At 65.1% G+C, this 97,546-nt stretch carries 87 protein-coding genes and 1 pseudogene (1 of these 88 cut by a window edge); 66 read left to right on the forward strand and 22 right to left on the reverse strand.

The window, feature by feature from the left end; translation table 11 throughout:
• On the forward strand, positions 1–36 hold the end of the coding sequence (locus AKG11_RS16985) for a DeoR/GlpR family DNA-binding transcription regulator (RefSeq protein ID WP_050744966.1). Its footprint begins 735 nt before the window's first position; 36 of the gene's 771 nt are visible here — the last part of the coding sequence; its start codon lies off the left edge, out of view; it ends in the stop codon at positions 34–36.
• Between the two features lie 43 nt (positions 37–79).
• Here the strand turns inward: AKG11_RS16985 and AKG11_RS16990 are convergent, their stop codons facing one another.
• The 3 genes from AKG11_RS16990 to AKG11_RS17000 all read right to left on the reverse strand — a co-directional run bounded on the left by AKG11_RS16990 (position 80) and on the right by AKG11_RS17000 (position 5,766).
• Positions 80–1,435, reverse strand: a complete 1,356-nt coding sequence (locus AKG11_RS16990; RefSeq protein ID WP_050744725.1) for a purine-cytosine permease family protein — start codon at positions 1,433–1,435, stop codon at positions 80–82.
• Positions 1,436–1,914: 479 nt separating this feature from the next.
• Entirely contained in the window at positions 1,915–3,993 is a 2,079-nt protein-coding gene (locus AKG11_RS16995; protein ID WP_050744726.1) for a caprolactamase subunit alpha, read from the reverse strand.
• 12 nt (positions 3,994–4,005) lie between these two features.
• Entirely contained in the window at positions 4,006–5,766 is a 1,761-nt protein-coding gene (locus tag AKG11_RS17000) for a caprolactamase subunit beta (protein WP_050744727.1), read from the reverse strand.
• Between the two features lie 242 nt (positions 5,767–6,008).
• Here AKG11_RS17000 and AKG11_RS17005 point away from each other — a divergent pair, with 242 nt between their 5' ends.
• The gene (locus AKG11_RS17005) at positions 6,009–6,971 is read left to right on the forward strand and encodes an AraC-like ligand-binding domain-containing protein (RefSeq protein WP_050744728.1); all 963 of its coding nucleotides are present in this window, start codon (positions 6,009–6,011) and stop codon (positions 6,969–6,971) included.
• On the opposite strand, the gene AKG11_RS17010 is transcribed toward AKG11_RS17005, so the two are convergent.
• Both AKG11_RS17010 and AKG11_RS17015 read right to left on the reverse strand, forming a co-directional pair.
• Positions 6,966–8,168 (reverse strand): amidohydrolase, encoded by a 1,203-nt coding sequence (locus AKG11_RS17010; protein ID WP_050744729.1) that lies wholly within the window; start codon positions 8,166–8,168, stop codon positions 6,966–6,968. The two genes, AKG11_RS17005 and AKG11_RS17010, sit on opposite strands and share 6 nt — an antisense overlap.
• A 20-nt stretch (positions 8,169–8,188) precedes the next feature.
• Complete coding sequence (locus AKG11_RS17015; RefSeq protein ID WP_050744730.1) at positions 8,189–9,556, reverse strand: amidohydrolase family protein; 1,368 nt, start codon at positions 9,554–9,556, stop codon at positions 8,189–8,191.
• 155 nt (positions 9,557–9,711) lie between these two features.
• Between AKG11_RS17015 and AKG11_RS17020 the strand changes: the two genes are divergently transcribed.
• The 5 genes from AKG11_RS17020 to AKG11_RS17040 all read left to right on the forward strand — a co-directional run bounded on the left by AKG11_RS17020 (position 9,712) and on the right by AKG11_RS17040 (position 16,633).
• On the forward strand, positions 9,712–11,286 hold the full coding sequence (locus tag AKG11_RS17020; RefSeq protein ID WP_050744731.1) for an ABC transporter substrate-binding protein: 1,575 nt from the start codon (positions 9,712–9,714) through the stop codon (positions 11,284–11,286).
• A 218-nt stretch (positions 11,287–11,504) separates the two neighbouring features.
• Positions 11,505–12,470 (forward strand): ABC transporter permease, encoded by a 966-nt coding sequence (locus tag AKG11_RS17025; RefSeq protein ID WP_050744732.1) that lies wholly within the window; start codon positions 11,505–11,507, stop codon positions 12,468–12,470.
• The gene (locus AKG11_RS17030) at positions 12,470–13,366 is read left to right on the forward strand and encodes an ABC transporter permease (protein ID WP_050744733.1); all 897 of its coding nucleotides are present in this window, start codon (positions 12,470–12,472) and stop codon (positions 13,364–13,366) included. The genes AKG11_RS17025 and AKG11_RS17030 overlap by 1 nt, the downstream gene beginning before the upstream one ends.
• Before the next feature lies 1 nt (position 13,367).
• Positions 13,368–15,083, forward strand: a complete 1,716-nt coding sequence (locus tag AKG11_RS17035; RefSeq protein WP_050744734.1) for a dipeptide ABC transporter ATP-binding protein — start codon at positions 13,368–13,370, stop codon at positions 15,081–15,083.
• Positions 15,084–15,190: 107 nt separating this feature from the next.
• Positions 15,191–16,633, forward strand: a complete 1,443-nt coding sequence (locus AKG11_RS17040; RefSeq protein ID WP_050744967.1) for an amidohydrolase family protein — start codon at positions 15,191–15,193, stop codon at positions 16,631–16,633.
• 48 nt (positions 16,634–16,681) lie between these two features.
• Here AKG11_RS17040 and AKG11_RS17045 read toward each other — a convergent pair whose 3' ends face one another.
• Positions 16,682–18,160: a MocR-like pyridoxine biosynthesis transcription factor PdxR gene (locus tag AKG11_RS17045; RefSeq protein WP_050744735.1), complete on the reverse strand. Its 1,479-nt coding sequence runs from the start codon at positions 18,158–18,160 to the stop codon at positions 16,682–16,684.
• A gap of 139 nt (positions 18,161–18,299) precedes the next feature.
• On the opposite strand from AKG11_RS17045, the gene tauA reads away from it, so the two are divergent.
• From tauA to AKG11_RS17105, 12 genes are all read left to right on the forward strand, one after another.
• Positions 18,300–19,319 carry a taurine ABC transporter substrate-binding protein gene (tauA, locus tag AKG11_RS17050; protein WP_037408629.1) on the forward strand — a complete coding sequence of 340 codons (1,020 nt, stop codon included), beginning with the start codon at positions 18,300–18,302 and terminating at the stop codon, positions 19,317–19,319.
• 89 nt (positions 19,320–19,408) lie between these two features.
• Positions 19,409–20,221 (forward strand): taurine ABC transporter ATP-binding protein, encoded by an 813-nt coding sequence (locus AKG11_RS17055; protein WP_050744736.1) that lies wholly within the window; start codon positions 19,409–19,411, stop codon positions 20,219–20,221.
• Entirely contained in the window at positions 20,214–21,041 is an 828-nt protein-coding gene (locus tag AKG11_RS17060) for an ABC transporter permease subunit (RefSeq protein WP_023513816.1), read from the forward strand. The genes AKG11_RS17055 and AKG11_RS17060 overlap by 8 nt, the downstream gene beginning before the upstream one ends.
• A 209-nt stretch (positions 21,042–21,250) precedes the next feature.
• Positions 21,251–21,637, forward strand: a complete 387-nt coding sequence (locus AKG11_RS17065; RefSeq protein WP_050744737.1) for a nuclear transport factor 2 family protein — start codon at positions 21,251–21,253, stop codon at positions 21,635–21,637.
• An 18-nt stretch (positions 21,638–21,655) separates the two neighbouring features.
• Positions 21,656–23,056 carry an NAD(P)/FAD-dependent oxidoreductase gene (locus AKG11_RS17070; RefSeq protein ID WP_088016458.1) on the forward strand — a complete coding sequence of 467 codons (1,401 nt, stop codon included), beginning with the start codon at positions 21,656–21,658 and terminating at the stop codon, positions 23,054–23,056.
• A gap of 28 nt (positions 23,057–23,084) precedes the next feature.
• Positions 23,085–24,860 (forward strand): sulfoacetaldehyde acetyltransferase, encoded by a 1,776-nt coding sequence (gene xsc / locus AKG11_RS17075; RefSeq protein ID WP_050744738.1) that lies wholly within the window; start codon positions 23,085–23,087, stop codon positions 24,858–24,860.
• A 75-nt stretch (positions 24,861–24,935) separates the two neighbouring features.
• A complete protein-coding gene (locus tag AKG11_RS17080) occupies positions 24,936–25,973 on the forward strand; it encodes a YeiH family protein (RefSeq protein ID WP_050744739.1) in 1,038 nt (345 codons plus the stop codon).
• Positions 25,973–26,974 carry a phosphate acetyltransferase gene (pta, locus tag AKG11_RS17085; protein ID WP_023513811.1) on the forward strand — a complete coding sequence of 334 codons (1,002 nt, stop codon included), beginning with the start codon at positions 25,973–25,975 and terminating at the stop codon, positions 26,972–26,974. The genes AKG11_RS17080 and pta overlap by 1 nt, the downstream gene beginning before the upstream one ends.
• Positions 26,975–27,548: 574 nt before the next feature.
• Positions 27,549–29,633, forward strand: coding sequence for a hydantoinase/oxoprolinase family protein (locus tag AKG11_RS17090; protein ID WP_050744740.1), 2,085 nt, complete (start codon positions 27,549–27,551; stop codon positions 29,631–29,633).
• A 15-nt stretch (positions 29,634–29,648) separates the two neighbouring features.
• The gene (locus AKG11_RS17095; protein ID WP_050744741.1) at positions 29,649–31,307 is read left to right on the forward strand and encodes a hydantoinase B/oxoprolinase family protein; all 1,659 of its coding nucleotides are present in this window, start codon (positions 29,649–29,651) and stop codon (positions 31,305–31,307) included.
• An 81-nt stretch (positions 31,308–31,388) separates the two neighbouring features.
• Positions 31,389–32,195: an NAD-dependent epimerase/dehydratase family protein gene (locus tag AKG11_RS17100; protein WP_050744742.1), complete on the forward strand. Its 807-nt coding sequence runs from the start codon at positions 31,389–31,391 to the stop codon at positions 32,193–32,195.
• Positions 32,195–33,388 carry an NAD(P)/FAD-dependent oxidoreductase gene (locus tag AKG11_RS17105; RefSeq protein ID WP_050744743.1) on the forward strand — a complete coding sequence of 398 codons (1,194 nt, stop codon included), beginning with the start codon at positions 32,195–32,197 and terminating at the stop codon, positions 33,386–33,388. Before AKG11_RS17100 ends, AKG11_RS17105 begins: the two co-directional genes overlap by 1 nt.
• A 19-nt stretch (positions 33,389–33,407) precedes the next feature.
• Here the strand turns inward: AKG11_RS17105 and AKG11_RS17110 are convergent, their stop codons facing one another.
• Positions 33,408–34,139: a FadR/GntR family transcriptional regulator gene (locus AKG11_RS17110; protein ID WP_050744744.1), complete on the reverse strand. Its 732-nt coding sequence runs from the start codon at positions 34,137–34,139 to the stop codon at positions 33,408–33,410.
• A gap of 174 nt (positions 34,140–34,313) precedes the next feature.
• On the opposite strand from AKG11_RS17110, the gene AKG11_RS17115 reads away from it, so the two are divergent.
• The 11 genes from AKG11_RS17115 (at position 34,314) to greA (ending at position 45,378) form a co-directional block, all read left to right on the forward strand.
• Positions 34,314–35,063, forward strand: a complete 750-nt coding sequence (locus AKG11_RS17115) for an SDR family NAD(P)-dependent oxidoreductase (RefSeq protein WP_050744745.1) — start codon at positions 34,314–34,316, stop codon at positions 35,061–35,063.
• Complete coding sequence (locus AKG11_RS17120; RefSeq protein ID WP_050744746.1) at positions 35,056–35,799, forward strand: SDR family oxidoreductase; 744 nt, start codon at positions 35,056–35,058, stop codon at positions 35,797–35,799. Before AKG11_RS17115 ends, AKG11_RS17120 begins: the two co-directional genes overlap by 8 nt.
• A 198-nt stretch (positions 35,800–35,997) precedes the next feature.
• Positions 35,998–37,005: a magnesium and cobalt transport protein CorA gene (locus AKG11_RS17125; RefSeq protein WP_050744747.1), complete on the forward strand. Its 1,008-nt coding sequence runs from the start codon at positions 35,998–36,000 to the stop codon at positions 37,003–37,005.
• A 135-nt stretch (positions 37,006–37,140) separates the two neighbouring features.
• Complete coding sequence (locus AKG11_RS17130; protein WP_050744748.1) at positions 37,141–37,758, forward strand: helix-turn-helix domain-containing protein; 618 nt, start codon at positions 37,141–37,143, stop codon at positions 37,756–37,758.
• Positions 37,759–37,997: 239 nt separating this feature from the next.
• Positions 37,998–39,584, forward strand: coding sequence for an ABC transporter substrate-binding protein (locus tag AKG11_RS17135; protein ID WP_050744749.1), 1,587 nt, complete (start codon positions 37,998–38,000; stop codon positions 39,582–39,584).
• Between the two features lie 84 nt (positions 39,585–39,668).
• Positions 39,669–40,718, forward strand: coding sequence for an ABC transporter permease (locus AKG11_RS17140; RefSeq protein ID WP_050744969.1), 1,050 nt, complete (start codon positions 39,669–39,671; stop codon positions 40,716–40,718).
• 9 nt (positions 40,719–40,727) lie between these two features.
• The gene (gene nikC, locus AKG11_RS17145; RefSeq protein ID WP_050744750.1) at positions 40,728–41,630 is read left to right on the forward strand and encodes a nickel transporter permease; all 903 of its coding nucleotides are present in this window, start codon (positions 40,728–40,730) and stop codon (positions 41,628–41,630) included.
• Positions 41,627–42,478 carry an ABC transporter ATP-binding protein gene (locus tag AKG11_RS17150; RefSeq protein ID WP_050744751.1) on the forward strand — a complete coding sequence of 284 codons (852 nt, stop codon included), beginning with the start codon at positions 41,627–41,629 and terminating at the stop codon, positions 42,476–42,478. Before nikC ends, AKG11_RS17150 begins: the two co-directional genes overlap by 4 nt.
• Positions 42,475–43,227, forward strand: a complete 753-nt coding sequence (locus tag AKG11_RS17155) for an ABC transporter ATP-binding protein (protein WP_023516143.1) — start codon at positions 42,475–42,477, stop codon at positions 43,225–43,227. The genes AKG11_RS17150 and AKG11_RS17155 overlap by 4 nt, the downstream gene beginning before the upstream one ends.
• A gap of 189 nt (positions 43,228–43,416) precedes the next feature.
• Positions 43,417–44,691: a GGDEF domain-containing protein gene (locus tag AKG11_RS17160; RefSeq protein WP_050744752.1), complete on the forward strand. Its 1,275-nt coding sequence runs from the start codon at positions 43,417–43,419 to the stop codon at positions 44,689–44,691.
• A 204-nt stretch (positions 44,692–44,895) separates the two neighbouring features.
• The gene (gene greA, locus AKG11_RS17165) at positions 44,896–45,378 is read left to right on the forward strand and encodes a transcription elongation factor GreA (protein WP_050744753.1); all 483 of its coding nucleotides are present in this window, start codon (positions 44,896–44,898) and stop codon (positions 45,376–45,378) included.
• A gap of 4 nt (positions 45,379–45,382) precedes the next feature.
• Here greA and AKG11_RS17170 read toward each other — a convergent pair whose 3' ends face one another.
• Both AKG11_RS17170 and AKG11_RS17175 read right to left on the reverse strand, forming a co-directional pair.
• Complete coding sequence (locus AKG11_RS17170) at positions 45,383–46,081, reverse strand: LrgB family protein (RefSeq protein ID WP_024271193.1); 699 nt, start codon at positions 46,079–46,081, stop codon at positions 45,383–45,385.
• Complete coding sequence (locus AKG11_RS17175; RefSeq protein ID WP_050744754.1) at positions 46,074–46,448, reverse strand: CidA/LrgA family protein; 375 nt, start codon at positions 46,446–46,448, stop codon at positions 46,074–46,076. Before AKG11_RS17175 ends, AKG11_RS17170 begins: the two co-directional genes overlap by 8 nt.
• Positions 46,449–46,660: 212 nt before the next feature.
• On the opposite strand from AKG11_RS17175, the gene AKG11_RS17180 reads away from it, so the two are divergent.
• The 8 genes from AKG11_RS17180 (at position 46,661) to AKG11_RS17215 (ending at position 54,178) form a co-directional block, all read left to right on the forward strand.
• On the forward strand, positions 46,661–47,011 hold the full coding sequence (locus AKG11_RS17180; protein WP_050744755.1) for a hypothetical protein: 351 nt from the start codon (positions 46,661–46,663) through the stop codon (positions 47,009–47,011).
• Positions 47,012–47,081: 70 nt separating this feature from the next.
• On the forward strand, positions 47,082–48,572 hold the full coding sequence (locus AKG11_RS17185; RefSeq protein ID WP_050744756.1) for a multicopper oxidase family protein: 1,491 nt from the start codon (positions 47,082–47,084) through the stop codon (positions 48,570–48,572).
• Positions 48,569–49,003: a c-type cytochrome gene (locus AKG11_RS17190; protein ID WP_088016450.1), complete on the forward strand. Its 435-nt coding sequence runs from the start codon at positions 48,569–48,571 to the stop codon at positions 49,001–49,003. Before AKG11_RS17185 ends, AKG11_RS17190 begins: the two co-directional genes overlap by 4 nt.
• 98 nt (positions 49,004–49,101) lie before the next feature.
• Positions 49,102–49,584: a c-type cytochrome gene (locus AKG11_RS17195; protein ID WP_023516462.1), complete on the forward strand. Its 483-nt coding sequence runs from the start codon at positions 49,102–49,104 to the stop codon at positions 49,582–49,584.
• 134 nt (positions 49,585–49,718) lie between these two features.
• A complete protein-coding gene (locus tag AKG11_RS17200) occupies positions 49,719–51,275 on the forward strand; it encodes a D-aminopeptidase (protein WP_050744757.1) in 1,557 nt (518 codons plus the stop codon).
• 134 nt (positions 51,276–51,409) lie between these two features.
• Positions 51,410–52,261 (forward strand): D-amino-acid transaminase, encoded by an 852-nt coding sequence (locus AKG11_RS17205; RefSeq protein ID WP_050744971.1) that lies wholly within the window; start codon positions 51,410–51,412, stop codon positions 52,259–52,261.
• An 82-nt stretch (positions 52,262–52,343) separates the two neighbouring features.
• Positions 52,344–53,381, forward strand: coding sequence for a DmpA family aminopeptidase (locus AKG11_RS17210; RefSeq protein WP_050744972.1), 1,038 nt, complete (start codon positions 52,344–52,346; stop codon positions 53,379–53,381).
• A complete protein-coding gene (locus AKG11_RS17215) occupies positions 53,378–54,178 on the forward strand; it encodes a M55 family metallopeptidase (RefSeq protein ID WP_050744758.1) in 801 nt (266 codons plus the stop codon). Before AKG11_RS17210 ends, AKG11_RS17215 begins: the two co-directional genes overlap by 4 nt.
• On the opposite strand, the gene AKG11_RS17220 is transcribed toward AKG11_RS17215, so the two are convergent.
• The gene (locus tag AKG11_RS17220; protein WP_050744759.1) at positions 54,150–55,121 is read right to left on the reverse strand and encodes a LysR family transcriptional regulator; all 972 of its coding nucleotides are present in this window, start codon (positions 55,119–55,121) and stop codon (positions 54,150–54,152) included. The two genes, AKG11_RS17215 and AKG11_RS17220, sit on opposite strands and share 29 nt — an antisense overlap.
• A gap of 183 nt (positions 55,122–55,304) precedes the next feature.
• Here AKG11_RS17220 and AKG11_RS17225 point away from each other — a divergent pair, with 183 nt between their 5' ends.
• The 9 genes from AKG11_RS17225 to AKG11_RS17265 all read left to right on the forward strand — a co-directional run bounded on the left by AKG11_RS17225 (position 55,305) and on the right by AKG11_RS17265 (position 67,355).
• Positions 55,305–56,930 carry an amidohydrolase gene (locus AKG11_RS17225; protein WP_050744760.1) on the forward strand — a complete coding sequence of 542 codons (1,626 nt, stop codon included), beginning with the start codon at positions 55,305–55,307 and terminating at the stop codon, positions 56,928–56,930.
• A 56-nt stretch (positions 56,931–56,986) separates the two neighbouring features.
• Positions 56,987–58,579, forward strand: a complete 1,593-nt coding sequence (locus tag AKG11_RS17230; RefSeq protein ID WP_050744761.1) for an ABC transporter substrate-binding protein — start codon at positions 56,987–56,989, stop codon at positions 58,577–58,579.
• An 84-nt stretch (positions 58,580–58,663) separates the two neighbouring features.
• Positions 58,664–59,599 carry an ABC transporter permease gene (locus AKG11_RS17235; protein ID WP_050744762.1) on the forward strand — a complete coding sequence of 312 codons (936 nt, stop codon included), beginning with the start codon at positions 58,664–58,666 and terminating at the stop codon, positions 59,597–59,599.
• A gap of 5 nt (positions 59,600–59,604) precedes the next feature.
• On the forward strand, positions 59,605–60,426 hold the full coding sequence (locus tag AKG11_RS17240; protein ID WP_050744763.1) for an ABC transporter permease: 822 nt from the start codon (positions 59,605–59,607) through the stop codon (positions 60,424–60,426).
• Entirely contained in the window at positions 60,423–61,334 is a 912-nt protein-coding gene (locus tag AKG11_RS17245) for an ABC transporter ATP-binding protein (protein ID WP_023513453.1), read from the forward strand. The genes AKG11_RS17240 and AKG11_RS17245 overlap by 4 nt, the downstream gene beginning before the upstream one ends.
• Complete coding sequence (locus tag AKG11_RS17250) at positions 61,331–62,293, forward strand: ABC transporter ATP-binding protein (protein WP_050744764.1); 963 nt, start codon at positions 61,331–61,333, stop codon at positions 62,291–62,293. Before AKG11_RS17245 ends, AKG11_RS17250 begins: the two co-directional genes overlap by 4 nt.
• An 88-nt stretch (positions 62,294–62,381) precedes the next feature.
• Positions 62,382–64,253, forward strand: a complete 1,872-nt coding sequence (locus AKG11_RS17255; protein WP_050744765.1) for a sigma-54-dependent Fis family transcriptional regulator — start codon at positions 62,382–62,384, stop codon at positions 64,251–64,253.
• Positions 64,254–64,415: 162 nt separating this feature from the next.
• The gene (locus AKG11_RS17260; protein ID WP_050744766.1) at positions 64,416–65,489 is read left to right on the forward strand and encodes a 2,3-butanediol dehydrogenase; all 1,074 of its coding nucleotides are present in this window, start codon (positions 64,416–64,418) and stop codon (positions 65,487–65,489) included.
• A 66-nt stretch (positions 65,490–65,555) separates the two neighbouring features.
• On the forward strand, positions 65,556–67,355 hold the full coding sequence (locus tag AKG11_RS17265; RefSeq protein ID WP_050744767.1) for an NAD(P)/FAD-dependent oxidoreductase: 1,800 nt from the start codon (positions 65,556–65,558) through the stop codon (positions 67,353–67,355).
• 90 nt (positions 67,356–67,445) lie between these two features.
• On the opposite strand, the gene AKG11_RS17270 is transcribed toward AKG11_RS17265, so the two are convergent.
• The 3 genes from AKG11_RS17270 to AKG11_RS17280 form a co-directional block, all read right to left on the reverse strand.
• Positions 67,446–68,819 (reverse strand): aspartate aminotransferase family protein, encoded by a 1,374-nt coding sequence (locus AKG11_RS17270; RefSeq protein WP_050744768.1) that lies wholly within the window; start codon positions 68,817–68,819, stop codon positions 67,446–67,448.
• A gap of 59 nt (positions 68,820–68,878) precedes the next feature.
• Positions 68,879–70,375, reverse strand: coding sequence for an NAD-dependent succinate-semialdehyde dehydrogenase (locus AKG11_RS17275; protein ID WP_050744769.1), 1,497 nt, complete (start codon positions 70,373–70,375; stop codon positions 68,879–68,881).
• 131 nt (positions 70,376–70,506) lie between these two features.
• Positions 70,507–70,989: an Lrp/AsnC family transcriptional regulator gene (locus tag AKG11_RS17280; protein ID WP_050744770.1), complete on the reverse strand. Its 483-nt coding sequence runs from the start codon at positions 70,987–70,989 to the stop codon at positions 70,507–70,509.
• 66 nt (positions 70,990–71,055) lie between these two features.
• Between AKG11_RS17280 and AKG11_RS17285 the strand changes: the two genes are divergently transcribed.
• From AKG11_RS17285 to AKG11_RS17375, 19 genes are all read left to right on the forward strand, one after another.
• Positions 71,056–72,477, forward strand: a complete 1,422-nt coding sequence (locus tag AKG11_RS17285) for a MocR-like ectoine utilization transcription factor EhuR (RefSeq protein WP_245290132.1) — start codon at positions 71,056–71,058, stop codon at positions 72,475–72,477.
• A gap of 123 nt (positions 72,478–72,600) precedes the next feature.
• Entirely contained in the window at positions 72,601–73,386 is a 786-nt protein-coding gene (gene ehuA, locus AKG11_RS17290; RefSeq protein WP_050744772.1) for an ectoine/hydroxyectoine ABC transporter ATP-binding protein EhuA, read from the forward strand.
• Between the two features lie 69 nt (positions 73,387–73,455).
• Positions 73,456–74,301, forward strand: a complete 846-nt coding sequence (gene ehuB, locus AKG11_RS17295; protein ID WP_037406054.1) for an ectoine/hydroxyectoine ABC transporter substrate-binding protein EhuB — start codon at positions 73,456–73,458, stop codon at positions 74,299–74,301.
• Positions 74,302–74,416: 115 nt separating this feature from the next.
• The gene (gene ehuC / locus AKG11_RS17300) at positions 74,417–75,076 is read left to right on the forward strand and encodes an ectoine/hydroxyectoine ABC transporter permease subunit EhuC (RefSeq protein ID WP_050744773.1); all 660 of its coding nucleotides are present in this window, start codon (positions 74,417–74,419) and stop codon (positions 75,074–75,076) included.
• A 2-nt stretch (positions 75,077–75,078) separates the two neighbouring features.
• Positions 75,079–75,741, forward strand: coding sequence for an ectoine/hydroxyectoine ABC transporter permease subunit EhuD (gene ehuD, locus AKG11_RS17305; protein ID WP_050744774.1), 663 nt, complete (start codon positions 75,079–75,081; stop codon positions 75,739–75,741).
• The gene (gene eutA, locus AKG11_RS17310; RefSeq protein ID WP_050744775.1) at positions 75,741–76,523 is read left to right on the forward strand and encodes an ectoine utilization protein EutA; all 783 of its coding nucleotides are present in this window, start codon (positions 75,741–75,743) and stop codon (positions 76,521–76,523) included. Before ehuD ends, eutA begins: the two co-directional genes overlap by 1 nt.
• The gene (gene eutB, locus AKG11_RS17315) at positions 76,520–77,527 is read left to right on the forward strand and encodes a hydroxyectoine utilization dehydratase EutB (protein ID WP_050744776.1); all 1,008 of its coding nucleotides are present in this window, start codon (positions 76,520–76,522) and stop codon (positions 77,525–77,527) included. The genes eutA and eutB overlap by 4 nt, the downstream gene beginning before the upstream one ends.
• A complete protein-coding gene (eutC, locus tag AKG11_RS17320; RefSeq protein ID WP_050744777.1) occupies positions 77,524–78,516 on the forward strand; it encodes an ectoine utilization protein EutC in 993 nt (330 codons plus the stop codon). The genes eutB and eutC overlap by 4 nt, the downstream gene beginning before the upstream one ends.
• Before the next feature lie 49 nt (positions 78,517–78,565).
• A complete protein-coding gene (gene doeA / locus AKG11_RS17325; RefSeq protein WP_050744778.1) occupies positions 78,566–79,747 on the forward strand; it encodes an ectoine hydrolase DoeA in 1,182 nt (393 codons plus the stop codon).
• 3 nt (positions 79,748–79,750) lie between these two features.
• Entirely contained in the window at positions 79,751–80,743 is a 993-nt protein-coding gene (doeB, locus tag AKG11_RS17330; RefSeq protein ID WP_050744779.1) for a N(2)-acetyl-L-2,4-diaminobutanoate deacetylase DoeB, read from the forward strand.
• A gap of 95 nt (positions 80,744–80,838) precedes the next feature.
• The gene (locus AKG11_RS17335) at positions 80,839–81,453 is read left to right on the forward strand and encodes a cupin domain-containing protein (RefSeq protein ID WP_050744973.1); all 615 of its coding nucleotides are present in this window, start codon (positions 80,839–80,841) and stop codon (positions 81,451–81,453) included.
• A 138-nt stretch (positions 81,454–81,591) separates the two neighbouring features.
• Entirely contained in the window at positions 81,592–82,533 is a 942-nt protein-coding gene (locus AKG11_RS17340; RefSeq protein ID WP_050744780.1) for an ABC transporter substrate-binding protein, read from the forward strand.
• 68 nt (positions 82,534–82,601) lie between these two features.
• Positions 82,602–83,402 carry an ATP-binding cassette domain-containing protein gene (locus tag AKG11_RS17345; RefSeq protein WP_082342471.1) on the forward strand — a complete coding sequence of 267 codons (801 nt, stop codon included), beginning with the start codon at positions 82,602–82,604 and terminating at the stop codon, positions 83,400–83,402.
• An 86-nt stretch (positions 83,403–83,488) separates the two neighbouring features.
• Positions 83,489–84,409: an ABC transporter permease gene (locus AKG11_RS17350; RefSeq protein WP_245290131.1), complete on the forward strand. Its 921-nt coding sequence runs from the start codon at positions 83,489–83,491 to the stop codon at positions 84,407–84,409.
• A gap of 1 nt (position 84,410) precedes the next feature.
• Positions 84,411–85,502 (forward strand): phosphotriesterase family protein, encoded by a 1,092-nt coding sequence (locus tag AKG11_RS17355; protein ID WP_050744783.1) that lies wholly within the window; start codon positions 84,411–84,413, stop codon positions 85,500–85,502.
• A gap of 28 nt (positions 85,503–85,530) precedes the next feature.
• Positions 85,531–86,295 carry a glutamine amidotransferase gene (locus tag AKG11_RS17360; protein ID WP_023516088.1) on the forward strand — a complete coding sequence of 255 codons (765 nt, stop codon included), beginning with the start codon at positions 85,531–85,533 and terminating at the stop codon, positions 86,293–86,295.
• Positions 86,296–86,319: 24 nt separating this feature from the next.
• The gene (locus AKG11_RS17365) at positions 86,320–87,231 is read left to right on the forward strand and encodes a PfkB family carbohydrate kinase (protein ID WP_050744784.1); all 912 of its coding nucleotides are present in this window, start codon (positions 86,320–86,322) and stop codon (positions 87,229–87,231) included.
• A gap of 5 nt (positions 87,232–87,236) precedes the next feature.
• Positions 87,237–88,070, forward strand: a complete 834-nt coding sequence (locus AKG11_RS17370) for a BtpA/SgcQ family protein (protein WP_050744974.1) — start codon at positions 87,237–87,239, stop codon at positions 88,068–88,070.
• The gene (locus tag AKG11_RS17375) at positions 88,067–89,311 is read left to right on the forward strand and encodes a Zn-dependent hydrolase (protein ID WP_024271387.1); all 1,245 of its coding nucleotides are present in this window, start codon (positions 88,067–88,069) and stop codon (positions 89,309–89,311) included. Before AKG11_RS17370 ends, AKG11_RS17375 begins: the two co-directional genes overlap by 4 nt.
• 3 nt (positions 89,312–89,314) lie before the next feature.
• Here AKG11_RS17375 and AKG11_RS17380 read toward each other — a convergent pair whose 3' ends face one another.
• The 9 genes and pseudogenes from AKG11_RS17380 to AKG11_RS17420 form a co-directional block, all read right to left on the reverse strand.
• On the reverse strand, positions 89,315–90,604 hold the full coding sequence (locus AKG11_RS17380; RefSeq protein ID WP_050744785.1) for an aspartate aminotransferase family protein: 1,290 nt from the start codon (positions 90,602–90,604) through the stop codon (positions 89,315–89,317).
• Between the two features lie 13 nt (positions 90,605–90,617).
• Positions 90,618–91,286, reverse strand: a complete 669-nt coding sequence (locus tag AKG11_RS17385) for a cysteine hydrolase family protein (protein ID WP_050744786.1) — start codon at positions 91,284–91,286, stop codon at positions 90,618–90,620.
• Positions 91,283–92,311: a branched-chain amino acid ABC transporter permease gene (locus AKG11_RS17390; RefSeq protein ID WP_050744787.1), complete on the reverse strand. Its 1,029-nt coding sequence runs from the start codon at positions 92,309–92,311 to the stop codon at positions 91,283–91,285. The genes AKG11_RS17385 and AKG11_RS17390 overlap by 4 nt, the downstream gene beginning before the upstream one ends.
• An 11-nt stretch (positions 92,312–92,322) precedes the next feature.
• Entirely contained in the window at positions 92,323–93,213 is an 891-nt protein-coding gene (locus AKG11_RS17395; protein WP_023514870.1) for a branched-chain amino acid ABC transporter permease, read from the reverse strand.
• A gap of 3 nt (positions 93,214–93,216) precedes the next feature.
• Entirely contained in the window at positions 93,217–93,924 is a 708-nt protein-coding gene (locus AKG11_RS17400; protein ID WP_023514869.1) for an ABC transporter ATP-binding protein, read from the reverse strand.
• On the reverse strand, positions 93,917–94,651 hold the full coding sequence (locus AKG11_RS17405; protein WP_023514868.1) for an ABC transporter ATP-binding protein: 735 nt from the start codon (positions 94,649–94,651) through the stop codon (positions 93,917–93,919). The genes AKG11_RS17400 and AKG11_RS17405 overlap by 8 nt, the downstream gene beginning before the upstream one ends.
• A gap of 52 nt (positions 94,652–94,703) precedes the next feature.
• On the reverse strand, positions 94,704–95,876 hold the full coding sequence (locus AKG11_RS17410) for an ABC transporter substrate-binding protein (protein WP_023514867.1): 1,173 nt from the start codon (positions 95,874–95,876) through the stop codon (positions 94,704–94,706).
• Between the two features lie 121 nt (positions 95,877–95,997).
• The gene (locus AKG11_RS17415; protein WP_050744788.1) at positions 95,998–96,648 is read right to left on the reverse strand and encodes a cysteine hydrolase family protein; all 651 of its coding nucleotides are present in this window, start codon (positions 96,646–96,648) and stop codon (positions 95,998–96,000) included.
• Positions 96,638–97,454 (reverse strand): annotated as a pseudogene (locus tag AKG11_RS17420) (N-formylglutamate amidohydrolase). Before AKG11_RS17420 ends, AKG11_RS17415 begins: the two are co-directional and overlap by 11 nt.
• Between the last annotated feature and the right edge of the window lie 92 nt (positions 97,455–97,546).

Raw genomic sequence — 97,546 nt, forward strand, 5'->3', positions numbered from 1 at the left:
CTGGCGGCCGCCGGGACGGAAGTCGTGATCGCCTGAGCGGGTAGACCGTGCCCCGAGCTGGGGGCACGGCCAAGCGGGCTCAGCCCGCCACGAGGAACCAGGAACGGCGCGCCTGCATCAGCCCCACGGCATAGATGGAGAAAGCAAGGACCGCAGTCGCGGGTGCCGAGAGTTCCGCATAGGCGCCGCCCCAGACATGGAGCGCGATGCCGACCGCGGCGGCGACGAACCAGGCGCTGATACCGAGCGGATTGAAGGCCGGCACATGGCTGGAGCGGTATTCGATGGCTGAACCCACCAGCGTGCTGTAGCGGTCGATCAGGATATGCGCCATGGCGACGGCGACCCAGGCGACGACGAAGATGCCCTGGTAGGCGAGGGCCTGGAGCAGGTAGGAGAAGACGTCGGCGAGCATCAGGAGATAGACGATGACGCCGACCGCGATCGCCCAGCCGACGCGGCCGAAGGGCAGGCGGCCGAAGAGCTGCACCAGTGCTTCGAGGTTGACGGCGGCGAGGTAGTAGTTCGCCGTGTTGATGCGTGTCTGCGTGACCCAGACGAAGGCGAGGCCCCAGATGCCCATGAGCTTCAAGAGCGCCAGCAGCACGCTGACCTCCGAGAGCGCGCCGAGATCCGGCACGGTGCCGATCATGAACATGCCGAAGAGGCCGCTCACCAGGAAGGCGACGGCGTAGAAGGGCGTGCCGAAGTTGAACCAGGCGTGATAGCCGGCGTCTTCCTGGCGACCGAAGCGGGCATAGTCGAAGGTGAACATCATCAGCACCCAGACGCCCATGTAATAGACGAAGCAGGACCACCAGCCGCCGGCCGGTTCGCCGGTTTCCGGGCCGAGGTTCAACCATTTGTCGCTGTAGCCGTATTCGCCGATGGCGAGCGCGACGGCGACGACGAGGCCGAGGATGTAGAAGGGCAGGAGCACGCCGTTGAACTTGTCGAGCCAGGTCTGGATGCTGCCGAAGATCAGGGGCACGCTGTAGAGCACGACGATGAGCGCGGCGACGGGATAGGAGATCGACGGCATGACGGTGTTGATGCCGACGGCGATGACCGAGCCTTCGAAGACGGCGTAGTAGATCGCCGTGGCGCAGAAGATCAGCGCTGCGAGCCCAGCCCCGACATTGCCGAAGAGGACGCGCGAGAACAGCGCGACGGAAAGCCCGGTGCGGATGGCGAAGCGGCTCAGCACCGCATTGACGACGCCATAGGCGATGACCGACAGCACGATACCGATGATGGCGTTGCGCGTGCCGAAATTGAGCGCCATTGCCGCGCCGACGACGATATAGAAGACGGCGCTGCACACGGCCCACCAGGCCATGGTCAAGGCGCCTTTCGGCATGCGCGCGTGCGGCGGGACCGCCACGTTGGAAAAATCCGAATTGTCGGCTTCGGTGGCCGATACATTGCCTGCCATCTTGTTCCCCTCGATTGTTGCAGGTGATGCGGTTCGACCGGCGACAGTGTCAGCCGGGCGGGCGATTGGGTGCGTATCTGTCTGGTGGCGAGGTGCTTGGGTCTGATCCGCCGGCTTCGGATTGCCGATGCGAAGGGGATCAGGGACCTCGGGGAAGCGTCATCGACATCGGTGCGTGCATTGCTCCTCCCCACGCATGTCCTCTTTGACCAGACAACGCTAGGCCGATTGCCTCCTTTTGAAAAATTCTATTTTTGCATGTTCTGCATCTGAAAATCAGAACTGCTCATTTGCTGCCATGGCCTTAAAAATCGCCTATTATACAGACGCTTAGGCGTATCTCGCCAAACGCATTTGTGGTTTCATTGGCGTGTATGCAAAGCGCCTTCTGTTTTTTTGATACATGGCCGCCATAAACCAGAAGGCGCTTTGCAACGGGACGTTTCGGGCGGCTCCGCTGGCGCAACCGCCCGCTCCGATCAGGTGCGTGTGAGCAGGTAGCTGCCGCTTTCATGCAGCACGCTCGTCCAGCCTGGCTCGATCACGATGGTCGTCGTCACCTCCTCGATGATCGCCGGTCCCTCGATGTGGGCGCCCGCGCCGAACTTCGCGCCGTCATAGATCGGCGTGGACGTCGCCTTGCCGGATTGGTCGAAGATCGCATCGCGGTAGCCTTTCAGGGCCGCTTTCGCCTCGCCGCCTTCGGCGAGTTTCGGCGGGCGAACCTTTTCGATGAGGCCGTAGACGGTGGATTCGAGGTTCACCACCTCGACCGCACTGTGGCGTTCGGCATAGGTGTAGAGTTCCTCGTGACGGGCGTGGAAGGCGTCCTTGACCTTCTCGATGGTCGTCGCGTCGATCGGGAAGGTGCCGATATCGACCGTGCATTCATGCACCTGGCCGACATAGCGCATGTCGATCGAGCGCTTGATGGCGATCGCGTCGTCGGCAAAACCGTCGGCCTTCAGATGCGAAACGCCCTTCTCCTCGATCTCGTGGAACAGACTGTCGATGCGCTGGTAGGCGGCAGCATTGTCGAGGCGCACCGGGGCCGGAGCCATATAGTTGTATTTGACGTCGGAAATGATCTGGCCGAAGGCGCAGAGGCCGGAGGCGAGTTTCGGCAGGATGATCGTGTCGATGCCCATCTCGCTTGCCAGCGCCGTGATATGCGCTGCCGTCGCGCCGCCCGCGCCGACCAGCACGAAATCGCGCGGATCATAGCCGCGTTCGACGGAGACGCGGCGGATGCCGTTGACCATGCTGTTGTTGACGATGGCGAACATGCCGTAGGCGGCCTGCTCGACGGAGATGCCGAGCGGCTCGGCGACCCGGGCCACTGCGGCGCGCGCCTTCTCGATGTCGAGCGGCAGCTTGCCGCCGAGCAGGCCCTCGGGATTGAGATAGCCGAGCACGAGGTTGGCATCCGAGGTGGTCGGCTCGGTGCCGCCGCGCCCGTAGCAGGCGGGACCGGGCTCCGAGCCGGCCGACTGCGGGCCGACCTGCAACAGGCCGAGCGGGTCGATCCAGCCGATGGAGCCGCCGCCGGCGCCGAGCGTCTCCACCTGGATCATCGGCACGCCGATGCGGTAGCGCAGGAAGTCGATGTTCTTGTTGAGGTTGGTCTGGCCGTTGCGCGTCAGCGTGATGTCGAAGGAGGTGCCGCCCATGTCGACGGTGATGACGTTCTTCTGGTCGAAGGGCGCGCCGGCATAAAGCCCCGCCTGCGGCGCGGAGGCCGGGCCGGAATTGATGGCATAGACGGAGCGGTCGGTCATCACCTGGCCGATCGCAAGGCCCCCGTTCGACTGGAAATAGCGCACCGGCTGCTTGGCGCCGAGTTTGCGGAAATAGGCATCGACGGCGGCGACGTAGCGGCGCATGACGGGTGCCAGATAGGCATTGGTGACGGCGGTGGAGGTGCGGGTGTATTCGCGCACCTGCGGGTAAAGCTCGCCGCCGACGGTCAGGATCGCGTCCGGCATCATCTCGCGTACGATCTCCGCGGCACGCCGCTCGTGGCTCGGGTCGAGCACGGACCAGACGAAGGAGATGGCGACGGTCTCGACGCCCTCCTTCAGGAACAGGCGGCAGGCCTCGCGCACGTCTTCCTCATGCAGCGGCGTGCGCACCGAGCCGTCGGACAGGATGCGCTCGCGTACGCCGCGGCGGAGATAGCGCGGCACGAGCATGGTCGCGGCGGGATAATCCGGGTCGTAGCGGAAACCGTCTTCCTTGTGGCCATTGCGGATCTCGATGGAATCCTCGTGGCCGGCGGTGCAGATCAGCCCCGTCTTGCCGCCGCGATGGGTGATCAGCGCGTTGAGGCCGACCGTCGTGCCGTTGATGCAGAGATCGCAGCTCGCGATGATCTCCTCGATCGGCTTCCTGAGATCGGCGGCGATGAGGCCGAGGCCGTTTTCGATGGCCTTGGTCGGGTCGGTGGGCGTGGAGAGCGCCTTGAACAGTTTTACCTCTCCGCTGGCGCGGTCGGCGATGACGAAGTCGGTGAAGGTGCCGCCGGCGTCGATGCCGAGACGGTAGGAATGCAGGGTCATGTGGGATCTTCCTTATTCGCTGGCGCGCAGCCGCGCGGTCTCGGCGGTATCGACGGCGAGGGTTTGCGGGTTGGCGAATGCGACGCCGTAGTCTGCGCGCGCACCCTCGATGGAGACGAGGCCGTTGCGCACGTCCCAGACGACTTTCTCCACCGGCCGCTCGAAGGGATTGCCGTAGCCGCCGCCGCCCGGATTGAGGTTGGTGATGGTCTGGCCCGGCTTGATGGTTTCAATGATGTTCTTGCGCTCGACCTCGACCTTGCCGTCGCGGCGCAGCTCCACGCGGCCGACCTTGGTGTCGACCATCGCCGATTTTGCGCCCGCCGCGCCCATGGCGGGAATGCGCCGGCCTTCGCCGAAACCGATGCACAGCATGTCGCCGTTGAGCGGCTCGACCTCCCAGGCGGTGCCGGAGCCGCCGCGGAATTTTCCTGCGCCGCCGGAATCGGTCATCAGGGAGTAGCGGTGGATGACGATGGGGTAGGAATATTCGAGCAGTTCGACGTCGCCGGAGGTGAGCGCGCCGAAGCAGCATTCCGGGCCGACGGCGTGCCAGCCGTCCTGCTTGGGCGTCGCGCCGCCGCCGGAGATGATGGTGGCGAGCACCATGGTCACGAATTCCTCGTTAGTGCGGGAATCGCGGCCGGCAATGTTGAGGCCGTTGGCATGGCCCCAGGAGGCGGAGACTTTTGAGGGCATCGCCTTTTCGAAGGCGAGGCGCACGGCGTCGGTCAGCGTCTCCATCGGCGTCGTCGTGCAATTCATGTGCGGGGCGGGTTCCTGCGCGTTGCAGAGCGTGCCCTTCGGCCCGAAATCGAGGCTGACGCAGCGATAGAGGCCCTCGTTGTAGGGTGGCGGCAGGGCGGCGAACATCATCAGGCCGAGATAGACGCCGGAATGGGAATTGCCCTCGTAGGAGTTGATGAAATAGGGGATCTGCGGCGGGCTCGCGATGGCGATGTGGCAGCTATCGCCCGTGACCGTCACGGTCGCCTTGATCTCGAAATCGCCGAAACCGTGGCCGGCATCTTCCAGGATCGCGGACCCCTCGTAGGTGCCGTCGGGCACGGTGGATATCAGCGCGCGCATGTGCCGGTCGGCCATGTCGAGCAACGTGTCGACGCAGGCGTCCACCTGCGCCTTGCCGTATTTGTCGAGCATGGCGATGAGGTTGCGCTCGCCGACCTGGCAGGCGCCGATCAGCGCCCGGAAATCGCCCTCCTGGTCACGGCGGGCGCGCATGTTGGTGAGGATCATGTTGAGCACGTCGTGGCGCGGCGTGCCGCGGTCCCAGATTTTGACCGGCGGAATGCGCAGGCACTCGGCGTAGATTTCCGTGGCGTTGGGGTTGTAGCCGGCCGGAACGGGGCCGCCGATATCGGTGAGATGGCCCTTGCAGACGGTCCAGTAGACGAGTTCGCCCTTGTAGAAGACCGGCTTGTACATGCAGGTGTCGATGGCGTGGCTGCCGCCGAAGGCCGGGTCGTTGTGCAGGAACAGATCGCCCTCGTGGATGTCGTCGCCGAAGAACGCGGCGACCGCCTTCATGGCGGGAATGAGCGAGCCGAGATGGATCGGGATGTCCTGGCCTTGCAGGATCATTTCCGGCCGGGCGTTGAACAGCGCCGTCGAATAGTCGTGTGCCAGGTTGAAGACCGACGAGCGGGCCGTCTTTTCGAGCGCGAGCGTCATTTCACGCTGGGTCGTCTCGAGCATGCCGCGCACGACCGACAGGGTGATCGGGTCTACCTTGGAAGTCTGGGTATGATTCATCGTGTTCACGCTGGTTGAGGGCGAGAACCGACGGCCTGGAAACCGTTGGAGGTGCTGATGTGACTGTTCCCTTAAGCCGCCGGTATCTGTCGCACCGTTGAAGCCGGGGTCAATCTAGGCAGAGTTTTCCGCTTCGGTCTTTGCAGTGCGGGAACGACAAATTGCGCTGGGGCGCACAAGCTGTCATTTTCGTTGCCTGGCGGAAATCCTGTGCGTACCTTTGTCCGAAGAGGGGAAGCCGCATGAAGACGAGCATCACCACAAGCACGACACGCGCCCCGGACCGCAGCCGGCACTGGCACGAGGCCATCGCCTCGGCCTATTTCCCGCTCGACCTGCGTTTCCGTGATCCCGACCGGTTTTCCGGCGACCTGACGACCTGGCAGTTCGGCGACGTCTCGATCTCGCGGCTCACCTCGGATGCCCTGCAATACCACCGCCTGCCGCATCATTTTCGCGCCGCGCGCGACGAGGAGTTTCTGGTGACGGTGCCGGCCAAGGCGGAGGTGTTCTTCTCCCAGTGCGGCAAGGACATCAGATGCCCGCCCGGCGGCTTCTTCCTGGAGCGCAGCAGCGAGCCCTACCAGTTCAGCCATGCCGAGCCGGCGGACATGTGGGTGCTGAAGGTGGAGGGCGATGCGCTGGCGGGCCGCATGCGCGCGCCCGATCGCTTCTGCACCCTGCAATTCGAGGCGGACAACGGGGCGGGCGGCCTCTTCACCGACATGCTGCATCTCCTGCCGGCGCGTTTCGACGGCATGACGCAGGAGGCGCGTATCACGGTCGGCCGGCAGCTTGTCGACCTGCTCGTTCTGGCGATCAAGGCGGACGACCGGGTGCTGGTCTCGGGCAATTCCACCGTGCGCGGCGCCCATCTCGCCCGCATCGAAGCGTATGTCCGTGCCAATCTCCAGGACTTTCGCCTGGATCCGGAGCGTATCGCGCGGGCCTGTGGTATCTCCACCCGCTACCTGCACGAACTCTTCCGCGATACGGGGCAGACGGTGCGGAGCTGGATCCGTGACCAGCGGTTGATGGCTTGCCGGGAGGCGCTGGAAGACCCGAACAATGTCGAGACGGCGGCGGAGATCGCCTATCGCTGGGGTTTCGGCGACCAGACGCAGTTTTCCCGCGTCTTCAAGGCTGAGTTCGGCGTGCCGCCGGGCGAATTCCGCGAAAACGCCCGGGCTGGCCGTCTGTCATAGGCTGAAGCGGCTGGAAATTTCCGCCACCGGCTCGCCGTTCCGCACGAGCACGCGGCCACGGCGGATGACGGTGCGTTTTTGCGGCGTCAGCGCCACGGCTTCTGCGAGCGTTCGGGCGGGAACCAGCACGACGTCACCGAAATCGCCATTCGCAAAACCGTAGCCCGAAAGGCCGATGCCTTCGGCGCCGCCGAAGGTGCAGATGCGCATCGTTTCCGCAAGGTCCGCATCGTTGGTCATGCCGTTGCGCTGAGCGAGGTATTTTGCCCGTTCCAGCATGTCGCCATTGCCCCAGGGCTCCCAGGTACCCTGGATGCCGTCCGAGCCGGAGGCGGTCGTGAGGCCGCATTCGCGCATCAGGCGCAGCGGCAGGGCAGGCGCCGCGGGGCTGCCGACCGTCATGACAGAAATGTTTTCCGCTGCCATTGCCTCGATCAGCGCGCGCTGGCGGGCCGGATCCAGCATGCCGAGGCAATAGGCGTGGCTGACCATGACGCGGCCCTGCATGGCGAGCGCCCGCGTCCGCTCGACGATCAGTTCGAGGCAGAAGGCGCCGAGATCGCCGGGTTCGTGCAGGTGGATGTCGATCGGCTTTCCGTAACGCTCCGCGAGGGCGAAAATTTCGTCGAGATGGCGCACCGGATCGCGGTCGATGGTGGCGGGATCGATGCCGCCGACGATATCGGCTCCGGCCCGCATCGCGGCGTCCATCAGGTCCAGCGTGCCCGCGCGCGGCAGCATGCCGCTCTGCGGGAAGGCGACGATCTGCACGTCCACGAGATCGCGCACCGCCTCGCGGGTTTCGATGACACCCTCGATATTGGCGGTGCCGATCTCCGTATCGACGTCGATATGGCTGCGGATGTGCAGCACGCCGTATTTCAGTGTCTGGAGAACCTGGCGGGCGGATTGGCGACGGGCGTTGATGCCGAGGTCGCGCTTGGCCTTGCGGTCGGCGAGGATGCGGTCGTTGCGGTTCGGGCCGATGCGGTTCTCGAACCAGTCCATGCCGATCAGCGTCTTGTCGAGATGAGTATGGGCTTCGACGAGGCCGGGAAGCGCGATGAAACCGGCGGCGTCGATCACCTCTGCCGGCGGCTGATCGCCGGGCGGGCTGAAGTGGCCGTCGCGGATGACGAGATCGACCGGTGCGCCGCCGAGGGGGCGGGCATTGCGGATGAGAAGGTTTTGGGTCATGGCGGTCTCCCCTTCCGGCATCAGGCGAGGCCGGCGCGGTGCATGGCGAGGCGATAAGCTCTTTCGGCGCGGTCGAGGATCGCGGCCTCGTCGGCCTGCACCAGTTTACGCCCGCGCATCAGGATGCGGCCTCCGACGATCGTCGTGTCGACATCCGCGCCGTTGGCGAAGCGCGCGAGGCGCTGCATCGGATCGACCGGCGGCCAGAGATGCGGCTGACGCATGTTGACAAGGAGAATGTCGGCGCGCTTGCCGACCTCCAGCGAGCCGATCTCGTCTTCCATGCCGAGCGCCCGGGCGCCCTCGATCGTCGCCATTTCGAGAAGCTGTTGCGGCGGCAGCACGGCGTCGTCGCGAAAATGCCGGGCGTGGTAGCGGTGCGCCTGGAACATGTTGCGGAACATGTCGAAGGAGCGGTCGGGCGCGGCGGCATCGGTGCCGAGCGAGACGGTGACACCGTCCTCCATCAGCTCCGGCGCCGGGCAGCGGCCGGAAACCGACATCAGCGCGCTCGGATTGTGCGCCACCTTGGCGCCGGTACGCTTCAGCACGGCGCGGTCCTCGTCGGTGAGGTCGATGCAGTGGGCGAGCAGCGAACGGGTGTCGAAGAGGTCGAGGCTGGCGTCGTTGGCGGCGATCGAGCCGTCACGGTGGCCGTCCTGCACCAGGAGCACGCCCTTTTCCCGGGCAAGGTCGCGCGCCTTCAGGCAAAGGGCGCGCACGGCGGGGTCTTGGAGGTCGCATGCATCGAAGACCGGCAGCGAGACGGCGAGCCGTACCCGGTCATTGCGGCTGGCCCAGGCATCGATCAGGGCCGTGCACACCTTCAGTTGTGTATCCGGTAAAACAGCGATTTCGTCATACGATTTGGCGTTGTATCTTCGGTAGATGCTCTTTGCCGAGAGCCGGTTGGGGCCGATGGCCAGCACTTCCCGCAGTCCCATTTCGGCGATAACGGCAAGATGCGCGTCGGCGGCGTCCGGCGCTTCGGTGCGCATGATATCCGGCCCGCCGCCGAAGAGGAGAGCGGCGGTGGTCGTGCCGCATTTGATGCGTTCCGCGGCTGAAAGCGCTGCTTCCGCTGCCCAGAATTCCGCATCCGTCGCCTCGGCGTAGACCCGGCCGGTGATCGCCATCCAGTCTTCTGAATCCCCGCCCAGACCCTTGGTCAGCATGTGTCCGGCGTGAGCATGGGTGTCGATCAGCCCCGGCATGACAACCATGCCGGCGGCGTCGATGCGAGACGTTTCGGGCGGCATGGCAGGCACATCCGCGCCGATGGCGGCGATCCGCCCGTCACGCACCAGCAGGGATGCCCCCTCCAGCACTCTTCGGCCGGCATCCATGGCGAGGATCACGCCATTTTCGATCAGCAATGTGTCGGTCACTCAAAATCCTCCTAAATTGGATACAATTTTTGCATATAGTGTGTGCAAATTCTAGCACTGGTATCTTGATATTCCATTTTCATTATGTACAGTCATATTCGGAGTGATCGTATGCAAAAATAGTATGGTATGCATACAAATCTGGGAGAATCCGCATGAAGACCTATGTGAAAACCCTGCTGGCGGGGCTGGCCATGCTGGCGCCGCTTTCCGTACCTGCCCTTGCCGAGACGCTGCGCTGGGCGTCGTCCGGTGATGTCATTTCCTACGACCCGAATGCGCAGGTCGACAGCTTTACCCAGAGCGTGCACCACATGGTGTTCGACCCGCTGGTGCGGCGGAACAAGGAGCTGAAGCTGGAGCCGGCGCTCGCCACCTCCTGGGAGGTCATCGAGCCGACGCGCTGGCGCTTCAAGCTGCGCCAGGGCGTGAAGTACCATGAAGGCCAGCCCTTCAATGCCGACGACGTGGTGGCGACGATCCAGCGCCAGATCGATCCCGGCGCGCGCAACCGCGAAAATCTCTCCACCGTTACCGGCGTCGAGAAGGTGGACGACTATACCGTCGATCTCATCCTGCGCGGCCCCTATCCGCTGCTTCTCAACGACCTCGCCGCCATCTACATCATGAGCAAGCCCTGGATGGAGGAGCATGATGCGCTGAAGCCGGGCAACGCGTCGACGGGCGTCGTCACCTATGCGAGCAACCACGCCAACGGCACGGGCGCCTTCAAGCTGAAGAGCTACGAGCCGGATTCCCGCTCGGTCTTCGAGGTGAACAAGGACTGGTGGGACAAGCCCGAGCACAATCTCGACGAGGTGGAGTTCCGCCCGATCGCTTCCGATGCGACGCGTGTTGCCGCGCTGCTGTCCGGTGAAGTCGACATGATCGCGCCGGTGCCGTTGCAGGATGTCGACCGCATCGCCGCCACGGACGGGCTGAAGGTGGCCGAGAATCCGTCGCTGCGCACCATCTTCCTCGTCTTCAGCTACCGGCCAGAGCTTCATGCCGCCCCCGGAAAACCCAACCCGATGCTCGACGTGCGGGTGCGCCAGGCGCTCTGGCATGCCATCGACATGAACACGATCCAGAAGCGCCTGATGCGCGGAAAGTCGCGTATCGCCGCCATGCTCGTCGCCCCTGCCGTCACCGGCTATGACGAAACCATCGACGTGCCGCTGCCCTACGACATCGACAAGGCCAAGGCGCTGCTCGCCGAGGCGGGCTATGCCGATGGCTTCAAGACGGGGCTTGCCTGCCCGAACGATCGCTACATCGCCGACGAGCAGATCTGCCTGGCGATTGCCTCCATGTGGGCGAAGGTCGGCGTCCAGGTGGATCTCAGCGTCGAGAGCAAGACGACCTATTTCCCGCGCACCGACAAGGGCGAGTTCGACACCTATCTGCTCGGCTGGGCCTCGCTGCCGCCAATGGACGGTTTCAGCCCGCTGCAGTCCCTGCTGGCCACCAATGACGGGGTCTTCGGCGGCAGCAATGCGGATGGGTTGTCCAATCCCGAGATTGACAAGCTGGCGCATGCCGCGGCCGTCGAACTCGACGAAGCCAAGCGTGTCGACATGCTGAAGCAGGCCTTCCGCATCACTCATGACCAGGTGCTCTATCTGCCGCTGCACCAGCAGCCCGTCGCCTGGGCGATGAGCACCAAGGTCGACATGCCGCAGTTCCCCGACGAATACGTTCGTCCCTGGTTCGCGAAGGTCAAGAAGTAACGGGTTTCTCCCGAGGCATGGTTCCGGCCGGCGAAAGCGGCCGGGACCATTTCGCAAACCGGTTTGATCCTCCCGGCCTGCCAAGACGGTACGCGGGGAGGCGGGGCGAAGAGCCGGTTCACCGGCGTGTTTCGATGCCGTTCCGGATGCCGGGCCGCTACGGCCGTTTGCCGGAATTGCCCGTGGAGCGCAGGCGCTCCCTAGCAAGGACTATAACGATGCTCAGACTTTTCTCGGTGAGGCTGCTCCAGGCGGTCCTCGTCATGCTGGCCGTGACGGCTATCGCCTTCGTCATGTTCCGCTTCGTCGGCGATCCCGTTGCCTCCATGGTGCGCGAAGGGGCGACCCAGGCGGAAAAGGACGCGCTGCGCGCGGCCCTCGGCCTCGACAAGCCTGTGCTGATGCAGTTCATGGATTTCGTCGGCCAGGTGCTGACAGGGGATCTCGGCACGAGCTTCCGCTACCAGCAGCCCGTCGTGAGCCTGCTGATGAGCCGCCTGCCGGCAACGCTGGAACTGGTGATCGTGGCGACCTTCCTGGCACTCGCCGTCGGCATTCCCCTGGGTGTGCTCTGCGCGCTCAAGCCCAATTCCGTTCTGTCCCGTCTCACCCAGGCGACGACGCTGGTCGGCATTTCCATGCCCACGTTCGTCACCGGCCTGCTGCTGATCCTGGTCTTTGCCGTCAACCTGCGCTGGCTGCCATCCTCCGGCCGAGGCGATCTTGTCGACCTCGGCTTCTGGCAGACGGGCTTCCTCAGTTTCTCGGGCCTGAAATCGCTGATCCTGCCGTCGATCACGCTGGCGCTCTTTCAGCTCACGCTGATCATGCGGCTGGTGCGCTCGGAGATGATCGACGTGCTGTCGTCGGATTACATCCGCTTCGCCTTCGCCCGCGGCCTGCCGCGCGCCTATATCTACGGGCGGCTGGCACTGCGCAACGCGCTGATGCCCGTCGTGACCGTCACCGGCCTGCAGATCGGCCAGCTCATCGCGTTTGCCATCGTCACCGAGACGGTGTTCCAGTGGCCGGGCATGGGCCTGCTCTTCACCAATGCCGTCGGCTATCCCGACGTGCCTGTTCTTGCCGCCTATCTGCTCTTCGTCGGCTTCCTCTTCGTCATGATCAACATGATCGTCGACATCCTCTACACCTTCATGGATCCGCGCCTGAGGACACGATAATGGCCACGCAATCCCTGATGCGCCGGCTGCCGCCGGTTTCCGTGATGATCGCCGGCCTGGTGCTTGCCATCATGCTCGTGCTCGTCCTTTTCGCCCCGCTGATCGCGCCGATGGACCCGCGCGACGTTTCCTCCTACTCGCTGATCGACATGGAGATCCCCCCGGCTTTCATGGAGGGGGGCGATCCGCGCTTCCTGCTGGGCACGGACAACCAGGGCCGCGATCTCGTCTCGGTCATCCTGTTCGGCCTCAGGATCTCCGTCGTCATCGGCCTCGGCGCGGTGCTGTTTGCCGCCGCGTTCGGCGTCGTTCTGGGGCTTGTCGCCGGTTTCTTCGGTGGCCTGGTCGACAATGTGGTGATGCGCATCGCGGATGTGCTGGTCAGCTTCCCGACGATCCTCGTGGCGCTCCTCATCAGCGGCATCGCCCGCGCGCAGCTCAGCGCCGATACGATGCTCGCCTGGGCGCCGCTCGTCCTGATCTTCTCCATCGCGATCAACGAATGGGTGCAATATGCCCGTACGGTCCGCGCCTCGACCATGGTGGAGGTCGCGCGTGACTATGTCCGCGCCGCCAAGGTGATCGGCCTGCCCTCCGGGCGCATCATGGGCCGCCACATCCTGCCGAACGTCATGAGCTCGGTTATGGTCATCGCCACGATCAACCTCGCCGGGGCGATCCTGACGGAGGCGACGCTCTCTTTCCTCGGCGCAGGCATGCCGCCGACCTATCCCTCGCTCGGCACACTGATCCGCATCGGCAACCAGTTCCTGTTCTCCGGCCTCTGGTGGATTGCCGTCATGCCGGCGGCGGTTCTCGTCATCCTCGTGCTCGCCGTCAACGTCATCGGCGACTATCTGCGCGATCGCTTCAACCCGAAACTGATGGCCCGCTAAGATGACCGACACGAAAACCCCCGTCCTCGATATCAAGACGCTCCGCGTCGAGTATCCGCTAGCCAATGGTGATACACTCGTTGCCGTCAAGGACATTGATCTCCGCATCCGCCCCGGCGAGATCCATGCCCTCGTCGGGGAATCCGGCGCCGGCAAGACCACTGTCGGCAACGCACTGATGGGCCTCCTGCAGGCACCCGGCAAGATCGTTTCCGGCTCCATCGCGATTGCCGGCAAACCGATCGACCTTCGCACGGGCCGCACCGAGGGCATCGTGCCCGGCCGTGACGTCGGCGCGATCTTCCAGGACCCGATGACGAGCCTCAACCCGCTCTTCACCGTGGAAAGCCAGCTTTGCGAAGGCATGCTGACGCATCTGAAGCTTTCCCGTGCCGAGGCGAAGGCCCGCGCGCTCGACCTGATGAAAGCCGTCGGCATTCCCGAACCAGAACGCCGGCTCGGCTCCTATCCGCACCAGCTTTCCGGCGGCCAGCGCCAGCGCGTGGTCATCGCAACGGCGCTGGCCTGCGGCCCCCAGCTCCTCGTTGCCGATGAGCCGACGACGGCGCTCGACGTGTCCGTGCAGGCACAAATCCTGAAACTGATCCGCGATCTCGCGGACCAGCGCGGCGTGGGCGTGCTGCTCGTCACGCACAATATGGGTGTCGTCGCCGAAATCGCCGACCGCGTCACCATCATGCAGAACGGTGCCGTCGTGGAAAGCGGCTCGGCCCGCGAGGTGCTGACCGCTCCCAAGGCCCCCTATGCCCGCACGCTGATCGCCGCCGTGCCGCCGATTGAACACCGGCTCGAACGCCTGCCGGTGCCGAGCGAGGAAACGCAGGTGACGCTTGATGCGCGCGCCGCCGTGCGCGCCAAGAGCACGAGCAGCGAGACCGGCAGCCGCGACGACGTGATGCTCTCCGTCAAGAACCTTGCCGTTGAATATGGTGGCCGGTCGCTGATCCCCGGCCGCAAATCCTCCGTCTTCCGCGCGGTGAAAGGCGTTTCTTTCGACGTGCGCCGCGGAGAGATTTTTGGCCTTGTCGGCGAATCCGGCTGCGGTAAGACGACCGTCGCCAACACCATTGCCGGCCTCGTCACTCAGAGTTCCGGCAATATCGACTTCCAGGGCACGGCGCTCGGCGCAAAACGCGAGAAATCCGTGCGCAAGTCCCTGCAGATGGTGTTCCAGGACCCGTATTCGGCGCTCAACCCGCGCTTGCGCATCAACTCGGCTATCGCTGAGCCGATCCTGTTCTACAAGCTCGCCTCCAATGCGGAGGAGGCCCGGCAGGACGCCCGGACGCTGCTGGAAGCGGTCGGATTGCCGGCGGATGCGGGCAGCCGCTTCTCGCACGCCTTTTCCGGCGGCCAGCGCCAGCGCATCGCCATCGCCCGCGCACTCGGCCCGCGCCCGTCGCTCCTGATCTGCGACGAGCCAACCTCGGCGCTCGACGTCTCGGTGCAGGCCCAGCTCCTCAACCTCCTCAAGGACCTGCGCGACCTCGCCGGGCTCTCCATGCTGTTCATCAGCCACGATCTGGCGGTCATCCGCCAGATGTGCGACCGCATCGCGGTGATGAAGTCGGGCGAGATCGTCGAGCTGGCGGAGACCGAGACGCTGTTCACCGCACCACAGCACGACTACACCAAGGAACTGCTGCGCCTCGCGCCCTCGCTCGACCGTATCCTGTCGCGGCAGGCGGCGGAGTAACGTTGCGCTCCGTCCCTTCTCCCCGCTGGGGAGAAGGGAAGATGCTGCACCGGTTCACGTTAAGGCGTCCGTGTGTCAGAGACTGAACCGAACCAATGGAGACCGCCATGGCCGACATCCTCATCAAGAACGGCACCGTCATCGCCATCGATCCGGACCGCCGCATCATCGCCGACGGGGCGGTCGCCATCACCGGTGACCGTATCGTCGCCGTCGGGCCGACCGCCGAGGTGGAGGTCGCGCATCCGGCGGCAGAGGTCATCGATGCGCGCGGTATGGTGATCATGCCGGGCTTCGTCGATGCGCATGCTCATGCCGGCCATGGCCTGATCAAGACGCTCGGTGGCGGGAAGAGCGATCCGTGGTATCAGGCCTGCCGCGGCGCCTATACCGTCGGCTCGACGCCGGATTTCTGGTATGCCGAAGCGCAACTTGCCGCGCTGGAGCGCTTGCGCTTCGGCGTCACGACGGGCGTCTCGCTGCTTGGCGGCGGCGATTCCGTCATGCGCACCGACGAACCGCAATATGGCGATGCCCATATGGAAGGCGTGCTTGGTATCGGAACACGCTCTGTGGTGGCGGTCGGCACGACCCGCCCGCCTCATCCCCTGACCTATGCCCGCTGGCACGGCGAGACACGCATCGACTATCCCGTTTCCTTCGACCAGCAGTTTTCGACCTGCAAGGCGCTTATCGACCGCTGGCACGGCAGCCATGGCGGCCGCCTGCACCTCGCCTTGCTGACGCCCACCTTGCATCAGGGTTATCGGGACACGGCGGGAGCGCAGGAGGCCGTCGCCCAGTCACGTGCCGTCAAGCGCCATGCCGAGGAACGCGGCCTCGTCTTCACCCAGGACGGCCACACCAGCGGCAGTGTGCGCATCGCGCATGAGATCGGGATCCTTGGCCCGCGCACCCTCCTGTCCCATGCAACGGGCCTCGATGCGGAAGAAGTTTCGATCTGCGCCGAGACCGGCACGACCATCGTGCACAATCCGAGCGCCGTTGCCGCTATCTTGGCGCGGTGCCCCGTGCCGGAACTGCTGGATGCGGGTGTCACCGTGGCCATTGGTTCGGATGCGACGGCACCGGATCGTTCGGCCGACATGTTCCGCCACATGCAGCAATGCATGCATTACCACCGCACCCATTTTCACGATCCAAGCTGGCTTCCGCCCGGCAAGGTGCTGGAAATGTGCACCATCGACGCCGCGCGGGTGCTCGGGCTCGAGGCGGAGATCGGCTCGCTCGAGCCGGGCAAGAAGGCCGATGTTATCCTCGTAGACCTGCGCCGCCCGCACCTCTACCCCGCCCACATGCCGGAATTCCGCGTCACCTGTTTTGCCAACGGCAACGACGTGCACACCGTTCTGGTCGATGGCAGGGTGTTGCTGCGCGACCGCAGGCCCGTCCATGTCGATCAGGACGCGGTGCTCGACGCGGCGCAGCGCGAGGCCGAGCGTATGATCGACCGGCTGGATTTGCGTTACGCGCTGGAGACGCCGCGTATGTTCTGGCGCCACAGCCGGGACCTCGACGTGCTCGACTGAACGGCGACGGGGTAGCCGCAAGCAGGCGCGCGCCTTTGGCGCAACATGTCATCCCGCCATCAGGCGTTCGATGCCCGCCCTGAGACGTGAAACGCCCTCGACGATATTGGCACGCGGGATCGAGGAATAGCCCATGCGGAAGTAGCGGCATGGCTGGTCGTTTCTCGGGAAGAACGGCGAGCCGGATTCGACGAGGACGCCGTCCTGGCGAAGTGCGGTGACCAGCCTGTCGGCATCGAGCCCGTTTGGCCCTTCCATCCAGAAGGACGTGCCGCCGAAGGCTGAGGAGCCGACGACCGTCAATCCCTCGCGCTCCAACGCATCGGCCATGAGGACATGGCGCTTGTGGTACTCGGTGCGCATGCGGTGGAGCACGGCGTCATAGTGGCCGAGCGCCAGGAAATAGGCGGCCGTGCGTTGCAGGTGGCCGGGCGGATGGCGCAGCATCAGCGAGCGCAACGCCCGCGCCTCGCGGATGAACGGCGCGGGCGCGACGAGATAGCCGAGGCGAAGCCCCGGAAACAGCGATTTCGAAAAACTGCCGATATAGAGCACGCGCCCGGTGGAATCGAAGGCTTTCAGCGCCGGCGAGGGCGGGGCGAGATAGCTGATCTCGAATTCGTAGTCGTCCTCGACGATGACGAAATCCTTCTCCGCCGCCGCCTGCAAAAGCCGCGTGCGCCGGTCGATCGGCATGGTCGCGCCGGTCGGCGAATGGTGGCTCGGCGTGACGAAGACGGCATCGGTATCGTCGGGCAGCCCATCCGGCGGCAGGCCCTCGCCATCGACGTCGACAGTGGTGACCTTTGCGCCGCTGAGGAGCAGCGAGGCGCTGATATCGGGATGGCACGGGTTTTCACACACCGCGCTGGAGCCCCTGTCGAGGATCAGCCGCGTGACCATCCACAGCGCATTCTGCGCGCCGACGGTGATGAGCACCTCGTCCGGATTGGCATGGATGCCGCGCCGCGGCAGGGTGCGCGAGCAGATGTAATTGACCAGCCGCACGTCGTCGGCCGCCGCAAAATCGCTCGCCATCAGGATGAAATCCTCGCGCGCCAAGGCGCGGCGGGCGCAATCGCGCCAGGCGTTGAGATCGAACAGCGTCGGGTCCATCTGGCCATAGAGGAAAGGGTAGGGATAGCGCCGCCAGTCGAGCGGTTTTGAGACCTGGCGCACCACCTCGAAGCGCATCTTCATCTTGCCCGTCCAATCGACCGGGGCGGAGCCGGCCGAGGGGCGGTCGCCTTCGACGCCGCGTCCCGGCGGATTGCCGGCGATGCGATAGGAGCTGCGGTCGGCGGCCTCGACATAGCCCTGCGACACCAGCTCCTGATAGGCGAGCGTTACCGTGATGCGGGAAATGTTGAGGTAATCGGCAAGCTTGCGGGTGGAGGGCAGGTGCGCGCCGGGCTGCACGCGGCCGGCCAGCACCGCCGAGACCAGCGTTTCGCGCAACTGCGCCTGCAGACCCAGTCCGCTCTCCCGGTCGATGAAGAAAATCGTCTCGGAAACGTTGGTGCGCACGTCTTCCGTCCTCCGCTCCGCCAGTCTGGATCTATTCAACTTCCAAACTGGATATAACGCAAGGCGGACTTCACCCTTATCACTTTCATCAAGAAGACCGGGAGGAAACCGGCTCAAGCACCAATCGATGAGGAGAACGATGATGCTTTTCAAACATTTTCAACGCATGACCGCGACCGCCGGCCTTCTGGCGGGCCTTCTTGCTTCCAGTGCCGCCTATGCGGAAACCAATCTGGTCGTCGGCTATCAGCAGATCGTCGGCCCGTTCGTCGCCGCCATCGCCGACGGCCGTTTCGACGCGGCGGCCAAGGAGGTCGGTTACACGATCGACTGGCGCCAGTTCTCGTCGGCCGGCGACATCACCACGGCGCTCGCCTCCGGCGACGTGCCGATCGGCGTGCTCGGCTCGACCGGCACGGCGGCGGCCGCGACCCGCGGCGTCGAGCTGCAACTGTTCTGGATCCTCGACAACATCGGCAAGTCCGAGGCGCTGGTCGCCCGCGATGGCTCGGGCATCGAGACACCCGCCGACCTCAAGGGCAAGAAGGTCGCCGTGCCCTTCGTCTCGACCTCGCATTTCCACCTTCTGGTCGGCATGAGCAAGGTGTGGAACGTCGATCCGCGCGAGGTGGAGATTTTGAACCTGAAGCCGCCGCAGATCGTCGCCGCCTGGCAGCGCGGCGATATCGACGCCGCCTATGTCTGGCCGCCGGCGCTCTCGGAAATCCTCAAGACCGGCAAGGCGATCTCGGACAGCGAGGTCATCGGCGCGGCCAGCGTGCCGACCTTCGACGGGCTGGTGGTCGACAAGGCCTGGGCGGCGGAGAACCCCAAGCTGATGGAGGCCTTCACCAAGGTTCTCGCCGAATCCTATGCCGACTACAACGCCAACAAGACGAAGTGGACGGTGGACTCGCCCGAGGTACAGGGTATCGTCAAGCTGATCGGCGGCGACGGGCCGAGCACGGTGGAGGCGCTGGGGCTGCTCTCCTTCCCCAATGCGGACGAACAGGCCTCCGACACCTGGCTCGGCGGCGGGGCGACGCGGGCGCTCACCGAAAGCGCCAAATTCCTCGTCGAGCAGAAGCAGATCGGCAAGTCGCTCGACGATTATACGCCCTTCGTCAATGCGGATTTCGCCGCGGCGGCGGCGAAGTAACCATCCGTCGATGGCGCACCGGCCGGTGGAGCGGCCGGTGCTGCCATCTTCGCTTAGAGACGTGATCGAGGTGCAGGGAGGCATTTCTCATGGAAACACTCAGCGTCAGGAACATCAGTCTGACCTATCCGGGCTTGTACTCGGACCAGGCGGTGATCGCCCTGAAAGGCGTCAATCTGACCATCAAGAGCGGCGATTTCGTCGTCGCGCTCGGCGCTTCGGGCTGCGGAAAGACCACGCTGCTCAACCTGATGGCGGGCTTCATGGCCCCCTCTGAGGGTGATATCTCGCTGGGCAATCACCGGGTCAACGGTCCCGGCGCCGAGCGCGGCGTGGTGTTCCAGAAACATGCTCTTCTGCCCTGGCTCAACGTCATCGAGAACACCGAATTCGGCCTGAAGCTGCGCGGCGTCGACAAGGCGGAGCGGCGGGAGATCGCGACGAAAAACCTCGCCCTCGTCGGCTTGCAGGATTTCCACCGTCACATGATCTATCATCTCTCCGGCGGCATGCAGCAGCGCGTCGGCATTGCGCGGGCGCTGACCTGCGACCCCGCCATGCTTTTGATGGACGAGCCGATGGCGGCGCTTGACGCGCTGACGCGCGAGACCATCCAGGAACTGCTGCTGGAGGTCTGGCAGCTCACCAACAAGATGTTCTTCTTCATCACGCACAGCGTCGAGGAGGCGCTGTTCCTCGGTTCGCGGCTGATCGTCATGTCGCCGCGCCCGGGCCGCATCCCCCATCCCTACGAGCTTGATTTCAACCGCCGTTTCCTCGCCGAAGGCAATGCCCGCGCGATCAAGTCGAGCCCGGAATTCATCCGCATGCGCGAGGAAGTGCTCGGCATCATCTATGGCGACGAACGTGCGTCCGGCAACCCGGAGGTGGCCCATGCTTGACAGAGTGACACGGGCCAAGCCCGCCAAGGCCGGCAAGATTTTTGGCGCGCCGGGCGACGGCAGCAGCGGCCTGATCAGCTTCGTGACGGCGGCCGTGCTCGTCGCAATGTGGTTCCTCGTGACGGAGTCCGGCTGGGTCAAACCGCTCTTCCTGCCCTCGCCGCTGTCCGTCTGGGACAAGTTCTGGCTGGCGATGACGGAGGGCGTTTCGAACTCGACGCTGGCGCAGCACACGCTGGCCAGCATCGGCCGCGTCTTCGGCGCCTTCCTGCTGGCGCTGGTCACGGCCGTGCCGATCGGCATCCTGATGGGCGTCAACCGCTTCGTGCGCGGCTTGTTCGATCCGATCATCGAATTCTACCGCCCGCTGCCGCCGCTCGCCTACCTGCCGCTGGTCATCATCTGGCTCGGCATCGGTGAATTCCCCAAGGTCTTCCTGATTTATCTGGCGATCTTCGCGCCGATGGCGATTGCCGCAAGGGCAGGGGTGCGTTCGGTCTCGACGGAGCAGATCCATGCGGCCTATGCGATGGGCGCCACCCGCGGGCAGGTCATCAGCCAGGTCATCATGAAGGCCGCCCTGCCGGAAATCTTTACCGGCATGCGCATCGGCATCGGCGTCGGCTGGACGACCCTTGTCGCGGCCGAAATGGTCGCCGCGAACCGCGGCCTCGGCTTCATGGTGCTCAATGCGGCGGAAAACCTCGAAAGCGACACGGTCATCATGGGCATCTTCATCATCGGCCTCTTCGCCTTCGCCTTCGATCTGCTCATCCGCTACCTCGAAAAGACGCTGATCCCCTGGAAGGGGCGCATCTGACCAGCGGCGACCAGAGCAATTCCAGCAAAAGTGCGCAGCGGTTTTGCGTCCGGAATTGCGGAAAAACAAAGAGATAGAGCGTTTTAGCGATTCGAAGAAAAGCGGAAATGCTCTAGCCCCGACACTTCATTTCCCCGGCCGTGGCGGCCTTTCAAAGACGGCGTTTCCCGTCTCCGGCGAAGCCATGCCTTGCGACAAAGGACAGGACGATGACACTCACCGCAACCGATCTCAAAAGCGTGTTCGATGCCTTCAACCGGCATGACGTCGACGGGGTCATGCGTTTCTTCGCCGAGGACTGCGTGTTCAACGCGGTCGGCGGCCCTGATGTCTACGGCACCCGGATCGAAGGCGCTGCGGCGATCGCCGACGCCTTCAGCGGCGTCTGGAAGGCGATGCCGGATGCCGAATGGGGCAACCACAGCCATTTCGTCAGCGGCGATCGCGGCGTCTCCGAATGGACCTTTTCCGGCACGGCCGCCGATGGCAGCCGCATCGAGGCGGAGGGCTGCGACCTCTTCACCTTCGAAAACGGCAAGATCGTCCGCAAGCAGGCGTTCCGCAAGAACCGGCCGGTTCTGCAGCCTCGCTACTGAGGGATGGGAGGCAAGGCCATGCAGATGCGCACCATCCCCCCAAAAACCGGCAGGGCGCCGTTCGATCCCGCCTATGATCCCGAACATGCCAAAAGCCCCGGCACCGGCAAGGACTACGCGCCGACCTACTGGATCGGCACCGCCGGCCCGGAGCCGGAAGACGACGGCCCGGTCACGCGCGATATCGATGTCGACGTCGCCATCATCGGCTCCGGCTATACCGGCCTGTCCTGCGCCATCCATCTTGCCCGCGAGCACGGCATCAAGGCGACGGTGCTGGAGGCAAACGGCGTTGCCTGGGGATGCAGCACCCGCAACGGCGGGCAGGCGCAGATTTCCGCCGGCCGCCTGAAGCGCTCGCAATGGATCGCCCGCTGGGGCGTCGATGTCGCAAAGCGCATGCATGCGGAAATCTCCGAGGGTTTCGACCTGTTCCGTTCGCTGGTTCGCGAGCCTGACATCGATTGCGATCCGCAGGACGGCGGCCATCTCTACATTGCGCACCGCGACAAGGTCCTGCCGAACCTCGAAAACGAGGCCCGCGTCCTCAACGACACCTTTGGCTACCGCGCCCGCATGGTCTCGCGCGAAGAGATCCACAGCGATTTCGTCCGCGATGCGGAAGCCCGCGGTGCGATGTACGAGCCTGACGGCATGGGCATCCACGCCGCGAAGCTCGCCTTCGGCTATCTCCGGCTGGCGCGGCGCCTCGGTGCGACGGTGCACACGTCGAGCCCGGTGCTCGACTGCACGGCGAAGGGCGGCGTGCATTATCTACGGACGCCGGGCGGCACGGTGCGCGCCCGCGCGGTCTGCATCGCCACGGCGGGCTACACCTCGCCCGGCATGAATACGCTGACGAAACACCGGCTGATGCCGATCCTGTCGAATTCGGTGGTCACACGACCGCTGACGGCGGGCGAGCAGGAGACGCTGAACTTCAAGGCGCTGATACCGCTGACCGATACGCGCACGCTCCGCCACTACTATCGCATGCTGCCGGACGGCCGGGTGCAGATCGGCAGCCGCAGCGCCATCACCGGGCGCGACGCCACCAACCCGAAACATCTCGCGCTGCTGCTGGAGGGGCTCTACCGCAAGTTCCCGATCCTGCGCGGCATCGAGATCGACTATTCCTGGTGGGGCTGGGTCGATGTCAGCCACGACATGATGCCGCGCATCTTCCAGCCGGACCCCGCGCAAAAGCTGTTCTACGCCATGGGCTATGGCGGCAACGGCGTCATGTATTCGGCGCAGGCCGGGCGTCGCATGGCGCAAATGGTCGCCGGCAAGGGCGCCGGCCTCAACCTTCCGATCTTCACCTCGCCGCTGCCGAGCCACGGGCTTCTCACCCCGTTCCGCCGGCTCGGCCAGTGGGGCATGTACCGCTGGTACTACCTGCGCGACGAAATCCTCTAACCAATTGAAATCAGAAAGGGAACACGCCATGAAAATGACCACCGAGGAAGCCTTCGTCAAGGTTCTGCAGATGCATGGCCTCGAACATGCCTTCGGCATCATCGGCTCGGCCATGATGCCGGTATCGGACCTGTTTCCGAAGGCCGGCATCAAATTCTGGGACTGCGCGCACGAGACCAATGCCGGCATGATGGCCGACGGTTTCAGCCGCGCGACGGGCACCATGTCGATCGCCATCGGCCAGAACGGCCCGGGCGTTACCGGCTTCATCACGGCGATCAAGACCGCCTACTGGAACCACACGCCGCTCCTGATGGTGACGCCCCAGGCAGCCAACAAGACGATCGGCCAGGGCGGCTTCCAGGAAGTCGACCAGATGGCGATGTTCAAGGAGATGGTCTGCTACCAGGAGGAGGTGCGCGATCCCTCGCGCATTCCCGAAGTGCTGAACCGCGTCATCGAAAAGGCCTGGCGCGGCTGCGCCCCGGCGCAGATCAACATTCCGCGCGACTACTGGACCCAGCTGATCGACGTCGACCTGCCCGCCATCGTGCGCTTCGAGCGCCCGGCCGGCGGCCCGCAGGCGATTTCCGAGGCGGCAAAACTGCTGTCGGAAGCGAAATTCCCGGTCATCCTCAACGGTGCTGGCGTCGTCATCGGCGGGGCGATCGGCGCGTCCATGAAGCTCGCCGAACGGCTGGATGCGCCGGTGTGCTGCGGCTACCAGCACAACGACGCTTTCCCGGGCAGCCATCGCCTCTCCGTCGGTCCGCTCGGTTATAACGGCTCGAAGGCGGCGATGGAGCTGATCTCCAAGGCCGATGTCGTGCTGGCGCTCGGCACGCGGCTCAATCCCTTCTCGACCTTGCCGGGCTACGGCATCGACTACTGGCCGAAGAACGCCGCGATCATTCAGGTTGACATCAACGCCGACCGCATCGGCCTCACCAAGAAGGTGACCGTCGGCATCTGCGGCGACGCCAAGCAGGTCGCCGGCCAGATCCTGGAACAGCTCTCCCCCTCCGCCGGCGATGCCGGGCGCGAGGCGCGTAAGGCCGCCATTCACCAGACCCGCTCGGCCTGGCAGCAGCAGCTCTCCTCGATGGACCACGAGGACGACGATGTCGGCACGGAATGGAACGAGAGCGCCCGCTCGCGCGAGCCGAACCGCATGTCGCCGCGCCAGGCCTGGCGGGCGATCCAGGCCGCGCTGCCGAAGGAGGCGATCGTCTCCACCGACATCGGCAACAATTGCGCGATCGGCAATGCCTATCCGACCTTCGAGGCGGGCCGGAAATATCTGGCGCCCGGCATGTTCGGCCCCTGTGGCTACGGCTTCCCGTCGATCGTCGGCGCCAAGATCGGTTGCCCGGATATGCCGGTCGTCGGTTTTGCCGGCGATGGCGCCTTCGGCATCTCGATGAACGAGATGGGTTCGATCGGCCGCGAGGGCTGGCCGGCGATCACCATGGTGATCTTCCGCAACTATCAATGGGGTGCGGAAAAGCGCAACACGACGCTGTGGTATTCCAACAACTTCGTCGGCACGGAGCTGAACCCCAATCTCAGCTACGCCAAGGTGGCCGAGGGCTGCGGGCTGAAGGGCGTCGCCGTCGATACGCCGGCGGCCCTCACCGAGGCGCTGGCAAATGCCATCGCCGACCAGAAGCGCGGCGTGACGACCTTCGTCGAGGTCATCCTTAACCAGGAACTCGGCGAACCCTTCCGGCGTGATGCGATGAAGAAGCCGGTGCCGGTTGCCGGCATCGAGCGCGCCGACATGCGCCCGCAGAAGCGGGCCTGATCCTCCCCGACCCATGTCCCGCCCGGCAGGAAAACCGGGCGGGCCCGTCTTCCCGCAAGCGACCGGAACGACATCATGACCTTCGCCGCCTCCGTCCAAGACCGTTTCAGGGGCATGCCCTCCGGATTTGCCGCTTACTGGCCGGGCTTTGCCGTCACCGCCGCCGTGGCCGTCGCCGCCCAGTTCCTCTCCGATCACTACGGCGCGCCGGCCATGCTGATGGCCTTGCTGCTCGGCATCGCCTTCCATTTTCTCTCAGAAGAGGGACGCTGCGTCGCCGGCATCGATTTCTGCGCCAAACATGTGCTGCGCATCGGCGTTGCGCTGCTCGGCATGCGCATCAGCGTCGATCTCCTGATCGGGCTTGGCGCCAGCACCATTCTGCTGCTCGTCTCGGCGCTGGTCGCCACGATCGGCTTCGGCCTGCTTGCTGCAAAACTGCTCGGCCGCGGCTGGCGGCTGGCGCTGCTCACCAGCGGGTCCGTCGCCATCTGTGGCGCCTCCGCGGCGATGGCGATTGCCGCCGTGCTGCCGAAGAACGAATTTTCCGAGCGCAACCTGATTTTCACCGTACTCTCGGTCACGGTGCTCTCCACGCTTGCCATGATCGCCTATCCGATTATCGCCCAGACCATGGGGCTCGATGCGCGGGCGACCGGCATCTTCTTCGGCGGCACCATCCATGACGTGGCGCAGGTCGTCGGCGCCGGCTTTTCCGTCTCGCCGGAAGCGGGCGAGACGGCGACGCTCGTCAAGCTGATCCGCGTCACCATGCTGGCGCCGGTTGTCCTCGTCTATTCGCTCTCCTTGCGCAATGTGCCGCAGCCGGAAGGCGAGGCGGGAAAACGCCCGCCGCTCATGCCGGGCTTCGTCGTCGCCTTCCTGATCTTTGCCGCGCTCAATTCCTTCGGCCTCGTGCCCGAGATGGTGGCGACGGCCGGCATGGAGGCCTCGCGCTGGGCGCTGCTCGCCGGCATCGTCGCCGTCGGCATGCGCACCTCGCTGCGCCGGGTGCTGGATGTCGGCGGCGACGCCGTTGCCCTCATCGTCGCGGAAACCGCCTTCATCGCCGTCTTCATCCTCGTCGGCATCTATTATCTGGGGCACGCCTGATGAAACCGCTCGACCGCATTCTCGAAACCGCGAAAGCGGCGCCCCGCCATATCGTGCTCGCCGAAGGGGAGGACCCGCGCGTCGTCGAGGCAGCCGTGCGGGCGGTGCGGGCGGGCATCGCCGGAATCACGCTCGTCGGCAGTCGGACCGCCGTCGAAGAGCGGCTGGCGGCGGCCGGCGCCGATGCGGGCGAGATTCGTATCGAGGATCCCGCATCTTCCCCGCTCACGCGACGCCTCGCCGCCGCCTATCATGCGCTGCGCAAAAACAAGGGCGTCGATGCAGCGGCTGCGGCCGAGGCGGCGCGCTCCCCGCTCGTCTTCGCCGCCATGATGGTGCGGGAGGGCGAGGCGGACGGCACGGTGGGCGGGGCGGTGGCGACGACCGCGGACACGGTGCGCGCCGCGCTCCAGACGATCGGCCGCGCGCCGGATGTCGGCCTTGTCTCCAGCTTCTTCCTGATGATGCTGTGCGAGGCGCATCATGTGAAGAAGGGCGCCTTCGTCTTCGCCGATTGCGGGCTTGTGGTCGATCCCGATGCCGCGGGCCTTGCCGATATCGCCGTCATGTCGGCGCGCTCGTTCGAAGCCTTGGCCGGCAAGCCGGCGAAGGTGGCGATGCTCTCCTTCTCGACGGCGGGCAGCGCCGCGCATGACCGCGTCTCCAAGGTGGTGGAGGCGACGCGGCTGGCCCATGCCGCCGCGCCCGGCCTCGTCATCGACGGCGAACTGCAGTTCGACACCGCCTTCGTTGAGGCCGTCAGCGCCGCCAAGGCGCCCAATTCCGCGCTGCACGGCGAGGCCAATGTCTTCGTCTTCCCCAATCTCGACGCCGCCAATATCGGCTACAAGATCGCCCAGCGCATCGGCGGCGCCACCGCCATCGGCCCGATCCTGCAAGGCCTTGCCAAGCCCGCCAACGATCTTTCGCGTGGCTGCAACGCCGATGACGTCTTCCACATGATTGCGGTCACGGTGGTGCAGGCGGGCTACAACCCATGACGGCGCCTTGCGGATATCGTTGACGCAAGGGCGATGTTTCTTCGTGAGAATTGATCGCCTGTCTTGATCACAAGGTAGATATCCTATCGGCGTCCTGCTTCAGGCCAGCAGGTCTGCACCGATCACCGTGCCCGCTAGCCTGAAGCAGGTCCGGCGAGAGGGATCCTGCCGTTCCCGACCCCTTCGTTCCTGCTTTGCCGTGCCGCCCATGTGTCCGGGGGCGATCTGCACGGCGGCGCCGAACGGCCGCTTGGTGGATCCGTACCGCCTGTTTTATGTCCTTTCGACCTCCGCGAGAGGCTCACCACCGCGTGGGGCCGGGCGTCGGCGCGGGGCTTGCCGCTTGCACCGACTCGTGTTCGTTAGCAAAGCCTGCCATCGTGTGATCCAGTGCCGCCACGGTGCTCGCCGCAGTCTGGATTACGCGGGGCTTCTGGGTTGGTTTAAGTTGACACATGTATGATAAGTGATATATCCATTTTACGATTGAATACCCTTGCGATCGGATGGCCGGGCCGGGCGGCAGATACGGTAGGGGTGCGGCGCTGTAAGGATGTCGTCTGTGGAGGGTGCGATGGTAAAGGATAGCCCGCGAAACTGCCGGGTCGGCGTCGATATCGGCGGTACGTTCACGGATATCGCGCTCGACATCGACGGCGTCCTTCATTCGACGAAAGTGCTGACCGACTATACGGCGCCCGAACAGGCGATCCTCAAAGGTGTCGTTGCCGTCGCGGATCTCGCCGGCATCGCCCTTTCCAAGATCGACCTCCTGATCCACGGCACGACGCTCGCCACCAATGCGTTGATCGAGCGGCGCGGCGCGAAGACCGCCTTCGTCACGACGGAGGGGTTTCGCGACGTGCTGGAAATGCGCACGGAAAACCGGTTCGAGCAGTACGATCTCAACATTACCCTGCCACCGGCCCTGATATCCCGCGCCGACCGCTTTGTCGTGCGTGAGCGCATGAACGCCGCCGGCAAGATGCTTCTGCCGCTGGACGAGGCCTCCGTTGCCGCCGTGGTCGAGGCGATTGCCGCCGGCGGCTACGAGAGCGTCGCCATCGGTTTCATCCATGCCTATGCCAACGGCGCGCACGAGGTCGCGGTGCGCGCGGCGATCCTGGAGCGCCTGCCGCATGTCTCCGTGTCGATTTCCTCCGAAGTCTCGCCGCAGTTGCGCGAGTTCGAGCGGTTCAACACGGTCTCAGCCAATGCCTATGTCAAGCCGGCGATCAAATCCTATCTCGATCGGCTCGTCGTCTCGCTGAAGGAGATCGGCGTATCCTGTCCGGTCTTCATGATCCATTCCGGCGGCGGCATCGTCTCGGTCGAAAGCGCTGCGGAATTCCCGGTTCGCCTCGTCGAATCCGGCCCCGCGGGCGGGGCGATCTTCGCCGCCGACATCGCCCGCCGCCATGGGCTCGACACCGTGCTTTCCTTCGACATGGGCGGCACGACGGCAAAGATCTGCCTGATCGAGAACCAGGTGCCGAAGACGGCAAAGACCTTCGAGGTTGCCCGCACCTATCGCTTCCGCAAGGGCTCCGGCATGCCGATCTCCATCCCGGTCGTCGAAATGGTGGAGATCGGTGCCGGCGGCGGCTCCATCGCCTCGGTCGATGGCATGCGCCAGATCCGCGTCGGCCCGCATTCCGCCGCCTCCGAGCCCGGCCCGGCCTGTTACCAGCGCGGCGGCAGGAACCCGACCGTGACGGATGCCGACCTTATCCTCGGCAAGCTCGATCCCGACAATTTCGCCGGCGGCGTCATCCCGCTTTCTGTCGAGGCCAGCAGGCAGGCCATGGCCGACGATATCGGCGCCGTTATCGGCCTCGATCCGGAGGCCGCCGCCTTCGGCACCTGCGAGATGGTGGACGAGAACATGGCCAATGCCGGCCGTGTCCACACGGTCGAGAACGGCAAGAACATCGCCGATTTCACCATGATCACCTTCGGCGGCGCCGGCCCGCTGCATGCTGCGCGGCTCTGCGAGAAGATGGGCATCTCCACCTTCCTTGTACCTCCGGGTGCCGGTGTCGGCTCCGCCATCGGCTTTTTGCGCGCGCCGTTCGGCTACGAATCCGTGCGCAGCGCCGTTTTCAATCTCTCGGCATTCGATTTTGCCGCGGCGAACGTGCTGGTTTCAGCCATGCAGGCGGAGGCCCTCGGCTTCGTCGAAGGCGGGCTCGATCGCGGAACGCCCGTCATCGAACGCACGCTCTTCATGCGCTACGCGGGGCAGGGCTGGGACATTCCGGTGCCGCTCGACGTCGGGCAGTTCGATGCTGTAAGCGCGGTGAAAATTGCGGGCCTGTTCGAGAGGGAATATGAGCGCTTTTTCGGCCGCGCCATCGAGGGGCTTGCGGTCGAGATCGTCAGCTGGTCGGTCAAGGCAAGCTCCCCGCTGCCGCCCGTCGCCCGGGTTTTCATCGTCGATGAGGGCGCCGTCGTGGCGCCCCCACGGACGCGCCGCCTCTTCGACGCCGCGCACGGCGTCTTCCGCGATGCCGGCATTCACGAGCGGGACAGCTTGATGCCCGGCGACGTGGTCAAGGGGCCGGCCGTCATCGTCGAGCGCGAGACGTCCACCATGCTCACCGCCGCATTCAGGGCCGTCGTGCAGAACGACGGCTGCCTGCTCGTTACCCGGACCTGATCGAGGATCGAAGGCATGAACCAGTCGATGATCGATATTCACATGCAGGTCATGTGGAACCGCCTGATCTCCGTCGTCGAGGAACAGGCGCAGACGCTGATCCGCACGGCCTTCTCCACCTCGGTGCGCGAGGCGGGCGATCTTTCGGCCGGCGTGTTCGACCTTGAAGGCCGCATGCTGGCACAGGCCGTCACCGGTACGCCGGGCCATGTCAATGCCATGGCCGAATCCGTCGCCCATTTCATTCGCGACATCGGCCCGGAGAACATCTTCGAAGGCGATGTCTACATCACCAACGATCCTTGGAAGGGCACCGGCCATCTGCACGACATCACCGTCGTCACTCCGTCTTTCCACCATGGCAGGCTGGTCGGCTATTTTGCCTCCACTGCCCATGTGGTGGATATCGGTGGTCGCGGCTTCGGGCCGGATGCGCGTGAGGTTTACGAGGAAGGCCTCTTCATCCCGATCATGAAGTTCTTCGAGCGCGGCGAATTGAACCGCACGCTCATCCATATCGTGCGCAACAATGTGCGCGAGAGCGACAAGGTGGTCGGCGATTTCCATGCGCTGGCCGCCTGCAACGAGACCGGCCACCGCCGCCTCGTCGACATGCTCACGGAGTTCAACCTCGAAGACCTTTCGGTGATCGGCGGCTTCATCCTGAAGCACAGCCGCGAGGCGACGCTGGAGCGGCTGCAGGCGCTGCCGCATGGCAGCTGGTCCTACAGCCTCGATCTCGACGGTTATGACGAGCCTGTGCATCTTGCCGCAAGGCTGACCGTCAGTCCCGACGGCGTGCTGGTCGATTTCGACGGCACCTCGGGCATGAGCCGGTTCGGCATCAACGTGCCGCTGGTCTATGCGAAAGCCTATGCCTGCTACGGCATTAAATGTGTGGTGGCGCCCGACATTCCGAACAACGCCGCCTCGCTTGCGCCCTTCGACGTTGCCGCACCCGAAGGCTGCATCCTCAATGCCAGACGTCCAGCCCCTGTTGCCGTGCGCCACGTGCTTGGCCATTTCGTGCCGGACCTCGTGCTCGGCGCGCTGCATCAGGCACTGCCTGGAAAGGTGCCGGCGGAAGGCGCGAGTGCACTCTGGAACCTGCATATGAGCGTGCGTCCGCTGAGCGACGAGATCGGCGGCAAGGGCGCGGAAATCCTGATGTTCAATTCCGGCGGCACCGGCGCGCGCGCCGCGCTCGACGGGCTCAACGCGACGGCTTTTCCGAGCGGCGTGCATACAATGCCGATCGAGGCGACGGAAAATGTCGGCCCGGTCATCGTCTGGCGCAAGGAACTGCGTGAGGGCTCCGGTGGCGCCGGTGCGCAGCGCGGTGGTCTCGGCCAGATGATCGAGATCGAAGCGGCCGAGGGTTTTTCTTTCCGCTTTTCCGCGATGTTCGATCGCCTCGGTCATCCCGCCCGCGGCCGCGACGGCGGCCTTGATGGCGCGCCCGGCAGTGTAGCACTGGATGATGGCACGGTGCTGAAGGGCAAGGGCCTGCAGTTCGTGCCGGAGGGGCGCCGCCTCGTGCTTTCTCTGCCGGGCGGTGGCGGATATGGCAATCCGGCCGAACGCCCCGCCGATACCGTCGCCCATGACGTCAGACACGGCTACATTACCGGCGAACAGGCTGCGCTTTACGGCAAGGCGGAGGGCAAAGCCTGAGACGGGCATCTCGGGTCGCCGTTGCTCTTGTCGCCCGCCATCGTGGCCAGCTTCGACTGAAAAGATTCTGGAGGAAAGACCATGTCGCATTTTCAAAGGGTTCTGTTGACGGGCGCGGCGGGCCGGGTCGGCACGGCACTGCGCCAGTCTGGCACGCGGCTCGGCAAGGTCGTGCGGCTTTCCGACCGCGGGCCCTGCGAAAACCTCGCTTCCCACGAGGAGGAGTTCACGCTCGACCTTGCGGATTTCGATGCGGTTTGTACGGCGGTGCAGGGGTGCGATGCCATTGTGCATCTCGGCGGCCAGCCGCTCGAGGCCGAATGGAAGACGATCCTCGACAGCAACATTTCCGGCGGTTACCACCTCTACGAGGCGGCGCGCCGCCACGGCGTCAAGCGCATCGTCTATGCCAGCTCCGTGCACGCCATCGGCTACTATGAGCGCACCGAGACGATCGACGGCAACGTGCCGACGCGGCCGGACAGCCTCTACGGCGTTTCGAAGACCTTTGTCGAAAATCTCGGCCGCTACTATTTCGACAAGTTCGGCATCGAGAGCGTCAACATCCGCATCGGTTCCTGTTTCCCGGAGCCGACCGATCGGCGCCATCTCATCACCTGGCTCTCCTACCGCGACTGCCGCCAGCTCGTCGAAAAGTGCCTTTCGGCGGAACGCATCGGTTTCATGGTCGCCTACGGCATGTCGAACAACAGCCGCGCCTTCTGGGACAATCGTACGGCGGCCTCGCTCGGCTACCGACCGGAGGATAGCGCCGACGACTATGCGGACAAGGTTTTTGCCGAAACCGGACAGGGTGATCCGAACGATCCGGCGGTGCGTTACCAAGGGGGCGGCTTCTGCGCGGCCGGCCATTTCGAGGACCGGTGATGCAGGCGTCTCGAACAGCCTATGACGTCGTCATCGTCGGCGGCGCGGTGGTCGGCAGCGCAGCGGCCTATTTCCTGGCGACCAATCCGGATTTCGCCGGCTCCGTGCTGGTGATCGAGAAGGACTGGACCTACCAGCGATCGGCGACCGCACTCTCCTCCAGCTCGATCCGCCACCAGTTTTCCAATGCCATCAACGTGAAAGTCTCGCAATTCGGCACGGAATTCATCCGCAACTTCAAGGAGAATGTCGCGGTCGATTCCGACACGCCGGAGATCGGCTTCCACGAGAACGGCTATCTCTTCCTGGCAGGCGACAGGCGGGGCGCGGACGTGCTTCGCCGCAACCATGAAACGCAGCTCGCCTGCGGTGCGGAGGTCTCGCTGCTCGACCCGGACGGATTGACCAGGCGCTTTGCGTGGCTGAACACGGAAGGCCTCACCCTCGGCAGCAAGGGCGAACGCGGGGAGGGCTGGTTCGACAGCGTCGGCCTCCTGCAAGGGTTCCGCAAGAAGGCGCGCGCGCTTGGCGTCGAATATATCGAGGACGAGGTCGTGGCGATCAACCGCGAAGGCGACCGCATCGTCTCCGTGACGATCAGGGGTGGGCAGACCATCGCCTGCGGTACGCTGGTCAACACGTCGGGCACCAATGGCAAGGTCATGGCGCGCATGGCCGGTCTCGACATTCCCGTCGAGCCGCGTCGCCGCTCGATCTTCGTCGTCGATTGCCGCACGCCGCTCGGCCCCGGCGTCGGCCTCACCATCGACCCTTCCGGCGTCTTCTTCCGCCCCGAGGGGAAATTCTACCTGATGGGCACTTATCCCAAGCATGATCCGGAGGTCGATCCGGCCGATTTCGCCGTCATGCATGACGAGTTCGAAACGGAAATCTGGCCAACGCTGGCAAACCGCGTACCGGCCTTCGAGGCGATCAAGGTCGTCAACAGCTGGGCAGGCCACTATGATTACTGCACGCTCGACCACAACGTCATCCTCGGCCCGCATGTCGAGGTGAAGAATTTCCTCTTCGCCAACGGTTTTTCCGGCCATGGCCTCCAGCAATCGCCGGCCATGGGGCGCGGACTTTCCGAACTGGTCACCTATGGAGGTTTCCGCACGCTCGACCTCTCGCCCTTCGGCTACGCGCGCGTCGCCGCGAACCGGCCTTTCCTGGAAGACGCCGTCATCTGAGGGTGCGCGCGCCGAGCCTTCAATCGTCCCCTTCGCTGCCCGCGGGCTCGTCCAGGAGGGCGCGATAGCGGTTGAGGCTTTCCTCCAGATGGGCGACCAGCGCCTGCTTGGCGGCCTTGGGGTCGCCTTGGGTGATCGCGGCGAGGATGGCGGCGTGCTCCCGGTTGATCTTCTTCAGATAGGCCTTCGAGGCAGGGCCGGACTGGCGGTGCTTGAGAACAAGGTCGAGATTGATCTCGCCCATCACGGCTTCGAGGAAACGCGGGAAATGCGGGTTGCGCGTGGCCTTGGCGATGGCGAGGTGGAATTCGAAATCGGCGCGCGCCTCGATCTCGGCATCGTTCGTGTCGAGTGTCTCGATGTGGTCGAAGGCGCGGGCGATCTCCGCGAGGGCTTCCGGGGTGCGGCGCTGGGCGGCCAGTGCCACGGCCTGCATTTCGACGCCGAGCCGCAGCTCGAGGATCTGCATGGCCGAGCGGATGTCGTCGATGCGCCTGATCTCGAAGTTCAGCGCCCGCGTATCCTTCTCCGTGACATAGACGCCGGCGCCCTGCCGCGCGATGACGCGGCCGGCAACCTTGAGCGAAGCCAGCGCCTCGCGGATGACGGTGCGGGAGACGCCGAACTCCTCGCACAGCTGGGCGCTCGACGGAATCTTTTCGCCGGGTGGATAGAGGCCCGAGTCGATCCGCTCGGCGAGCCTGGCGACAACGATCTCTGCGAGGTTGCCGCGCTGCGTGATGATCGACATGCCGATCCAGCCTTTCCCGGGTTTTCAGGTATCAGATATCACATGTCGCAGGCTTCCCCAGAGGAAGCGCGCCTGCGGCGAACTCCGGGGGCAGCTTGCATTTCGATAAAGTTAGCATATAAGTGATAACATACCAATATAGCGTTGCCGCGAAAATTGCGGGGGAGATGAAGCATGCAGGATCAGTCTGTTGTCATCGTCGGCGGCGCTTCGGGTCTCGGTTTCGTCACGGCCCGGCTGATGGTCGAGCGCGGTGCTGCGAAGATCGGCCTTGTCGACCGCAACGAAGCGCTGCTTGCCTCCTCCGCGGCAACGCTGTCGGCGATGGGCGCCGAGGTGGCGACTGCCGTCGCCGACATTTCCCGGGCCGAGACGGCGCATGGCGGCTTCGAGGCAGTTGCGGAAAAGCTCGGCCGTGTCCATGCCCTCGTCAACAGTGCGGCCATCTATCCGCGCAAGCCCATCCTCGAGATCACCGACGAGGACTGGGACCTGGAAAACGCCATCAACATCAAGGGCACCTATCATATGATGGTCGCGGCGGTGCGCCACATGCGCCGCTTCGTGACCCTGCCGGAGGTGACCGGCCGTATCGTCAACGTCACCTCGGTCGATGCCTTCAAGGCGCACCCGCAGAATGCCCACTATGCCGCCACCAAGGCGGCGGTCGTCAGCCTCACCAAATCCTTCGCCCAGGAATGCGCCAAGGACCAGATTCTCGTGAACTCCGTCGCGCCGGCCGGCTTTGCCACCGATCGGGCCAAGGAGCTCGGCTTCCTGCCGGAGCTTGCCAGGGCAAGCGCGCTCGGCCGGGCGGCGGAGCCGGTGGAAATGGCCGAGTGGATCGTCATGATGGCCTCCAGCCGCAACACCTATGCGACGGGCGAGAATGTCGTGATCAGCGGGGGCTACATCTATGTCTGACGCCAACCGCATCGCCGTGGTCACCGGCGCGACCAGCGGCATCGGTGAGGCCATCGTACCGATGCTGCGGGGGCGGGGACTGACGGTCTATGCCATCGGCCGCAACGCGGCAGCGCTTGCCGGGCTTGCGGAACGCTGCGGAGCGGTCCCTGTCGAGGCGGACGTGCGCGATACGGCGCGCATCGCCGAAGTGCTGGCCGGCGTCGCGGTCGACATCCTCGTCAACAATGCCGGTATCCTCTCGACCCGCGCGGCTTTCCAGGACATCGACCCCGCCGAGATCGACGCGATGATCGACGTCAATCTCAAGGCGCCGATGCAGCTGACGCGAGTGTTCCTGCCCGGCATGGTGGCGCGCAAGCGCGGCCATCTCCTCTATATCGGTTCGAGCGGCGGTCAGGCACCCTATCCGAACATGGGCGCGTATGGTGCCTCGAAGGCGGGTCTCAGCCTGTTTTGCGACAACCTGCGCTGCGACCTCCTCGGCACCGGCGTGCGGGTGAGCGAGATCGTGCCCGGCCGCGTCCAGACGGCGCTCTACCGCACCTCGCTTCCCGGCGGCCAGGCGAATGCCGTGCTCTATGACGGCTACCGTCCCATCCAGCCGGAAAACATTGCGCAGATCGTCCATGACGTCATTGCACTGCCTGCCCATGTCGACGTCGCCCGCATCGAGGTCTTCCCGACGGACCAGGCCGCCGGCGGCGGCACGATGGTGAAATTCGACCCGCCCTGAAGCGCTGCAACACGGGTTTCCGAGGCGGTGCGGTCTCCACCTGCGGCTCGGCTGTGCCCGTTGAACGTATCGCTGAAACGTCCGTTCAACGGATTGCTCCTGTTGCGACAACCACCCTCGAACCGGCGGCGAAAGTGCGCTAGATTGGTGGTGCGAGTGCGTTCTTTGAGGGACGGCGGTCGCGACCGGGAGGTGCTGATGGATCATGTCCGCAAGTTCACGCCAGCCCCGGCCGAGGCTGGGATCGTTGCCTCCAGCGTCTACACCGCCGGCAGGCGGATCGCCGATATCACTATCGAAGAGGCCGGCGAATGGGCGGCCAAGGATGGCCATGTCGTCTGGATCGGGCTGCTGGAGCCCAGCCGCGAGCTTCTCCTGCGCGTTCAGGCGCAATTCAACCTGCATGATCTAGCGATCGAGGATGCCGAGCACCCGCACCAGCGACCCAAGCTGGAGCAGTATGGCGACGCGCTGTTCATCGTGGCGCGCACGGCGCAACTGATCGACCGCCGCGTGATCTTCGGTGAAACGCATCTTTTCGTCGGCAAGGGCTATATCGTCAGCGTGCGCCATGGTCCGTCAACCTCCTACGCCTCGGTCCGCCAGCATTGGGAGAGCTGCCCTCATTCGCTGGCCAAGGGGGAGGATTTCGTCCTCTACGCCATTCTCGATTTCATCGTCGACAATTACATGCCCGTGCTGGAGCAACTCGAAGACGAGGTCGAGGAAATCGAGGACAAGGTGCTGATCAAGCCGATGACGGCGGGCGATATCGAGCGCCTCTACATGATGCGCCGCGACCTCCTCCGGCTGCGCAATGCCGCGCTGCCGCTGGTCGAGGTCTGCCGGCGGCTGACGAGCTCGGACCTGCCGCAGATCCAGCAGGCCATGCACCCGCTGTTTCGCGACGTCACCGATCACATCCGCACCGTACAAGAAAAGATCGACAGCCTGCGCGAGGTGCTGGCCTTCGCCTTCGAGGCGAGCTTGCTGGTCGGCCAGAGCCAGGAAACGGCGATCTCCAAGAAGCTGGCCTCATGGGCGGCGATCCTCGCCGTGCCGACCGCGCTTGCCGGCATCTATGGCATGAACTTCAGCGACATGCCCGAACTGCGCATGCAATACGGCTATCCCATGGTGCTGTCAGCGATCGGTGCGACCTGCCTGTTCCTGTACTGGCGGTTCCGCAAGAACGGCTGGCTCTGACAGGGGCGAGCTTCGGTCCTGCCGGCAGATCCTCGTTGTTTCGTGTTCCTCGGTTTTCGTCAATTTCCCGCTTGCGCAATGAACTTTAGTAATACTAAAGTGTGCGATGATGATGGCACAGTGCGGAAAGACGGCATGAATTTCGATGAACGGGAGGCGCCGGAGGCGGGCGCCGGTTCCCTGGCCCAACCGCCCTCCGCGACCTCGCTCGGCCGCGCGCTGCGCCAGCGGCGCAAGGAGATCGGCAAGACGATGAAGGAGGTGGCGCAGGAGGCCGGGCTCAGCGAAGGCTTCATCAGCCAGATCGAGCGCGGGCTTTCCACCCCCTCGCTGATCTCGCTCTACAATGTCGCCAATACGCTCGGCATCAGCATTGAGGCTTTTCTGCCGCAAAACCCCCAGCCCGCCCATTCCATGGTCTCGCGGGCGAGTGAACGGCAAGGCTGCAGCATCGATGCGGAGGAGCGGGTCTATCAGATCCTGCAGCGCGGCTTTCCCGATGCCCGGCTGAACAGCTGCATCACCCATATGCCACCCGGCTATGTCTCGGAGCTGACGCGCCACGAGGGCGAGGACTTCCTCTATCTCATCGAGGGCGAGATGCTCTACGAAGTCGGCGACCGGAACTATCTGCTGAAGGCGGGCGATACGTTGCATTTTCCCTCCTCCCTGCCGCACCGGGCGCGCAATGTCGGCATCGTCGAGGCGCGGGAACTCTGGGTCGGCACGACACGGATTATCCCGGAGCGCTGACGATGGGTGCTTTCAATTCTTTGCGGGGATTCTCGCAAAATCGGTTGACAAGCACCTCTCAAAAACTTTAGCCTGACTAAAGTTTCGAAGATGAGCGATGGAGGTCGCTCGATTTGGGGAGGCCGCCTCGCCGGTTCCGCGCCCGAAACGCGGACGGGATCATGGGGCGGGTGCATTTCACGAACGGCAACGCGGGAGCGGCCGGCGGCAGGACATTCTGCCCGGCTGGAGGAGGAAACATGCGTATAGAAAGACTGATTGGCGGTGCGATGATCGCACTGGCACTGGCATCGACCAGCGCCCTTGCCGAAACGCCGAAGAACACGCTCGTCGTGGCCGACGCCATCGACGACATCATCACGCTGGATCCGGGCGAAGTCTCGGAGGTGGGTGGTGTGCTGGCGGCGAACCAGATCTACCAGCCGCTGGTAAGCGTGGCGCCGGATGATTCCAGCAAGATCATCGGTGTGCTCGCGGAGAGCTGGACGGCCTCCGAAGACGGCAAGACCTATACGTTCAAGATGCGCTCCGGCCTGAAATTCGCCTCCGGCAATCCGGTGACGGCGAAAGATGCCGAATATTCGCTGCGCCGCGTCGTCGCCATGAAGTCGCGCTCCGCCTTCATCCTGACCCAGTTCGGTTTCTCGCCGGAAAACGTCAAGGACCGCATCAAGGCGACCGACGACATGACGCTGGTCATCGAGATCGGCGATACCTATGCACCGTCTTTCCTTTATTACTGCCTCTCCTCCTATGTCGGCGGTATCGTCGATTCCAAGCTGGTGCAGGAGCACGAGGTGAACGGCGACTTCGGCAATGCCTGGCTGAAGGCGGAGAATTCCGCCGGCTCCGGCCCCTATGTGCTGACGCGCTGGGAGCCGAAACAGTCGATCATGCTGACCCGCAACCCCAACTATACCGGCGAAAGCGGTGGCCTGGAGCGCATCTTCCTCCAGCACATCCCGGAAAGCGCCGCCCAGCGCCTGCTGCTCGAAAAGGGTGACATCGATATCGCCAACAAGCTTGGCCCGGACGATTTCGGAGCGCTGGAAGGCAATCCGGATGTCGGCTTCGTCGAAGGCGTTTCAGGCACCATCTACTATATGGGCCTCAACGTGCGGAACGAGTACCTCGCCAAGCCGAAGGTCGTCGAGGCGCTGAAATATCTCGTGGACTACCAGGGCATTGCCGACACGATCTCGCGCGGCACGATGGAGGTGCACCAGACGCTGGTGCCGAAGGGCTTCCTCGGGGCGATCGACTACAAGCCCTACAAGCTCGACATCGAGAAGGCCAAGGCGCTGCTTGGCGAGGCCGGTGTCTCCGGCGAATTCACGCTGGATTCCGTCGTCTGGAACACGCCGCCCTACACGGATTTCGCCCAGGCCATCCAGGCGACCATGGCGCAGGCCGGTGTCAAGCTGAACCTCGAAGTGGTCGATGGCCAGCAATGGCTGGAGCGTTACCGCTCTGCGAGCCTCGATATCTGGTTCGGCCTGTGGGGACCGGATTATCCGGACCCGCATTCCAACGGCAAGGCCTTCGCTGTCAATCAGAAGGACGCACCGGACGGCTCCACCGGGCTTGCCGACCGCTTCGGTTGGGATGCCGGAAAACTGTCGCAGGATGCGATGGCCGCGGTGCGCGAGCAGGACACGGACAAGCGCCGGGCGATGTACGAGGCGCTGCAGAAGACCCATACCGATACCTCGCCCTTCCTCTACATGTTCCAACAGGTGCGCAAGGTCGGGGTGAAGAGCTCGCTCAAGGGCCTGGTCCTCGGCCAGACCTTCTCCGACGACCGCTACTGGAACATCAGCAAGTAGGCATAGGATCTGGGCTTCGGCCACGACAGGCTCGGCCTGGCCGTGGTCGAAGGCGGGTTCAAGGCAATCAAACCGGAGGGGTTCGTGCCGGCAGTTCTATTCCAGCGGGTCCTCGGTTTTACCGGCCGGATCGTCACCCTCGTCCTGACCGTGGGCATCACGCTCCTCGGCCTCGTCGCGCTCACCTTCAGCATCGGCCGTCTTGTGCCGATCGATCCGGTGCTCTCCGTGGTCGGGCAGAAGGCGAGCGAGGAGGTCTATCAGCGCGTCTTCCTCGAAATGGGTCTGGACAAGCCGCTCTGGCAGCAGTTCCTGCTCTATGCCGGCAAGCTGGTGCAGGGCGATTTCGGTACCTCCTTCGTCACCAACCGGCCGGTCCTGTCGGATCTCGCCGGCTTCTTCCCCGCGACGCTGGAACTGGCGACGCTCGGCCTTCTGATCGGCACGCTGGTCGGCGTGCCGGCCGGCGTCGCCGCCGCCTACTGGCATGATCGCTGGCCGGACTATCTCATCCGCTTCATCGGCCTCATCGGCTATTCGGTACCGATCTTCTGGCTCGGGCTGGTCGGCCTCTTCGTCTTCTATTCCCGGCTCGACTGGGTCTCCGGTCCGGGCCAGATCGACGTCTTCTTTCAAGGCATCGTCACGCCGGTGACGGGATCGCTGCTGATCGATTCCCTGATTGCCGGCGAATGGGAGGTGTTCGGCAACGCCCTCAGCCATATCGTGCTGCCGGCCGCGCTGCTCGGCTACTACAGTCTTGCCTACATCTCGCGCATGACGCGCTCCATGATGCTCGACCAGCTTTCGCGCGAATATGTGCTGACGGCCCGTCTCAAGGGCGCGACGGAGTACCGGGCGGTGATGCTGCATGCCCTGCGCAACGCCGCGATCCCGCTCGTCACCGTGATCGCGCTCTCCTATGGCGGTCTGCTGGAAGGCTCGGTGCTCGTCGAGACGGTCTTCGCCTGGCCCGGCATCGGCAACTACATCGCCTCCTCGCTCTTCCGGGCCGATATCAATGCCGTGCTCGGCGGCACGGTGCTGGTCGGTGCCGTATTCATCCTGCTCAACATGGTCTCGGACGTCGTCTACCAGATGCTCGATCCGCGCTCCAACCTTCGCCGCCGGTAGGAGGCCGCCATGACCACCGCCAATCCCACCCACGCCGACAGCCGCCGACAGTTAAGGCGTGCACGCCTCGGCGAATTCGGCAGGTTCTCCCGCCGCTTTGCGCGCAATCCGCTCGGCATGATCGGCCTTGCCATCCTTGGCGTGCTGCTGGCCAGCGCGATCCTCGCGCCGCTGCTTGCCCCGCACGATCCCTACCTTCCCGATCTCGTGCGCCGCCTCTCGCCGCCAAGCGCGCAGAACTGGCTCGGCACGGACGAGCTCGGCCGCGACATCTTCTCCCGCATTCTCTACGGCGCCCGGCTCACCCTGCTCATCGTCGGCCTGGTCGTGGCGACATCCGCGCCGATCGGTCTTGTTATCGGTGCCGTGGCGGGAACGGCGGGCGGCTGGGTGGATGCGGTCTTCATGCGCATCACCGATGTCTTTCTGGCGGTCCCGAAACTCCTGCTGGCACTCGCCTTCGTCGCGGCGCTCGGGCCGGGCATCGTCAATGCGGCGCTGGCGATCACGCTCACCGCCTGGCCGCCCTATGCGCGGCTGGCGCGGGCCGAAGCGCTGATCGTGCGCGACAGCGACTATGTCAATGCCGTGCGCCTTGCCGGCGGTTCGGAATTCCGCATCGTCTTCCGCCACATCATGCCCATGTGCCTTTCCTCGGTGATCGTGCGTATGACGCTCGACATGGCCGGCATCATCCTGACGGCCGCCGGCCTCGGCTTCATTGGCCTCGGCGCCCAGCCGCCGCTGCCGGAATGGGGCGCGATGATCTCGACCGGCCGCAAGTTCATCTTCGACCAGTGGTGGGTGGCGACCATGCCCGGCTTTGCGATCTTCGTCGTCAGCCTCGGCTTCAATCTTCTGGGCGACGCCATGCGCGACCTGCTCGACCCGCATCTGAGGAGGCGCGCATGAGCGACCCGCTCGTCACCGTGAAGAACCTGCGCATCGCCTTTGCCGGCGAGGGCGGCGCGACGATCGAGGCGGTCAAGGGCGTCTCCTTCGAGGTCGGCCGGGAAAAGCTCGGCATCGTCGGCGAAAGCGGCTCGGGCAAGAGCCTGTCCAGCCGTGCGCTGATGGGGGTTCTACCCGGCCATGCCCATGTTGCCGCTGACGCCATGTCGTTTGCGGGCATCGATCTCCTGACGGCCTCGCCGCGCGTGCGTCGGCAGCTGCGCGGCAACCGCATAGGCATGATCCTGCAGGACCCGAAATTCTCGCTCAACCCCGTCATGCGCGTCGGCGCGCAGATCGCCGAGGCGATCCGGCTCGGCGACCGCTCGCTGCCGCGTGCAAAGGTGCGCCGGAAGGTGCTCGAGATACTGGAGGCGGTGCATATCCGTGCACCGGAGCGCGTCTACGACCTCTATCCGCACGAACTCTCCGGCGGCATGGGCCAGCGGGTGATGATCGCCATGATGGTGGTGCGCGAGCCGGAACTGCTGATCGCGGACGAACCGACCTCCGCCCTCGACGTCACCGTGCAGGCGCAGGTGCTCGAGATCATGGACGAGCTGGTCAGGCGCCGCGGCATGGGCCTCGTCTTCATCAGCCACGATCTCAACCTCGTCTCGCGCTTCTGCGACCGGGTGCTGGTCATGTATGCCGGCCGTATCGTCGAGACGCTGGATGCGCGGCGCATGCACGAGGCGGCGCATCCCTATACGCAGGGCCTGCTTGCCTGCCTGCCCGCCATCGATGGGCCGCTGACGCCGCTGCCGATCCTTGCGCGCGCGGCAAGCTGGGGAGAGGCACGCCCATGATCCGTATCGACAATCTCGGCGTCCGTTTCGGCAGCGCCGTCGCCGTGCAGGATGTCAGCCTTGCCGTGGAGAGCGGCGAGAGCTTCGGGCTGGTCGGGGAAAGCGGCTCGGGCAAGTCGACGGTGCTGCGCACTGTCATGGGGCTCAATCGCCAGTGGACCGGCGATATCAGCATTGCGGGCATCGACCTGCGCCGGGGGCGGCGGAAGGATCTCGTGCGCGTGGCGCAGATGGTGTTCCAGGACCCTTATGCCTCGCTGCATCCGCGCTACACGATCGGCCAGGCCATCGCCGAGCCAATGCTGATCAACCGTCTGCCTGACGTGGATGCCCGTACGGTTGAGCTGCTGGAGATGATCGGGCTGACGGCGGCGCACCGCTTCCGTTTCCCGCATGAGCTTTCCGGCGGCCAGCGCCAGCGGGTGGCGATCGCCCGCGCCCTGTCGCTCGCCCCGAGCGTGTTGCTGCTCGATGAGCCGACCTCGGCGCTCGATGTTTCGGTGCAGGCTGAAATCCTCAACCTCCTCAACCGCTTGCGCCAGGAGCTAAAGCTGACCTTCATCATCGTCAGCCATGATCTCGCAGTCATATCCTATATGTGCGACCGGCTAATGGTGATGCAGAATGCCCGGACGGTCGAAACGCTGACGCGCGAACAGCTGCGCGCCGGCGACATGCAGCATGACTATACCCGCACGCTGTTCCGGGCGAGCCATCACCGGGCGCAGGCCGCGCCTGCCGAAGCCTGACGATCGGCTCGGCCGGCGCTTGCCGCAAATCGGAGGCGGCGCCTTAACGCTCTGTTGGCCTCGTCTCGAAACGCGCTCTTAGGGCCTCCCGGATAGGGTGCGGGCGATGGGCGGCGCTTGCGTGCCGACCGTCCCGCGCCGCCTGAGGCGACGTCGGTCAACGATCTTCGGATTGGGGGAAGCGCGTTCATGATGGATGCGAAAACCATATTCACGGCGGCGTCTGTGATGGTGCTTGCCAATGGCGCGATCCTCGCCGCCATCCACCGCGACCTGCCGGCACGGCTGCGCGGGGCGGCCAGCCAATGGTGTCTTGGAACGCTGCTGGTCGCTTTCGGCTGCATCGTCTTTGCTTTCGGCGCACCGCTGCCCCGGCCGGTCATGCTGTCGGCGGCCAATGCCGCCTTCGCCTTCGGCCTGACCGCCTATTATGCCGCGATCCTCTCGTTTCACCGGCTGGAGGTGAGGGCTTGGCATTTTCTTCCCGCGACCATCGCGACATCGTCCGTGGTGTGGTTCTCCACCGTCATGCCGGATTTCCGCATTCGCATCCTGATCGTTTCCGCCGCCTGGATCTGGCTGATGGCGCTGTGCGTGCGGGTGCTGCTCGACCGGACGCGCGGCCACGCCTCTCTGGCGCGCTCCATCCTTGCAGCGATGTTCATCGGGGTCGGTGCCTATTCGGCCCTGCGGGGCGCGCTCTATCTGCGGGTGGGTGTACCCGATGCCTTCGCCGTCGAGACGGGGGACAACTGGCTGAACGTCTTGTCCGCCATGCTGTTGACCCTGCTGCCCGTCATGGGCACGACGGCATTCCTACTGATGTGTTCCGACCGGTTGCGGCGAGGTCTCGAGCGGGCTGCAGCAACGGACTACCTGACGGGTCTGCCGAACCGGCGCAGCCTCGCCGGTCGTGCCGCGGAAGCCTTTCTCGCCGCAAAGCCGAGGGACCGTGATTTTTCCATCGCCGTCTTCGACATCGACAAGTTCAAGGCGATCAACGACACCTACGGCCACGAGACCGGCGACCGGGTGCTCATCCATGTCGCCAGGCGGTTGCGCGCCGAAATACGCCCGACGGACACGATCGCCCGGATGGGCGGCGAGGAATTCGCCGTGCTGTTCCCCGATCTCGGCACGGACGATGCCTTCGCCATTGCCGAGCGGATGCGCGCCGCCGTCGAGGGCAGTGATTTCACTGTCGGCGACGCGAGGATCGGCATTACCATCTCGGGCGGTATCGCCGTCCTGCGCCCGGGCGACACAATCTATGACGATATCCTGCGCCGGGCCGACAGTGCGCTCTACCGCGCCAAGTCGAACGGCCGCAACCGTGTGGAGATCGCGGGCGAAGCGGGGCCGGACAGCGCGGTGAAGGCCCGTATGGTCATATCGCCGCCGCCGGCGATCTCGGCCGCCGGATCTGCGATCGCGCATACGACGAGACAGTCGGCGCACCCCTGATCCTCGTGCATGGTCTTTGCAGCCGGGGCCGGGCGTGTCGAGGAATTGACCCATCTCCCGACGATGGGTAGATTCCCGGTGGCGGGTCCGGTTTGCGAGCCGCCCGGCCATGGACGGTCGGCAGGCCGGGCGAAGGGCCTTTTCCGCAAACAGCAAATGACAAGTGCAGGGCGTGTGCCCTCTGCGTCAGGATGGAGTTCGAGTGTGAGCGTAGCCTTCATGAAGGAAGAGAGCGCCGAGACGGCAGCGGAAACCCTGCTGCCCGAACGGGCGATCTCCCTGCACCTCAATCTTGTGACGGAGACCGGGCTGAGGGCACTGGAGGCGCAGCTTCAGGAGGCCCGCGAGTCCTATGCGGCGGCGAACGCCATCGAGGACGTCAACGAGCGCCGGCGGCAGGCGGCTGGCCCGGGACGTGACCTGCGCTATCTTGCCGAAAGGGTCCGAACCGCCGAGCTCGTTGCCGCGCCTGCCTCGAACGATGTCGTTTCCTTCGGCAGCACGGTCACCTTCAGCCGCGACGACGGACGCGTTCAGACCTATCGCATCGTCGGCGAGGACGAGGCCGACCCCAAGGCCGGCTCGATCTCCTACGTGGCGCCCGTGGCCCGCATTCTCATGGGCAAGGCTGTTGGCGATCTGGTGACAGTCGGTGACCAGGAACTCGAAATCACCGCCATCGCGTGAGCGATCACAGGAAGAGATGCACGATGAGGGATGTGAGCACCGCGTTCAGCCCCATCGCGATCCCCGAAAACAGCCCGGCCACCGGATCCACCGAATAGGCGCGTGCCGTGCCGATGCCGTGCGAGGCGAGGCCGACGGCAAAGCCGCGCGCGCTGTAGTCCTTGATGCGCATGGCGTTCATCATGGGCGTCACGACGATCGCACCGCAGATGCCGGTGAGCACGACGACGGCTGCGGTGAGGGCCGGGTCCCCCGCAAGGCCGGAGGATATGGCCATGGCAACCGCTGCGGTCGTGGATTTCGGGGCGAGCGAGGCGACGACCTCGGGTGCGAAGCCGAACAACTGGCTGAAAAACACCGTCGAGCCGACCGCGGTGAGGCTGCCGACGAAGAGGGCGGCGAGCAGCGGCAGGAGGTTGCTCTTCACGAGCGCCAGTTTTTCATAGAGCGGGATGCCGAGGGCGACGGTCGCCGGGCCCAGCAGAAAATGGATGAACTGGGCGCCCTCGAAGTAGGTGGCATAGTCGATCCCGGTGACGCAGAGCACGGTGGCAATGGCGGCGATGGAGAAGAGGATCGGGTTCAGCAAGGGATTTCCCGGACGGAGCCCGGCAAGGCCGGTGGCCGCGAGCCAGACGACCAGCGTGCAGGCAAGCCACAGGAGCGGCGAGGTGGCGAGATAGACCCAGAGCCCGTCAGTCATTCGTATAGCCTCCGGAAAGTCGCTTCACCAGGATGAAGACCCAGACGGTGACGGTCAGTGTGATGACGGTCGACAGCAGTACGATGGCGAGCAACGCGAAACCCCGGTCGCGGATGAGATCCAGGTGCTGGATGATGCCGACCCCGGCGGGCACGAAGAGGATGCCAAGATTGGCAAGGATGGCTTTCGACGTGTCGAGGGTTTGCTGGTGGGCGGACTGCAGAAACGGCTTTGCGCCGGTCAGCGTGAGAACCACGGCGATCATCGCCATGCCGATGACCGGCCCCGGCACGAAGCCGCCGAGGTAATAGGCGGTCACTTCGCCGATCAACTGGAAAACAAGCAAGATCGTAATTCCGACGAGCATCTGCGCACTCCCTGCATGAGCTTCGGGCCCGGGTGTCCGTCGGTTCGTTTGCAATCCCAACGAACGACCAGGCCGACAGCTGCGAGGCTTAAAGGCCTTTTGCCTTTAAATCCATGGCTCTGGCCTGTCGGGCGGCAGGAGAAAATCTGCGCGGCACTTTGCCCGGGCGCTGAGCGATGGACAAAGCGGGATAGGATCCCTATTTTTGTATCATGCTGCGGTTTCTGTTGCTCATCGTTTCGGCTTGTCTGTTCGCGGTCGTGTCCTTCACGGCCTCGGCGCACGAGACCGGCATGATCGTGTCGACGGAACTGGCCAGCCGCATGCAGCCGATGGACCACACGTCCATGGCGAAGGCGTCCTGTACCGATGACGGGACGTGCAAGACGGATCCCGGCCTGTGTGATCTCGTCTGCATGGGTATCGGCGTGTTTCTGCCGGCCGAGCGAATCCCGGCAGGCCTTGCCTCGCCCCGCGAAACCTACCGTCGTCATCCCGACGCGGCGCTCGTCTCGACGCCGCCCGCCCTCGACGACCGACCTCCCATAGCGCACCGCCTTTGAAGCCGCGGCGGGCTCTTCCTGCCGCACCCCTCCAGATTGTTGAACGGGACGTCTGTCCCGAGGTGATGCTATGAGATCCTTTACCCGACGCGGCTTCCTGGCCGCCGGCGCAGCAACGCTTGCTGCAACCCAGTTCCCCATCCCTGTCTTCGGCCAGACGGCCGCGCCATTGCGGCTTGCCGCCACGCGCCGTACACTCGATATCGACGGTCGCGCCGCCACCGTCTTCGGCCTTTCCGGCCCCGGCGGGCAAGGCCTCGTCCTCGATCCCGGCCAGCGTTTTCGGGTCGACCTCAGCAATGACCTGCCCGTCCCCACCATCGTGCACTGGCATGGCCAGATTCCGCCGAACGTGCAGGACGGCGTGCCGGATATGCCGCAGCCGCTTCTAGCGCCAGGTGAGACGCGCAGCTTTGATTTCGCCCCGCTTGCGGGCACGCACTGGATGCACAGCCATGTGCCGATCCAGGAAATGCAGCTGCTTGCGGCTCCGCTGATCGTGCGCCGGCCGGAAGACCTCGCCGCCGACCGGCAGGATGTGGTGCTCTTCCTGCACGATTTCTCCTTCAAGGCGCCGGAAGAGGTGCTGGCGGAGATCACCGGCGGGCATGCAGGCACTGCTCCCTCGGGTGCCATACAGGGCATGGACCACGGCAGCATGGCCGGAATGAACATGGACAGCGCCGGAACCACGGGTGCGATGGCGATGGATATAGGCAACATGGCCGGGATGGGCAGCATGACCATGGACCTGAACGACTACGACTGGGATGCCTATCTTGCCAATGACCGCACGCTGTCCGATCCCGAGGTCGTGTCGGTCGAGCACGGCGGACGGATCCGGCTGCGCGTCATCAATGCCGCCGCCGCCACGGTTTTCTGGATCGATACGGGCGCGCTGACAGGGCAGCTCGTCGCCGTGGACGGGCATCAGGTCCGCCCGCTCGCCGGCTCCCGCTTTGGCCTTGCCATGGGACAGCGGCTCGACATCGAGATCGACCTGCCGAACGAAGGCGGGGCATGGCCCGTGCTTGCGCTGCGCGAGGGTGCGCGCGAGCGGACCGGCATCGTCCTTGCGACGCCCGGTGCGGCCATCGCCAGGATCGACGCCCTTGCCGAAAAAGAGGCACCGGCCTTCGATATTGACCTTGCGCAGGAAGCGAGCCTTTCGGGCATCGACACGTTGCCGGAAAGGCCGATCGAGCGCAACCAGATGGTCATGCTGGGCGGCTCCATGCAGCCCTATGTCTGGACCATCGACGGGGCTGCCTGGGGCAAGCACCGCCCCATCGTCGCAAAGAGCGGCGAGCGGGTGGAACTCGGCTTCCACAACATGTCGATGATGGGACACCCGATGCACCTGCACGGCCATGCCTTCCAGGTGGTCGGGATCAATGCCCGTCGTTTTGCCGGCGCCCGACGCGACACGGTCTATGTGCCGCCGATGTCGATGGTCACGGTGGCGCTGGACGCGGGCGAGGCCGCGCGCTGGATGCTGCATTGCCACCACATGCCGCATCTTTCGGCCGGCATGATGACCGAGTTCCGGGTCGAGGCGTGAAGGCGGCGTGGATTGCAGGCGGCGCGGTCCTTGCGGCCGTGGCCGGCGTGGTTCTCTTCGTCCTGGAAAGGCCGGGCCGGGAGGCGGACGCGCGTATCGCCCTCGGAAAAGCCCTCTATGCGGAGAACTGCGCGAGCTGTCACGGCGTCAGGCTGGAGGGCCAGCCTGACTGGCGCAGCCCGCGGGCGGACGGCCGCCTGCCCGCACCGCCCCACGATGCCACCGGCCACACCTGGCATCATGCCGACGCGCAGCTTCTGGCGATCATCCGCCGCGGTACGGCCGCGGTCGTTGGCGGCGGCTACGAGAGCGACATGCCGGGTTTTGCCGGCATCCTCAGCGATGCCGAAAGCGCGGCGGTGCTTGATTTCATCAAGAGCACCTGGCCGCAGCGCGAGGCGGATTATCAGCGCCGGATCTCGGGCGGCTGATCTTGCACATCCGGTCGCGGGGATTGCCCCGTGGCCCTTCAGAAAACAATTTCGCCGGGTGGCAATTGCCGCAGCCGGCTTCCGATCAGGACACGCACATGACACGAAACGAACAACAGAAGAGCCACTCGAAAAATGCCGCTGGCGGCATGAACAAGGGAAAGATCGCCGTTCTCGCCATCGTCGCGGTGGGCATTGCCGCCGCCGCTGTCTGGACGCGCCGGGGGGCGGAGGCCCCGGCGGCAGAAGCTGCGACAGGTGGGGGCGCTCTCGTCGCCGTCACGGTTCCGGCAACCCTGTCGGAGGCGGCGAAGATGGGGGAAAGGGCGTTCAACGCCGTCTGTGCCGCCTGCCACGGCGCAAATGCTGCGGGAACCGAGGCCGGGCCGCCGCTGGTGCATAAGATCTACGAGCCCTCTCATCATGGCGATTACGCCTTCGAGATGGCCGTTGCCAACGGCGTGCGGGCGCATCACTGGAGGTTCGGCGACATGCCGCCCCAGCCGGCCATGACGAAGGCCGATCTCCAGAACGTGATCGCCTACGTGCGTGAGGTGCAGCGGGCAAACGGCATCGAGTGACCCGGCATGCCCTGCCGGCCAGATTTGCCGAGTTGCGAAGCCGGCGCGGATGGAAAGAATGGCCACCGGAAAGATTCGCAGCGACCCCCGCAGGGCAGGCGCCGGGCGGGGCGGGAACGGAAGGCAGGCAGGGCATGATCGACGAGAAGCGGCTCGAAGCGGAAATGGATGCACTCGCCGTGCGGTTTCCGGGGCCGGGTGGCGTTGCCGGTGTGGTCAGCGAGGGGCGGATTGTCGCCCTTCGTTCCTGGGGTTTCTCCGATCTCGACGCGCGGCGATCGATGACGGCCGGCACGCGGCTGCCGATCTGCTCGGTCTCCAAGCAGTTCACCTGCGCGGCCATGCTGGCCGCCTGCGGCACGCCGGAGGCCCTCGATGGCCGGCTCGCCGCGCATCTGCCGAATTTCGACGGTCCGCTGCCGCGGGTGCGCGACCTCTGCAACAACCAGTCGGGCCTGCGCGACTACTGGGCGCTGACCGTGCTGCACGGTGCCAGAGCCGAGCAGGCCTTTTCGCGTGATGATGCGGCATCGGCGTTCAAGCGTATGCGCAGCGGGCATTTTGCGCCGGGTACGCGTTATTCCTACAGCAACGGCAATTTCCGCCTCCTCTCCGATCTTCTCGAGGAGTTCTCCTCCGACACGCTTGAGACGCTCTACGCGCGGCACATCTGGGAGCCGGCCGGCATGGCCGGTGCCGTGCTGACCGCCGATACCCGCCAGCCGGAGGACGGCGTGGTCGGCTACGAGGGCAGTGACGCGACAGGCTATCTGCCGGCAGACAACGGCATCTACTGGCGCGGTGATGCGGGCATTTCCGCCTCGCTCGACGACATGCTCGCCTATGAGCGCTGGATCGATGCGACACGCGGGGATCCGGACAGCCTCTACCGGAAGATCGCCGTGCCGCAGACCTTCCGCGACGGGGCGGCCGCCTCCTATGGTTTCGGCCTGCAGCATTCGCGTGTCGGTGATGTCGCGTTCACCGGCCACAGCGGCGCCTTGCGCGGGTTCCGGGCCTTCCGGGCCTATTCGGCCGAGGCGCGGCTTTCGGTCGTGGTGATGTTCAATCATCACGGCGATGCGCATGGGGCGGCGCATCGGCTGCTGCGCGCCGCGCTCGGCCTGCCGCATCCCGCTTCCAAGCCGCTCGGCGAGCGCTGGGGCGGTCAATGGATGAGTCGCGAGACCGGTCTTCTTGCGCGACTGGAGCCAGGTTTCGATTCGGCGACACTGCGCTTCGGCACGTCGCCGGAAAGCCTTTTGGAGGCGGAGGAGGGCAGTCTTGCCTCTTCGTCCGTCAAGGTCGCCCGTGCCGGTGAGGACCTCCTGATGCAGCGCGCACAGGAAAACTACGCCGAGAGGCTGGTGCCGGTCGCATCGGCGCCGGCGGTCGGCGACGCGCGTCTTGCGGGCCGCTACCGCTCCCCCGAACTGGAGGCCGACATCGTCATCGAATGCCGTGACGGCGGGACCTATCTCTGGGCTGAGGGCTTCCTCGGCACGGGCCGGCCCGAAATCGTCCGGCCGGCCGGTCCTGATGTCTGGCTCGTCGTAACCCGTCGCTCGATGGATGCGCCGGCCCCGGGGGACTGGACGCTGGTGGCTGAGCGCGATGCGGCCGGACACATCACGGGTCTGGTGCTCGGCTGCTGGCTGGCCCGCGGGATCCGCTATGTCCGGCGCAACTGACGCCGTCTAACATATTGCAAAACAAGACCTCAGGCGATTTTTGCATAGGATCCTGCCCAAATTGAATTGGTCAGCCGCGGCAAGTCACACCAATGTTCCGCGCCAAAGGCAACCGGCGCAAGCAAGAGGAACAGATGGGCAGGATCGTCTACGTCCACGGTCAATTCGTAGCAGAGGAGGAGGCCAGGATCGGGTTGTTCGATCGCGGCTTCCTGTTCGGTGATGCGGTCTACGAAGTGACGGCGGTGATTGCCGGACGAATGATCGATAACGACCTGCATCTCGCCCGGCTCGAACGCTCGCTGAGGGAGCTCGGCATTGCCCTATTGCTCGGCCGGACGGAAATCGAGGCCATTCAGGCGGAACTGATCGCCCGCAATGCCTTGCAGGACGGCACCGTCTATCTGCAGGTCTCGCGCGGCGAGGCGGATCGCGACTTCTTCTACCCTGCCACTCTGACGCCGCGGCTGGTCGGCTTCACCCAGGCCAAGACCCTGACGGGGACAAAGACCCAGCAGAACGGCATCTCGGTCGATCTGGCCGCTGATCCGCGCTGGCAGCGCCGCGACATCAAGACCGCCATGCTGCTCGGGCAGGTGATGGCCAAGCAGACGGCGCGGGCCCGTGGCTTCGACGATGTCTGGCTGGTGGAAGACGGGCTGGTGACGGAAGGCGCCTCCTCGACCGCCCATCTCATCACCGCCGATGGTCGCATCCTCACGCGCGCCGCCTCGCAGGCCACGCTGCCGGGCTGCACCCAGCGCGCCCTTGCGCGCCTCTGCGCCGCCGAGGGCCTGCGCATCGAGGAGCGCGCCTTCACGCCCGAAGAGGCGCAGGATGCGGCGGAGGCCTTCCAGACCTCCGCTTCCAGCCTGGTCATGCCCGTTGTGCGTATCGGCGACCGGGTGATCGGCGATGGAAAACCCGGACCCCGGACACGGGTGTTGCAGGCGCTCTATCTGGAAGCGGCCGGCGTTTCGGTCTAGAGCATGCCCGGCGAGGCGGCTTATGGTTGCTCGTTGAAAAAGAACCATCTTTTCAAGAACTGGAATGCCGGAAGGGGCGGACATGAACACGGCGCGCGAACTGGGCCTGATCCCGCAGGGGCGGCTGGAGCCGGGGCCGGGCAATGCCATCACCGATATTGCCGGGGTCGCCGTCGGCCACCGCTCGCTGCGCGGGGACGGCCTCTTCACCGGCGTGACGGCCGTCGTGCCGCATCCGGGCGATCTCTTCCGCGTCAAGCCGCGGGCAGCGGTCGAGATCGTCAACGGTTTCGGCAAGTCGGCCGGGCTGATGCAGGTGGCCGAGCTCGGCACGATCGAGACGCCCATCCTGCTCACCAACACCTTTGGCGTTGCGGCCTGCACCGAGGCGCTCATCCGCCGCGCCATCGGCGCCAATCCGGCGATCGGGCGGAAAACCTCGACCGTCAATGCGCTGGTCTGCGAATGCAACGACGGCGGCATCAACGATATCCAGGCCCTCGGCGTGACGCCCGCCGATGCTGATGCCGCTCTTGACGCCGCGCGTCCGGGGCCGGTCGAGCAGGGGGCGGTCGGCGCCGGGTCCGGCATGACCGCCTTCGGCTTCAAGGCCGGGATCGGCACCGCGTCGCGGCTGATGCGCATCGGCAAGCACGATTTCACGCTCGGCACGCTGGTCCTCGCCAATTTCGGCGCGGCCGGCGATCTCGTCTTGCCGGATGGCCGCCGGCCCGATCCGCGTGTGCCGGCAAGCCCCGAGCGCGGCTCGGTCATCGTCGTCATGGCGACGGACCTGCCGCTGGGGGACAGGCAGTTGCAGCGCGTCGCCCGGCGTGGCGGGGCCGGGCTTGCCCGGCTCGGCGCCTTCTGGGGCCATGGCAGCGGCGACGTTGTCCTCTGTTTCACAACGGCCGATCCGGTCGAGCACGATCCGGCCGCGCCCGTCGCCATGCAGCAACGGCTGTCTGACAGCTATATCGACATCGCCTTCCGCGCCGCTGCCGAGACCACGCAGGAGGCGGTGCTGAACGCGCTCTGTGCCGCGCCGGCCACGCCGGCACGGAGCGGCCGCACCTATCCCGCCCTCACGGACTGGCTGAAGGAGAGCCCCGCATCATGAAAGTCTTCATCTCCGCCGATATCGAAGGCACCGCCGGCATTGCCCACTGGAACGAGGCCGAGCGCACCCATCCGGACTGGGCCGAGTTCCGCGCGCTGATGACGGGCGAGGTGGTTGCCGCCTGCGAGGGCGCGCGCGCCGCCGGTGCCACGGAAGTGGTGATCAAGGATGCCCATGACAGCGGCCGCAACCTCATCCTCGATCGCCTGCCCGATTACGCCCGCATCGTGCGCGGCTGGTCGGGCCACCCGGACGAAATGATGTTCGGCATCGACGCCGGTTTCGCCGCCGCGATCTATACCGGTTACCATTCCAAGGCCGGCACGGAGGTCAATCCGCTGGCCCACACTTCCAACCTGCGTATCTCGCGCCTGCTGCTGAATGGCGAGGTCGCGTCCGAGTTCACTTTCAACGCGCTCTGTGCGGCCGGCTATGGTGTGCCTTCCGTGTTTCTCGCGGGAGACGTGGGTATTTGCGCCGAGGCCCGGGCCATGGTGCCGGGCCTTGCGACGGTGGAAACGCTCGATGGCAGAGGCCGTGCCTCGACATCCATCTCGCCCGCCTGGTCGCGTCGCCTCATCCGTGAAGGCGTGGCAGCAGCGCTGTCGGGCGATTTCGCGCAGGCACTGCCCGCGAAGGCGGATCACTACGAGGTGGTGATCGAGTTCAGCACGCCGACCGAGGCGTACCGGGCCGCATGGTATCCCGGTGCCAAGGCGCACGGTCCTCGCGCCGTCGCCTTCGAGCATACGGATTTTTCGGAAATCCTCAGGGCGTTGCTCTTCCTGAAGGTCTGATTTCGGCAGGCGCTGCTTCCAGAAATTGCCGCGCCGCGCGCCAGAAATCCTCGACCTTGCCGGTCCGGCTTGCCGCATGGCGGTAGAGACGGATTTCGAGGTCGAGGTTCCAGCCCTCGTCCGCCGAGGCCGACACGAGGCGTCCCGCCTCCATCTCCTCGCGCGCAAGGCTTTCCGGCAGCCAGCAGAGGCCGGCGCCCGTTACCGCCATGTTCATCAGGCCAGCACTGATGGTGTTCTCGTGCGTCGTGCGCCGGCGGAAGGGCGGGCGGCGCAGGAGGAGGCGCGACAGGGCGACGCCGAAGAAGGAATTGAATCCGTAGCTGAGATAGGGAACGGCGAGCCGCGGCTGCGCGACGGCGCGGTCGAGGAGATTGTGTCCGGGCTGCACCTGGCCCGCAATCGTGATCTCCGCCGATACGAGCGGCATCAGCCGGTCTTGACCGACCGTCAGCGAAGCGAACTGTCCGCGATCGAGATGGAACGGCACCTCCGGATGGGCATAGGTGAGGAAGAAATCGGCCTCGTCGCCAACGAGCGCATCGAGATTGGCCTCGATGCCGCCGCGGTCGGGGATGAGCGATGTGCTGAAGGTGCCGCCCGCGCCTTCCAGCGTCTTCAGCCAGCGCGGAAAGAAGGTGACCGTCAGCGTATGCAGGGCGGCAAAGCGGATGAGGCCCGGCTCATGCGAGGGGCGCAGCGCTTCGCGAGCCGCATAGAAGGTGCGGATCGCCTCCTGTGCGACGGGCAGGAAGTTGCGCCCCGCCGGCGTCAGTTCGGCCGGCATGGTGGCGCGACTGATCAGCGTGGCACCGAGCCAGCCTTCGAGCTGCTTGATGCGGCGGCTGAAAGCCGGTTGGGTGACATTGCGCAATTCGGCGGCGCGTGAAAATGAGGACGTGTCGGCCAGCGTCACGAAGTCCTCCAGCCACTTGATCTCCATTCACGTGTCCCTCCGGTGCCTTCTGCGCGGCAAAGATGATCATAAGTCATTCAATCGAAATAGGTATGCCGATTTCGCATGGGGTCGTGCCAAAAGCGAATTGGCCAAGGCCGCCGCAACCTTTCACGTTGCGTGTGGAGGAAAGAGGCGCCGGTTCGCCGGTGCCGACAGGGGGAGCTGTGCATGGCATTCGGAATTGAGGCTGACCGTATCCTGATCAACGGCCGGATCTGGCGGGGGCGGGAAGAAGGCATCAGCGAGGCCCTCGCCGTCTGGCAGGGCAAAGTTCTGGCGACCGGCAGCACAGCCGACATGCTGAGCCTGAAGGGGCCTGCGACCGAGGTGATCGACCTGGAGGGGCGCTTCGCAACCCCCGGCCTCATCGACAATCATCTGCATCTCATCGCGACCGGCATCGCCATGGGCTTCGTCGACGCGACGCCCGCCGCTGCGCCGACGGTGGCCGCCCTTACGCGGGCCATCGCCGAGCGTGCCGCATCGACGCCGAAGGGTGGCTGGGTGCGCGCCCGCGGCTATGACCAGGTCAAGCTCGACACGGGCCGCCATCCGACGCGCGAGGATCTCGATCGCGCCGCGCCGGATCATCCGGTGTATCTGACGCGGGCCTGCGGTCATGTCTCCATCGCCAATTCCCGCGCGCTGGAGCTTGCCGGCATCAGCGAGGCGACGCCGGTGCCGGACGGTGGCGTCATCGGCATCACGGACGGCAAGCTCAACGGTCTTCTCGCGGAGAACGCCCAGAATCTCGTCAAGGCCGTCATGCCGCCGGCGACCACCGAGGAGCTGATCGACGGCATCGAGCGGGCGGGGCGGCATCTGCTCTCCTTCGGCATCACCAGCTGCATGGATGCGGCTGTCGGCCATGTCGCCGGGTTCTCGGAGATCCAGGCCTATGAGATGGCAAAACTGTCCGGCCGCCTGCCGGTGCGCGTCTGGCTGACGCTGCTCGGTGATCCCGGCGTCTCCATCGTCGAGGATGCCTGGCGGGCGGGGCTGCTGTCGGGGGGCGGCGACGACATGCTGCGCGTCGGCGGCGTGAAGGTCTTCCTCGACGGTTCGGCCGGCGGGCGCACCGCCTGGATGACGAAGCCCTATGAGGGCGAGCCCGACAACATCGGCGTGCAGATGCTGCCGGACGAGACGGTTGAGGCGGTCGTTCGGGATTGCCATGACCGCGGCTACCAGATGGTCTGCCACGCCATCGGCGACGGCGCGATCGAACAGCTGATCACGGCCTACGAAAAGGCGCTTGCCGCCAACCCGGATCCCAATCGTCGTCACCGCATCGAGCATTGCGGCTTCTCCACGCCCGCGCAGCACGCGCGCATGCAGGCGGCCGGCATCCTGCCCGCGCCGCAGATGGCCTTCATCCATGATTTCGGCGACAGCTACATTTCCGTGCTCGGAGAGGCACGCGGCAAGCCGTCCTATCCGATCGGCACCTGGGCGCGCCTCGGCCTGAAGCCATCGACCGGCTCGGATTCACCGGTCTGCTCGCCCGATCCCTTCCCCAATCTTCACGCGATGATCACGCGCCAGACCGGCAAGGGCACGGTCATGGATGCTTCCGAACGGCTGAACCCGGAAGAGGCGCTGCAGGCCTATACGGAATATGGCGCCTGGTCGCAAAAGGCCGAGGGCGTGAAGGGACGGCTCGTGCCCGGCCAGTGGGCCGATATCGCGGTCTTCGACAACGATCTTCTGACCGCGGATCCCAAGACCATTCTCTCAGGCACACGTTGCCTGCTGACCCTGCTTGCAGGCCGTGTCGTGCATGATGCGAGGTGACGGCCTGACAGACTGAATCGAAACGATGCCGAAAACGGCACGAGAGGGAGAACGACATGCTCAAGACACTGACACTGGCCGCAATGCTCAGCCTCGGCGTGGCCTCCGGGGCGCTGGCCGCCGGTGAACGCCAGGGCGGAACGCTCGTCTTCACCGCACCCTACGGCTCGAGCTTTGCCACGCTCGACGTGCAGGCGAGCCCGAACACGCAGGAAGAGTTCATCACGCAGGCGATCCACCGCGCGCTCTACAGCTGGGATTCCATCCAGAACAAGCCGGTACTGGAGCTGGCGGATTCCGAAGACGTTTCCGAGGACGGCACGGTCCATACCTATCACCTGCGCAAGAACGCCGTCTTCCACAACGGCAAGCCGCTGACGGCCGACGACTTCATCTACAGCTACAAGCGTATCGCCAATCCGAAGAATGCCTTCCCGGGCGCAAGCTTCATCGCCAACATCAAGGGCGCGGACGACTATATCGCCGGCAAGGCCGAGGAGATTTCCGGCCTCAAGAAGATCGACGACAACACGCTGGAGATCACCTATACCGGCCCGATCAATCCCGGCTTTCCGCTGATGCAGAACACGACGGTCATCTACCCGTCGAATGTCGAGGACGAATCGAGCTTCGGCAAGACCCCCGTCGGCCTCGGCGCCTTCGTTTTCAAGGAGCATGTGCCGGGTTCGCAGGTCGTCGTCGAAAAGTTCGACAAGTACTACGAGGAGGGCAAGCCCTACCTCGATCGCATCAACATCGTGCTGATGGCCGAGGATGCCGCGCGCGACGTTGCCTTCCGCAACAAGGAGATCGACGTCTCCATTCTCGGCCCGACCCAGTACCAGGCCTATCAGGGTGAGGACGCGCTGAAGGGGCAACTGCTCGAGGTTGCCGAGGTCTATACCCGCAATATCGGTTTCAACCCGGCCTTCGAGCCTTTCAAGGACAAGCGGGTACGCCAGGCGATCAACCATGCCATCAATGCGCCGCTGATCATCGAGCGCCTCGTCAAGAACAAGGCCTATCCGGCGTCCGGCTGGCTGCCGCTCTCCTCGCCGGCCTTCGACAAGGACAAGCCGGCCTATGCCTTCGATCCGGAAAAGGCGAAGGCGCTGCTTGCGGAAGCCGGCTATGCCGACGGCTTCGAATTCGAGGTGACGGCGAGCCCGAATGAAAGCTGGGGCGTTCCGATCGTCGAGGCCATCCTGCCGATGCTGAAGAAGGTCGGCATCACCGTGAAGCCGAAGCCGGTGGAAAGCTCGGCGCTCGGCGAGGCTGTCACGACCAACAATTTCCAGGCCTTCATCTGGTCGAACCTCTCTGGTCCCGATCCGCTGAACGCGCTGCGCTGCTATCATTCGAAGACGGCGCAATCGGCCTGCAATTATACGAGCTATGCAAGCGCGGACTTCGACAAACTCTACGACGCGGCCCAGCAGGAGCGTGATCCCGCCAAGCAGAACGACCTCCTGCGCCAGGCCAACAACATCGTGCAGGACGACGCGCCGGTCTGGTTCTTCAATTACAACAAGGCGGTCATGGCCTATCAGCCGTGGATCCACGGCCTCGTTCCCAACGCGACGGAACTGGCGGTCCAGCCCTATGACGAGATCTGGATCGACGAGACCGCGCCGGACTCGCGCAAGTAAGATCTTGAGGGGTTCGGGGGCGGCGTGACTGCCGCCCCCGCATCGATTGTCGCGCCCTTGCGGGCGGCCAACACGGAACCGCTCATGCTTCGTTTCACCCTGCGCCGCATCTTTCAGATCATTCCGACGGTCGTCGTGGTGGCGCTGCTGATCTTCGTCATCTTCTCCGTCGTGCCCGGCACCTTTGCCGCCAGCCTCTTCGCCGATGGCAAGCGCGCCGCCGATCCCCAGATGATCGCCCGCCTCAACGAGGAATTCGGCCTCAACAAGCCGCTCATGGAACGCTTCGTGACCTATGTCACGGACCTCGCGCAGTTCGATCTCGGCACCAGTTTCCGCACCCGCCAGCCGGTGATCGACCTCATCAATGACCGTATGTGGGCCTCGTTGCAACTTGCCATCGCCGCCATGGTTTTTGCCTTGGTCATCGGCGTGCCGCTCGGCTTCCTCGCAGCGCTGCGACCCGGCTCCGTGCTCGATACCGTGACGATGATCGGTGCCGTCTCGGGTCTCTCCATGCCGCAGTTCTGGCTGGGCCTCCTGCTGATGTACCTCTTCGCCCTGCAACTGAACTGGCTGCCCAGCTTCGGCTATGGCGACGGTTCGTTCCAGAACCTCATCCTGCCCGCCGTCACGCTCGGCGTCACGCCGCTCGCGCTTCTCGCACGCACCACGCGGGCCGGCGTGCTTGATGTGCTCAATGCCGATTTCATCCGCACCGCCCATTCCAAGGGCATGAGCGAGGTGAAGGTCGTGCGCTGGCATGTGGCGCGCAATGCGCTGGTGCTGATCGTCACCACGGTCGGCCTGCAGTTCGGCTCGCTGATCGGTCAGGCCGTCGTCATCGAGAAGCTGTTCGCCTGGCCTGGCATCGGCTCGCTTCTGGTCGATAGCGTGGCGATCCGCGACATTCCCGTGGTGCAGGGCACGATCCTCGTCATCGTGCTGTGGTTCCTCGTCATCAACACGGCCGTCGATCTGATCTATGCCGCGATCGATCCGCGCATCAAGCAGGAGTGACGGGAATGCGTCTCGGCTTCAACTTCTGGCTTGGCGCGACGCTGACGACGCTGGTCATCCTCGCCGGCATGCTCGCACCGTGGATCGCGCCCTTCGACCCGGTGCTCGATGCGGACATGATGAGCTCGGAACTGCCGCCCGACGCCACCTTCTGGTTCGGTACGGACGCGCAGGGCCGCGACGTCTATACCCGCATCCTCTACGGTGCGCAGATCTCGCTGACGGTCGGCATCGTCTCGCAGGTCATCAACTCGGCCATCGGCGTCACGCTCGGCATGACCGCCGGCTACTGGGGCGGCTGGTGGGACGACCTGGTGAACGGCCTCACCAACGTCATGCTCGCCATTCCCTCGCTGATCTTCGCGCTCGCCGTGATGGCCGTGCTCGGTCCCGGCCTGCCGTCGCTCCTCATCGCACTCGGCCTCACCAACTGGAGCTGGACCTGCCGTATCGCCCGCTCCTCGACGCTGTCGCTGAAATCGCAGGGTTACGTGCAGGCGGCGCAGACGCTCGGCTATGGAGACCTGCGCATCATGTTCACGCAGATCCTTCCCAACATGATGGGGCCGATCCTCGTCATGGCGACGCTCGGCATGGGCTCCGCGGTGCTCTCCGAAGCCGCACTCTCCTTCCTCGGCCTCGGCATCCAGCCGCCGTTCCCGAGCTGGGGCTCGATGCTGACGGATGCGCGGCAGCTCATCCAGCTCGCGCCCTGGGTGGCGATCTTCCCGGGCCTTGCGATCTTTCTCTCCGTGCTCGGCTTCAACCTTCTCGGTGACGGGCTGCGCGACAGTCTCGACCCGCATATGAGGACGCGCAAGCCATGACCGCGCCGCTTCTCGATATCAGGGATCTCCGGCTCGGCGTCGCCCTCGGCCGCTCCGTCCACCATCCGCTGCTGAAGGACGTTTCCTTCCAGATCATGCCGGGCGAGGCCTACGGGCTCGTCGGCGAATCGGGCTCAGGCAAGTCGATCACCTCGCTAGCCGTCATGGGGCTTTTGAAGAAGCCGCTCGCCGTCACCAGTGGCGAGATCCGGTTCAAGGGCCAGAACCTGCTGTCCCTGCCGAAGCGCGAGATGCGGCGCCTTCGCGGCAACCGCATCGCCATGATCTTCCAGGAGCCGATGACGGCGCTGAACCCGCTTTCCACTGTCGGCCGGCAGATCGCCGAAATGTTCGTGTTGCATCAGGGCAAGAGCTGGGGCGAGGCGGAACGGCTCGCCGTTGAGGCGCTGGGCAATGTGCGCGTGCCCAATCCCGACCGGCGTGCGAAGAACTATCCGCACCAGATGTCCGGCGGCCTGCGCCAGCGCGTGATGATCGCCATGGCGCTCGCCTGCAACCCGGATCTCCTCATCGCCGACGAGCCGACGACGGCGCTCGACGTGACCGTGCAGGCCGAGGTGCTGCGGCTAATCAAGGAGCTTTGCGCCGCGCGCGGCACGGCTGTGCTCTTCATCAGCCACGATCTCGGCGTCATCGCCAGCATCTGCCAGCGTGTCGGCGTGATGTATGCCGGCTGCCTCGTCGAGGAGAACGAGACGCGAGCACTCTTCGAAGATCCCCGGCACGCCTATACGCGCGGCCTGCTCGGCGCCCTGCCGCGCCTTGGCAGCCGCAGCGCGCACGGCCGCCAGCGTCTCGTCGATATCGACAGCATCATCGCCGACCGCTCGACGTTGACGCAGACGCGCTTCATCACCCCGCGCGGGCCGGAAGGGAGCCAGCCATGACCGCTCCCCTGCTGCAGGTGGACGACCTGCATGTGCGTTTTCCGATTTCCGGCGGCGGCCTGTTCGGCACAGGGCGGCGCATGCTGCACGCCGTCAACGGCATCAGCTTCGACCTTGCCAAGGGCGAGTGCCTGTCGATCGTCGGCGAATCCGGCTGCGGCAAGTCCACCACGGCCCTCTCCATCCTCGGTCTTCAGGAGCCGACGGAAGGGACGATCCGCTATCGCGGCCAGCCGCTTGCCGGCCTTGGGGCGCCGGGGCGCATGCAGCGTGCGAAGGCGGTGCAGATGGTCTTTCAGGACCCCTATGCCTCGCTCAATCCGCGCCAGTCCGTGCGCACCTCCCTTGCTGCGCCGCTGAAGCTGCACGGCATCACCGCGGCGTCGGAAATCGAGGGTCGTATCGAGGCCATGCTGAAGAATGTCGGCCTGACGCCCGAACAGGCGGGGCGCTACCCGCACGAATTCTCCGGAGGCCAGCGCCAGCGCATCGGTATCGCCCGCGCGCTGATCCTCGAACCGGAGATCGTTGTGCTCGATGAGCCGGTCTCCGCCCTCGACGTCTCGATCCGCGCCCAGATCATCAACCTGCTGCTCGATCTGCAGGAAAAGCTCGGCCTCTCCTACATCATGATCAGCCACGACTTGAGCGTGGTCGAGCATATGAGCGACCGGGTGCTGGTGATGTTCTTCGGCGAGGTGGTGGAGGAGGGCGGCTGGCGGCAGATCTTCGAGACGCCGACCCATCCCTATACCCGCCGGCTGATCGCCGCCATTCCCGACCCGGACACGGCGTTGAACCCGGGCGAGGCTCTGCTCGCGACGGATGCGGCTCTGCCCGATGGACGACGCTTCGTTTCCGATGGCAGCGTGGCGCCGGATGTCTTCACGCGGCCGGTGCCTTCGGCACTCACCGAGATCGCGCCCGGCCATCGCGTGCGGCTGGCATCGACGGCTTGACGCCACCCCGCACCGGCTTGCGCATCCGACCTATGGGCGATTGTCCCGGGGCGGCTCCTGTGCGACCATGGGCACGGGAGGATGTCTTATGGTGTCGACGCTGTCGCACATACGGGAGATCGAGCGCGTCGGCATGGGCGCCGTCAGCCCGCGCGATGCGCCGGTCGTCAAATCCTGGCTGCGCTGCCTCAACGACTACAAGCTCGACCCGGCGATCGCGCAGGAAGCCTATATCGTTCCCGAACTGAAGCTGCGCGAGCATCGCGAGCAGGCGGAGGAGCTGATCCGCATCGGTCGCTCCGGCCTCGAAGGCCTGTTCAACCAGGTTGCCGGGCAGAACTATGTGTTGCTTTTGTCGGATGCGCGCGGCGTCACCGTCGACTTCATGGGCGATCCGACCTTCGACAACCAGCTCCGCAAGGCAGGGCTCTATCTCGGCTCGGAATGGTCGGAGAACCGCGCGGGCACCTGTGCCGTCGGCGCCTGCATCGTCTCCGGCGAGCCTGTCATCATTCACCAGGACGATCATTTCGACGCCAGCCATATCGGGCTGACCTGCACGGCTGCGCCCATCTTCGACACGCTCGGCGACCTCACGGCCGTGCTGGATATTTCCCAACTCCGCTCGCCCACCGTCAAGGCGAGCCAGCAACTGGCGCTGCATCTTGCTGCCGCCACCGCGCGGCGCATCGAGCTTGCCAATCTCATGACCCGCACCCGCAACGACTGGGTGCTGCGCCTTGCCCGCTCGCCGGAGTTTCTGGACGTGGACCCGGATGCCGCCATCGCGCTCGACGGTTCCGGCCGCATCACTGGCATGACCCATGGTGGCTTCGGCGCGCTTGCCCGCTCGATGAACATGCGGGGCTTTGCGACACGCGATTTTCTCGGTCTGCCGATCTCCGAGGTGTTCGATATGGATGTCGATGACCTGCCGCGTTTTATGCGCGGTCGGCCGAACGGCGAGCGCCTGCTTCGTGCGAAAAACGGCCTCGTGCTCTTCGCTAGCGCGGTTGCTCCCGCCGTCAGCCTGCGTACGCCCACAAGGCCGGAACCGCGCCTGCCGCGGGCGTTGCGCGACCTCAGCAACTGCGATGCAGCCATGGAGCGGGTGCAGGCCCGCGCCGCGAAACTGGCGGCGCGCGACATTCCGATCCTCATCCAGGGGGAGACCGGCAGCGGCAAGGAATTTCTGGCCCGTGCGATCCATGAAAGCTGCGGTGGCAGCGGCAATTTCGTCGCCGTCAATTGTGCTGCAATCCCCGAGCACCTTATCGAATCCGAGCTGTTCGGGTATGCGCCCGGCGCTTTCACCGGGGCCAGCCAGAAGGGCAAGCGCGGCCTGATCGAGGAGGCACAGGACGGAACGCTGTTCCTCGACGAGATCGGCGACATGCCGCTCGCGCTGCAAAGCCGGCTGCTGCGCGTGCTTTCGGAAAACGAGGTGCAGCCGGTCGGTGCGCTGAAGGCGCGCCCGGTGCGCCTGCGCGTACTCTCCGCCTCGCACCGCGACCTTGCCGATCTCGTGAAGGAGGGCCGCTTCCGGCAGGACCTCTACTATCGCCTGAATGCCGCGACCCTCAGCCTGCCGGCCCTGCGCGAGCGGGAAGACCTCGGCTGGCTGATCGACCAGCTTCTCGCCCGTGTCGAAAAGGAAAACGGTGAGACCTATCGCGTCGACAAGGCAGTGCGGGCAGCTCTGCTGACCCATGCGTGGCCGGGCAATCTGCGCGAGCTTTCCAATGCGCTGCGCGTTGCTGCGGCGCTCTCCGAGAGCGGCGTCATCGATGTCGGCTGCCTGCCGGACCATCTCTTCGCCGGTCCGGTCGCGGCTGCGTCCGACGATGACGGGGAACTGCGCCAGGCGCTCAGCGACTGCGGCAACAATGTCTCTGCACTTGCCCGCAAGCTCGGCGTCAATCGCTCCACCATCCACCGCCGCCTGAAGCGCCTCAACTGACGCGGCACCTGCAACACCTGTTGCACGCCACCTGTTGCATTGCTTCAGGCAGGGAAATCTTGCTCATCGCAACAATCTGAAAACAAAGTGAAATCAGGCGTCCTTTCGGTTTGGCACGGCGTTTGCTGACCTTCCTGTGCAAGAACAACAGGAGGAAACACAATGAAGGCTCTGCGCTTTCACGCCGCCAAGGATCTGCGCATCGAGGAGGTCGATGCCCCGCCGTCGCCCGGTCCGGGTGAAGTTCTGGTCGAGAACCGATTTTGCGGCATTTGCGGCACGGACCTGCATGAATATGCCTACGGGCCGATCTTCGTGCCGAAGGAGCCGCATCCTTTCACCGGCGCGCACGGACCGCAGATCCTCGGCCACGAATTCGGCGGGGTCGTCAAGGCAGTTGGTGCGGGCGTCACGCATGTGAAGCCCGGTGACCGGGTGTCGATCCAGCCGCTCATCATGCCTCGTCAGGGCGACTATTACGCCGATCGCGGCCTCTTCCATCTCAGCGGCAACCTCGCGCTTGCCGGTTTGTCCTGGCACTCCGGCGGTATGGCCGAGGCCGCCCTTCTCAATGACTACAATGTCCAGCCTATTCCCGATGCGCTCAGCGATCAGGAGGCCGCCCTCATCGAGCCGACGGCGGTTGCCGTCTACGCCTGCGATCGCGGCGGCGTGACGGCCGGAAACAGCGTGCTCGTCACTGGCGCCGGGCCGATCGGTATTCTTGTCGCCATGGCGGCACGCGCTGCGGGCGCCTCGCAGATTTTCCTCTCCGATCTCAACGACACGCGGCTGGGGCTGGCGCGCGAGGCGCTGGGCGCCGTGCGCACCATCAATCCGAAGACGGAAAAGGTCGGTGATGTCATCCGCGCCGAGACGGAGGGCGGCGTCGGCTGCGATGTTGCCATCGAATGCGTCGGCAACGAACATGCGCTGAAGAACTGCGCCGATGCCGTGCGCAAACAGGGTGTCGTCGTGCAGACCGGGCTTCACCCCGGCGAGAACCCGCTGAACTGGTTCGACGTCACCTTCAAGGACATCGATATCCGCGGTTCCTGGGCCTACCCGACCCACTATTGGCCGCGTGTCGCCCGGCTGATCGCCAGCGGCCAGATCCCCGCAAGCCGTATCGTCACGAAATATGTCTCGCTCGGCGAGGCTGTTGCGGAAGGGTTCGATCAGCTGCTCGACCCGGCCGGAAAACACCTGAAAATCCTGATCGACCTTTCCCGTTAGGCCGGTCCGTTTTGCGGGGCGGTTGAGGAGCCGTCCCGTCTTTCACCTGAGCAGGAGGAGAAACATATGCTCGACAAAACCCCCACCACGCGCGTCCAGACGCTTCTCGACACGCTCGGCTCCGCCCTTGAGGCCGGCCGGGTCGACGATGTCGCCAACCTCTTCGCCGAGGAGTGCTACTGGCGCGACCTCGTCGCCTTCACCTGGAACCTCAAGACCGTCGAAGGGCGGGACCAGGTGCGCGACATGCTGCAATCGCAGCTGTCCACGGCGAAACCCTCTAACTGGCGCGTTGCCGACGGCGAGGCGGCGACGGAGGGGGATGGTGTCCTGGAAAGCTGGATCTCGTTCGAGACGGCGACCGGGCGCGGCTACGGCTTGGTGCGCTTCAGGAACGGTCTCATCTGGACGCTTCTCACCGTGCTGTCCGAACTGAAAGGCCACGAGGAGAAATCCGGCTTCACCCGCCCGCTCGGCGCAAGGCACGGCCAGAATGTCGGCGCCAAGACCTGGAAGGAGGCGCGTGAGGAGGAGGAACGCACGCTCGGCTACGAGAAGCAGCCCTATACCGTCATCATCGGCGGCGGGCAGGGCGGTATTGCGCTCGGTGCCCGGTTGCGCCAGCTCGGCGTGCCGACCATCATCCTGGAAAAGAACGACCGGCCGGGCGACAGCTGGCGCAAGCGCTACAAGTCGCTCTGCCTGCACGATCCCGTCTGGTACGATCACCTGCCATACATCGATTTCCCGAAGAACTGGCCGGTCTTCGCGCCGAAGGACAAGATCGGCGACTGGCTGGAATTCTACACCAAGGTCATGGAGCTGAACTACTGGACGCGCTCCGCCGCAAAATCCGCCAGATGGGACGAAGCTGCCAAGGAATGGACCATCGTCGTCGACCGTGACGGCGAGGAGGTGGTGCTGCGGCCGAAGCAGCTCGTCTTTGCGACCGGCATGTCCGGCAAGGCGAACATCCCGGATTTCAAGGGCCGCGAGCGCTTCCAGGGCGAGCAGCACCATTCGTCTCAACATCCGGGGCCGGATGGCTACAAGGGCAAGAAGGTGGTGGTCGTCGGCTCGAACAATTCAGCCCATGACATCTGCGCCGCGCTCTATGAGGCGGGTGTCGACGTCACCATGATCCAGCGCTCGACGACGCATATCGTGCGTTCCGACACGCTGATGGATATCGGCCTCGGCTCGCTCTATTCGGAGCAGGCGCTGGCAAACGGCGTGACGACCGCGAAGGCCGACCTCATCTTCGCCTCGCTGCCCTATCGGATCATGCACGAATTCCAGATCCCGCTCTACGACAAGATGCGCGAGCGCGACGCCGATTTCTACGCAGCGCTGGAGAAGGCCGGCTTCCAGCTGGACTGGGGTTCGGACGGTTCGGGCCTCTTCATGAAGTACCTGCGTCGCGGTTCCGGCTACTATATCGACATCGGCGCCTCGCAGCTGATCATCGACGGCAAGGTCAAGCTCGCCGCCGGCCAGGTGGAGGAGATCACGGAGAGTTCCATCAAGCTCTCCGAAGGCAAGGAAATCCCGGCTGACGTTATCGTTTATGCGACCGGTTATGGCTCGATGAATGGCTGGGTCGCCGATCTCATCGACCAGGGGACGGCGGATGCGGTCGGCAAGGTCTGGGGTCTCGGTTCGGATACGCCGAAGGACCCGGGGCCCTGGGAGGGCGAGCAGCGCAACATGTGGAAGCCGACGCAGCAGGAGGCGCTGTGGTTCCACGGCGGCAACCTGCACCAGTCGCGCCACTATTCGCAATATCTCGCCCTGCAGCTGAAGGCGCGCATGGAAGGCATCCCGACGCCCGTCTACGCCCTCCAACCGGTGCATCACCGGAAGTAGGCCGGCGCGCTGAGGGCGGGCGGCGCTCGCCACCCGCCCTCAATGGATCTGTGCCGGCATCGGTTTCGCTGCCTGCCCGTTTCGTCAGGCTCAGCCGAGAACCGCCTTTACCGCATCGGCGGCCGCCTTCACGACGGTGTCGGCCTCCTCGCGTGTGAGGCACAGCGGCGGGGCAAAGCCCAGGATATCGCCCTGCGGCATGGCGCGGCCGATGACGCCGCGTTCCAGGAGGGCGGCGGAGACCTGCGGGCCGATCTTTCTGCCCGGATCGAAGAAGGCGCGGTCGTCCTTGTCTTCGACGAACTCGACGGCGGCCATCAGGCCATCGCCGCGTACCTCGCCGACATGCTTGTGGTCGCCGACGGCCTTGGCGAGTTCGCTGCGGAAATAGGCGCCGGTGGAGCCGGCATTTTCCACGAGGCCGAGTTCGTCGATGAGCTCGAGGTTGGCGACACCGGCTGCGGCGCAGATCGGATGCGAGGAATAGGTCCAGCCATGGCCGATGGCGCCGAGCTCGTCCGAGCCCTTGACCAGCACCTCCCACATCTTGTCGGAGACGATGGTGCCGGAGAGCGGCGCATAGGCAGACGTGAGGCCCTTGGCGATGGTGATGAGGGCGGGCTTCATGCCGTAGTGGTCCGAGCCGAACATCGTGCCGAGGCGGCCGAAACCGGTGACGACCTCGTCGGCGATCAGAAGGATGTCGTATTTGTCGAGCACGGCCTGGATCTTCTGCCAGTAGCCTTTCGGCGGCGGCACGATGCCGCCTGTGCCGAGGATCGGCTCGCCGATGAAGGCGGCGATGGTGTCCGGGCCCTCGGCAAGGATCATTTCCTCCAGCTTGTCGGCGCAATACTGCGCGAACTGCTCCTCGTCCATCGATCGGTCCGGGCGGCGGAAGAAGTAGGGCGCTTCCGTGTGCAGGATCGGGGCGCGCGGCAGGTCGAAGGCATTGTGGAAGAGGTGAAGGCCGGTCAGCGAGCCGGTCATGACGCCGGAGCCGTGGTAGCCGCGCCAGCGCGAGATGATCTTCTTCTTCTCCGGCCGGCCGAGGATATTGTTGTAGTACCAGACGAGCTTGATGTTCGTCTCGTTGGCGTCCGAGCCGGAAAGCCCGAAATAGACACGGCTCATGCCCTCGGGTGCTCGGTCGATGATCATCTTGGAAAGCGTGATCGAAGCTTCCGTGCCGTGCCCGACATAGGCGTGGTAGTAGGCGAGATTCTTTGCCTGCTCGGCAATCGCGTCGGCAATCTTCGCGCGGCCATAGCCGACATTGACGCAGTAGAGGCCGGCAAAGGCGTCTAGGCTCGTCTTGCCGTTCGTATCGGTGATGTAGACGCCTTCGCCGCCGCCGATGACGCGGGTCGGCGTTTCGCCGCGCGCATGCATGCCCATATGGGTCGAGGGGTGGAAGAAGTGGTCGCGATCCCAGGCGGTGAGTTCGTTGCGTCTGTCGAGCATGGTCTTTCCTTTCGAAGTCAGTCTGTTTGCGTGTTCCGGGCCGTGGCAGGTGCTGAAAATCATGCCGCCGTGTCGATGCACAGATATTTCAGTTCCGTGAAGGCCTCCATGCCGTGGCGCGAGCCCTCGCGGCCGAGGCCGGATTGTTTCCAGCCGCCGAAGGGGATCGGCCCGCCGGTGATCTTCACGCGGTTGACCGCCACCATGCCGTATTCCAGCGCGCGGGCAAGCCGCATCTGCCGCGCGCCGTTCTCGGTGACGACATAGGCGACAAGGCCGTATTCGGTGTCGTTGGCGCGGGCGATCACCTCCGCCTCGCTGTCGAAGGCCGTGACGGCAGCGACGGGGCCGAAGGTTTCCTCACGCATGATCAGCGCGTCGTCGGAGACTTCGGCAAGAAGCGTCGGTTCGTAGAACAGCGGGCCGGCCTTGTGGCGCTTGCCTCCCGTGAGAACCTTTGCCCCTTGTTTGACGGCATCGGCCACCTGTTCTTCCACCTTGGCGATGGCGCGCTCGTGCATCAGCGGGCCGATCTCGACATCCGCGTCCAGCCCGGCGCCGACCTTCAGTGCCTCGATCCGAGCCTTGAAGGCCTTGGTAAAGGCGGTAAGCACGGGGCGCTCGACATAGATGCGGTTGGCGGCAAGGCAATCCTGCCCGGACGTCGCGAACTTGGCGCCGACGGCGATATCCGCGGCCTTGTCGATATCGGCGTCGGCGAAGACGATCAGCGGTGCATGGCCGCCGAGCTCCATGACGAGCCGCTTCATGGTCGGCGCGCACTGGCCGGCGATCAGCTTGCCGATCTCCGTCGAACCGGTGAAGCTCATGGCGCGCACACGGACGTCCGCGTTCATGCAGCCGACAATGGTGGCGGCGTTGCCCGTCACGACATTGAAGACGCCTGCCGGGAGGCCGGCCCGCTCGCCGAGTTCGGCAAGGGCGAGGGCCGAGAGCGGCGTTTCGCTGGAGGGATGGGCGACGACCGTGCAGCCGGCGGCAAGCGCTGCGGCGGCCTTGCGGGTGATCATCGCGGAGGGGAAGTTCCACGGCGTCACGATGCCGACGACGCCGAGCGCCTCGCGCCGCACGATCATCTCGGCGCCGGGCAGGTGGCTCGTCACGCTCTCCGCGTTAAGGCGCTTGCCCTCCTCGGCATACCACTCGATGAAGGAGGCGGCATAATCGATCTCGCCGCGGGATTCCGCGAGCGGCTTGCCCTGTTCCAGCGTCATCAGCAGCGCGAGGTCCTCGCGCGCTTCAAGGATCAGCCCGTGCCATTTGCGCAGGGTTTCGGCGCGCTGCTGCGGCAGCAGATCCCGCCAGGCGGGAAAGGCCTGCGCGGCGGCTGAAACGGCCTCCGTCGTCTGGCCGGCATCGAGCGCGGCGGCCCAGGCGAGCGTTGCGCCGGAGGCGGGGTCCGTTACGGCAAAACTGTCGCCGTCGCGGCCGGCCACCCAGCGGCCACCGACATAGGAGAGTTCGCGCAGCAGATGCGGATCGCTCAGGCGGGCGAGCGCATCGTGGAAAACGGTCCGGGCGAATAGGGCGGTCAAGTCGGCCTCCTCTGGCTGTGTCGACCATGAGTCTGCCAGAGGCGGGGCAAAAGATTGTCTATTGCCGGGGCTGGTCGCAGAGACTTTGGCCAAACCCGCGACCAAGCGTAGACAATCTCTCTACGTCGCGATCAGTCCGGGGTCGGCAGCAGCGTTGCCAACGGCAGTGCGGTCTCCTCCTTCACCGTCTTGGTGACGATGTAGGTAAAATAACGATCGATGCCGAGCTCACGGTCAAGCAAATCATCGACCAGCCGCTGGTAGGCGTCGATGTCGGGCGCCATGATCTTCAGGATGTAGTCGACGCCGCCGCCGACGGACCAGCAGGCGACGATTTCCGGTGTCGCCGCCACCGCACGCTCGAAACGGTCGAAATCCGCCTGGCGGTGGTTGGCGAGCGTCACTTCCATCATGACGCTGGCGACGGGCGCCAGGCGCCGCACCGCGACGCGCGCATGATAGCCCGTGACGATGCCCGCTTTCTCCAGCTTGCGCAGCCGTAGCCAGCAGGGCGTCGGGGAAAGGCCCGCCTTCTCCGCCAGCGCCAGCTTGGTGATGCGGCCGTTCTCCTGGATCGCCTCCAGGATGCGCAGGTCGATGGCGTCGAGTTTCATGCGGTCGCCCTCCGGGCGCGGATCATGTCAAAGCTTGGAAAAAGACAATGGAAAGGCATTTTGGCGTTGTCAATTGGACTGAATTTGAGCACTGTTGAAATCATGACAAATTGGCGACCCGATATATCCCAATTGCGCCGGCCGGCCTACCTGTCGCTTGCCGAGCAGATCGCCCGCGCCATCCAGGAGGGGTTGCTGCCCAACGGTACACGCCTTCTGCCACACCGCAAGCTCGCCGACGAGCTGAAACTCTCCGTACAGACCGTCAGTCGTGCCTATGACGAACTGATCCGCCGTGGCCTGATTTCCGGCGAGATCGGCCGCGGCTCCTTCGTGCAGACGCGGCCGAAGGAGCTGGAGCCGCCCTATCTGCCCGAGCGGCTCGGCGAGCTGGTCGACCTGTCGATCCTGAAGCCCGTCTGCGAGCAGATCCACCTGGAGCGCATGCGCGAGGCCTTCGGCTGGCTTGCGGAAAACCTGCCGTCGAGTTCGGCGCTCTCCTTCCGGCCCAACATGGTGTTCCCGCGCCACCGCACCGTTGCCTCCGAATGGCTGGCGCGCTGCGGGCTGGACATTTCGCCGCTGAACATCAGCCTTACAAACGGCGCGACGTCGGGCATGACGGTGGCGCTGATGAGCGTCGCGCCGCCGGGCGCGACGGTCGCGACGGAGGCGATCAGCCACCACACGCTGGTGCCGCTCTCCACCTATCTCGGCCTGCACCTTGAGGGGCTGCCGATCGACCGCGACGGCATGATCCCGGAGGCGCTGGACGAGGCCTGCCGAAAGGGCGTCATCCGCGCCGTCTTCCTGCAGCCCTCCGTCATCAACCCGACCGCGACGCTGATGAGCGCGGAGCGGCGGCAGGCGCTGGCCGAGGTGGCACGGCGCCATGACATCGCGATCATCGAGAACGATATTCTGGGGCCGCTCGTCGCGGAAAGGGCGCCGCCACTTGCCGCCTATGCGCCGGAGCGCACGCTCTACGTGACGAGTTTCACCAAGATCACGGTGCCGGGCCTGCGCATCGGCTATCTCGCCGCGCCCGACCGCTATGTCGCGGCCGTTGCCAACCGGCATCTCGTCTCGAACTGGATGGCGACGCCCTCCATTGCCGAGATCGCCACGCGCTGGGTCAGCGACGGCACGGCGATGGAGCTCGTCAGCTGGCAGCGCCGGGCGCTGGCGGTGCGACATGCCATTGCGGAGGAGGTCTTCGCCGGCCTACCGTACCGCTCGCATCCACAGAGCCTGCATGTCTGGTTGCCGCTGCCGGAAGGACATACGGAGGAAGGTTTCGTCTCGCAGGCGCGTCTGCGCGGCGTCGCCATCGCGCCCGGCTCTTCCTTCCGCACCGCGGATCAGGGCTGGCAGCCGGCGGTGCGCATTTCCCTCGGCTCGACGACGGAGCAGGAACTTCGCACGGGCCTTGGCATTCTGGCTTCACTGGCCAGCGGGAACCCGGAGGCGTTGCTGCTCGCGATTTGACGATCGGTGCCCGAGAAATGGGCGATGAAACAATAATTGTCATGAGATTATTATCTACATTGACATGATTTCGATCGCCGCGCATCGTTAGGCCATCACTTGTCTCAACAGGGAGAGACATGCATGGCCGCACCCATCATCCGCATCGACAACATCGTGAAGCGCTACGGCCCCTTGACCGTGCTCGACGGGCTGTCGATGGAGGTGCTGCCGGGCGAGAAGCTTGCGCTCATCGGCCCCTCCGGCTCCGGCAAGACGACGATCCTGCGCATCCTGATGACGCTGGAGACGATCAGCGGCGGCCATATCGAAGTCGATGGCGACCAGCTCTACCACATGCCGAAGAACGGCGGCCTCGTGCCGGCGGACGATCGCCACCTGCACACGATGCGCGAGAAGATCGGCATGGTCTTCCAGCACTTCAATCTCTTTCCGCACAAATGCGTGCTCGACAACGTCACGCTGGCGCCGATGCTGACCAAGGGCGTCGCGAAGGCGACGGCCGAGAAGCGGGCGATGGAGCTTCTCGACATGGTGGGCCTTGCCGACAAGGCGAGGAACATGCCCGCCCAGCTGTCCGGCGGACAGAAGCAGCGTGTCGCCATCGCCCGTGCTCTCGCGCTTTCTCCCAAGATCATGCTGTTTGACGAGGTGACCTCGGCGCTCGATCCGGAGCTGGTCGAGGAGGTGTTGAACGTCATGCGCAAGCTCGCTTCCGAGACCGACATGACCATGCTGCTCGTTACGCACGAGATGGGCTTCGCCCACGATTTTGCCGACCGCATCCTGTTCTTCGATCGCGGCAAGATCGTCGAGGAGGGCAAGCCGGACGAGATTTTCCGCAATCCAAGGCAGGAACGCACGCAAACCTTCCTGCGCAAGATCATCGCGGCAGGGCACCGCGTCTGAGGGGTGTCCCTCGGAAACAACGCTCCAAACAACAGCCAAAGACAGCCAGAGGAGTTGGGAACAATGAGCATGAGGACATTTTTGACCATTGCCGCCAGCGCGAGCGCGCTAATGGCGGTCGTTGCCGCCGCGCCGGCTTTTGCCGATGACGGCAAGCTTGCGGAACTGAAGGAACAAGGCTTTGCCCGCGTCGCCATAGCCAACGAGCCGCCGTTCACGGCGGTCGCCGCCGACGGCAAGGTTTCGGGCGCCGCGCCCGATGTCGCCCGCGAGGTCTTCAAGCGCCTCGGCGTTGCCGATATCGTCGCCTCGATCTCGGAATATGGCGCGATGATCCCGGGGCTCCAGGCCCGCCGCCACGACGTCGTCACCGCCGGTCTTTTCATGAAGCCGGAGCGTTGCGCCGCTGTCGCCTATTCGGAGCCGGTCCTGTGTGACGCGGAGGCTTTCGCGCTGAAGAAGGGCAACCCGCTCGGTTTCAAGAGCTACAAGGACATCGCCGACAATCCGGACGCGAAGATCGGCGCGCCGGGTGGCGGCACGGAAGAGAAGCTGGCGCTCGAAGCCGGCGTGCCGCGTGACCGCGTCATTGTCGTGCCGGACGGCCAGAGCGGCCTGAAAATGCTCCAGGACGGCCGCATCGACGTCTATTCGCTGCCGGTCCTCTCGATCAACGACCTCGTTTCCAAGGCGAATGATCCGAACATCGAGGTCGTCGCGCCTGTCGAGGGCGCTCCGGTCTATTGCGACGGCGCTGCCTTCCGCAAGGGTGACGAAGCGTTGCGGGACGCCTTCGACGTCGAGCTCGCCAAGCTGAAGGAGACGGGCGAGTTTGCCAAGATCATCGAGCCCTATGGCTTTTCCGCCGCCGCGGCGATGTCGACGACGCGCGAAAAGCTCTGCGCGGCGAAGTGAGGATGGCGGATTTGCCCCTCATCCCGCTGCCGCGACCTTCTCCCCGTTTGCGGGGAGAAGCTGCCGACAGGCGGACGAGGGGCGCCGCTCCGCTGAAGTTAGTTTGGAACACACCATGACCGACTGGTCCGGCTATATAAGCTTGATCCTGCAAGGCGCGCTGGTGACGCTGCAGCTCACCGTGATGGGCTCTGCGCTTGCCGTTGTCATGGCGTTTATCGCCGGGCTCGGGCGCGTCAGCCGCTTCATGGCGGTCCGGGCGCTGGCCACCACTTATATCGAGTTCTTCCGCGGCACCTCGATCTTCGTGCAGCTCTTCTGGGTCTATTTCGTGCTGCCGCTCACCGGCCTCACGCTGTCGCCGCTCCAGGCCGGCGTTCTGGCGCTGGGACTCAATGTCGGAGCCTACGGCGCGGAGGTGGTGCGCGGCGCGGTCAAGGCGATTGGCCGGGAGCAGCGCGAGGCCTGCATCGCGCTGAACCTGACGCGCGGCCAGGCTATGCGCCATGTCATCCTGCCGCAGGCGCTGCCCTTGATGCTGCCGACCTTCTGCAACAACGCAATCGAACTTCTGAAGGCCACGGCCGCCGTCTCGCTGATTTCGCTCACCGACATGACGTTCCAGGCCCAGGTGGTGCGCGCGCAGACCGGCAGCACGCTGATCCCCTTCGCGACGATCCTCGTCCTCTACTTCCTGATGGCGCTCGCCATCTCCACCAGCATGCGTTGGCTGGAGCGCCGGATCACCCGTGGTCTCGATGGTGTGAGGACCTGACGATGGAATGGGACTGGAATTTCGTCTGGGAAATCATGCCGACCCTCCTCGAGGGGCTGAAGATCACCATTCTTGCGACCGCTCTCGGTGCGGTGCTCGCCGCAGCCGTTGGCCTCGTCTTCGCGATCCTGCGCATGACGGCGCCGAAGCCGGTTGCCAGGGCCACGGGCTTCGTCGTCGAGTTCATTCGCGGCACGCCGCTGCTCGTGCAGCTCTATTTCATCTTTTATGTGCTGCCGGACATCGGCATCCGGTTGCCGGCGCTGCTCGCCGGCGTCATCGGGCTCGGCCTGCACTACGGCACTTATGCCGCGGAGGTGTATCGCGCGGGTATCGAGAACGTGCCGCGCGGGCAATGGGAGGCGGCGAAGGCGACGAACCTCACCGGCCGCCAGACCTGGATCCACGTCATCCTGCCGCAGGCGATCCCGCCGATGATCCCGGCCCTCGCCAACTATCTCATCGCCATGTTCAAGGAGACGCCGCTGCTATCGGCCATCACGGTGCTGGAACTGATGAACCAGGCGAAAAGCGTCGCCAACAGCAGCTATCGCTACATCGAGCCGATGACGCTGGTCGGCGTGTTCTTCCTGATCATGAGCCTGATCTCCGTCGTCTTCCTGCGCTGGCTGGAAGAACGTTACGCCCGGGTGGAGGAACGCTGATGCGCACCTTTGGTCTCGCGCTCGCTTCCCGCGCACCAAAACTCGACGACCGGCCGCTGGAAAAACGTCTCGGCCTGATCATTCTGGCGACCGACCACACGACGGAGGTGGATTTCCAGCGCATGGTGGCGAATGAGCGCATCGGCGTCTACGCCGCCCGCATTCCCTATGCCAATCCGGTGACGCCGGAGAACCTTGCCGCCATGCAGCCCTCGTTGACGGCGGGCGCGGCACTCATTCTGCCGGACGAGCCGCTGGATGTGGTGATGTATTCCTGCACCTCGGCCTCCGTCGTCATCGGCGATGCGATGGTGAAGGCCGCGATCAGGGCAGCCAAGCCCACCGCTACGGTCGTGACGCCGACCGCTGCCGCGGTTTCTGGCCTGAAGGCCCTCGGCGCGAGGCGGATATCCGTGCTGACGCCCTATACGCTCGACACCAGCCGGCCGATGGCCGACTATTTTCTGGCGCTCGGCTTCGACATTGCCCGTTTCACCTGCCTCGGCCTCTCCGACGATCGGGACATGGCGCGGATTTCCCCGGAAGAGATCGTCGCCTTCGCGAAGGAAGCGACGGCGCCGGATTGCGACGCGCTCTTCATCTCCTGCACCGCCGTGCGCGCGGCGGGCGTGGCGGCGAAGATCGAGGCTGCCATCGGCAGGCCGGTCGTTACCAGCAACCTCGCCACCGCCTGGGCGTGCCTGCGCCTTTGCGGCGACGAGACCGCCCGGCCGGCGCTCGGCCGGCTGATGACCTGCGCCTATCCGGGCGGTGACGCATGACGACGTCAGATCTCCCCGTGACTATGGCAGATATCGAGCAGGCGGCCCGGCGCATCGACGGTCGCATCCTGCGCACGCCCTTCGTGCCGTCGGCATCGCTGGCCGAGCGCTGCGGTGTGCCGGTCGGGCTGAAGCTCGAGCACCACCAGACGACCGGCAGCTTCAAGCTGCGTGGTGCGACAAATGCCGTCCTGTCGCTCTCGCCGGGCGAGCGGGCGCGTGGCGTCGTAGCGGCCTCGACCGGCAACCATGGCCGGGCGCTTGCCTATGCGGCGAAGGTCGAAGGATCGGTCGCGACGATCTGCATGTCGCGGCTCGTCCCGGAGAACAAGGTCTCGGAAATCCGCCGGCTCGCCGCCGATGTGCGCATCACCGGCCGGTCGCAGGACGAGGCGCAGATCGAGGTGGAGCGACTGGTGGCCGAAGAGGGCCTCGTCATGGTGCCGCCCTTCGACAACAGGGCCGTGGTGGCCGGGCAGGGCACGCTCGGACTGGAGATCGCGGAGGCGATGCCGGATGTGTCGACCGTGCTTGTGCCGCTCTCCGGTGGCGGGTTGGCAGCAGGTGTCGCCGCGGCGGTGAAGGGGCGCGTTCCGAAGGCGCGCGTCATCGGCCTCACCATGGCGCGCGGCGCGGCGATGAAGGCGAGCCTTGTTGCCGGACGTCCGGTCGAAGTCGAGGAGGTCGCAAGCCTTGCGGATTCCCTCGGCGGCGGCATCGGCCTCGACAATGCCGTGACCTTTCAGATGTGCCGCACGCTGCTCGACGATGTGATCCTGCTCTCCGAAGCGGAGATCGCCGCCGGTATGCGCCATGCCTATGCCGAGGAGCGTGAGGTGATCGAGGGGGCGGCGGCGGTCGGCATCGCGGCGCTGCTCTCCGGCCGGCTCGGCCGGCTGGACGGTCCGGTGGCCATCGTCCTTTCCGGCCGGAATGTGGATATGGGCCTGCACAAACGGGTTCTTGACGGCGCGGTGGATTCCTTTGCGGAGGAGAGGGCGTGACGACGATGAAGATACTCACCGAAGCGGAGTTGCGGCGCATCGTGCCGCTCGATCTCGAGGCGATCGACTGCGTGGAGAATGCGTTTCATGCGCTCGCCACCAAGGCCGTCGCCATGCCGCCGATCCTCCGGCTCGACATCCCCGAGCATCGCGGCGAGGTGGATGTGAAGACCGCCTATGTGCCCGGCCTCGATGGCTTCGCCATCAAGATCAGCCCCGGCTTCTTCGACAACCCGAAGATCGGCTTGCCGAGCACCAACGGCCTGATGGTGCTGTTTTCGACGAAGACCGGCCTCGTGCAGGCCGTCCTGCTCGACAACGGCTATCTTACGGACGTGCGCACCGCCGCGGCCGGCGCGGTGGCGGCGAAGCATCTTTCGCGTGAGGACGCCTCCGTTGCCGCCATCCTCGGTGCGGGCATGCAGGCGAAACTGCAGCTTGAAGCCTTGAGCCTGGTGCGCCCCATCCGGGAGGCGCGCATCTGGGCGCGGGAGGTGGAAAAGGCGGAGGCTGTCGCGGCGGAGCTGGCGAAAAAGCTCGGTTTTCCCGTGCGTGCCGAGGCGAGCGGCCGGGCGGCGGTCGATGGCGCGGATGTCGTGATCACCACGACGCCATCGGAAACGCCGATCCTCAAGGCCGAATGGCTCCAGCCGGGCCAGCACGTCACCGCGATGGGCTCGGATGCCGAGCACAAGAACGAGATCGAACCTGCCATCGTCACCGGGGCGGGTCTCTATGTCGCCGACAGCCTCAGGCAGACGCGCAGGCTTGGCGAGTTGCACCACGCCATCGAGGCCGGCCTTGTGACCGAGGGCGCCCTCTTCACCGAACTCGGCGAGATCATTGCCGGGCGCAAACCGGGCCGCTCCGGCCCCGAGCAGATCACCGTGGCGGATCTTACCGGCACGGGCATCCAGGACACCGCCATCGCAACGCTCGCAGCCGCTCGCGCGGCGGCGGCCGGGGCTGGCGCGACCTTCGAAAGTTGAGACCGGCCTCCCGCTAGCGGAAGACCAGCCGGGTACAGAGGAAAAACCGATGAAACAAGCGAGCCTGAAGTTCTCACTTCCGGAATATGAAACGCGTCTTCAAAAGACGCGAAAGGCCATGGAGGCCAAGGGGATCGACGTCCTGATCGTCAGCGATCCCTCGAACATGAACTGGCTGACGGGCTACGACGGCTGGTCCTTCTACGTACACCAGTGCGTCGTCGTGCCGCCGGCCGGCGAGCCGATCTGGTACGGCCGCGGACAGGACGCCAACGGCGCGAAATTCACCGCCTATCTGAAGCACGAGAACATCATCGGCTATCCCGACAACTATGTGCAGTCCACCGAACGCCACCCGATGGACTATCTCTCCGCCAGGCTTGCCGAACGCGGTCTCGAGAAAATGACCATCGGCGTCGAAATGGACAACTATTGGTTCTCCGCCGCGGCTTTCGCCTCGCTCCAGAAACACCTGCCGAATGCCCGGTTTGTCGATGCCACTGCGCTCGTCAACTGGCAGCGCGCGGTCAAGAGCGAGACGGAAATCCGATACATGCGCAATGCTGCGCGCATCGTCGAGAAGATGCACCAGCGCATCTTCGACAGGATCGAGGTCGGCATGCGCAAATGCGATCTCGTCGCCGAGATCTATGACGCCGGCATCCGCGGCACGGAGGGCATCGGCGGCGACTATCCGGCCATCGTGCCGTTGCTTCCGTCCGGCGTCGAGGCCTCCGCGCCGCATCTCACCTGGGACGACCGGCCGATGAAATCGGGCGAGGGCACCTTCTTCGAGATCGCCGGTTGCTACAACCGCTATCACCTGCCGCTCTCGCGCACCGTCTTCCTCGGCAAGCCGACACAGGCCTTCCTCGATGCCGAAAAGGCGACGCTGGAGGGTATGGAGGCGGGCCTTGCCGTGGCCAAACCCGGAAACACCTGCGAGGACATCGCCAACGCCTTCTTCGCGGTGCTGAAGAAGTACGGCATCGTCAAGGACAACCGCACGGGCTACCCGATCGGTGTCTCCTATCCGCCGGACTGGGGCGAGCGCACGATGAGCCTTCGCCCCGGCGACAGGACCGAGCTCAAGCCGGGCATGACCTTCCACTTCATGACGGGCCTCTGGCTCGAGGACATGGGCTTCGAGACGACGGAGAGCATTCTCATCACCGAGACCGGTGTCGAATGTTTCGCCGACGTGCCGCGCAAGCTTCTCGTGAAGGACTGAACCATGCGCGCTTCTCCTATTGCGCCCACGGTCGATTTCTCAGCCGAAGGCGTGCAGCACGGCTTCCTGCGTCTGCCCTACAGCCGGGACGATTCGGCCTGGGGCTCTGTGATGATCCCGGTGACGGTCATCAAGAACGGGGAGGGGCCGACCGCGCTCCTCACCGGCGGCAATCATGGCGACGAATACGAGGGGCCGATCGCGCTCTTCGATCTTGCCCGTTCGCTGAGAGCCGAGGAGGTGACCGGCCGCATCATCATCGTGCCCGCGATGAATTATCCGGCCTTCCTTGCCGGCACGCGCACCTCCCCGATCGACAGGGGCAACATGAACCGGAGCTTCCCCGGCGCGCCGGATGGAACGGTGACCCAAAAGATCGCCGACTATTTCCAGCGCACGCTGCTGCCGCTCGCCGATGTTGTTCTCGACTTTCATTCCGGCGGAAAAACGCTTGATTTCCTGCCTTTCTGCGCCGCCCACATCCTGCCCGACAAGGCGCAGGAGGCAAAGGCCTTCGACCTCGTCAGCGCCTTCGGCGCGCCCTGGTCGATGAAGATGCTGGAGATCGATGCGGTCGGCATGTACGACACGGCCGCCGAGGAGATGGGCAAGGTCTTCATCACAACGGAACTCGGCGGTGGCGGCACGGCGACGGCGAAAAGTGCCGGCATCGCCAAGCGGGGCGTCGCGAATGTGCTGAAGGCGGCGGGTATCCTGAGAGGCGCGGTCGGGGCGTCCGGGACGACCTGGCTCGACATGCCCGATGGCAGTTGCTTCTCCTTTGCCGAGGACGGCGGGCTCATCGAACCGCTGTTCGATCTCGGCGATCCGGTCGCGGCCGGTGCCGTTGTTGCCCGTATCTATCCCGTTGGCCGTACCGGCGCCGCGCCGCTGGAGGTGACGGCGAAGATGGACGGCATCCTTGTGGCACGCCATTTCCCTGGGCTGGTCAAGCCCGGCGATTGCGTCAGCGTGCTTGCGGTCGTCGTCGCTTAAGTGGCGCCTGACGGGCGTGCGGCGGTCTCTGGACAGCCGTCGATTGAAGGATTTATGATTGCGGTCTCGATCAATGCGATACTCATATCATGAACATGCTCAAGCCGCCTTTACCGTCTGACAGCAGCCGGGAGGACAGGATCCAGTCGAATCCCGTGCGGCTCGGCGCGCGCCTGAAGCTCGCCCGCCAGACGCGCGGGCTGACGCTGAAGGCGCTCGCGCTGGCGGCGGAATGTTCCGAAAGCCTGTTGTCGAAGATCGAGAACGGCAAGGCTTCGCCCTCGCTGCCCATGCTGCACCGGCTGGTACGGGCGCTCGATTCCAATATCGGCTGGATGTTCGAGGAGACCGATGGCGAGGAGGGCGTTGTGTTCCGCGCGGGGACCCGTCCGCTCATCGCGCTTGATCCTCTCCGGCGCGGCGAAGGCATCTCGCTTGAGCGCATCATTCCCTATTCGACCGGCCATCTTCTCCAGTGCAACATCCACCATATCGACGCAGGCGGCCAGAGCGCCGGGCCGATCCAGCATGTCGGGGAAGAAGTGGGATACGTGCTGGTCGGCGAGATCGAGCTGATGATCGGTGACAAGACCTTCCGGCTTTCGGCGGGCGACAGTTTCGTGTTCAATTCCGAGCTTGCGCACTGGTATCGCAATGTCGGAGCCGAGCGTGCCTCGATCTTCTGGGTGAATACGCCGCCAACCTTCTGATATTCCTCTTTAAAAATCTCCCCAGCGGATTTTGCAGGCGCGCAATTCAAGTCTCTTGACATAAATTCAAGTCACTTGAATAATGCCTCTCGTAAATTCCGGTTGCCGCCAACGGCATCAAACAAGGGGAACATCAAAATGGGTCGGACCAAATATCTCCTCGGCTGCGCTGCAGCCGTTGCCATGACGCTTTCCATGAGCGCCGCAAACGCCTTCGCCGATACGTTCGCGCTCGTCACCATCAACCAGCAGGCGCTGTTCTTCAACCAGATCAATGACGGCGCCAGCGCGGCGGCCAAGGAAGCCGGCGCCGAGCTCGTCATCTTCAACGCCAACAACGTGCCTTCTGCCCAGAACGATGCGATCGAGACCTACATCACCCAGAAGGTCGACGGCATCATTCTGGTCGCCATCGATGTCAACGGCGTGAAGCCGGCCATTACCGCCGCCAAGAATGCCGGCATCCCCGTCATCGCCATCGACGCGCAGATCCCCGATGGCGACAACATCGCCTTCGTCGGCGTCGACAACACGGCGGCAGGCGGTGAAATCGGCAAGTTCTTCTCCGATTACGTAAAGAGCGACATGGGCGGCGCGGCCAAGGTCGGCGTCGTCGGCGCGCTCAACTCCTTCATCCAGAACCAGCGCCTCGACGGCTTCAAGGCGTCGGTCGGCGAGGGCGGCCAGAAGGTCGAGTTCCTCAACACCGTGGACGGCCAGAATGTGCAGGACGTCGCGCTTGCAGCGGCGGAAAACCTGATGACCGCCAATCCCGACATGAACGCGCTCTACGCCACCGGCGAGCCAGCGCTGCTCGGCGCAGTCTCCGCCGTCGCCAGCCAGGGCCGCGGCGACTCGATCAAGGTCTTCGGTTGGGACCTGACGAAATCCGCCATCGACGGCATCGACCAGGGTTTTGTCACCGCCGTCATCCAGCAGGACCCGGCCGGTGAAGGCAAGGCCGCCGTCGAAGCGCTCGTCAAGGTGAAGAAGGGCGAGACAATCGAGCCGATCATCAACGTTCCGGTGACGATCGTCACCAAGGCGAACGTCGACCAGTATCGCGACATGTTCAAGTAAGCCGAACCGCCGCTGCCCGGTCCGCTTGGCGGATCGGGCAACCGGAACCTCCTCAGGGGCCATCGAACATGACCGATAGTGACGTCAGCCGCGTCCGGATGACCGGCATATCCAAGCGCTATGGCGCTTTGCAATCGCTCGACAACGCCTCGCTCAACCTCAAGCCTGGCGAAGTGCTCGGGCTGGTGGGCGACAACGGCGCGGGAAAATCCACCATCAGCAAGGTGCTTTCGGGCGCTGTCATCCCCGATACCGGCACGATCGAGATCGACGGCCGGCCGGTTTCCTTCACCTCTCCGGCGGAGGCGCGCGCCGCGCGCATCGAGATGGTCTACCAGGACCTCGCCCTCTGCGACACGATCGACGTCGCGGGCAACCTCTTCCTCGGCCGCGAGCCGAAGCGGCGCTTCGCCGGCGTGCCGATGCTCGACAAGCGGACGATGCACGAGCGGGCGCGCGACATGCTCTCCAATCTCGGTATCGTCATTCCCGACACACGCATGAAGGTGGAGAACCTCTCCGGCGGCCAGCGCCAGTCGATCGCGATCGGCCGCGCCGCGTCCTTCAATCCCTCCGTTCTGATCATGGACGAGCCGACGGCAGCCCTTGCTGTCGCCGAGGTCGAGGCTGTTCTCGAACTCATCCGTACCGTCTCGAAGCGCGGGGTTTCCGTCATCCTCATCACGCACCGGCTGCAGGACCTGTTCCTGGTCTGCGATCGCATCCAGGTGATGTACGAGGGCCGCAACGTCGCCGAGCGGCGCATCGAGGACACCAATATCGAGGATGTCGTCAATCTCATCGTCGGGCGGAAGTTCACCGCCCGTTCTGCCGGCAACAATCATCAGGAACGAGGCGCCTCCACATGAGCTCCGAGCCCAACGCCTATTCCAGCCATCCCCCGCGTCTGCGTGAGGCGACCATCCTCGACAAAATCGTCGCCAATGGCGGCGTCATGTCGATCGCGCTGTTCTTCATCGTCTGCTGCCTCTTCTTCGCGGTGACGACGGATGCCTTCCTCACGGCGCCGAACCTCCTGAACATCATCCGCCAGTCCGCGCCGCTGCTGATCGTCGCTGCCGCCATGACCTTCGTCATCACGACAGGCGGCATCGATCTTTCCGTCGGCTCCGTCCTCGCGCTGACCGCCACGCTGTCCGCTGCCGCCCTGCAGGCCGGCGTTCCCTGGCCGCTCGCCATTCTGCTGATGCTCGCACTCGGCGGCACGGTGGGGCTGATCCAGGGCTACTTCATCGCCTACGAGCGCATTCCCGCCTTCATCGTCACGCTCGCCGGCCTTTCCGTCATCCGCGGCTTCGCGCTTCTGATCACCGGCGGCTATTCGATCCCGATCGAACCGACGAGCCCGTTCGTCGCCATCGGCAGGGCCTGGATCCTCGGCATTCCGGCGCCGGCGCTCATCGCCATCGTCGTGCTGATCGTCGCCTATATCGCCTTCAACGAGACCCATTTCGGCCGCTACGTCACCGGGGTCGGCGCCAATGCGGAGGCGACGCGCCGGGCCGGCGTCAACACGCAGCGCATCATCCTCTGTGTCTATGTCCTGTCGGGTGCAGCTTCGGCAGCGGCTGGGGTCATCCTCTCCGCCCGCCTCGGCTCCGGCTCCTCGAATGCGGGGCAGGGATTCGAGCTCGATGTCATCGCGGCCGTGGTGCTTGGCGGCACCAGCCTGTTCGGTGGGCGAGGCTCGCTCGTCGGCACGATCCTCGGGGCGCTGACGGTCGCGGTGCTGGCGAACGGCCTCATCCTGTCGCATCTTTCGCCCTTCTTCACACCCATCGTCACCGGCTTCATCATCCTGGTCGCGATCTGGCTCAATTTCCGCCTCTTCAAGGGCGGGGCGAGGGGACGCTGACATGCTCGACCACCTCTTTGCCGAGGAGCCGAGGAAGCGCCATCCCATCGGCGTGAAGTCCGGCACCGCAATGACCGTGACCGGCCCGATCCCCGTCGACGACCTCGGCGTGACGCTGATGCACGAGCATATCTTCCTCGACGGCGCGCGCAGCTGGATCTGCCCCTGCCACCCCGATGAGAAGGCGATCGCCGAGCAGAAGGTTTCCATCGAGATCGTCGGTGACCTCCGGATGAACCCCTACATGAACCGGGACAATGTCTCGCTCGATGACGGGGACCTGGCGCTCAGCGAGTTGAAGCGTTTCCAGGGGCTGGGCGGCTGCACCGTGGTGGAGACGACGAATTTCGGGATCGGCCGCGATGCCACCGGCCTTGCCCGCATCGCCCGCATGTCCGGCCTGCGCATCGTCATGGGCACCGGCTTCTACCTCGAACACACCCATCCCGACTGGTTGAAGGCGATGGACGTGGAGGAGGTGACGCAGTTCATCGTCGCGGATGTCGGCGGCGGCGAGAACCAGCCGGAGATCATGGCGGGTATCATCGGCGAGGTCGGCGTCAGCCGGAACTTCACCGCCGAGGAGGAAAAGTCGCTGCGCGCCTCGGCGCGGGCGGCGCGCATCACCGGTCTGCCGCTCTCCATCCACCTGCCCGGCTGGGAGCGCCTCGCCCACCGCGTGCTCGATGTGGTGGAGGAGGAGGGGGCCGATCCCGCGCATACCGTGCTCTGCCACATGAACCCGAGCCACGGCGACCCAGACTACCAGATGGCGCTCGCAAAGCGCGGCGCCTTCCTGGAGTATGACATGATCGGCATGGACTACTACTATGCCGACCAGGACGCCCAGTCGCCGTCCGACGAGGAGAACGCCCGCGCCATCGCGTCGCTCGTCGACAAGGGGTTTGCCGACCGTCTGCTGCTCTCGCAGGACGTGTTCCTCAAGATCATGCTCACCCGTTACGGCGGCTTCGGCTACGGTTATATCCTCAAGCATTTCCTGCCGCGCCTGAAGCGGCACGGCGTCGAACAGGCGGCGATCGACCGCATGCTGATCGACAATCCGAAATCCGTTTTCTCCGCCGCGCATTGAGCGCCGGCCAACCGTTCAAGGAGTTACCATGACCAAGAAGAAAGTGCTGCTCGCCGGCGAATCCTGGGTGTCGACCGCGACCCATATCAAGGGCTTCGACCAGTTTCCGACCGTCACCTACCACACCGGCGCCGATGAACTCTTGAAGGCGCTGAAGGACAGCCCGTTCGACGTCACCTTCATGCCGGCGCACGAGGCGCAGAAGGAGTTTCCGAACACGCTGGAGGGCCTTGAGGCCTATGACGCCATCGTGCTCTCGGATATCGGCGCCAACACGCTGCTCCTGCATCCCGACACCTGGATCCATTCCCGCCGCACGCCGAACCGCCTGAAGCTGCTGCGTGACTACGTCGCCAAGGGCGGCGCGCTCCTGATGTTCGGCGGCTACTATTCCTTCCAGGGCATCAATGGCGGCGCGCGCTTCCGCAACACCGCCGTCGAAGAAGTCCTGCCCGTCTCCTGCCTCTCGGTCGATGACCGAGTCGAAGTGCCGGAGGGCTTTACGCCCGTCGTGTCAGGCGATGCGTCGCACCCGATCCTGTCGGGCATTTCCGGCGAATTCCCCTACCTGCTCGGCTTCAACGAAGTCACGCTGAAGGACGGCGCCAACCAGCTGATGACGGTTTCCAGCGAGTACGGCTCGTTGCCGCTGCTCGTCACCGGCACCTATGAGAAGGGTCGCACGCTGGTCTGGACCTCGGATGTCGGCCCGCACTGGCTGCCGCCGGAGTTCATCGCCTGGCCGGGCTACAAGACCCTGTTCGAGCAGATGCTCGCCTGGGCGACGGACTGACCGGAGAGCCCAGGAACGCGTCCCATGACCATTCACGTCGTCGGCAATGTCTGCATCGATACGAGCTTTCGCCTGGAGCGCTTGCCGCTGCCCGGCGAAACGTTGAATGCGACCGCTGCCGGCGACGGGCCGGGCGGCAAGGGCGCCAACCAGGCGGTCGCCGCGACACGCACGGGGGCCGCGGCGGCCCTCTGGGCGCCGGTCGGCCGCGATGCGGCGAGCGGCTGGGTAGAAGGGCGGATCGCCGCCGAAATCCCGGTGCTTCACCTCCTGCATCTCGATTTGCCCTGCGACCGCTCGGTGATCATGATCGACCGTGACGGCGAAAACGTCATCGTTACCGCCGCAGCCTGTGCGGAAGCCTTCGATCCGCTCGCCATGACCGCCCTCGGCGACACATGGGCAGCCGGGGACATCCTGCTGATGCAGGGCAATCTCCCGCAGGCGGCGACACTGGCCTGCCTGACGGCGGCGCGGTCCGCAGGCCTCGTCACGGTCCTCAATCCGAGCCCGCTGCCAGCCGACCCGTTCGATCTTTCGGCGGTGTCGCTCATCGTCGTCAACCGGCCGGAGGCGAAAGCCCTGACCGGCGAGGCCGATGCCGAGCGCGCCGCGCACCGCCTGCTCGCCATGGGCGCCGGCAGCGCCATCGTCACGCTCGGCAGCGCAGGCGCCTTGCTTCTCGATGAGGGGGCCTCGTCCGGCATCCGCCTGCCGCCCGGAGAGGTGGAGGCCGTCGATGCCAGCGGCGCGGGTGATTGTTTCGCGGGCACGCTGGTGGGCCTTCTTGCCCAGGGGGCATTGCTGCCGGACGCCGCGCTGCTGGCGACACGAGCGGCCGGTATTGCCGTCGGCCGCCCCGGCACGCTCGCCTCCTTCCCGACCCGGGCGGAAATCTCCGCCCTTACCAAGACACTGAAACTGGAAAACGTGTGATCGCCATGAGCAACCTTATCGGACGACAGGACAAGGATACGCTGAAGACGCTTTTCGGGCGCGACAAGCCGGTGATCGGCGTGGTGCACCTGATGCCGCTGCCCGGCGCGCCGCGGTATGACGACGAGGGCGTTGATGCAATCTACGAGCGTGGCCTCTCGGATGCGCGCGCCTACCTCGCCGGCGGCTGCGATGCGCTGATCGTGGAAAACCATGGTGACGTGCCCTTTGCCAAGCCCGATGATATCGGTCATGAAACCTCCGCCCATATGGCTGTCATCGCCGACCGCATCCGCCGCGAACTCGGCCGGCCCATCGGCATCAACGTGCTCGCCAATGCGGCGATCCCGGCGCTTGCCATCGCCTCGGCGTCGTCGGCCTCCTTCATCCGCGTCAACCAGTGGGCCAACGCCTATATTGCCAACGAAGGTATCGTGGAGGGCGAGTCCGCCCGCGCCATGCGCTACCGCGCGCAGCTTCGCGCCAAGGGTATCCGCATCTTCGCTGACGCCCATGTCAAGCACGGCGCACATGCCATCGTCGCCGACCGGCCGGTGGAGGAGCAGGTCAAGGACCTCGTTTTCTTCGACGCCGACGTCGTCATAGCCACCGGCCAGCGCACCGGCCACACGGCTGATCTCGGCTATATCCGCATGATCAAGGAGGCCGCCTCGCTGCCGACACTGGTCGGCAGCGGCGTCACCCACGACAATGCCAATGACATCCTTGCCGTCGCCGACGGCGTCATCATCGCCAGTGCCCTCAAATATGACGGTGTCTGGTGGAACGCGGTCGATCCAGACCGGGTGAAGCGTTTCATCGCAGGCCTCGGCCGATGAGCCGGCAGCCGGAGGTCAACCCCGCGCGCCTCCTCAGATCCGTTGCCGACTTCGCGGCCATCGGCGCGACACCCGCCGGCGGCGTCAATCGGCAGGCCTTGAGCGTCGAAGATCGTGCTGCCCGGCGGCTCCTCGCCGAACGTGCAATGGCCCGCGGTTTCGGCGTGTTTCAGGATGAAGCGGCCAATCTCTTTCTCCGCCGTGAAGGCCGGGATACGGCGCTGCCGCCGCTCCTTATTGGCAGCCATCTCGACAGTCAGCCGACCGGCGGCCGCTTCGACGGCGCGCTCGGCACGCTCAGCGCCTTCGAGGCGCTGGAGGCGCTCGCCGATGCGGGCATAGAGACGGACCGCGCCATCGAAGTGGTCGCCTTTACCAACGAGGAGGGCAGCCGCTTCTCACCGGGATGCATGGGCTCCATGGCCTTTGCCAGGGCGGGCAGCATGTCCGATTGGCGGGGTGCGCAGGCGACGGACGGTGCGCTGCTTGCCGACGAACTGGCAGCGACGCTCGATGCCTTGCCCCAGGCCAGGGTGCGCCCCATCGGGCACCCGATCTCCGCCTTTGTCGAACTGCATATCGAGCAAGGCCCCATCCTTGAACGCGAGGATGTGCCGATCGGTGTCGTCACCGCTGTTCAGGGCACGAAGTGGCTGGAGGTCGCCTTCTCCGGCGAGGCGGCGCATGCCGGCACGACGCCGCTCGAGTTCCGCAAGGATCCCATGGGGGCGGCTGCGGCCGCCATCGCGCGTATCCAGGACGATATCATGCCTGCCGATCCCGAAGCGCGGCTGACGGTCGGCCGCATTGCTGCCGAGCCCGGCTCCATCAATGTCATCCCCAGCCGGGTCTCCTTTACCGTCGATATCCGCCATCCGGACGCAGCGACGCTAGCAGCGATGGAGCAGCGTGTGAGGGAGGAATGCGAGGGGGCTGGCGAGCGGTGGGGTTGCAGGACGGCCATCCAGCAACGGGTCGATATGGCTCCCGGGCGCTTTGCCCCGTCGGTGACGGCGGCTATCGAGGAGACGTGCCGGGCGCTCGGCATCCGTTGCCGGCCGATGGTGTCGGGCGCTTTCCACGACGCGCTCTTCGTGGGTCGGGTTGCACCGGCGGCGATGATCTTCGTGCCGTGCCGGAACGGCGTCAGCCACAACGAGGCGGAGTTCGTCTCCGACGAACATATCATCGCCGGTGCACGCACCCTGCTGGGCGTCGCGCTTCGCCTCTCGGCCGCCTGAAACCTACCAGCCGGCGAAGTCCGCAAGCAACGCTTCGTCGACACGCCCCGCCGCGACATCGGCGAGCGCCTGGCCGAGGATCGCGACGCCCTCCTGCGCTTCCGCCTCCGTCAAGGTCAGCGGTGGCGTAAACTCCAGCACGTTGGAATTCACGCCGACATAATAGAGCACGAGGCCGAGCTGGAAGGCGCGGTAGACCGTCAGCGCCGTTTGGCGTGCGTCCGTCAACTCGACCCCGAGGGCGAGGCCGCGGCCGCGTACATCGCCGATCAGGGCGTGGCGGGCGGCGAGGCGGTCGAGCGCCTCGCGCAGCACGCGGCCCGTCCGCTCGGCATTTGCCACCAGGTTGTCGCGCTCGATGGTGTGCAGCACGGCGAGCGCCGCCGCGGCGCAGACGGGATTGCCGTGTACGGTCTGCAGCGAAAAGGCGACGGCGTGGTTCAGGATCGCCTCCGGGCCGACCACCGCCGAAATCGGCAGGCCGCCGCCGAGGCCCTTGCCGAAGACGGCGATATCGGGCTCGATGCCGAAATGGGCGAAGGCATTGAAGCGGCCGGTGCGGCCGAGGCCGACCTTCACCTCGTCCGAGACGATGAGGATACCGTGTTGGCGGCAGAGCGCTTCCAACGCTGGAAAGAAGCCGTCCGGTGGAACCAGCATGCCGCCATCCGACTGGATCGGCTCGATGAAGAAGGCGGCGACCTCCTGCGGCGGGACCTCCGTCGCGAAAAGTTTTTCGAGGTGGGCGAGGGCGGCGTCCTTCGCGGCATCCGGGCTGCCGGCGGCGTAGCTGTTGGGGTAGGGTATGAGCGTCAGGTTCTTCGCCCGCGCGCCCTGTTGCGACGGGTGGCCGGAGACGGCCATGGAGCCGACGGTGCCGCCGTGATAGGCGCCGTCGAAGGCGAGGATGCGCGGCCGGCCGGTGGCGGCGACGACCATGCGGGCGACCGTCTCGTTGGCATCCGAGCCGGAATGTCCGAACCAGACGCGGCCGCGGGCGCGCTCCGGCACGAGGGACAGCAGCTTCTCGGCGAGGAGAACGCAGGGTTCGTTGGCGGTGGAGAGGTAGCTTGCACCCGCCTGGTCGGAGAGCGCGCGGTTTACCGCCTCGCGGATGGCCGGATGCGCATGGCCGAGGCTCGCCGCGCCCCAGGAAGCGGCAAAATCCAGCAGCTTTCGCCCGTCGTCGCCGGTCAGATAGGCCCCGTTTCCGCCGACCACCGCCTGCGGAAAGAAGCGCAGATGCGCCATCGTCGAGACCGATCGGCTTTCGCGGGCGTAGAGGCCGGACATGTCGCTCTCCTCGTTATTTGAAGAAGGTCAGGACCTCGTCGAGCTGGACGACGTGGCAGTAGATCATGTTGATGATCTCCAGCTCACGCCGGTGCAGCTCGTCCGTCGCCGCCGCGCCGCAATCGTCGACGACGACCACGCCGAAACTTTCATCCGCAAGGCTGCGCACGGTGGAGGAGACGCACTGGTCGGTGAAGATGCCGCAGCAGATGACGTCCTTGATGCCCATGTTGTGCAGGATCAGGCGAAGGTTCGTGCCGGTCAGCGCGCTGTCGGTCGTCTTGGTGATGACGATCTCGTCAGCGCGCGGTTCGAGTTCCGGCACGACCTGGCCCTCGGGCAGTTCCTTCGGCAGCAGCAGGTAGTTGAAGCCCGGTTTCTTCTGGCTCAGCGAGCGGTCGCGGCCATCCGGCTTCTGGCAGGCGATGCGGGCGAAGATGACCTCCACCTGGCGCTTGCGGCATTCCTCGATCAGTCGTGCAGTGTTCGGAATCACCGTGCCCCGCATGCGATCGTAGAAGGGTTGCCAGCGGGCGGTTTCCTCCAGCGTGTCCTTCGGGTCGAGGTAAGTGTTCTGGATATCGATGACGAGCAGGGCCGTCGTATCAGGATCGAGCGTAATGTCGTCCGGTTCCTCGGCATTGGCATAGTAGAAGGAACGGTAGGCGGTTTTCCAGCTCACGACGAAAACTCCTTCTTGCGGCGGGTGCGGGTGAGGATGTGGCCGATCTCGCGGTTGGGGAAGAGGCCGCCGGGCTTGACGATCATCACGGCGATCATGGCGAGTGCCAGCACGATCTCGGTGAGACCGACGACCTGGCCGGCGCCGATGGCTGTGGCGTTCAGCGCGCTTTCGGTGCCGCGCAGGCCCTCATAGGCGAAGGTGATGAGGATCGCGCCGGCGACGGCGCCCGTCACCGTGTTCGCCCCGCCGATCACCAGCATGGTGACGATGAGGAAGGTTTCCTTCAGGTAGAAGGCTTTCGGCGCGAAGGAGGTGATGAAGTGGCCCCAGAGCGCGCCGCCGATGCCGGCGATGAAGGCGGCGAGGATGAAGGCGCGCCAGCGCAGGCGCGGGATATCGGCGCCGAGTGCGGCGGCGGCCACTTCGTCTTCCCGCGAGGCGCGCAGAAGCTTGCCGGTACGCGATTCCTTGAAGAGCAGCGCCACGACGATGACGATGGCCGCGATGATGGCGGCGAGCGGCATGTCCGTCGTCTTCGGCAGGCCGAAGAGCGTGCGCGGCCCGTTGGTGATGGCGCTCCAGTTGTTCATGACCGTGTAGAGCACGACGAGCAGCGCGAAGGAGGTGATGACGGCCGCGGCATCCGAGAGCCGCATCAGTGGATAGGCGACGACTGCCGCCACGAGCGCGGCGACGACGCCGGCCGCGAGCATGGCGAGGAACGGCGAGACTTCGACGATCTTCAGGAAGTCATAGAGATCCGGCAGCGCCATGCCCTTCATCTGCGCGGGAATGGTCAGCACAGCGGAGGTGTAGGCCCCGAAACCCATGAAGCCGATATGGGCGAAGGAGAGCAGGCCCGAATTGCCCATGAAGGTCTGGAGGCCGACGACGAGGACCAGCGAGATCAGGAGGTTGGTGGCGATGCGGTCATAGAGGCGAATGCCGAGCATCTGGCTGCCGATGGCGATGGCGGCGACGACAGCGATGAGGATGAGCGCGGTGAGATAGGTGTGTTTCATGGATCCGCTCCTCAGGTCCGCTGCCCGCTCGCCGGACCCTTGATGAGGCCCTGCGGACGCCAGAGCAGGATCAGGATGACGAGGCTGAAGGTGAAGGCGTCGCGGAATTTCAGGAGGTCCTGCGACAGGGTGTAGTTGAGCGTCGTGTCGATGAGCGCCAGGAGGAAGCCGCCGACGACGGCGCCGGGAAGGCTGCGCATGCCGCCGATGACGGTGGCGATGAAGGCGACGAGCAGCGGCTCCAGTCCGACGCCCGGCACGACCGTACCGATGCGCCCGATCCAGAGAATGCCGACGACGCCGGCAAGGAAACCGGACAACGCGAAGGCCGAGGAGATGATGAGGTTCGCCGGGACGCCCAGCATGCGTGCCATGGTGAAGTTTGTCGCCGCCGCGCGCATGGCGATGCCGAGCGTCGTTTTGCGCATCAGGAAGGCGACGGCGGCGAGCAGCACGATCGAAGCGGCGATGGTGATGAGGTTACGCACCGGCGTGATCGCGCCGCCGATCGAGACGGTCTGCGAAAAGATCTCCGGCAGCGGCACGTTGCGCGGGCGCGGCGAGATGAAGAGGAGGGCGGCGTTCTGCAACAGGTTGGAGAAGGCGAAGGAGGTGATCAGGACGGCGGTTACCGATTTGGCGCGCACCGGACGGAAGGCGGCGTAGTCCGTGAGGATGCCGAAAAGCACGGCCATGGCGACAGCGACGACGGCCATGACCAGCCAGGGCAGGCCCGAGCCGCTCGAAAGATACATGGTGTAGCCGGCGACCATGATGAGTTCGCCATAGGCGAAGTTTACGAGGCGCAGGATGCCGTAGATGATGACAAGTCCGAGCGCCATGAGGGCATAGGCCCCGCCGAGGCTCAGGACGTCGATGACGAACTGGATCGCGAAAGCCATCGGTCAGCCTCCCAGATAGTGTGCGCTGAGATCGCTTCCGGAGCGGATCTCGTCGGCGGTGCCGGAGGCGACGATGGCGCCGAGCCGCATGACATAGGCGCGGTCGGCGACGGAGAGCGCCTGGTTGACGTTCTGCTCGACGAGCAGGATGGTGAGGCCGGATTTCTTCAGTGTCTCGATCATCTCGAAGATGCGCTCGACGATGGCGGGCGCAAGGCCGAGCGAGGGTTCGTCGAGAAGGAGGACGCTGGGCCGCGCCATCAGCGCGCGGGCGATGACCAGCATCTGCTGTTCGCCGCCCGAAAGCGTGCCGGCAGGCTGGTGCGTGCGCTCGGCAAGACGCGGGAAAAGCGTGTGCAGCTTTTCGAGGTTCTGGCGGTTGCCGGCCTGGTCGCGGCGGTGGATGTAGGCGCCGAGCATGAGGTTTTCGGCGACCGTCAGGTCGGGAAAGACGTCACGGGTTTCCGGAACGGTGGCAAGGCCGGCGCGGATGACCTGTTCGGGGTTGGCGGCGGTGATGTCCTTGCCTTCGAGCACGATCGAACCGCCCGCCGCCTTCAGCGCGCCGGCGATGCACTTGATGGTCGAGGATTTGCCCGCGCCGTTGGCACCGAGCAGGCTGACCAGCTCGCCTTTGGCGACGGAGAAACTGACGCCACGCACCGCGCGGATCGTGCCGTAGCTGACGGAGAGGTCGGAAATCTCAAGCATGCGCCGCTCCCTTGCCGAGATAGGCTTCAATGACATCAGGATGGCTGCGGACATGGGCGGCGTCGCCTTCCGCGATGGTACGGCCGGAGGCGAGCACATGCAGCCGGTGGCAGAGGCGCATGATGAGGCCCATGTCGTGGTCGATGATGAGTAGGCCGAGGCCGCGCTTCTTCGGCAGTTCGGACAGGGTGTGCAGCAGGGTTTCCGTCTCCGCGTCGTTCATGCCGGCGGCGGGCTCGTCGAGCAGCAGGAAGCGCGGTTCGGCGGCGAGCGCCCGGGCGATCTCGACGCGGCGCTTGTCGCCGTAGCTGAGGCTTTCGCCCAGTTCGTCCGACTTTGCCGAGAGGGCGAGTTCGGCGAGCAGGCCCTTGGCGCGCTCGGCGGCAACGGCGCGCGAGGCGCCCTTTGCCAGCGCCGCGGCCTCGACATTCTCCAGCACCGTCATCGTGTTGAAGAGGCGAACGATTTGGAAGGAACGGCTGACGCCCGCCAGTGCGATCTCGCGCGGGGAGAGGCCGGAGAGTTTTGTGTCGCCGGCGGTGATCGTGCCGCCCGCAAGCTTCACCTGGCCGGTGATGGCGTTGATGAGCGTGGTCTTGCCGGAGCCGTTCGGCCCGATGAGGCCGACGACCTCGCCGGTTGCAACGGAGAGCGACACATGGTCGAGGGCGCGGAGGCCGGTGAATTCCACCGACACGTCGTTTACCGCGAGGCGGGTTTCAGACATGGCTTTTCCGAAGGTGATGGGCCGGCTTCAAGGGCCGGCCCGTGAGGTGCGATCAGGGCTTCGGCAGGGATTCCGGCTTGCGCCAGCCCACGAAGGTCGGCTTGCCGCCCTTCAGCTCGATGAGTGCCGCCGCCTTGTTCGGAACGTGGCCCTCTTCGGCCGTGCCATAGTCGAGGTCACCGGTCAGAAGCTTGAACTGGCCGTCTTCCAGCGCCTTGGCGAGTGCGCCGCCTTCCGTCGTGCCGGCCGCTTTGATCGCTTCGGCAAGTAGCATGATCGTATCCCAGCCGGTCGAGACGAAGGACGTATCCGGTGCCTTGCCATGCATGGCGGTGTAGAGCTCGATGAATTTCGCCATGTCCGGGTGGGCTTCCGGGCCCATCCAGGTATGCGTGACGAAATAGACGTTGTTGCCGAATTTTTCTCCGAGCGCCTGGTGCATCGCCGGGTCGTCATAGGCATCACCACCGAGGATCGGCGCATCATAACCCACTTCACGCAACGCGCGGATGATCACGCCGATATCCGTGCCGTAGGACGAGACGAAGATCACGTCCGGCTTCTTGCCGAGCGCCTGGAGACGCGCGAGCTGGGCGGAAAAATTGTTGTCGCCGTTCGTATAGGTGTCTTCCAGCAGGATTTCGCCGCCATCGGCCTTGAACTGCTCGACGAAGTATTTCGAGAGCGACTTGGTATAGGCGATGAACTGGTCGGTAACGACATAGGCCGTCTTCCAGCCCTTTTCCTTGAAGGCGAAATCGGCCGCGGTCGCGCCCATCGTGGTGTTCCACATGGAAAGCGTGAACTGCTTGTCGCCGAGCGACCAGGAAGAATAGAGTGGGTCGGACGCGCAGGTGGAGATGCCGACGAGGCCGGCCGACTGCGCCTCGCGGCTCGCCGGTGAACCGAAGTCGAAATCGCACGGCGCGACGATGACCTGGGCCCCCTTGTCGATCAGCTCGACGGCGACGTTGCCGACGGTGACGGGATCGGACTTGCCGTCGATGTTGATGAACTCGACCTGTTTGCCGAGCACGCCGCCGTTGTCGTTGAGATATTTCACTGCGACCTGCGCGCCGTTATAGCCGGGCGTGTCGAGCGGGGCCTGGATGCCCGTCATGGAAAGTGCGCCGCCGATGACGATCTTGTCGTCTTCGGCAAAGGCCGCGGAGGCGGCGAGCGCAAGGCTTGCGGCCGCCAGAAGCAGTCTTGAAGTCTTCATCATGGTCGTTCCCCTTTTTAATGCCTTTCGGCAGTGAAATGTCGCGCGGTCCGGCCTTTTTGTTTTGTTCTGCGGCCCGCTTTCGGATGCTCCTTGTTCCGTCCCGTCTGTTCGTCTGCGGGCCTTACTGCCCGATTTCCTTCAGCAGCGCGTCGGTCGAGACCTGGCGACAATAGCCCTTGATGGCGTTGAGCGAAAAATCATGCCGCTCCTGCGAATAGGTGCCGCAGGCATCCGGCACGAGCGTCACGAGATAATTGAGGTCGCAGGCATCGCGAATGGCCGATTCCACGCACTGGTCGGTCAGAAGTCCACACAGCACGAGTTGTTTTACGCCGAGATTGCGCAGGATATAGTCGATATGGGTGGACACGAAGACGCTGGACGAGCTCTTCGGAAAGACGATCTCGTCGTCGAGCGGCTCCAGCTCGTCGATGACCTTGCCGTCCCATGAGCCCTTCGGCACGTTGAAGCCGGTGATCTTGTAGTCGAGGCTGCGGTCGCGGCCGTCCCTGGTGAGGCTCTCGATGGTCGTGTGCAACACCTCGATGCCGGCCTTGCGGAAGCCTTCGAGCAGGCGCTGCATGTTCGGGATCGCCACCTCGTGGATGCGCTTGAAATAATAGCCGTATTTCCCGGCGATATCGGCGTCGGACACGTCCTTGAACTCGCCGCCCTCGCGGCGCACGGAAAAGTTCTGCACGTCGATGAAGAGAATGGCGGCGGCGGCCGGATCGAGCGGCACGTCACGGGTGGTCAGATGGTCAGCGGCCATCAGGCGTTTCCTTCGAGGCTGTCTGCCGCAAGGCGGAGGGGGCCGGCCAGGCGGCCTGCCCATTCCTCCTGCCCGCGGGCATCGTTGATGAGGTCGTTGCGGACTTCCAGAAGCACATGCGCAATGCCACGCCGCTCGCCATGCACCGGGATCGTGTAGTCGGAGATGTCGTCGACGTGGTAAGGTGCGTTGAGCTTGACGGTGACGTCCGGATTGGCGGCGCGGAACGTCTGCGCGAGCCGTTCGGCAAGGCGGGCATCGCGATTGTAGAGCAGGCCGAGTTCGAAATCCCTGACGGCGCCCGTCGCACGCATCACCGGCGTGAAGCTGTGCACCGAGACGAGGAGAAGCGGCTTTCCGCTTGCCTGGCGCTGGTCGAGCGCGGCGGCGATTGCCTCGTGCAGTGGTTGGTGAATCTCCACGAAGCGGCGGCGGCGGTCGAGATCGGAGATATCGGCATTGGCCGGCACCGGGGTGCCATCGCTCTCAAGGACGACGCAGTCCTTCGCCTCGAAGGGACGGTTGCAGTCGATGACGAGGCGGCTGTAGCGCTGCAGGACGAGCGCGGCGTCGAGCCGCTCGGCAAGACCGCGGGCTACGCCCTCGGCGCCGACGTCATAGGCGATGTGGCGGTCCATTTCGGCGGCGGGAATGCCGAGATCGCCGAGGGCCGCCGGAATGGTGCGGCCGGCATGCTCGCAGGTCAGGAAGATCGAAGAGGCACCGGCGGCATTGATCCATTCCACCGGCTCCGGATCGCCCGTCTGCAGCAGTCTGGTCGTGTCGCGGTCGGCGAACCTGAGCATGGAGTGGCATCCGTCGTGGACCCGGTGGGTCGGGTTTTCATGACAGTCAGTCAAAGAAATTTTTCGATCATAGTCAATTGCATTTTTCCATT

The organism is Shinella sp. SUS2 (assembly GCF_001262505.1).
Lineage (GTDB): Bacteria > Pseudomonadota > Alphaproteobacteria > Rhizobiales > Rhizobiaceae > Shinella.

Coding starts and splice junctions, on each gene's coding strand:
- AKG11_RS16990 (WP_050744725.1), bottom strand. CDS start 1,435: ATGGCAGGCAATGTATCGGCCACCGAAGCCGACAATTCGGATTTTTCC.
- AKG11_RS16995 (WP_050744726.1), bottom strand. CDS start 3,993: ATGACCCTGCATTCCTACCGTCTCGGCATCGACGCCGGCGGCACCTTC.
- AKG11_RS17000 (WP_050744727.1), bottom strand. CDS start 5,766: ATGAATCATACCCAGACTTCCAAGGTAGACCCGATCACCCTGTCGGTC.
- AKG11_RS17005 (WP_050744728.1), top strand. CDS start 6,009: ATGAAGACGAGCATCACCACAAGCACGACACGCGCCCCGGACCGCAGC.
- AKG11_RS17010 (WP_050744729.1), bottom strand. CDS start 8,168: ATGACCCAAAACCTTCTCATCCGCAATGCCCGCCCCCTCGGCGGCGCA.
- AKG11_RS17020 (WP_050744731.1), top strand. CDS start 9,712: ATGAAGACCTATGTGAAAACCCTGCTGGCGGGGCTGGCCATGCTGGCG.
- AKG11_RS17025 (WP_050744732.1), top strand. CDS start 11,505: ATGCTCAGACTTTTCTCGGTGAGGCTGCTCCAGGCGGTCCTCGTCATG.
- AKG11_RS17030 (WP_050744733.1), top strand. CDS start 12,470: ATGGCCACGCAATCCCTGATGCGCCGGCTGCCGCCGGTTTCCGTGATG.
- AKG11_RS17035 (WP_050744734.1), top strand. CDS start 13,368: ATGACCGACACGAAAACCCCCGTCCTCGATATCAAGACGCTCCGCGTC.
- AKG11_RS17040 (WP_050744967.1), top strand. CDS start 15,191: ATGGCCGACATCCTCATCAAGAACGGCACCGTCATCGCCATCGATCCG.
- tauA (WP_037408629.1), top strand. CDS start 18,300: ATGATGCTTTTCAAACATTTTCAACGCATGACCGCGACCGCCGGCCTT.
- AKG11_RS17055 (WP_050744736.1), top strand. CDS start 19,409: ATGGAAACACTCAGCGTCAGGAACATCAGTCTGACCTATCCGGGCTTG.
- AKG11_RS17060 (WP_023513816.1), top strand. CDS start 20,214: ATGCTTGACAGAGTGACACGGGCCAAGCCCGCCAAGGCCGGCAAGATT.
- AKG11_RS17065 (WP_050744737.1), top strand. CDS start 21,251: ATGACACTCACCGCAACCGATCTCAAAAGCGTGTTCGATGCCTTCAAC.
- AKG11_RS17070 (WP_088016458.1), top strand. CDS start 21,656: ATGCAGATGCGCACCATCCCCCCAAAAACCGGCAGGGCGCCGTTCGAT.
- xsc (WP_050744738.1), top strand. CDS start 23,085: ATGAAAATGACCACCGAGGAAGCCTTCGTCAAGGTTCTGCAGATGCAT.
- AKG11_RS17080 (WP_050744739.1), top strand. CDS start 24,936: ATGACCTTCGCCGCCTCCGTCCAAGACCGTTTCAGGGGCATGCCCTCC.
- pta (WP_023513811.1), top strand. CDS start 25,973: ATGAAACCGCTCGACCGCATTCTCGAAACCGCGAAAGCGGCGCCCCGC.
- AKG11_RS17090 (WP_050744740.1), top strand. CDS start 27,549: ATGGTAAAGGATAGCCCGCGAAACTGCCGGGTCGGCGTCGATATCGGC.
- AKG11_RS17095 (WP_050744741.1), top strand. CDS start 29,649: ATGAACCAGTCGATGATCGATATTCACATGCAGGTCATGTGGAACCGC.
- AKG11_RS17100 (WP_050744742.1), top strand. CDS start 31,389: ATGTCGCATTTTCAAAGGGTTCTGTTGACGGGCGCGGCGGGCCGGGTC.
- AKG11_RS17105 (WP_050744743.1), top strand. CDS start 32,195: ATGCAGGCGTCTCGAACAGCCTATGACGTCGTCATCGTCGGCGGCGCG.
- AKG11_RS17110 (WP_050744744.1), bottom strand. CDS start 34,139: ATGTCGATCATCACGCAGCGCGGCAACCTCGCAGAGATCGTTGTCGCC.
- AKG11_RS17115 (WP_050744745.1), top strand. CDS start 34,314: ATGCAGGATCAGTCTGTTGTCATCGTCGGCGGCGCTTCGGGTCTCGGT.
- AKG11_RS17120 (WP_050744746.1), top strand. CDS start 35,056: ATGTCTGACGCCAACCGCATCGCCGTGGTCACCGGCGCGACCAGCGGC.
- AKG11_RS17125 (WP_050744747.1), top strand. CDS start 35,998: ATGGATCATGTCCGCAAGTTCACGCCAGCCCCGGCCGAGGCTGGGATC.
- AKG11_RS17130 (WP_050744748.1), top strand. CDS start 37,141: ATGAATTTCGATGAACGGGAGGCGCCGGAGGCGGGCGCCGGTTCCCTG.
- AKG11_RS17135 (WP_050744749.1), top strand. CDS start 37,998: ATGCGTATAGAAAGACTGATTGGCGGTGCGATGATCGCACTGGCACTG.
- nikC (WP_050744750.1), top strand. CDS start 40,728: ATGACCACCGCCAATCCCACCCACGCCGACAGCCGCCGACAGTTAAGG.
- AKG11_RS17150 (WP_050744751.1), top strand. CDS start 41,627: ATGAGCGACCCGCTCGTCACCGTGAAGAACCTGCGCATCGCCTTTGCC.
- AKG11_RS17155 (WP_023516143.1), top strand. CDS start 42,475: ATGATCCGTATCGACAATCTCGGCGTCCGTTTCGGCAGCGCCGTCGCC.
- AKG11_RS17160 (WP_050744752.1), top strand. CDS start 43,417: ATGATGGATGCGAAAACCATATTCACGGCGGCGTCTGTGATGGTGCTT.
- AKG11_RS17170 (WP_024271193.1), bottom strand. CDS start 46,081: ATGACTGACGGGCTCTGGGTCTATCTCGCCACCTCGCCGCTCCTGTGG.
- AKG11_RS17175 (WP_050744754.1), bottom strand. CDS start 46,448: ATGCTCGTCGGAATTACGATCTTGCTTGTTTTCCAGTTGATCGGCGAA.
- AKG11_RS17180 (WP_050744755.1), top strand. CDS start 46,661: ATGCTGCGGTTTCTGTTGCTCATCGTTTCGGCTTGTCTGTTCGCGGTC.
- AKG11_RS17185 (WP_050744756.1), top strand. CDS start 47,082: ATGAGATCCTTTACCCGACGCGGCTTCCTGGCCGCCGGCGCAGCAACG.
- AKG11_RS17195 (WP_023516462.1), top strand. CDS start 49,102: ATGACACGAAACGAACAACAGAAGAGCCACTCGAAAAATGCCGCTGGC.
- AKG11_RS17200 (WP_050744757.1), top strand. CDS start 49,719: ATGATCGACGAGAAGCGGCTCGAAGCGGAAATGGATGCACTCGCCGTG.
- AKG11_RS17205 (WP_050744971.1), top strand. CDS start 51,410: ATGGGCAGGATCGTCTACGTCCACGGTCAATTCGTAGCAGAGGAGGAG.
- AKG11_RS17210 (WP_050744972.1), top strand. CDS start 52,344: ATGAACACGGCGCGCGAACTGGGCCTGATCCCGCAGGGGCGGCTGGAG.
- AKG11_RS17215 (WP_050744758.1), top strand. CDS start 53,378: ATGAAAGTCTTCATCTCCGCCGATATCGAAGGCACCGCCGGCATTGCC.
- AKG11_RS17220 (WP_050744759.1), bottom strand. CDS start 55,121: ATGGAGATCAAGTGGCTGGAGGACTTCGTGACGCTGGCCGACACGTCC.
- AKG11_RS17225 (WP_050744760.1), top strand. CDS start 55,305: ATGGCATTCGGAATTGAGGCTGACCGTATCCTGATCAACGGCCGGATC.
- AKG11_RS17230 (WP_050744761.1), top strand. CDS start 56,987: ATGCTCAAGACACTGACACTGGCCGCAATGCTCAGCCTCGGCGTGGCC.
- AKG11_RS17235 (WP_050744762.1), top strand. CDS start 58,664: ATGCTTCGTTTCACCCTGCGCCGCATCTTTCAGATCATTCCGACGGTC.
- AKG11_RS17240 (WP_050744763.1), top strand. CDS start 59,605: ATGCGTCTCGGCTTCAACTTCTGGCTTGGCGCGACGCTGACGACGCTG.
- AKG11_RS17245 (WP_023513453.1), top strand. CDS start 60,423: ATGACCGCGCCGCTTCTCGATATCAGGGATCTCCGGCTCGGCGTCGCC.
- AKG11_RS17250 (WP_050744764.1), top strand. CDS start 61,331: ATGACCGCTCCCCTGCTGCAGGTGGACGACCTGCATGTGCGTTTTCCG.
- AKG11_RS17255 (WP_050744765.1), top strand. CDS start 62,382: ATGGTGTCGACGCTGTCGCACATACGGGAGATCGAGCGCGTCGGCATG.
- AKG11_RS17260 (WP_050744766.1), top strand. CDS start 64,416: ATGAAGGCTCTGCGCTTTCACGCCGCCAAGGATCTGCGCATCGAGGAG.
- AKG11_RS17265 (WP_050744767.1), top strand. CDS start 65,556: ATGCTCGACAAAACCCCCACCACGCGCGTCCAGACGCTTCTCGACACG.
- AKG11_RS17270 (WP_050744768.1), bottom strand. CDS start 68,819: ATGCTCGACAGACGCAACGAACTCACCGCCTGGGATCGCGACCACTTC.
- AKG11_RS17280 (WP_050744770.1), bottom strand. CDS start 70,989: ATGAAACTCGACGCCATCGACCTGCGCATCCTGGAGGCGATCCAGGAG.
- ehuA (WP_050744772.1), top strand. CDS start 72,601: ATGGCCGCACCCATCATCCGCATCGACAACATCGTGAAGCGCTACGGC.
- ehuB (WP_037406054.1), top strand. CDS start 73,456: ATGAGGACATTTTTGACCATTGCCGCCAGCGCGAGCGCGCTAATGGCG.
- ehuC (WP_050744773.1), top strand. CDS start 74,417: ATGACCGACTGGTCCGGCTATATAAGCTTGATCCTGCAAGGCGCGCTG.
- ehuD (WP_050744774.1), top strand. CDS start 75,079: ATGGAATGGGACTGGAATTTCGTCTGGGAAATCATGCCGACCCTCCTC.
- eutA (WP_050744775.1), top strand. CDS start 75,741: ATGCGCACCTTTGGTCTCGCGCTCGCTTCCCGCGCACCAAAACTCGAC.
- eutB (WP_050744776.1), top strand. CDS start 76,520: ATGACGACGTCAGATCTCCCCGTGACTATGGCAGATATCGAGCAGGCG.
- doeA (WP_050744778.1), top strand. CDS start 78,566: ATGAAACAAGCGAGCCTGAAGTTCTCACTTCCGGAATATGAAACGCGT.
- doeB (WP_050744779.1), top strand. CDS start 79,751: ATGCGCGCTTCTCCTATTGCGCCCACGGTCGATTTCTCAGCCGAAGGC.
- AKG11_RS17335 (WP_050744973.1), top strand. CDS start 80,839: ATGCTCAAGCCGCCTTTACCGTCTGACAGCAGCCGGGAGGACAGGATC.
- AKG11_RS17340 (WP_050744780.1), top strand. CDS start 81,592: ATGGGTCGGACCAAATATCTCCTCGGCTGCGCTGCAGCCGTTGCCATG.
- AKG11_RS17345 (WP_082342471.1), top strand. CDS start 82,602: ATGACCGATAGTGACGTCAGCCGCGTCCGGATGACCGGCATATCCAAG.
- AKG11_RS17350 (WP_245290131.1), top strand. CDS start 83,489: ATGTCGATCGCGCTGTTCTTCATCGTCTGCTGCCTCTTCTTCGCGGTG.
- AKG11_RS17355 (WP_050744783.1), top strand. CDS start 84,411: ATGCTCGACCACCTCTTTGCCGAGGAGCCGAGGAAGCGCCATCCCATC.
- AKG11_RS17360 (WP_023516088.1), top strand. CDS start 85,531: ATGACCAAGAAGAAAGTGCTGCTCGCCGGCGAATCCTGGGTGTCGACC.
- AKG11_RS17365 (WP_050744784.1), top strand. CDS start 86,320: ATGACCATTCACGTCGTCGGCAATGTCTGCATCGATACGAGCTTTCGC.
- AKG11_RS17370 (WP_050744974.1), top strand. CDS start 87,237: ATGAGCAACCTTATCGGACGACAGGACAAGGATACGCTGAAGACGCTT.
- AKG11_RS17375 (WP_024271387.1), top strand. CDS start 88,067: ATGAGCCGGCAGCCGGAGGTCAACCCCGCGCGCCTCCTCAGATCCGTT.
- AKG11_RS17380 (WP_050744785.1), bottom strand. CDS start 90,604: ATGTCCGGCCTCTACGCCCGCGAAAGCCGATCGGTCTCGACGATGGCG.
- AKG11_RS17390 (WP_050744787.1), bottom strand. CDS start 92,311: ATGAAACACACCTATCTCACCGCGCTCATCCTCATCGCTGTCGTCGCC.
- AKG11_RS17395 (WP_023514870.1), bottom strand. CDS start 93,213: ATGGCTTTCGCGATCCAGTTCGTCATCGACGTCCTGAGCCTCGGCGGG.
- AKG11_RS17400 (WP_023514869.1), bottom strand. CDS start 93,924: ATGCTTGAGATTTCCGACCTCTCCGTCAGCTACGGCACGATCCGCGCG.
- AKG11_RS17405 (WP_023514868.1), bottom strand. CDS start 94,651: ATGTCTGAAACCCGCCTCGCGGTAAACGACGTGTCGGTGGAATTCACC.
- AKG11_RS17410 (WP_023514867.1), bottom strand. CDS start 95,876: ATGATGAAGACTTCAAGACTGCTTCTGGCGGCCGCAAGCCTTGCGCTC.
- AKG11_RS17415 (WP_050744788.1), bottom strand. CDS start 96,648: ATGGCCGCTGACCATCTGACCACCCGTGACGTGCCGCTCGATCCGGCC.